This window comes from Cloacibacterium sp. Arc13 (assembly GCF_041431305.1).
Taxonomy (GTDB): Bacteria; Bacteroidota; Bacteroidia; order Flavobacteriales; family Weeksellaceae; genus Cloacibacterium; species Cloacibacterium caeni_B.
Window position 1 is genome coordinate 115,343 of sequence record NZ_JASMRM010000002.1, and the last position, 115,343, is coordinate 230,685.

A 115,343-nucleotide genomic window follows, 5' to 3' on the forward strand; every position below is an offset into this window, starting at 1 on the left:
AAGTGAAAACTGGTGCAGTAGGTTTGATTACCAATGCAACTCAAGCCGAAGAAATTCTGCAAAAAGATGAAGCGGATGTAATTTTGTTAGCAAGAGAACTTCTGAGAAATCCATATTTTGTAGCAAAAAGCTCTTGGGAAAATAATGAATTAAGTTTCTTCCCTCCACAATACGAAAGAGGTAAACCTTAAAATAAAAAAGGGTTTCTAAATTTTAGAAACCCTTTTTTTATGCTTAAATATTTTCTTTATAATCGGAAACCGAAATTTTCTTTTTAGCTAAAAGTTTCAATAAAAAATAACCAGAAAATCCAGAAATTGCAGAAGCTACAAGAATGGCAAATTTGGCTTCGTCTTGTATTTCGGTGTGTCCTTTGTAAGAAAGCAACGCGATGAAAATAGACATGGTAAAACCAATTCCTGCCAATAAACCTGCACCAATCATTTGAGACCAATTGCTTTTTTTAGGTAAATCGCTTAGCTTTAATTTGATGGCAATGAAGGAAAATAGATTGATTCCTACTACCTTTCCTAGAACTAAACCTAGAATAATTCCGTAGCCGAAATTGCTAAATAATCCTTCTATCATTCCGCTTTTAAACTGAATATTAGTATTCGCTAATGCGAAAATCGGCATGATGAAATAATTAACGGGTAAGTGTAATTTTTCTTCTAATTTTTCTAAAGGCGAGATTTCTGTAGTGCTTTCATTTGTAGGAATGGTAAATGCCAATAAAACCCCTGCAATAGTAGCATGAATGCCACTGTGATGCATAAAATGCCATAAAAATAATCCTGGAATGATGTAGAAAATATGTTTTTTAACTTTGAAAAAATTCAAAAGAATTAAAAGCAATAACACTGCGCCACTCAAAGCTAAATAAGTGATTTCTAATTTCTCTGTGTAGAAAATTGCAATCACAACAATTGCTCCTAAATCATCAACAATTGCTAGAGCAGTAAGGAAAATTTTAACAGAAGCGGGAACTCTTTTCCCAAGCATAGAAATAATAGCGAGAGAAAAGGCAATATCTGTTGCCATAGGAATTCCCCATCCATTTTGGTATTCTGTTCCGTAATTAAAAAATATGAAAATTAATGCAGGAACAACCATTCCGCCAATCGCTGCAAAAATAGGAAGAGACGCATTTTTAAGGCTAGAAAGTTCTCCTTCTAAGAGTTCACGTTTAATTTCTAAACCTACCAATAAAAAGAAAATTGCCATTAAACCATCATTAATCCAAAGACTTGTAGAATAAGGTCCAATTGGATAATCTAATAGATTTTGAAAATCATCTCCTAAACTAGAGTTAGCAATCATCAATGAAACGATGACACAGATAATCAATAAATTTCCTGAAGATTGTGCTATTTGGAAAAATTTTCTAAAATAATTGGTAATCAGCATATTTATAGTCTTTTTACTTGGGTTACACTCAGTACATTTCTGAGTTGTTTTAGTGTTTCTTCTAGTTGGCTTTTGTTTTTAACTTCTAGCGTGATGGTTCCTAAGAAAATACCGTCATTACTTTCGATAGAAATACTTTTCATGTCAATATTCATGGCATTACTTATCACTTCAGTAATGTCGTTTACCAATCCTTTTCTGTCAATTCCTTCGATTTCTATTCTTACTCTGCTGCTGTAACGTTGTTCATTAACCCATTTTGCAGGCATTACTCTATAATCGTAATTTGCTCTAAGGTTAATCGCGTTCGGACAATTGTCATTATGAACTTTAATTCCGTCTGAAATCGTGATAAATCCAAAAATTTTATCACCTGGAATTACGGTACAACATTTGGCAAAGCTGTAATTCAGTTTTTCTTCATCTTTTCCGAAAACGATTAAGTCTAAGTCTGTGGTTGGACTTTCTTCGTAAGCAGTATTGATGTTGGGTGATTTTCTAAATCTCTGGAAGAAATTTTTCAGAGCACTTTTAGAATCGGCATATTTTTTTAAATCTGTGGTATCATAAGTGCCATCATAGAATTTTAGAAATAAATCTTGAGAGGTTTTATGATTGAAAAATTTCTGAATATTATTTACTTCTTCTTCTGAAAAGGTAAGTTTTGCATGTCTTAATTTTCTTTGGAAAATTTCTTTTCCTTCTGCAACTTGTCCGTTCTTTTCGGAGTTAAGCGCGGCTTTAATTCTAGATTTTGCTTTAGAAGTGATAACAATATCTAGCCAATCTTGCTTTGGTTTTTGATTTTGAGAAGAAAGAATGTCTATTTGGTCGCCGTTTTGTAAAACGTAAGAAATAGGAACCAGTTTTCCGTTGATTTTTGCACCTAAACATTTCATTCCTAAATCGGTGTGAACTGAAAATGCAAAATCTAAAGCGGTAGAACCCACTGGTAAAATTTTAATTTCTCCTTTTGGCGTGAAAACAAAAACTTCTTTGGAATAAAGATTAAGTTTAATATTATCCAAAAGTTCTGTAGTGGAAAGGTTTTGTTGTTGTTCTATGACTTCTCTAATCTGAGAAACCCACTTTTCAAAGTTTCTATCGTCGCTGTTTTGTTTGAAACCTTCTTTGTATTTATAATGCGCTGCAACACCTTTTTCAGCGATTTCGTCCATTCTTTCTGAACGAATTTGAACTTCAATCCATTTTTTGTCAGGACCTAAAACGGTTAAATGTAAACTTTCGTAACCTGTAGAACGAGGATTTGTAATCCAGTCGCGCATTCTTTGTGGATTGCTGTGGTATAAATCGGTAACGATGGAATAGATTTTCCAAGCGATGAATTTTTCGTTTTTAGCGTCTGATTTATAAATAATTCTAATCGCGTAATTATCAAAAACCTCTTCGAAAGGTACGTTTTGCTTCAGCATTTTTCTATAAATAGAACTGATGGCTTTTGCTCGTCCTTTGATGGTAAAATTGAGATGCTCTTCTTTTAGTTGCTCCGAAACTTCTTTTTTAAATTCTTCTACATATTTTTCACGATTATCTTTGGCGAGTTCTAATTTATTAGCAATATCATAATAAACATCTGGATTGTTGTATTTTAAAGATAAATCTTCAAGTTCTGATTTTATGTTATAAAGTCCTAGTCTATGAGCAAGAGGAGCGTAAATGTAAACCGTTTCAGAGGCAATTTTCTTTTGTTTGTCATCTCTCATGCTTTCAAGAGTTCTCATATTGTGCAATCTGTCTGCAATTTTGATGAGAATTACGCGGAAATCTTCTGAAAGCGTAAGAAGTAATTTTCTGTAATTTTCAGACTGAACCGAAATGTTTTGATGGTTCATCACCGAAATTTTTGTCAATCCATTAACAATATCTGCTATTTTTTGACCAAAAATTTTCTTGATGTCTTCATAAGTATATTCAGAATCTTCAATCACGTCATGAAGTAATGCACAAGCGATAGAAGTGGCTCCTAAACCTATTTCATTGGCAACAATTTTTGCCACTTCGATAGGGTGATAGATGTAAGGTTCGCCCGTTTTTCTTCTTTGGTCTTTGTGAGCGTCTAAAGCAATATCAAATGCTTTCCTGATGAGTTTATTCTGTTCTTCATCAAGAGTTCTGTATGTATTAGAGATTAAATCTTTATAGCGATACTGAATTTCTTTATTTTCTTTTTCTAAATCATAAACCATCTTTGAACCTCTTTAATTATCACGAAAATACAAAAAAAAAGCTTTAAAATAAAAGCTTTACTGTAATTCCTAAAAAGAAAACCCGAAAATAAATTTCGGGCTTCGTATGAAAAAATTAATTTGATATGAAGAATTATGTGTTTGAACTTACTTCAGAATTTATTCCTGTGCTCATCTCTGAGCTAGAAGTTTTAATTTCTGGCATTGCGTAAATAAGCGCTTTTGCTTTTAGGGCAACTACTTTTTTAATGTAATCTAAATCTACTGCTTCTGCAAAATCTACTTCGGGTAATTCATAAGTATTGACTACTTTGTTTTCTCTGAAAGCGTCTTTTGCTAATTGTAATTCAGTATCATTATTAATCGCCACACTAGTAATCAAAGAATCTACAGCAGTAGCTTCTTGGTCTATGTCATTAGTAAAAAGTTTGCTCCAAAAAGATTTTTCTACTGGCTTACTTTGGGTAAGGTAAACAATGTAATCAGAGTCTTTGAAACCTTTTTTTTCTAAACTTTCAGAAACTGCTTTTGCTTGATCTTGGCTTCCGAAGAGCCCTACAATTGTGTATGACATAATTTTAAAAATTTTAGTCGGTTAATTATGATGCAAATATATACTAAATAAATGATAATAAAATGTTAAAAAATAAAATTTTAATATAAAATTGATAAAAATCATCGTTTATTTTATTAATTAAATAATTGTTTAATAAATTGACATTGCTAATAAATCATTTATTTCTTTGTTTTTTTAATTTTTTAGGAAGAAGTAATCCATTTTATTTTCTTTATATTTGAAAAAACAATTATTCTTTATGAAGAAATTTTTTGCTTTTATAACGGTTTTTTGCTTGCAAATATTTTATTCACAGTCGGTTACACAGAATTTAGATAAAGCAGTTCAGTCACTTTTGGCGTCTTCTCCTATGTATTCTGGGAATCTTTCTTTTTATGTAGCAGATGAAAGCGGAAACTTTGTTTATGAATATCAAGGAAACAAAGGATTGTCTACCGCTTCTACCATGAAAATCTTTACAGCTGCAGCGGCTTTGGAAACTTTAGGAAAGAATTATCAATACAAAACTCAAATAGCATTCGATAAAAATCTGTATATTTTTTCAAATGGAGATCCAACTTTGGGAAGTTGGCGATATGATGGTTATAAACCAGAACATTTTATTTCAAAAATTATAGAAACGCTCAAGTCTAGAAATATCAAAGAAATTCCTGGAGATTTAGTGATAGATGACATGTACTTTGATTTTCAAAAAATTCCTGGAGGTTGGCCTTATAACGATATTGGAAATTATTACGGAGCTGGAGTTTGGGGCGTAAATTGGCGGGAAAACCAATTTGACATTAATACTTTTGGCAAAGATTTTAAAAATTTCAATATCAATTTAGAAGGTGTGCATTTTGTGAATGATGCAAGAACGGAAGGGACTACTGACAGAAGCATTATTTTTACTACTCCATATAATGATGTGGCGCATGTAACGGGAACGCTTCCTGCAAAAAATATAACGGTTTCTGGAGCTACACCTAATCCACCAAAACAATTGGCACTAGAAATGGTAGCAGAATTAAAGAAACAAAACATCGCTTTTAACGGAAAAATCATCATCAATTCTGAGAGATTAATTGAAGGACAAAATCCTTTAGCATTTCCTAAAAATAAAGTGATTTTAGAATATTTGTCACCTACTTTAGATAAAATGGTTTTTTGGTTTCTGAAAAAAAGCATCAATTTCTACGGTGAAACTTTCGTGAAGACAATGGCTAAAGAAAAAACAGGAAATTCTTCTTTTGAAAGTGGAATGAAATACCTTAAAAATTTCTGGAAACAACATGGAATAGATGAAAGAATGATTAATTTTGTAGATGGAAGTGGATTGTCTCCACAAAATTATGCTTCTACAAGAGCTGAAGTTTTAGCTTTGATTTGGGCAAAAAAACAACCTTGGTTTGCTGAATATTTTGAAGGATTTCCGGTGCAAGGAAACGGCATGAAAATGAAAAGCGGAAGTATAAAAGATTGTAGAGCTTTTGCAGGTTATCATACTTCTAAATCTGGTCAAAAATATGTTTTTGCAATTATTATGAATAATTATCAGGCCAATGATTTGAGTGATGCGCTGTACAAAGTTTTGAATCAGTTAAAGTAATTTAAATTTTAAATTCTTGAGAAACAATTTTATTTCTAAGATTAACAATTGGTTTGTGTTTGTGCTATTAACCATAATAGTTGCAGGATTGGCTGTTTCTTCTAATTTCTTAATCAATCATCTTAGAAAAAAAGAAACCGACAGAATAAAATCGCTTGCAACGGCTGTAAAATATCTTCAAGACAATAACGTAGATTCTCGATTGAATGACTTATCACTCAATGTTATCGACGAAAATAAAGACATTCCCATCATTATCACCGATAAAAATAGAAATCTGATTGAAAGTAAAAACATCGACGAAGAAATCTTAAACAATCCCGAAAAACTGAAACAGAAAATCGCCGAAATGGATGATAAATATCCTCCTTTTGAAATTCAGTTGCCCAATTTTAATAACCAATTCGTGTTTTATGACAACTCAGATTTGCTCAATTTTCTGCGTTATTATCCTTATGCATTAGGTTTGTTCATTGGTTTGTATCTTTTGTTTTCTTTTTGGTTTTTGCGCACTATCAAAAAATCAGATGAATCCATGTTGTGGGCTGGTTTGGCTAAAGAAACAGCACATCAAATCGGAACTCCGCTTTCTTCTATGATTGGTTGGGTAGAAGTGATGAAACTCGATGCCAATAGAAATGACGATGGTTTGTTGGAAATCAATAAAGATATCAATCGTTTAAAAACCATTTCTGAGCGTTTTTCTAAAATTGGTTCGGTTCCAGAACTGAATGATTTGAATTTAAAGGAAACAGTTCAACAAAATTTTGATTATTTGAAATCTAGAATTTCCAGAAAAGTAAATTTTGAACTCAAAGTTCCTTCAAGAGAAATTTTGATTCCTCACAATAGAATTTTGATGAGTTGGGTGATTGAAAACCTTGTGAAAAATGCGGTAGATGCGATGAAAGGAGAGGGGAAATTGGAAATTTCTCTTTATTCTAAAAATAATTACGTCTTAATTGATGTAAAAGATTCTGGCTCTGGAATGACTAATACTCAAATGCGAAGTGCTTTCAAACCGGGTTATTCTACCAAAAAAAGAGGTTGGGGTCTTGGTTTGTCTTTGGCAAAACGCGTCATCAATGAATATCACAATGGCGACATCAAAATAGCAGAATCCGAAGTAGGAAAGGGAACTACGTTTAGAATTGTGCTGAAATCTTAAAAATTAGAGTTTTCTAAGATAAGTAGAAACTTCAATCCTAACTAAATCTTGAAATCTGTCAAAGAATTCTGTTATAAAATCTTTGGATTGAATAAGGGTTTCTAAATCTTTAACATGATAGTTGAGTACAAAACTTAATTCATATTCATTTTCGGGTAATTCTTCTTCCCAAACTCCATATTTTTTTGAAATTAAAAGACTTGTATTTTCAAAATTCTCTAATTTTTTGAGTAGAGTGGTGCTGTTAAAAATATTCTTTAACTTTTGTTCATTATTGGTTTTTATGATGTATTTTTTATCAAATTCCTCATTACCTATTTTTACATCTTGAAATCCAAAAATTTTGGCGATTTTAAAAATCAATTCATCTTCGTAGATGTTAAATTGAAAGTCATCGTAACTTTTATAAGGAATGACAAGTCTTGTAAATGTTTTACTTAAGGAAGCCTCTCCAGAAGTATAATAGGTAAAATAATCAAAATAAATCTTGAAATTTTTATAATGAAATAAGGTTCGGTCAGAATTCCAATATTTCCTCGGAATATATTCTCCTCCAATTTTTTCAGCAAAAGCTTCCCAGATTCTAATATCAGATTCCTGTTCTTTCATAATTTACATAGTAATTATCATTAAACTTAATGTCTTTTTTGTCTTTCAGTTTAATGATTTGCCAATCTTTAGTTGGAGTTAGAGTTGTATTTTCTATTCTTATAGGCAAGTTGAAACCTTCTACAGTATTCGTCCATCTGTATTTTAACGTTTTTCCACTTTGTGAATATTCTAAAATCGGGATTTGTGTAGTTCTTAAATATTGGTCAAAAACAGTAGAGAAATTTATTCCAGATTTTTCAGAAATATAATTTTCAATTTGCTGAGTAGTTACTGTTTGATGATAAAAATCTGTACCGATTCCTCTTAAAATTTGTCTGAATTTTTCATCGTCGTTTATAGCAGTTCTAATCGTGTGAAGCATATTAGCTCCTTTGTAATACATGTCACCACTTCCTTCGTTTCTTACACCGTATTTCCCGATAATAGGTTTGTCGTTTTCTATGTTTTGTCGGATTCCTTTAATATATAATTCTGCTTTTTCTTTGTTCAAATAATTTTGAGTAAAAAGCGTTTCTGAGTAACAAGTAAAACCTTCATGAATCCACATGTCAGCTTGATCTTTTGCAGTGATGTTGTTCGCAAACCATTCGTGACCAGATTCATGAATAATGATGAAATCCCAATTTAATCCAACTCCAGTTCCAGATAAATCTCTACCAAGATAACCATTTAAATAATGATTTCCGTAAGCTACATTAGACTGATGTTCCATTCCTAAATAAGGCGTTTCTACCAATTTATAACCATCTTCGTAGAAAGGATAAGCTCCAAACCAATATTCAAAAGCTTGAAGCATTGGTTTTACCTGAGTAAATTGTTTTTTGGCTTTATCTAAATTGTAAGAAAGTACATAATAATCGCAATCAAGTTTACCTTTTTCGCCATCATAGATTTCAGAAAAATGTTCAAATTTCCCAATGGTAGGAACAATGCTGTATAGATTGATAGGGTTTTTAACTTCCCAAGTGAAGATATTTTTGCCCTTTTCTACGGTTTGAGAGATTAATTTACCGTTTCCAACTCCTGTTAAATCTTTTGGCGTAATAATTTTCATTTCTATGCCTTCATCTGGCTCATCATTCCAAATATCTTTTGAAGGTAACCAAAGACTGGTTCCGTCTCCTTCTTGCGCTACAGAAATCCAAGGATTGCCTTGTTCATCTTTGGTGAAAACCCAACCTCCATCCCAAGGTGCGTGTTTTGCGATTCTAGGATTCCCGAAATATTCTAAAATCATGTAAAATCGTTCTCCTTTTTTGAAACTTTGTTGAGTTTCTATAAAAATGAAGTCGTCTTCGGTTTTTACTTGGGTGTAATTAAAATTTCCCATGAAATTTTTAGAATTCATAGGCTTTTGAAGGTCTAATTGAAACGTAGGATTTTCTACATCTTTGGTGATTTCAAAGAAAATGGTGTTTTTTCCGCTGACTGATTGATCCTGAATATTAGGTTCTACAGTGAGTTCATATTTTTTGACGTCCCAAAAATTTCTAAACGCCGTATCAGAGCCTTTTAAAGTATCTTTTTTGGTGAAAGTTTGTGCAAAGGTGATTTGACTTAATAAAATAAGGAAAAAGCCTATTTTCTTCATAAAAATATATTTTAGATGTAAAAATAAGAAAAACGGAACAAAAACAGTTTTTGAATCTGTTTAATTTAAAGTTTTTAGATAGAGTGGTGTTTTGGAAGAACCATCAGATAAAACTTCAGAATCGTAGAGTTTTTCTATACTTAAATTTTTATTTACTTCATTTTCAAACTTTTCTAGACCAATTGTTTGTTCGTCATTATTATGAATTTTATATATTTTTTTATTGGTCACAATTTCGATGCCGTTTTGACTTACTTTTTTGAGCATTTTTAATTCAAAATAACTAACACTTTCAACATCATTCCATTTCACGAAATCAATAGTATTTCTTTGTTTGATGTAGAAACCATCATTTTTGTACTCGAAAATTCCATTGTTCTTTAATATTTTGTCAGTATTCTTTTCAACATTTTCAAAGGTTTCATCTCCCATTTTTTTGTAATCAGAATATATTTTGGAGGCAGAAAAAGATAAAACAATAAGACAAATGAGAAATCCCAATAATGGGTAACCTTTGTTTACAGGATAATTGTATATAATGTAAATTAAAATTATTGAAGTAAAGAAAGTGATTCCTTTAGCCATAAAATTTAGAAGTTATTAGTTTTTAATTTAAAGTTTAAAAATAACAAAAACCACGCAAAATCACGTGGTTTAGTGTATAAATTTATTAAATTTTTCTAGTATCTAAGATCTAAAATCTAGCATCTAACATACTATTTTCTTACAAAAGCAGCTACATCTTCTGCTGTTACAGGATTTCCGCCCAAAATGATTAAACGCTCTACTACGTTTCTCAGTTCACGAATGTTTCCTGTCCAAGAGAAATTTTGAAGTGCTTTTATCGCTTTATCATCAAATTTTCTAACTGCATTTCCTTGTTCATCTGCAATGATTTGAGCAAAATGTTCTACCAAAAGCGGAATGTCTTCCTTTCTAGCATCTAATGGTGGTACATAAATTTCTATCACTGAAAGTCTATGATACAAGTCTTCTCTAAATTTTCCGTCTTCTATTTCTTTTTGTAGATTTTTATTGGTTGCAGCAACCACTCTTACATCTACTTTTATTTCTTTGTCACTTCCTACAGGTGAAACTCTGCTTTCCTGAAGCGCACGAAGAACTTTAGCTTGTGCAACCAAACTCATGTCTCCAATTTCGTCTAGGAAAATAGTTCCTCCGTTTGCTAATTCAAATTTACCTTGTTTGTCTTTTATAGCACCTGTAAATGAACCTTTTACGTGACCGAAAAGTTCAGATTCTATTAATTCTGATGGAATTGCTGCGCAATTTACCTCAATCATTGGTCCTCTGCTTCTTTCACTTTGTGCATGAATAGAGTGGGCTACCAATTCTTTACCAGCACCATTTGGACCTGTAATGAGAACTCTTGCATCTGTAGCAGCTACTTTTTCAATCATATTTTGAATTTTAGAAAGCGCTTCAGAAGTACCAATCATTTGGTATTTTTTGTTGACTTTTTTCTTGAGCTGAGTATTCTCTTTTTGAAGAACTTTAGTCGTTTGAACCAAATTTTTACGGTCAAGAGCATTTCTTACGCTGGTAATCAATCTATTGATGTCAATAGGTTTTGAAATAAAATCGTAAGCGCCATCTTTAAGAGAATTTACGGCAGTATCAATGTCAGCATGACCAGAAATCATGACAAAAGTAGTGTCTGGTTTTAATTGAAGTGATTGTTTCAAAAGTTCTGTACCCGAAAGTTTTGGCATTTTTATATCTGAAATGACTAAGGCAAAATCATCTTTTTCGATGAGTTTGTAGGCTTCTAAACCATCTTCTGCAACCAAAACTTCGTAATTGGTTAATTCATCTGATAAAATACTGTGCAGTACACCAGAAATTGCTTTTTCGTCTTCTACGATTAATACTTTTTGCATAAGGCAAATTTATTTATTTTTATGGAGAACCTGTGTGAAATTATTTAATATCACTGCTAAAAATAATGCTTTTTTTATTTTTAACAGTGTCTTTTAACAATAAATTAATTTCTGGATTTTTTGAAATAATTATATTTCCATCAATAAATGGTTTTTGTTGATTACCATGTTCGTAATAAAAAGATTTATTAATAATAGGAATTTTATATTCTTTACGCGATTTTTCTACATTTTTTATATTATCAAAATAGTACTTTTTGTCTTTTAAATTTACGAATTGATTCTCAACTTCTGCTTTTCTTTTAAGAAAATTTTGTGGAGTTTTTATCAAGTAAGCAGCATTAAATAGAAGTGAAAATACAGCTAAATAAAATATGATTTTTTTATTATAATCAGATTGAAAATATAGAATTATAGCACTAAGAAATAAAGGGAAACTGCTTTCGGAAAGCATTCTAGTATTGAGTTCTTCTATGCCTTGAAAAAATTTTGAGATGATTACTAAAACCAAATAAGTTGCCGAAGAAATCAATAAAAATGTAATTGTAAAATCTGACTTCCAAGCTTTATTTTTTTTGAAGAGATGGTAAATTAGATAAATAAAAATAAGATTAATAAAGAAAAGAAAAAACTCTATAATAATAGTGATGGGAGTAAAATGAGCAGGTTTTATTCCAAGAATTGGGTTTGCTAAGTTCATCACTCCAAGAAAATTTCTAATGATATCAAGACCAATACTGGTCTTATCTACAGAAAATCTCTCATTTTCGCCCATAATTCCTCCGAAATTTAGAAAATTATAGAGCATGTAAGAAGCAAGGAAGAAACCACTTAAAATTATTACAACGAAAAAATCTTTTTTATAATTCTTAAAAGTTGGTTTTCTATAATTTATTAAGAAAAAAATAAGTATTGCTATGTAAATAAAAATCCCAGAATATCGGGTTAAAAATAACGCAAGAAATAATAAACTTGTTGGCAATATAAAAGACCAGCCTTTTTTATTTTTGGTAAAAAATTCATGAAAATAATAGATTAAAAAATAAAAAATTCCTAAAAATAAACCTTCAGATATGAGATTGTATATGCAAAAAACAAAAATTTTGGTACATAATAAAATAACGGTTTCTTTGAAATAAAATTTCTTATAATAAGAAAATACTCCAATAAGTAAAACAGTCAAAATGCTTACTATTCTTGCAGAAAAATAATAATCATCCGTTAATGAATGAAATAATCTAATTATTAAAGGATAGCCTAGTGGAAAAAGATTAGATTTTACATCAGGAATACTATCTGCAATTTTTATATAACTCAGCGTATCTGCAACTATTCCTCCATAAGAAATAAAAAAAGGAATAAAAATTGCGAAAAATAAAATGGCAAAGTAGAGGTAAGTATATTTTTTCTCAGTCATCCTTAAATTTTAATAATTTCTCACTCCAAATATAGCAGAACCTATTCTTACAGAAGTAGAGCCACATTCTATTGCAAGTGCAAAATCGTCACTCATTCCCATAGAAAGTGTTTCTAGTTTTCTGAAGGTAGAAAGTTCATCGAATAGAGATTTTAGAACTAAAAACTCTGATTTTACTTGATTTTTGTTGTCTGTAAAAGTTGCCATTCCCATCAAACCTAAAATCTCAATATTTGGGTATTTGTGTTCTAAATAATTGCTGAAAATTTCTTTCGCTTCAGCGATTTCAAGACCATATTTGGTTTCTTCTTCGGCAATTTTTACTTGAAGTAAAACTTTAATTATTCTATTGTTTTTTGCTGCTTCTTTGTTGATTTCTAATAATAATTTTTCAGAATCTACACTTTGAATGGTATCTATAAAAGGAGCAATGTATTTTACTTTATTGGTTTGTAAATGCCCAATTAAATGCCATTGAATATCAGCAGGAAGTTCATTTACTTTGGTTAAAAGCTCTTGTACTTTATTTTCTCCAAAAATTTTTTGTCCGCAATCATAAACTTCTTTTATTTTTTCAACAGGATGAAATTTAGAAACAGCTACCAATTCTATGTTTTCTGGGATTTGGGCTTTAATTTTATGGTAATTTTCTTGAATAGACATAATTTTGAATTTCTTTTTCAAATTTATGAAGAAAATTTTGGTTTAGAAAATTATACATCGTAATATTGCAATATGAAAATATAAAAATATGGGAATTTCTAAAACTGAACATTTTACAGAAGAACAAAATGAAGTGGCAAAATTAATGAAAGCGCTTTCTCATCCTGCTAGAATTGCGATTGTAGAATATTTACTTTCTGTAGATTCATGTATTTGTAATGATATTGTTGAGGAAGTGAAACTAGCACAACCAACCGTTTCTCAACACCTTAAAGAACTGAAAAACGCAGGAATTATACAGGGGGAAATAGATGGAAAAGCGATTTGTTATTGTATTAATCCAGATACATTGAAGAAAATGGAGCATTTTATTTCTGAAATTTTCAGAAAAATAGAAAAGCAGAAATCTTGCTGCTAAAGTTATTTCAAAAATGAAAACGGAACTAGCCCTGATTGAGCGCTTTGTTTGAGCTCTTTTTATTTTGTCATTCTGAGCGGAGTCGAAGAATCTAAAAATAAAAAAGCGAGTAGCGAAAGCAGGAAATAGCTTCAAAAAAATATCAAAAATTTATCATTTAAAATTTAAAATTTAAAAAAATGAATTCTAACGAAGAAATCAAAGAAATGGTAAAGCAAAAATATGCAGAAATTGCTTTGCAAAACCAAGATACTAACGCTTCATCTTGCTGTGGAAGTGGCGGTTGTAGTACCGAAGTGTACAATATAATGACGGATGATTATGACCATTTAGAAGGTTATAATCCTGATGCAGACCTTAAATTAGGTTGCGGTTTGCCAACAGAATTTGCCAAAATAAAAAAAGGCGATTACGTAGTAGATTTAGGAAGTGGAGCAGGAAATGACTGTTTCGTAGCTCGTGCAGAAACTGGCGAATCTGGAAAAGTGGTGGGAATAGATTTCACTCCTGAAATGATAGAAAAAGCAAGAAATAATGCAGATAAATTAGGTTTCAATAATGTAGAATTCCGTTTGGGAGACATTGAGAATATTCCTTTGATGAGCAATGTTGCCGATGTTGTGGTAAGTAACTGTGTAATGAATTTGGTTCCTAACAAACCAAAAGCTTTTGCAGAAGTTCAAAGAATTTTGAAACCAACTGGTCATTTTTCGATTTCTGATATTGTTTTGGTGGGAGATTTACCCGAAAAAATTAAAAATGCCGCAGAAATGTATGCTGGTTGCGTAGCATCTGCCATTCAAATGGAAGATTATTTGAAAATTATCGAAAATTCTGGTTTCAAAAACATTACTTTACAGAAGAAAAAACCGATTATCGTTCCAGATGATATTCTAAAAAATTATCTGAACGAAGAAGAAATTCAGCAGTATAAAGATTCTACCACTAGAATTTACAGCATAACGGTTTATGCAGAAAAAGTAGTGGGTTGTTGTACTCAAAATTCGGGTTGTTGTTAAATTATTTTTTTTAAATCCTTGAAGGATTGCTTACTTTAAACTATGGAAATAAATAAAAAGCAACATTGGGAAAATGTTTTTGCCACCAAAAAAGAAACAGAAGTAAGTTGGTATCAAGAGAAACCTGAAACTTCTCTACAATTTTTTGAAAGAAATAAAATACCAAAAACTTCCAAAATTTTAGAAATTGGTGGTGGTGATAGTTATTTGATTGACAATCTTTTAGAACAAGGCTTTGAAAGTATTACTTTACTTGATATTTCAGAAAATGCGATAGAAAGAATCAAGAAAAGATTAGGTGAAAAAGCAGAAAAAGTACGTTTTGTAGTGTCTGATATTTTAGATTTTTCTCCTTCAGGAAAATTTGATGTGATACATGATAGAGCAAGTTTTCATTTTTTGACCAGAGAAGAAGATATTCAAAAATATGCTACTTTGATGAGCGATATTTTAGGAGAAAACGGACTGTATTTTGTGGGAACTTTTTCAGAATCAGGACCTCTAAAATGTAGTGGTTTAGATATTACGCAATACAGCAAAGAGAAATTCTTGAATATTTTCGGAAATGATTTTTCGCTTTTAAATAGTTTTGAAGAAACACATAAAACACCTTTTGAAACTACTCAAAACTTTATTTTCTGCGAATTCCAAAAGAAAATGTAATTTTATATGATGAAAAAATCCAAATTCAAAATCCATAAAATGGATTGCCCTTCAGAAGAGCAAATCATCAGAATGAAGCTTCAGAATTTCACATCAATTGAAGCTTTGGATTTTGATATTCACAATCGAGAATTATTGGTTTTTCATCATGAAAATGAAGAAGAAATTTTCAAACAATTAGAAACACTAAATTTTGATACACAGCATATTTCTACAGAATTTACGCAAGAAAAACTCCAAGAACACAAAAATCAAACACAATTGCTTTGGAGTGTTTTAGGAATCAATTTTTTCTTTTTTTTGCTAGAAATTTTCTATGGTTTTTGGTCTAACTCTATGGGATTAGTTGCCGATAGTCTAGATATGTTGGCAGATAGTTTTGTGTATTTATTGGCTTTATTTGCAGTTGGAAAAGCCATTGAAAGAAAGAAAAATGTTGCCAAAATAAGCGGATATTTTCAGTTGATTTTGGCAATTTTAGGTTTAACAGAAGTTTTGCGAAGGTTTTTTGTGAAAACAGAAGTTCCAGAATTTCAAATGATGATGCTTATTTCGTTTTTTGCATTATTAGGGAACGCAGCTTGTCTTTATCTTTTGCAAAAAAGTAAAAGCAAAGAAGCACATATTCAGGCGAGTGTAATCTTTACTAATAATGATGTGACGATCAATCTAGGAGTGATAATTGCTGGGGTTTTAGTCTATTTTACACATAGCAAAATGCCAGATTTAGCCATTGGAACTCTTATTTTTATCTTGGTGACGAGAGGCGCTTTTTCGATTTTAAAACTATCAAAATAATCAAATGAACTTAAAAATTAGAGAAATAATTGCTCAACTTTCTACGGAAAGGATTTCGGAGGAACGAAAAATAACCCTTCAACCTTTAATTGAATTTATCTCTTCTAAAATATCTAAAAATAAAGAAGTTAGATTAAATTTTATTTGTACTCATAATTCCAGAAGGAGTCATCTTTCACAGATTTGGGCACAAACAATGGCGAATTATTATCAAATTGAAAATGTGTTTTGCTATTCTGGTGGAACAGAAGCAACAGCCATGTTTCCAAAAATTTCTGAAACGCTTACAAATCAAGGTTTTGAAATTTTAAAATTATCAGAAACTGAAAATCCTGTTTATGCGGTAAAATTTGCCGAAAATGAACATGCGGTGATTTGTTTTTCTAAAAAATATGATGATGATTTTAATCCGATGTCAACATTTGCCGCCATTCTCACGTGTGATTCTGCAGACGAAAATTGTCCAATTGTTTACGGTGCAGAAGCTAGAATTCCAATAAAATACGAAGATCCTAAAAAATCTGATGGAACGCCTGAAATGAACGAAACATATTTCAACAGAAGTTTAGAAATTGCTACAGAAATGAAATTTGTCTTTGAAAATTTAAGAAAATCATAAACCAAACTCATAAAATTTAATATGAAACCCAAACTGAAATTTCTTGACAGATATTTAACATTATGGATTTTTTCAGCAATGATTTTTGGAGTTTTGCTCGGGAAATTTGTGCCAGCAATTCCAGAAACCATCAATCAATTTTCTAGTGGGACGACTAATATTCCATTAGCAATTGGTTTGATTTTGATGATGTTTCCGCCGTTAGCTAAAGTAGATTATAGTCTTTTGCCTATGGCTTTTAAAGACCGTAAAACGATGGGAGTTTCTTTGCTTCTCAATTGGATTATTGGTCCGATTTTGATGTTCGTTTTAGCAATTATTTTCCTGAAAGATGAACCCAATTACATGGTTGGATTGATTTTAATAGGCTTAGCAAGATGTATTGCAATGGTGATTGTGTGGAACGATTTAGCTTCTGGAAATCGTGAATATGCCGCAATGTTGGTGGCGTTGAACAGTATTTTTCAAGTGTTTACGTACAGTTTTTATGCTTGGTTGTTTATTAATTTTTTACCACAATATTTAGGTTTTGGAGATTTTGAAATCTCAGTTCCCATGAAAGATGTAGCGATAAGTGTTGCCATTTATTTGGGAATTCCTTTTGTTACAGGCTTTTTGACGAGATATTTCTTGATTGCTCAAAAAGGAAAAGAGTGGTACAATAGAGTTTTCGTTCCGAAAATTTCGCCAATTACTTTATATGCATTGTTATTTACAATAGTGGTGATGTTCAGTTTAAAAGGCGATAAAATTGTAGAATTGCCTTTTGACGTGCTTAAAATAGCGATTCCATTGGTGATTTATTTTGTTTTGATGTTTTTCACCAGTTTCTTTATCAATCGTAAATTAGGCATTGATTATGATAAAAACGCTTCAGTTTCTTTCACCGCCACTGGAAATAATTTTGAACTCGCGATTGCCGTTGCCATTGCCGTTTTTGGGATTCATTCTAAAGAGGCTTTTGCTGGAGTAATTGGGCCACTTATAGAAGTTCCAGTGCTTATTTTATTGGTAAAAGCAAGTCTTTGGTTAAAGAAAAAATGGTATAAATAACAATAAATTTTAGTCAAATTAATAATGTAAATTCGAATAAAATATTAAAATCAATTGGAACGGGCTTTAGCCCGTTTTCAAATTTTAAAAAAATCAATTGGCTTTAGCCAAAATTTAAATAATTTGTTTTAACAATCTCTTTTTCAAAATTTTCATTCCTTCAGTAGCCGAAGTTTTCAAGAAATTTTCATGTTTGGTGAATTGGTTTTCTAAATGTGGATCAATCACAAAAATTTCACAATTCTTAGGAATGTAATGTATCAATCCAGCAGCTGGATAAACTTGCATAGAAGTTCCTATCACGATGAAAATATCTGCTTCAGAAGCTATTTCCGCCGCATTTTCCATTTCTGGAACCATTTCACCAAACCAAACAATATGCGGACGAAGTTGGTTTCCCAATTCATCACAATCTCCTAAATTGCAATCTTTTTCCCAGTCTAAAATTTGGGTTTCATCATTTACCGAACGTACTTTTTTCAGTTCACCATGAAGATGAATAACTTTATTAGAACCCGCTCTTTCGTGTAAATCATCTACATTTTGGGTGATGATATGTACATCAAAATATTGTTCTAATTCTGCAAGAATTTCGTGAGCGAGATTGGGTTTTATTTCTTTCAATTGCCTTCGTCTCAAATTATAAAAATCTAAAACCAACTGCGGATTTCTGGCAAAACCTTCTGGCGAAGCCACATCTTCTATTCTGTGGTTTTCCCAAAGTCCGTTAGAATCTCTAAACGTAGAAATTCCACTTTCCGCAGAAATTCCTGCACCTGATAAAACGACGAGTTTCTTTTTCATCACTCAATTTTTTTCTTACTGAATTTCTTTCTAAATTCTAGTTTTTGAAGTTGTCTTTCGATAATTAATTTGGCAATGGTTTTACTAGAACTGATGGTTTTGTCTTCATTTTGAAGGGCAATTTTCAGTTTTTGTTCACTGATGTCAATTCGGTATAATAAGTTGACTAATTTATTGAAGTCTTTGTCTATCAATTTATTAATAAAAACGGCGAGATTGTTTTCTAAATCTTCGGCTGAATATTTTTCCAAAACTTCAGGAAACTCATGAGATATGAGTTTGTTCATTAATTCCTCGGGATTATATTTCTGAAGATCAGACATTTTTTCTAATTTTTAAACTGTGGAACCAATCTCTGTGGATTTTTTTGTTCAAAAGTATAGGCCATATTGATGAGTTTTCCTTCGCTCCAAGCTTCTGCGTAAAATAAAATTCCAACCGGTAATCCATCAATATTTCCCATAGGAACGGTAATGCTAGGATAACCAGCAATCGCAGCAGCACCAGAACCTTCAAAAATATAATTGTCGCCATTTACCATATCCGTTTTCCAAGCTGGACTGGTAGAAGCAGCGATGAGTGCGTCTAATTTGTACTTTTTCAGCGTGGCATCAATTCCATTTTTTCGACTTCCTTCTTGAATTTCTTTTAATAATTTGGCGTAATTTTCATCTTGCATTCCTTTTGTAGCCTGCGTCATTTCTAGAAATTCTTGTTTGAAATATTTCATTTCTTCAGGATTGTTTTTGTTGAAAACTATCAATTCTTCTACAGATTTTATTTTAGCATTTGGTCCTAAAGATTTGAAATAATTGTTCAATCCATCTTTGTATTCCAAAATCATTAAATCAAAAGATTTTCCCTGAATTTCATTTGAAACAGGCTCTTCTGAAATTTCCACTAAAATGGCACCTTCTTTCTCCAAAAATTTCAAATTTTCTTGAAAAAGTGCATCTACTTTTACATTTCCACTTGATTTTTTAGAATAACCAATTCGTTTTCCTTTTAGACCGTCTAGTTTTAAGAAAGAAGTATAATCTGTTTTTGCGATATTTTTGGAAGCTAAAGTATGCGCATCTTTTTCGTCAACACCTGTCAAAACGCCAAGAGCAATCGCAGCGTCTTTCACCGTTCTCGTCATTGGTCCTGCTGTATCTTGCGAAACAGAAATCGGGATAATTCCGCATCTGCTCACTAATCCAACCGTAGGTTTTAAACCCACAATTCCATTTACGCTACTCGGACAAATAATAGAGCCATTGGTTTCGGTTCCAATCGCGAAAATTCCCAAATTTGCAGAAATTGCAGCACCAGAACCTGCACTAGAACCACAAGTATTTCTCGTTAGATCATAAGGGTTTTTAGTTAAACCACCATTTCCACTCCAGCCAGAAACAGACATCATTCCACGGAAATTTGCCCATTCCGAAAGATTGGTTTTCCCGATGATAATAGCGCCAGATTTTCTTAATTTTTCAACCAAAAATGCATCATGCAGCGGAAAAGAATCTTTCATTGCCAAAGAACCTGCTGTATTTGGCATTTTATCTTTGGTGTCAATATTATCTTTCAGCAAAACGGGAACGCCAAAAAGTGCTCCTTTCCTTAATTGTAAAGGAACTTGATCTAAGCTGTCTGCAATTTTCATCGCATCAGGATTTACCGTAATTACAGAATTGAGTTTTGCTCCGTTTTTGTCGACTTTTTCTATTCTTTCTAAGTAAGATTTTACAACTTCTGAAATTTTATATTCTTTATTTTGATAGCCTTTTTGAAGCTTTTCGATATCGTATTCTAAGAATTTAAAATCTTTGTTATAATCTGTATTTTGAGCATTCATTAAGAAAAATGAAGCCATAGAAAGCATTGATAAAAGTTTTCTTTTCATTCGAGATATTATTTATCTCAAAGATACATTTTTCGTCTAAAAAATCAACTTAAATTTTCAATTTTACATTGTTCAATCTCAAAGAATTTGCAATTACCGAAACTGATGAAAAACTCATTGCAGCAGCAGCAAACATTGGTGATAATAAAACGCCAAAAATAGGGTAGAGTAAACCTGCAGCAATCGGAATTCCGAGTGTGTTGTAGGCAAAAGCAAAAAACAAGTTTTCTTTTACATTTTTCATCATTTTTTCGCTCAAAATTTTAGATTTTGCTACGCCAGAAATATCTCCTTTCAATAAAGTTATTTCTGCAGAATTCATCGCGATATCGGTTCCTGTTCCCATTGCAATTCCTACATTAGCTTGTGCAAGAGCAGGAGCGTCGTTTATTCCATCGCCAGTCATGGCTACAATTTTTCCGTGATTTTGGAGGTTTTTAACCTCGTTTATTTTGTCTTGAGGAAGACAATTCGCAAAATATTTTTTGATGCCAAGACTTTCTGCAACGTGTTTTGCAGTCGCTTCATTATCGCCTGTCATCATGATAACTTCAATGCCTTTATTTTGTAAAGATTTGATGGCGGATTTTGCATTTTCTTTGATTTTATCTTTAAAGCCAAAAACAGCAACTGCTTTTCCATCAATCGTTAAATATGAAACGGTATTGGCTTCGTTTTCTAAAATTTGGGCTTTTTGAAGTAAATTTTCAGAAATTTCAAAGTTATTTTCTTTGAGAAAATGAATATTTCCAAGGAACAATTTTTTACCATCAATTTCTCCTAAAATTCCTCTACCTGAAATATTTTCAAAGTTTTTCACATTGTCATTTTGAGCGAAAGAATTTAGCGAAAAATCTTTATTAACAGATTCTTCATTTCGCTTTTGAACTACGTTCGCAGACTTATAGTCTGTATTCAGAATGACAGCATTTAAAACCGCTTGTGAAAGTGGATGTTCTGAATTTTTATTAAGAGAAGCTGCCAATTGTAATGCTTCATTTTCCGGAATATTTTCTGAGAAAATTTGAGTTAAAGAAGGCTTTCCTTCGGTTAAAGTTCCTGTTTTATCGGTAATTATTACGTTTACTTTCTCCATTTCTTCCAAAGCTTCTGCATTTTTAATTAAAATTCCGTTTCTCGCACCTTTTCCAATTCCTACCATTACAGACATTGGTGTCGCTAAACCAAGAGCACAAGGACAAGCTACAATTAAAACCGCTAAAGCATTCACCAAAGCGAAAATAGCTCGATTTTCTCCACCGAAAAAGTACCAGAAAATGAAAGTTAATACTGAAATTGCAATGACAATAGGAACAAAAATTTTAGAAACTTTATCCGTTAGTTTTTGGATTGGCGCTTTGCTTCGACTTGCTGAGTTGACCATTTCTATAATTTGAGAAAGTAAGGTGTCTTTGCCAACTTTCTCTGTTTTCATGAGGAAAATTTGGTTTCCGTTGATGGTTCCAGAAGTGACTTTGTCGCCTAATTTTTTTTCCGCAGGAATAGGTTCTCCAGTAATCATGCTTTCGTCAATCGTGGTATTTCCTTCAATAATTTCTCCGTCAACAGGAATTTTTTCTCCAGGTTTTACCTTCAAGATGTCGCCAATTTTGACTTCCGAAATCGGAATGTTTTTTTCTACATTATTTTGAATGAGATGCGCTTCTTTTGGCGAAAGATTCATCAGTTCTTTGATGGCGTTTCCTGTTTTTTGATGGGCTTTTGCTTCTAGCATTTGTCCGAAAATAACCAAAGTTAAAATCACAGCTACCGCTTCGAAATACAACGGTACTTCGTGATGATTTTGCATCAATTCATGCGGAATTAAACTCGGAAAAGTGAGTGCGAAAATGCTGTAAACGAAAGCTGCACTTGCTCCTAAACCAATTAATGAAAACATATTAAGATTCCAAGATTTAAAAGAAATCCAAGCTCTTTTGAATAAAAACCAGCCTGTAAAAAATACTACAGGAAGCGTAAAAATCAATTGTAAAATTCCAGAAATTCTTGAACTAAAAGGAAACTTAAAAAACATTCCTCCCATCGATAAAATAAAAACGGGAAGCGTAAAAGCAACAGAAATCCAGAATTTCTTTTGCAAATTTTTATAGGTGTCGTCTTCGGATTCATCGTCGTTTCCAGTGATTTTAACCAAATCCATTCCACAAACTGGGCATCCAACATTTTCGGGATAGGTTTTATCTCCTTCACAAAACATAGGGCAATAGTAGCCGCTTTCTGCACTCGGCTTTCTGCTTTCAGCTGATGGCTGATTGCCGAATGCCGATTGCTTTTCCTCTATCGGAACGCAGTACATATTGCAAACAGGGCAACGTTTACCTTGCACGAAATAGACTTTGTCGCCTTCACATTCCATCGGGCAATAATAAACCGAACTTGGCGAAACTCTATCTTGAGGTGGAATAAATTGTGTATTTTTCGGTTTTTCTGGATCCTCTAAAACGTAATTTCCTGCATTTTTAAGCTCTGAATTGATTTTTTCTAAGTCGATTTCTTGTTCAGAAGTGATTTCAACAAAGTTTCCTGCGAGATTTACATCGGCTTTTATTCCTTCAACATTATTTAAAGCAGAAGAAATCTTTTTCTGACAGCCTTCACAAGACATTCCCAGAACGTTATATTTTTTGGTATTCATCTTTCTTAATTTTGATACAAATTTCAAAATTAATCAAATAAAAACCATTATCAAATCATGGCAGAATGTTATGAAATTTAGATTTTTAGGATTGAAGGAAAATGAAGTTTAAATTAAATCAATAGGAAGTCTCTTTTTCTCTTTCAGTTCTTGAAATTGTGATGGCGAAAATCCTGTGATTTTTTTGAACTGTTGAGAAAGGTGTTGAACCGTTTTATAACCTAATTTATCGGCAATCTGAGAAAGGGTAAGTTCGCGATAAATCAAAAGTTCCTTTACTTTTTCAATTTTTTGAAGGATAAAATATTGTTCTAAGGTGATGTTTTCGGTTTGCGAAAAAACCTTAGAAATACTGCTATATTCTTTGTTGAGTTTTTCTGAAAGGTATTTAGAAAGCAAGAAATCTTCATCAATGTCAAGATTTTGAACTTTTTCTAAAATGAGTTTTTTGATGTTTTCGATTTGTTTTTGTGAAGTGTTTTCCAAAATTTCAAAACCTATTTTTTGTAAATTTTCGTTGAGTTTTTGAAGCTTATTCTTAGAAAAATCATTAGAAGTTTCTACCCAACCCAAATTCACAGATACAAAATCAATTTCAGAATTTCGGAAAACATCTTCTACCGCAGTAATACAGCGGTTACAAACCATATTTTTAATGTGAATAGTCATCATATTTTCACAAAAATACAACTTTTAGAACTTGTAGTTTTCTTATCTTTGATAAAAATTAAAATTATGGATTTTTCAAAAATTATTATTGGAGTAATGCGATGGGGAATTTGGGGAGCCAATCATTCTGAAAGTGGTGTGCAAAAATTAATAGAAACGTCTTTAGAAGAGGGTTTATCTACTTTTGATCATGCAGATATTTATGGTGGTTATACTACAGAAGAATTGTTCGGAAATGCTTTTTCTGAAATGAAAATTGAACGTGAAAAAATTCAGTTGATTACCAAATGTGGAATTTGTATGCCTTCTGAAAAGAAAAATTTTCCGTTGAAATACTATAATTATTCTAAAGAATATATTCTGAATCAGGTAGATGAGAGTTTGAAAAATCTAAAAACAGACTATATAGATTTGTTATTGTTACACAGACCTTCTCCACTCATGAATCCTGAAGAAATAGCTGCTGCATTCGGAATTTTGAGAAGTTCTGGAAAAGTGAGAGATTTCGGGGTGAGCAATTTTTCGGTGACTCAGTTTGATTTAATTTCTAAATATTTTCCGCAATTGGTGACTAATCAAGTAGAAGTTTCTTTGACGGAAACCAAAGCTTTTTATGATGGAACGATTGACCAAATGATGATGAAAAAGTTGCAACCTATGGCTTGGAGTGTGATGGGAAGTTATTTCGCAGAAGATTCTGAAAGAACCGCGAGAATAAAATCGGTTTTGGGTGATTTGTCAAAAAAATATAATGCAGACGAAGCACAACTTTTACTTGCATTTCTCTTAAAACATCCTGCTAAAATTTTACCGATTATAGGAACGTCTAAAGCGGAAAGCATAAAATCTCTTAAAAAATCTTTGGAAATAGATTTAACTGTAGAAGATTGGTTTACTCTTTTAGAAGCTAGTTTGGGACATAAAGTGCCTTAGAATTAGGTAGAGGTAAAGGTAAAGGTAAAGGTAAAGGTAAAGGTTGAGTGGTGTTTTATAACGTGAGTTTGCGTGAGTACGAAGCGATTTGTCTGAGCTCTCCCGAAAATTTATTTTCGGGAAGCGAGTGAGCGTAGAACGACCTATTTTACAGGGATTTAGGCTTTGGGAAATAGGGCACGCCAAAATAAAAATTGTTTATGTCATTTATTGTTGTATCTTGCGAAAGATTTCTTATAAATGTTTTTCAAAATAATGTTCATTCGTTTTTTGTCATCTTTTATAATTCAATCATTTAGGACAATTTTAATTTAATTTTTTTTAACAATGAACATTTTTGTTTCAAACATCAATTACGTAACTAAAGATTATCAGTTACAAGATTTATTTTCAGAATTTGGCGAAGTATCTTCGTGCAAAATTATTACAGACAAAGAAACAGGTAGAAGTAGAGGATTCGGATTCGTAGAAATGAGTGATGAAGAAGGTCAACAAGCAGTTGAAGCTCTAAACGGTAAAGAATTTAACGGTAAAGAACTTAACGTTTCTGAAGCGAAACCAAGAGAAGAAAAACCAAGAAGAAGTTTCGATAACAACAGAGGTGGTGGTTACGGAAACAGAGGTGGTTACGGAAATAACAGAGGTGGAAACGATAGAGGTGGAAGCCGTTGGTAAACAATCTTTTTTCAAAGAAAAAAATGAAGCGACTCAGGAATGAGTCGCTTTTTTATTGGGGTAAATAGGAATTATTTTTTCTTGACTAAAATAACCATGTCTCTCACAGAAATATTATCTTTTTTGTTGACTTTATTGTTGATGATTTCTGAAAAATATACTTTGAAATGATACTGGTGCAAATCAAATTCTGTAGAAATTTCTTCTATTGGAGTATTGAGCTGGTCTGCATTATCTTTTTCTAATTGTTTTTTGAGAAATGGAGTTAAATCATAAGATTGTGTAACTTTGGTAGGTGATTCTAAATCAATGATATATCCTGAAAAAAAATAACCATCTTTAATTGGTTTTGTCTTTAGCATATAATCGTCTAATTGTTCTTCGTTTTGAATGTCAGTATTGCTAAAAACAATAAGTTTTTCGTAGTTCTGAATATCATAATTTCTTTTGTTAGAAAATACACCTTGATAATCGCTTTTGTAAGCATTAACTTCTTTCGATTTAATGATGTTTTGGAAAGAAATTCTTATTTCTGAATTCACCATATATCTTTCTTTTTCTAATATTTTTTTGAATTTAGAAAAATGAGTTTCTGGGATATATTTGAGGAGAAAAGCCTGTTGTTTTCTTTCGTTCAGAAATTGAAATTTATTGGCAATTTCAATAGCCACTGAATCTTGAATCGCTTTTTCAAAATTAATTTTTCCTTTTTCTAAAAGTTGGTTTTTGGTTAGAATTTGTTGTAATTCTGTTTTTTGACTTCTTTTAGCGGTAGAAAAAGCATTAACATAAGGGAAAATCAATGCAAATACACCGAAGATAAACAGTGAAATGGGCACAAATTTAATGGTCGCTTTTTTGTAAAAAATAAAATAAAAAACGACTGTAGTAAGCCAAAGTGCCAATAGTAAAACGAAATATCTCGGCTCTGTATAACCATATTCTAAAATTCTGGTAAAAATCGCTACAAAAAGTAAAACCAATAATGGAATAAGCGTGTAATAGAAAATTTTGGAGAAAACTTTTACCCAAGATTTTGCAGATTCTTCTTTCAATGGATGAACCAAAAGCAAGGCTAAAATTCCGACCACTGAATAAATTAAAATAAGATAAGAAACCCAACCTCGTGGTAATTCCCATTTAATCAATATTTTACCTGCGTAAAAATATAAAATAGTTACATAAATTAATAATAACGGAATCAGAACAAACTGTGTGAAAAATTTCAGAATTTGAGGGTAACTTCCGTCTTTTTCGAGTTGAAAAATTCCTTTGTCGTTAAAAATTAGAAAAATGAAAGTGCTTCCTGAAATGGCTAAAAACAGAATGGTTTTAGGATAAAGATTATTATTAAAATTGAAGTCAAATAATTTATCAACCGCCAAAATCGCTAAAACAACTCCCAAAACCAAAACGCCTGTGAAAACGGCAGTCAAGAAAATATTGATAAATAAATTTTTATTGAATTGCCAGAAATTAAGTTCTGGTTTTTTATTCAAAAATCCTGAAAATGAAACGAATAAGTGTGATAAAATGACCAGCGCAAAAATCACGAAGCCATTTACTTCTGTAAATTGCTTTTCGGAGTCTGGTAAATAAAAATAAAACCAAACGAGAAATGCAGCTCCCAAAATTTCTAAAAGAAAACCTTTGCCAATTCTTTGAGAAAGCATTTTGATTCCAAACATCAGCGAAATTCCCAAACATCCGGTAAAAGCTAATTTTGTTACTAAAAATTGATTGTCTTGGTGGTCAATTTCTATTGCAACAACCGCAGAAATAGCTGCAATAAGTGCTGCGGTAAGAACCATAGGATATCTTAAAATAATATCATCGGTTTTTCCCCAGATTTCTTTAAATTTTGTAATCATGATGTATGCTTTGAAGTTGGAAAAAGGGTGTTCTATTTCATGAACTTCTCACCTATAACATCCATTATCCAACAGAATTATTTTTTCTTTTTCTTTTTCTTCTTTTTATCTTTCTCCTTTTCTTTTTCAGGAACGGAAAGCTGAACCATTCCTTCATTCATTAAGTCCACTAACAAAGCATTAGGATTATTATCGTAAAAATTCTGAATGAAGTTTTTCAACAGTGTTTTTTTATAATTTTCCTGAGTTACAGAGATTTCATATTTATGAATTCTACCTTCAGAAACAGGTTTTAGATAGTTTTTGGTAACCAAATTTTTCAAAAAAGTAGAAACGGTGTTTTGGTGTGGTTTTGGCTCTGGAAAAGCAAGCATAATGTCTTTAAGATAAGTAGGGCCAAGTTTCCAAATGATTTTCATGACTTGTTCTTCGCCAGAAGTCAAGGATTTAAGATTTTCCATATTCTTGAAATTGAATTATAAATGTAGTAAAAATTTTAAGATTATAGAAATGTCTGTATACTAAAATATAAGTAAGCTAAAGAAACTATAGTTCCGATTAATGCTCCCATTATAACTTCTTTTGGTGTATGTCTTTTCAGAATAATTCTAGAAATGGCTACAAATGATGTAAGAACGAACCAAATAATGCCCAAAATAGGATTCAAAGAAAAGAATAGCGCTGTTACAAAAACATTAAAAGCGGTGTGCATAGAACTTTTGATGAAAAAATTACTGATGTGCATAATCAGCATGAGGAAAAACAAAAAAACAATAATAAAAAGCAAATCTGTTCTTTGCTTTGTGAAATACAAAACCCCAGTATAAATAGCAATCACAATAAAGTTGAAGAGATAAAGACTATTTCTTTGTTTTCGGTCAGAAACATCCATGTTGGTGTAGTTTCCCTTTTTTACATTCCAGCTAATCCATGAAAAAATAGGAATAACTACTAACGCAATCATCAATAAAATATTGATTAAAGATTCTTCCCAAGTCATTTTTACATAAGCAAAACAAACAAAGAAGATGAGTAGCGAAAAAAGTGGATTGAGTAGGTTAGAAATTACTTTAGAAAGGAAGATAATTGCAGAAAAATTTTTCTTAGACATGGATTTATAAATGTTTTTTCAAAAATATAATATTTAAAGAAACAAATATCATCATTATTTGTGACATAAGTTTTCTTATAAACAAAAGAATTTTACTATTTTTGCATATTATTCAGAAAAATGCTCTTTAAAGGCATTTTAAATTTTGAAAAATCAACAAATTAAAACTTATCAATGAAAGAGTTTTCTAAAGAAGTTTATTTGCAATGGTATGCAGATATGACAATGTGGAGAAGGTTTGAAGACAAATGCCGTTCTCTTTATCTAAAACAAAAAATTAGAGGTTTTTTACACTTATACAATGGCCAAGAAGCTATTCCTGCAGGATTTGTACATGCGATGGATCTTACTAAAGATGCGATGATTACAGCATACAGATGTCACGTTCATCCTATGGCAATGGGAGTAGACCCTAAGAGAATTATGGCAGAATTGTGTGGTAAAGCTACAGGAACTTCTAACGGATTAGGTGGTTCTATGCACATTTTCTCAAAAGAGCATAGATTTTACGGAGGTCACGGAATTGTAGGTGGTCAGATTCCATTAGGAGCAGGTATTGCATTTGCAGATAAGTATTTTGAAAGAGGTGGAGTTACCATTTGTTATTTTGGTGATGGAGCTGTAAGACAGGGTGCTTTACACGAAACGTTTAACATGGCAATGAACTGGAAACTTCCAGTAGTTTTCGTGGTAGAAAATAACCAATATGCTATGGGAACATCAGTTTCTAGAACAGCAAACCACGAAGATATCTATAAATTAGGTTTAGGTTACGAAATGCCTTGTATGCCTGTAGATGCTATGGATCCAGAAAAAGTAGCAGAAGTAGCTTACGAAGCTGTAGAAAGAGCAAGAAGAGGAGACGGACCTACTTTCATAGAAGCTAGAACTTACAGATTCAGAGGTCACTCTATGTCAGACGCTGAACCGTATAGAACTAAAGAAGAAGTAGCTCTTAAAAAAGAAGAAGACCCAATCGTTTTAGTTAAAAACAGAATTTTAGAAAACAAATGGGCGACTGAAGAAGAATTAGAAGCTATCGAAGAAAAATCTAAAATGTTTGTAGAAGAATGCGAAGCTTTTGCAGAAGAATCTCCATATCCAAGTGCTGAAAAAGTATACGAATATGTTTATTCTGAACCAAACTATCCATTCTTAGATAAATTAGAAAATTAATTTTAAATTCATTTGAAATTTGAAATTTGAGTTTGAAATTCTTTGAGTTTTAAATCTCGAATCTCGAATCTCGAATCTCAAATCAATATAAAAATTATGGCTGAAGTAATTACAATGCCCAGACTTTCTGATACAATGACCGAGGGAAAAGTATCAAAATGGCATAAAAAAGTAGGTGATACAGTAAAAGAAGGCGATGTTTTAGCCGAAATCGAAACAGATAAAGCCGTTCAAGATTTTGAATCAGAATTTAACGGTACTCTTTTATACATTGGTACAGAAGAAGGAAGTAATTCTCCTGTAGATAGCGTTTTAGCAATTATAGGGAATGCCGGAGAAGATATTTCTGGTTTAGTTTCAGGAGGTAATTCTGCTCCTCAAGCAGAAGAAAAGAAAGAAGAAGTTGCAGTTTCTGCACCAGAAGTTTCGGCTGTTTCAGCAGAGATTCCTGCAGGTGTAGAAGTAATTACTATGCCTAGACTTTCTGATACCATGACTGAAGGAAAAGTAGCTAAATGGCACAAAAATGTAGGTGATGATGTAAAAGAAGGGGATATTCTTGCAGAAATCGAAACAGATAAAGCGGTTCAAGATTTTGAATCAGAATTTAAAGGAACTCTTCTTTACCAAGGTGTTTCAGAAGGAAATGCAACAAATGTTGATGAAATTTTAGCTATTATTGGTCCTGCTGGAACAGATGTATCTGCAATTGTTGCAGGTGGCGGAAAAGTTGCTGCTCCAGTTGCTACAGAAGCTCCAAAAGCTGAAGCCGTAACAACGGTAACGGTACCAGTTTCTACTACAACTTCTGCTGGTGGAAGAATTAATATCTCTCCTTTAGCTAAAAAAATGGCTTCAGAAAAAGGAATTGATATTTCAACTGTTAAAGGAAGTGGTGACAACGGAAGAATCGTTAAAAAAGATATTGAAAATTACCAACCAAGTGCAGCTCCAGCTCAGCAAACTGCTGCGGTTTCTACAAGCGTAGCTTCTGCTCCTGCTGCTCAAGTGGCTATGAATTTCGTTGCTGGAGAAACTACAGAAACCGTAAACTCTCAAGTAAGAAATGTAATTGCAAAAAGACTTTCTGAAAGTAAATTTACAGCACCTCACTACTATTTAATGGTAGAAATCAATATGGACAAAGCTATCGAAGCAAGAAAAGAGCTGAATAGTTTACCAGACACTAAGGTTTCTTTCAATGATATGGTGATTAAAGCTACTGCTTTAGCATTGAGAAAACACCCACAAGTAAATTCTTCTTGGGCAGGTGATAAAATTATTCACCACGGAAATATCAACGTAGGTGTAGCAGTTGCAATTCCAGATGGTTTAGTAGTTCCAGTTCTTAAAAATGCAGATTACATGAATTATAATCAAATTTCTGCATCTGTAAAAGATATGGCTTCTAGAGCGAAATCAAAAGGTCTTAAAGCGAATGAAATGGAAGGTTCTACTTTCTCTATTTCTAACCTTGGTATGTTTGGAATCGAAACCTTTACTTCGATTATTAACCAACCGAATTCTTGTATCCTTTCAGTAGGTGCAATTATTGAAAAACCAGTGGTTAAAAACGGTCAAATCGTGGTAGGAAATACTATGAAACTTTCTTTAGCTTGTGACCATAGAGTAGTAGATGGCGCTACAGGTGCACAATTCTTACAGACTCTTAAAACTTATTTAGAAAGTCCGTTGACTATGTTACTGTAAAATTTTAAAATTTTATATATTAAAAATCCTTTCATTTTTTGAAAGGATTTTTTTATTTTGGTGTATCTTGTTGTAAAATCCATTGTAATTCCCAAGTTGTTTTATAACAAGACTGTGCTTTTCGCTGCAAATTAAGGAACGAAATTCGGCAATTCCTTTCAAAACATTAAAAATATTATTGGCAATTCCTCATTCATTTACGCTCGCTTCGCTCGCGCCATTTCATTGCGGGATTTACGCTACAATCACTTACGCGAAAGTATTTTTTTATTAAATCTTTCATTTATATTTCTCTTTGAAATTATAAAAGCATCCATATTTTAAAAATTTTAAAAAATCTAAAATCTAAAATCTAAAATCTAAAATCAATTTACTATTTTTGAACTATGATTAAAGCGAAAAATATTCACAAATCTTACGGTGATTTAGAAGTTCTAAAAGGAGTAGACTTAGAAATAAAAACAGGCGAAATTGTTTCCATTGTTGGGGAATCAGGAGCTGGTAAATCTACTTTGCTACACATTCTGGGAACTTTAGATTTGCCTTCTCATATAGATAAATACGGAACAGAATTAACGATAGGTGATCAATCATTCCTAAAAATGAATGACAGAGAGATTTCTAAATTTAGAAATGAAAATATAGGATTCGTATTTCAACATCACCAGTTATTGCCAGAATTTACAGCTTTAGAAAATGTTTTGATGCCAACGAGAATTTCTGGGAAAAACGAAAAAGAATCTATGGACAAAGCATTTCTGTTGTTCGAAGAATTACATATTGCACATAGAATTCAGCATAAACCAAAAGAACTTTCTGGTGGTGAAGCGCAGCGTGTAGCTGTAGCCAGAGCTTTAATCAATTCTCCAAAAATTATTTTTGCAGACGAACCCACTGGGAATTTAGATTCTAAAAATGCAGATGCACTGCATCAACTTTTTTTTGATTTAAGAGACAGATACAATCAGACTTTTGTGATTGTAACACACAATAAAGAACTGGCAGAAAGTACCGATAGAAAATTAGTCATGAAAGACGGACTTATTTTATAAAAGAGCCAAGTAAAAAGTAAAAAGAGTCAAGTTTATCTAAAGCTAAAAAAAATGTCGATAAAATTCCTTTCTGAAGATGACAGACCAAGAGAAAAATTTCTTTTGAAGGGTAAATCTGCGCTTTCAGATTCAGAATTACTGGCGATTATTTTAGGAAGTGGAAATACAGAAGAATCTGCGGTAGAACTCGCTCAGAAAATTTTGAAAAGTGTAGATAATAATTGGCAGAATCTGAGTTTACTTTCCATAAAAGATTTGATGAAATTCAAAGGAATTGGTGAAGCAAAAGCCATTTCTATTGCTACAGCGCTGGAAATTGGCAGAAGAAAAGCATCGCAAGAAATTCCAGAAAAATTGATTATCAAAAGTTCGGAACAAGCTTATAAAATACTTTTGCCACATCTTTCTGACCTCAGAACAGAAGAGTTTTGGGTAATTTTCTTGAACCAGAAAAATCAACTGATTAAAAAAACTCAAATTTCAAAAGGCGGAATTTCTGCAACTCATGTAGATGTGAGAGTGCTCTTTAAAGAAGCTTTAGAAAATTTTTCAACGAATATTATTGTGGCGCATAATCATCCAACAGGTGTTCTAAGACCAAGCGAAGCAGATATAAGAATGACTAAAAATATTCAAAATGCTGGAGAAATTTTAGATATTAAATTGCTAGACCATATCATCATTGGCGAAAATTCATTTTACAGTTTCGCAGAAGCAGGTTTATTATGATAAAGCGACTGAAATATGAAGAAGTAGATTGGCAGAAATATCAAAATTGTTTAGAGCAGTCTGAACAATACATTTTCTTTGCCGAAAAAAAATATTTAGACCTTTTGCTTCATCAAAATTGGGAAATTCTTGTTGATGATGATTACGAAGCAGTAATGCCCATTCCTTTAGCGAAAAAATGGGGATTTACCTTTGTAGTAATGCCTTTGCAAACTCAACAATTAGGGGTTTTTTCAGAAAAAGATACTCCAGAATTAAATGAATCGTTTTTAAAATTTTTTCAGAAAAATTATAAGGTGTTTTACTATGCTTTTAACGCCAAAAATGAGTTTACAACTCTTTTAAAAACTAGGAAAAACTATAAATTATTTGCTGAAGATTACGAAAATATCAAAAAGAAATATTCTATTCACAGAAGAAGAAACGTAAGGATTACAGATGTTTTGCAGGATAAAATAAAATTTATGGAAGCCGAAAATCTGAATCATTCTGAATCTTTTTTTACTGAAAATGTGATTGGTTTTACAAATTCTTCACTGAAAAAGCGAGCTTTTGAAAATATGAAAAACTTTTTGAGCCAAAATCTTTTAAAAGTTTATGAATTGTATTTTGATGGGAAATTAGCTTCACAAGCTTATCTAATAGAATCCGAAAAAGAAGATTTTTTGGTCAATTTTATTAATGATAAGAAATTTTCAAAGCATAATTTATCGTCTATTATTCTTGACCAAATTTTCAGAAAAAACATTGAGAAAAAAGATTTTAACTTTCATGGAAGTAATATTTCTGAAATTGCAGAATTTTATAGGCGTTTTGGCTCGACAGAAGAAAATTACGCTTTCGTAGAAAACTCTAAGATTCAGTTACTTAAATCGTATTTTATTAGACAATAATTATTCCTATCTTTGCACCCTCAATTTTTCGTAAAATGAATTTTGAAAATATGCTTCCTTATGCTTTTGCATTAATCATTGCACTCCCAATAATTTTTTTATTGAGACAATTTGTTTTTACCTATATTAATCTGAAAAACAAGGAGTTAAAACTTTTAGCAGTAAAAGCAAATGGAGATTTAAAAATGCAAGCCTACGAAAGAATGACGCTTTTTTTAGAAAGAATAAAACCATCGAATTTGGTGAATAAGTTTGATAAAGACTTAGCGATTCATGAGTTTATTTATCTTTTAGAAAAGAATATTACAGAAGAATTTGAGTATAACAGTTCTCAGCAATTGTATATTTCTAGAAATTCTTGGGAGAATGTCGTAGCATCTAAGAATAATGTGATTCAGTTGATGAGAAAAACTTACGAAAGCCTTAGTAATACTGCAAGTTTACAAGATTTCAAAACCATATTTTTAATGAATTATGTAAATGGCGAAGATTTTATAGCAAATACTATAGAAGATTTAAGAAAAGATGCCATTTTATTATCTTAACTTTGTAAAAATTAGAAACAAGTATAATTATGATTCCAAATTTTAAAGCACATCCATGGCATGGAGTTTCTGCAGGAGATGATGCTCCAAATGTGGTAACTACTTTCATAGAAATAGTTCCAGCAGATACAATTAAGTATGAAGTAGACAAAAAAAGTGGATATTTAAAAGTAGACAGACCACAGAAATTTTCGAATATTATTCCAGCATTGTACGGTTTTATTCCTAGAACGTATTGCCACGAAGAAGTTAAAAAATTAGCGATTAGAGAAGGAGCAGTAGATGTTTCAGAAGGAGACCACGATCCATTGGATATTTTAGTGTTAAGTTCACACAATATTCACTCTGGAGGTTTGTTGATGGATGCGATTCCAGTTGGCGGTTTTAAAATGATTGACAAAGGAGAAGCAGATGATAAAATCGTAGCAGTAATGGTAGGAGATCAAGTATATGGTCATATCAGAGATATTTCTGAATTACCACAAGCTGAAGTCTTCAGACTAAAACATTACTTCTTAACTTACAAAAACCTTCCTTACGAAGAAGCAACTTGTAGAATAGAAGAAATATACGGAGCTGAACATGCAAAAGAAGTGATTGTAGCTTCACAAAAAGATTATTCTGACAAATTCGGGGGCATAATGTAAAAGCCGAAATTTGAGCAAATTTACAAAATCTAGCGAATATTCGCTAGATTTTTTTGTTTTATTTTCAGTACTTTACGATATAAATCATAACTTAAAAAATCTTAAATCTAAATTTGTTTTTTGTGTTATTGTTTTTACTATATTAGTCCCATCAATTGTTAACAAAAATTAATATTCTATGAATTTACTATTTTATTTAGTACCTCTTTTTGGTGTCATAGCCTTACTTTACACCTTTGTTCAAAGTTCTTGGGTAAGTAAGCAACCAGCAGGTAATGACAGAATGAAAACCATTAGTGGTCATATTGCAGATGGAGCGATGGCTTTTCTAAAAGCTGAATATCGTATCCTTACTTATTTTGTAATTGTGGTAGGTGTATTATTGGGAATTATGGGATTTAGCAATGCTAATTCTCATTGGAGTATAGGAATAGCATTTGCTGTAGGAGCAGTTTTTTCGGCAACAGCAGGTTATATAGGAATGAAAATCGCAACGAAATCAAATGTAAGAACAGCAGAAGCGGCTAAAACTTCATTAGCTCAAGCGTTGAAAGTTTCTTTTACAGGAGGTTCTGTAATGGGAATGGGAGTTGCAGGTCTTGCTGTTTTAGGTTTAGGTTCTTTATTTTTAATCATTAAACAAATTTTTGCGCCAGAAGCCAGCGTAGATTCCCACGAAATGGAAAGAGCCATCGAAATATTGACTGGTTTTTCTTTGGGAGCGGAATCTATTGCTTTATTTGCACGAGTTGGTGGTGGTATTTATACCAAAGCAGCAGATGTAGGTGCAGATTTAGTAGGAAAAGTAGAAGCGGGTATTCCTGAAGACGATCCTAGAAATCCAGCTACGATTGCGGATAATGTAGGCGATAATGTGGGAGATGTTGCAGGAATGGGAGCAGATTTATTTGGCTCTTATGTGGCTACAGTTTTAGCGACGATGGTTTTGGGTAGAGAAACTTTATCGGTAGATAATTATGGCGGTTTCGCTCCAATTCTGTTACCAATGCTTATTGCAGGAACTGGAATTGTATTTTCAATTATAGGAACTTTCTTTGTTAAAATTTCAGATAAAACAGAAGATTCTACTGCAAAAGTTCAAAAAGCATTAAACATGGGGAACTGGGGAAGTATTTTTCTAACAGCGGTTGCTTCTTATTTCTTGGTGAATTTCATTCTTCCTGAAAATATGTCTTTAAGAGGTTTTGAATTTACCAGAATGGGTGTTTTCGGAGCGATTATGGTAGGTTTAGTGGTGGGAACATTGATGTCTATCATAACTGAATATTACACAGCAATGGGAAAAAGACCTGTAACAAGTATTGTGAAACAATCTTCTACGGGACATGCAACTAACATTATTGGTGGACTTTCTGTAGGAATGGAATCTACATTATTACCAATGATTGTACTTTCTGCGGGAATTTGGGGTTCTTATCTTTGTGCAGGTTTATATGGAGTAGCTATTGCTGCTGCTGGAATGATGGCAACGACAGCCATGCAATTAGCGATTGATGCTTTTGGACCAATTGCAGACAATGCAGGTGGAATTGCAGAAATGAGTGAATTGCCAAAAAGTGTAAGAGAAAAAACAGATATTTTAGATGCAGTAGGAAACACTACTGCAGCTACAGGAAAAGGATTTGCTATTGCTTCAGCGGCACTTACAGCTTTAGCACTATTTGCAGCATTTGTAGGAATTGCAGGAATTGATGGTATTGATATTTATAAAGCAGATGTTTTATCGGGGCTTTTTATTGGGGCAATGATTCCGTTTATTTTCTCATCATTAGCGATTAATGCAGTAGGAAAAGCTGCTATGGCAATGGTAGAAGAAGTAAGAAGACAGTTCAGAGAAATTCCAGGAATTTTAGAAGGTACTGGGCAACCAGAATATGATAAATGCGTAGCTATTTCTACGGATGCTTCTATCAAAAAAATGTTATTACCAGGTTCTATTGCTATTGTTACGCCATTATTAGTTGGTTTTATTTGGGGGCCTGAAGTTTTAGGAGGCTTTTTAGCAGGAGCTACTGCAAGTGGTGTCTTACTGGGAATGTTCCAAAATAACGCAGGAGGAGCTTGGGATAATGCGAAAAAATCTTTTGAAAAAGGAGTAGATGTAAATGGAGAAACTTATTACAAAGGTTCTGAAATGCACAAAGCTTCGGTAACTGGAGATACAGTAGGTGATCCATTTAAAGATACTTCTGGACCTTCAATGAATATTTTAATTAAGTTAATGTCAATTGTTTCTTTGGTTATTGCACCTACATTGGCATCTATGTTTGCCGAAAAAATTGAAAAAGACAGACAACATAAAATAGAAACCATGATTTCTGCCTCACAAAAGAAATCTGTTTCTATGACTAATTGTAATACTGAATGTATGAAAGAATGTTCCGTTCAAGGAAAAAATTGTGAAATCGAACATTTCCAATGTTGTAAATAAAAATCTAACCGTCGTATTTTTTACGGCGGTTTTTTTTGAAAAACTTTGTCATTTTAATTTTTAAAATTTCATTTATTTCCCTATTTTTGACCAATGGAAAATTTTATCGTATCCGCAAGAAAATATCGTCCACAAGAGTTTGACACTGTTGTAGGGCAATCTCACGTTACAGATACCTTAGAACACGCCATAGAAAATAGTCAGTTGGCTCAAGCGTTGCTTTTCTGCGGACCGAGAGGTGTAGGGAAGACTACTTGTGCTAGAATTTTGGCTAGAAAAATCAACGAAAAAGATGGTTCTACCTCAGAAGACGGATTTGCGTATAATATCTTTGAATTAGATGCTGCTTCTAATAACTCAGTTGATGATATCAGAGATTTAACAGACCAAGTTCGTTTTGCTCCACAAGTTGGGAAATATAAAATTTATATTATAGACGAGGTTCACATGCTTTCTACAGCGGCATTTAATGCTTTTCTTAAAACATTAGAAGAACCACCAGCTCATGCTATTTTTATTTTAGCAACTACAGAAAAACATAAGATTATTCCTACCATTTTATCAAGATGTCAGATTTATGATTTCAAAAGAATCACCATCGAAGACATACAGGAACATCTTAGAAAAATTGCCGAAAAAGAAGGCGTAAATTATGAAGATGATGCATTGTTTTTAATTGCTCAAAAAGCAGATGGCGCATTGAGAGATGCACTTTCTATCTTCGATAGACTTACCACTTTTACTCAAAAGAATATTACACTTGCTAAAGCTGCAGAAGTTCTCAATATTCTAGATTACGATCAATATTTGAAAATTGTAGATTTAGCAAAAGAAAATAACATTCCGGGAATCCTTACCGCTTTCAATGATATTGTTAAAAAAGGTTTTGATCCACATTTATTTATTGGTGGATTGGGAAGTCATTTCCGTGATTTAATGATGGCGCAGAATGCTTCTACACTTGCTTTAATAGAAGTAGGTGAGAACACGAAGCAGAAGTTTTCTGAACAAAGCAAAAACTGGAGTGCACAGCAACTCATAGATGCTATAGAAATTTGTAATCACGCAGATATTAATTACAAAAATTCTAAAAATCCGAGATTAACGGTAGAAATCGCTTTGATGCAGTTAGCCAGTCTTACTGCTGCAAAAAGTGATGATAAAAAAAAAAGTTCTTAATTCTAGCGCCACTATTTCGTAAAAAGGAAAGCGAAAAGCCAAAGGTAGTTCCAGAAAAACCACAAGAAACTTTACCGTCAATACAAAAAACAGAAGAATCTGTTCCAAAAACTGTTCAAAAAATTACTGAACCAATTGTTAAGAAAACCATTGTTTCAGAATTTAGTATTCTTGCTACGCTCAATAAAAAAGAGGAAGAAGAAGTAGTTGTCACTCCTCAGAAAAAAGAAGAATATTTGCCAGATCATCATTTCACCGAGAAAGATTTACAAACAGAATGGCAAATTTTTCTAAATGATTTATTTATAAAAGACCAAGTCACTTATTTTGCCGTAAATACAGCAAAACTTCATAAAAAGGAAGAAAATGTTGTGGAGATTTTATATCCTTCAGATTTGGTAAAAACTGAGTTCGAGAAAATTCAAGCGCAATTTTTTAATCATTTCAAGAGAAAAGTCAATAACTACAAAATAGAAGTTTCTTACCGAGAAGACAAAAAACTCATCAAAAAACAAGAAACGAAAAGAGATATTTTCCAGAAATATGTAGAAATTAATCCTGTTTTAAAAGATTTAGATGAATTGATGAAGCTAGATTTAAGTTAAAAATTCCATTTCATGTTTAGACTATTAGATTTACATAAAGGAGAAGAAAACAAACAAAAAGTTTTAGAAAACGTAAAAGATAATATTTCTTTTTCTGGTTCTAATTTATGGATTCTAATGGCTGCGATTCTTGTAGCATCTGTAGGTCTTAATGTAAATTCTACAGCAGTGGTGATTGGAGCCATGCTTATTTCTCCTTTGATGGGACCTATTGTAGGCGCTGGTTTTGCACTTGGTGTTTTTGATTTTGAATTACTAAAAAAATCATTGAAAAACTTGCTTATTGCTACCATTGCGAGTTTATTAGTTTCTACCATCTATTTTTATATTAGTCCTTTCAAAGAAGCTCAGTCTGAGTTATTAGCCAGAACATCTCCCAATATTTATGATGTGCTTATTGCATTTTTTGGCGGTTTAGCAGGTGTTATTGCAATAACTAGAGTGGAAAAAGGAAATCCTATTCCAGGAGTTGCTATTGCTACAGCTCTTATGCCTCCATTATGTACAGCCGGTTTTGGTTTGGCAACAGGTAATTTTAAGTTCTTTTTTGGAGCATTATTTCTTTATACAATTAATTGTGTTTTTATTGGGATTTCTACATTTTTAATTGTAAAATTTCTAAAATATCCATCGGTTAAATTTGTAGATTTAAAAGAGAGAAAAAGAGTGCAAAATTTGATAACTCTACTTTCGATACTTGTTCTTTTGCCAAGTATTTATTTTGCCTATTCATTATATAGAGAACAGGAATTTAGGATTAAAGCAGACCAGTTTATTGAAAAGGAATTTATAGAAAAAGGTAATACTTTGGTTTATAAAAAAATAAATTTTTTAAGTAATCCTCGAAAAATAGAATTGGCTTTCTTAAAGAGAAATTTTACTCAAGATGAAATAAAAAAAATGAACCAAAGTCTTTCAGAAATTGGTCTAAATAATACCGAACTTATTATTAAAGCGAATAATTATCAAAATTTAGAAGTTTTAAAAGACGATATTCTTAATGAAATCAATAAAAATTCTGAAAGAGATAAAGAATTATTGGCTTTAAAAAGTCAAACTTCATCTTTAGAAGACAATATGCAGTTGCTTAAAGAAGCTCAAGTTTTGTTTCCAAATATTAATGCGATAAATGTTTCTGAACTCAGTTTTGCACAAGGGGATTCATTGGTTGAAAAACCTGTACTTATTTATAAAGCATCAGAAAATCTTACAGATGAAGACCAAATAAAACTGAAAAACTGGATTGAGAAAAGACTTAATAAATCAAATGTAGAAGTTTATAAATAAATTTTAAAGCTTCAAATCATGTAAAAAATATTCAATGAATTTTCATTACAAAAGATTGTTGGTTCCCATTCGGAAAAATTTTATTGTAAGAAATCTACTTTCTTATTTTAAAAACGTATACCAAAGAACCACTTATGCCAATTCTACCCTCAAAAAGCAGTTTCTACAGTTTTTACCCTTTTTATTGGCTTCTTTTATCACTGGCTTTGTGGCTTTTTTGTACAGTAAAATATTTACCTTTTCAGAAAAATGGTCTCACGAAATTTTTCATCAGAATAAATTGTATATTTTCATTATCACGCCTTTGAGTTTTTTCATTTCTTGGTTTTTAGTAAGAACTTTTGCCAAATATTCAGCAGGAAGCGGAATTCCGCAAGTCATGGCTTCAGTAGAATTGTCAAAACCAAATACACATCATCTTGTTAAAAGATTTTTGAGTTTAAGAATAATCATCATCAAAATTTTAGCAAGCGCCGTAAAAGTTTTTGGTGGAGGAATTGCTGGAAGAGAAGGGCCAACCATACAAATTGCGGGTTCTATTTTTGTAGAAATTCATAAAAGACTGCCAAAATGGTGGGTGCCGATTTCTGAAAAAAATGTAATGATTGCAGGAGCTGCTTCTGGTTTGGCTGCTGCTTTTAATACACCGCTTGGCGGAATTATTTTTGCGATTGAAGAGTTAGCCAAAACTCATATTAAGTATATAAAATCTCCACTTTTTGTAGCAGTTATCATCGCTGGTCTTACTGCGCAAGGTTTTGGTGGTAGTTACTTGTATCTAGGTTATCCTAAAACCAATTACTCTGGTTGGCTGGTTTTTGTAGGAATTTTTATTACGGCTATTGTTGCTGGATATTTTGGCAGCAAAATGTGTAGCATCATCATTGCAGTGATGAGTTTTTTTGAGAGATTTAAGAAAAATTATCAACAAGTTTTTATCGTTTTTTTCTGTGGATTTTTTGTGGCAACTTTCATCTATTTTTTCGGAACCGAAGTTATGGGTTCTGGTAAAGAATTAATGGAAAGATTGCTTTTTACCTCAGATAAATCGGTAGAATGGTATTTACCTTTTTTGAGAATGAATGGTTTAATTGCTACTTTCAGTTTTGGTGGAGCAGGAGGCGTTTTTGCACCTTCATTAAGTTCTGGAGCAAGTTTTGGAGCGTTAATTGCTCAATTGCTACAATTAACAGGAGATAATGCTAATTTATTGATTTTAATTGGGATGACAGCTTTTCTTACAGGAGTAACCAGAGCGCCATTTACTTCTGCAATTATTATATTTGAAATGACAGACAGACATAGTATCATCTTTTTTCTACTGTTAGGAGCAGTTCTCGCTTCTTTGGTTTGTAATTTTGTAACAAAGAGAGCTTTTTATGATGTTCTGAAAGAAAAATACATCGAAAAGGTTCTAAATCAAGAAAATATTGAAAAAAAATAAAAACAAATAGTCGTAATTTTCTATATTTGAAAAATATTTCAAAAAAGAACATAATTGAACACGCTTATTGCGTGTTCTGTATTTTATAAAAGTTGTAAGAATCACGAAGTATGAATTTAAAAGATTTACAAAACGATTGGATTAATGAGTTCCCGAAACCATTAATTATAGCAGGACCTTGTAGTGCAGAATCAGAAGCACAAATGATGGAAACTGCACAAAGATTGAAAGAAAGTGGTGCAGAAGTTCCCGTTTTTAGAGCAGGAATTTGGAAGCCAAGAACCAAACCAAATGGTTTCGAAGGAGTAGGAGTTATTGGTCTTAATTGGCTTAAAAAAGTAAAAGACGAGTTTGGTTTCAAAACAGCAACTGAAGTTGCCAATGCACATCACGTTTATGCAGCTCTAGAAGCAGATGTGGATATTCTTTGGATTGGAGCACGTTCTACGGTAAATCCTTTTACCGTTCAAGAAATTGCTGTGGCGTTAAAAGGAACCAATAAACCTGTTTTGGTGAAAAATCCGGTAAATCCAGATTTAGCACTTTGGATTGGAGCTTTAGAAAGACTTTTAGGTCAAGATGTGAAAAACCTAGGCGTTATTCACAGAGGATTTTCATCTTATCAAAAAACAAAATATAGAAATTTACCCAATTGGCAAATCGCATTAGATTTTAAACACCAATATCCGAATATTCCAATGTTTGTAGACCCTTCTCACATTTGTGGTAGAAGAGATTTGCTTTCAGATGTTACTCAGGAAGCATTTAACGTAGGTTACGAAGGAGCGATGATAGAATCTCACTGCAATCCAGATGCAGCTTGGAGTGATGCGGCTCAACAAATTACGCCAGAAGTTTTGGCAGAAATGTTAGGCAATCTACAAATCAGAAACTCAGATATTTCAGGATTTGATGAAGAAATGGGCAAACACAGAGCTTTAATTTCTGATATTGACTTCCAATTAATAGAATTATTATCAAACAGAATGAAAATTTCTGAAAAAATTGGAGCGTTGAAGAAAGAGAATAATATCGCAATCTTCCAGCCAGACCGCTGGAAAGTGATTGCAGAATATGCCTCTGCAAGAGCCGAAGAATCTGGAATGGGCAAAGATTTTATAGAAAAAGTTTTCAAGGCGATTCACGAAGAATCCATTGAAGTTCAAAACAATATCATGATTGATAAATAACAAGAAAACACGCTGAAAAGCGTGTTTTTTTATTGTGAGAAGATTTCGTAAATTTCCAAAAACATTTATTCCAAAAACTTCTAGAATGAAGCATAAAAAATTAAAAATTCTAATTATAGTTTGGATTTTTGTAATCTTAATAAACTATTATTACATGCCATATTTTATTCTTCCACTTGTTTGGTTATTAAATGTTTTAGTCTTACTTGTAATTGTTTTAATTCAAATGATTAAAATTTTTAAAGAGCGAAAGAATATTTCAAGACAAAGAATTGTAATTTTTATTTCAGTTTCATTAATCACATTTTTCTCTTTTTATAAATTTTATGGTATTCCAAATTTATTTATAGAAAAACTAGATTGGATTATTTTAAAAGAGAAACGTAAAGATATTGTTTCTGATGTAAAAAAGGGAATTTTAAAATCTAATGTTAGTTGGAATAATGTAGTTTGTGAACTTCCTTTTGAGTTTCCAGTTGTTTCTAACGGAGGAAATGATATATGGATTTCTAAAAATAAAACCAATCAAAAATACACTGTAAAATTTTGGGTTTTTAGAAATTTCTTTGATTCACCTTCTACATACTTAATTTATACTGAAGATGACCAAAATATAAAATATTATAATGAAAAAATAAAAAATGACCCAGAAAGAAACTGGAAAATTGATAATAATTGGTATAGGATTTTTGGAGATTAAAATTTATTGAACACGCTGAAAAGCGTGTTTTTTTATTGTAAGAAGATTTCGTAAATTGCACAAAAGAAATTAGTTTTGAAAGGACTCATCACAAAATCTACAGGAAGTTGGTATCAAGTTTTAGATTTGGAAACTAGGCAAGTTTTCGAGGCGAGAATTCGTGGGAAATTTAAACTGATTAAAACCAGACTCACCAATCCTTTGGCTGTGGGTGATTTTGTAAAATTTCAATTGGAGCAAGATGATATTGCGTGGATTACAAAAATAGAACCTCGCAAAAATTATCTGATTAGAAAATCCGTGAATTTATCTAAAGAAGCGCACATTATTGCGAGCAATTTAGATTTAGCTTGTATTATTTTCACCTTGCAATCTCCAGAAACGTCTTTAGGATTTTTAGACCGATTTTTGGCTTGTTGCGAAGCGTACAATATTCCCGTTCTCATTCTTTTTAACAAAATTGATTTGTTGAATTTCGAAGAAGTGGAATTGGTTGAAGAATTGCAAACCATGTACGAAAATTTAGGTTATCAAACGTTGCAAGTTTCTTCTGCTGAAAAACTCAATTTAGAAAAACTTCAAGAAATTTTAAAAGATAAAACATGTGTGTTTTTCGGTCATTCTGGTGCAGGAAAATCTACTTTGGCAAATGCACTTCAACCTGATTTGAATTTGAAAACCAACGAAATTTCTGAAACGCATAATAAAGGAAAGCACACCACTACTTTTGCTCAAATGCATTTTTGGCATTTTGGAGGTGCTGTAATAGACACACCTGGAGTTCGAGAATTTGCAATGATAGACGTAGAAAAAGAAGAAATTCAACATTATTTCCCAGAAATTTTTGAAAAAGGGAGAGCTTGTAAATTCCATAATTGCAAACACATTAATGAACCAAAATGTGCTGTTTTAGAAGCATTAGAAACTGGCGAAATCTTGGAAAGTAGATATATCACTTATCTTAAATTGATGGAAGAGGCGGATGAGCAAAATCAGTTGTAAACTTTGATAAATACAATTTACATAATCAGCGGACTTGGAGCTGACAAAAGAATGTTTCAGAATTTTTCTTTTGAGGGTTTTGAAGTTGTTCATATTGATTGGATTTTGCCACTAGAAAATGAAACTTTGCAAAACTACGCTCTAAGAATTTCTGAGAATATAAAAGATGAAAATGCAATTCTAATCGGACTTTCTTTTGGCGGAATTCTCTCTGTTGAAATTTCAAAAATTAAAAAATTCAAGAAAGTTTTTCTTTTATCTTCTGCTAAAACTAAATCCGAAATTCCATTCTACTATATATTAATAGGTAAATTAAATCTTCTTAAAATACTTCCAAATTCAATTTTGAAAAGAGTTAATTCTTTAATTTATTTAGTTTTTGGAGCGAAAACCAATTTTGAAAAAAATCTTTTAAAAGTCATTATCAAAAATACGGATAAACATTTTTTGAAATGGGCTTTACATCAAATAATGAACTGGAAAAATGAAAATTATTCCGAAAATATTGTTCATATTCAAGGAGATAGTGATTTAATTTTACCACACATTTTTGTAAAATATGATTACCTAATTAAAGGTGGAACTCATTTTATGACATTGAATCAATCAAAAGAAATAGAGACCATTATCATAAAAAATTTGTTATAGATTTTATTGATAATCAGTATCTTTACATAGAAAAAGATTTTTTATTATCTTTGCATTACCAAACATAGAATAGATTAATGACGAACCCGTTATTTTACGCTAAAATATTGCTTTTCGGAGAGTACGGAATCATAGAAGATTCTCAAGGATTAACCTTACCGTACAGTTTCTACAAAGGCACATTGAAATTCTCTGAAAATCAATCTGATTTCGAGAAAAAATCAAACGAATCTCTATCTAAATACGCTCAATATTTATCTGAATTATATCTTCCAGAAGCTTTTAAAATTAATGAAGAAGCCTTCAAAAAAGATATTGAAAAAGGATTATTTTTTGATTCTAATATTCCGCAAGGTTATGGCGTGGGAAGTTCTGGAGCTTTGGTAGCAGCTATTTTCGAAAAATATTCTTTCATTAAATATAATCCGGAAGAAATTTCTAAAAATCAATTAAAAGATTTGAAAAAAGTTTTCGGAGAATTAGAGTCTTATTTTCATGGTAAATCTTCTGGAATTGACCCATTGATTTGTTACATGAACCTTCCGATTCTCATTGAAAACAAAGAAAGTGTAGACAAAGTTTCTATTCCAAAAGAAGAAGCTGGAAAAGGTGCAATTTTCTTGATAGATTCTGGTTCTGTAGGCGAAACTGGACCGATGGTTCAAATTTTCTTCGAAAAATTGAAAAATGAAGGTTTCAGAAAAACTTTGAAAGAAGAATTCATTAAGTACAATAATGCTTGTATTGATACTTTCTTGAACAAAGAAATGACGCCGTTTTTCAAACACTTGAAAGACCTTTCTAAATGGGCTTATGTTCATTTCAAACCGATGATTCCTACCAATCTTTACAACGCTTGGAAAAAAGGTCTTGATACCAATGCTTATTACTTAAAACTCTGCGGAAGTGGAGGAGGAGGTTATATTCTTGGTTTCGCTAAAGATTATGAAAAAGCCGACAAAATGCTAGAAGGCTTCAATAAAGAAGTGATTTATAGATTTTAGTTTTTGTAAAGTTGATGATTTGTAAAGTCGTTTAAAAAATTCTTAATAGACTATAATTCTACGACTTACAAATTAACGACTTCACGACTTTACAGTAAAATGAGTAACAATCCCATTCTTCATCGTTTATCTCAATTGGTGAGTTTGCTTTTAGGAGCGAGGATTTTTGTATTGGCATTGTTCACTTTTACGCTGTATGTTTCTACTTTTTTTCTTTTTAACCAAGAAGAAAGTCTCAGAAAATTTGTTTTCGATTATAAAGTTCACGGAATTATTCTCTGTGCGATGCTGAGTATTGCAGCTGGCGGAATTATCAATCGCTTTTATGACAAAGAAAAAGATGAAGTAGAAAAGCCATTTAGAAGCAGATTACAAAGTTTCTTAAAGGAAAAATATTTCTTGTACAGTTATATAATTCTCAATATTTTTTCATTGGGAATTTCGGCAATGCTTTCTTGGAGAATTCTTATTTTTTTCTTGATTTATCAATTTATCATTTGGTTTTACAGTCATAAACTGAGCAAAATGCTCATTATTAATAATCTTACTTTTGTGAGTTTAACATTGTATCCTTTTTTTGGATTATTGGTGTATTACAAGCATTTCTCTTATAAATTATTTTTAATGGCAGCGTTTTTATTTTTAATTATGTTGACCATTGATTTGATTAAAGATGTATTGACCAGAAATGTAGATAGAGTTTTTGGCTATAATACAATTGCCAATTTTTTCGGAAAAAAAGTGAGTTATATTGTCATCGGATTTGTGATTTTTGCAAATGTTTTGGTATCTATTCTGTTGCTTTTCTTCATCCCGAAAACCAATTATATGTTAGGTTACTTTTCATTAAGTATTCTTTTTTTCGTAATGATGAGTTTTCCTATTCTTACTTATCAAAAATCTAAATTATTTTGGGTAATCAATTTCTTTAGAATTTGGGTTTTTGTTGGCGTAATTTTCATGTTGATCAATGGCATTTTTGAAAGGTTTTAATCTTTATTAAATGCTTGAATTGCTTCTAAAGCGTTATTATTAAAATCCCAAAGTGCTTGATTTTCCCAAGTAGAGCCATTAGTTGCTTGGTTTCCTTTGAAGGCAACCCATTCTCCACCCCAATAACAGAATCCAGAACCATTCGGAACTGATTTTACCAATGATTTGAGGGCGAGAATATAATTTTTTTGACCAGAAGCAGTAGCATCATAACCTGCAACCAATTGATTGCTTTGTCCCACCACATTATTGGTCCAATCATTCCAACTTAGTGTAAAAGGATAAGAGGTTTCTGCTAAAATGATTTTTTTATTGTACGTTTGGCTTAGTGTAGTGAGCTTGGTTTTTAAATCAGTTAAAGAAGTTCCATGATATACAGGATAATAAGAAATGCCTATATAATCATAATTTAGATTTTTTACTTTATTAAAATACCAATCTGCTGAATTAGAAATTCCTGCAAAATGCAACATGATTTTAGTAGCACTATTGGCTGTTTTCACACTTGAAATAGCAGTATTTGTCAATTCTAAATACTGTGTTTCATTGGTAGAAAGTTTTCCTTCTGGCCAAAGAAATCCATCATTGGTTTCATTTCCTATTTGTATAATTTCGGGTTTTATTTCGGTAACTATTTGTGTAGTGTAAACGCTTACTGCAGATTTTAAATCAGAAAAACTTAAATTTTGCCAAGCTACAGGTTTCGTTTGATTGCCTGGATCTGCCCAAGTATCAGAATAATGTACGGTGAGCCAAACTTTCATTCCGTGATTTTTGACTTTGGTTGCCAGTTGTTTTACTTCTGATAAATTAGAATGACCGTTAGTAGGATTATTCCAAAGACGAATTCTAATGTAATTTACTCCAGCGTTTTTTAAAGTAAGCAATGGGTCTTGCACAGTATTATTGTACTTAAAAGAAACTCCTGCTGCTTCTATTTCTGGTAAAAATGATAGGTCTGCAGCTCTAATAAAACTATCTTCTGTAGGAATTGGATTAGGAGCAGGTTCTGGACTGTCGCCACCAGAACTACAAGAAATAATTGCTAATGTTAAAAAACAGAAAATTAACTTTTTCATTTTCTACGAAATTATAAATTGGAAAGTAGTGTTCTGATGATATGTTTCGCCTTTTCTTAAAATAGCATTCGGGAAATCTTCGTGATTAGGAGCATCTGGAAAAACTTGAGTTTCAAAACAAATTCCGCTTTCTGTGTGATATTCTACCGATTCTTTATTTTGAAGTTCATCAGAAGTTTTTCCGCCTACGTATATTTGTGCCGCAGGTTGGTCTGTGTAAACCTTCATGGTTAAACCATTTTTCACACTCTCTAAAAGAACTGCAGGTTCTGTATTGTTCTTTAAAACAAAACAATGGTCTATTCCAGCCACTACATTTTTAGAACTTCTGAAATCAAAAGCGTGGTTTTCCATAGGAATGAAATTTCCTGTAGGAATGTTTTCGGTATCTAATTCTAAGAATTTTTCAGCATTGATTTGTAATTTTTGGTCAAGAGTATTTCCTGAAATTCCATCAAGGTTAAAATAAGCGTGATTGGTGAGGTTTAGAAGAGTATCTTCTGTAGTAGTTGCTTTATAATTGATATTTAATTCGTTTTCGTCTGTTAAAGTATAAGCTACTTCTATGGTAACATCTCCAGGATAAAATTCGTTGGCTTTGCTTAGATAATAAAAGGTTAGTGTATTGGTTTCTTTATTGTAGTTTTCAAAATTCCATGCGACGTTGCTTAATTGGTATTTTCCGCCGTGTAAATGGTGTTTCCCGTGATTTTGGTCTAGTTGAATGGTTTTTCCGTTCAGTTGAAATTGTGCATTTTTAATTCTTCCTGCAAATCTTCCTACCACTGCATTAAAATATGGAGAAGCACCAATTTCGAATGCTTTTATATATTCATCAATCGAATGGAATCCTAAAACGACGTCTATTTTACCATTTTTGGTAGGAACATAGAGCGAAAGTAGTGTTGCACCATAATTAGTGATGTTTGCTTCTACACCATTTTTATTAGAAATTTTGTATAATGATATATTGTTTTTGACTGATGTAATAATTACATTATTTTTAGAGAGCATAAATATTTTTAAGATTTCAAAATTAAGTATTAGTTTGATTAAATTCTTTTTTTTGGTGAAAAATCATAATGATTTATGACAAAAATGTTAAAACTTATTTTTGTACCTTTGCAAAAATTTATTATTTATGAGCAGAGAAAGAAATTCAGGAAAAAGTAACAATAGAAATTCTGAGAGGAGACCTTCCTCACCTAAAAGCTCAAAACCTTCATTTGATAAACCAAAGAGAACCAGAGGAACGGACACTCCAAAAAGAGGTGGCGAGAAAACTTTTGATTCTAGAGAAAAATATGTAAAAGGTGATTTGAAATTAAGCAAAAAGCCTTTCAAAAAATTTGAAAAAGACGAAGACAAAGCAAAATCTTTCGTTCAAAAAAGACGACTAGAAAAATTAGCAAAGTCTGAGAACAAAGAAACCATTCGTTTAAATAAATACATTGCCAATTCTGGAATTTGTAGCAGAAGAGAAGCGGATGAATTAATTACTCAAGGTTTGGTAGAAGTTAATGGTAAAGTAATTTCAGAATTAGGTTACCAAGTACAAAAAACAGATAGAGTAGTTTTTGACGGACAAGGAATTACGCCAGAAAAACCAGTGTATGTTTTGCTAAATAAACCAAAAGGTTATATTTCTACAACTAAGGACGAAAAAATGCGCAAAACCGTAATGGATTTAGTGGCAAATGCTTCGCCATATCGTTTATTTCCTGTTGGTAGATTAGACAGAAGTACTACTGGAGTTATTCTTTTGACGAATGATGGACACATGACTAAAAAATTGACGCATCCATCTTTTAACATGAAAAAAATCTATCACGTAACGCTTGATAGAAAAATCTCTAAAGAGGATATGCAAGCTATTGCAGACGGAATTAGATTAGAAGAAGGTGTAGCAGAAGTAGATGCGATTTCTTACATCGATGGAAAACCTAAAAATGAGGTGGGAATAGAAATCCACATCGGATGGAATAGAGTAGTTCGTAGAATTTTCCAGAAAATGGGCTACGAAGTAGAAGCGCTAGACAGAGTAATGTTTGCGGGACTTACCAAGAAAAATGTAAAAAGAGGTTACTGGCGAATTCTTACAGATTTAGAAGTCAACAACCTAAAAATGTTGTAAGAAAATAAAGAAATTATAGAGCGTTTTATAACGCTCTTTTTTATTTTTTTGCGTTAAAAAAGTGAGAAAATCTTTACACAATCTTTCAGACGTAAACGAAGTTATCAATAGAATACATCTTCTACATGAGAATTCTCCTAGAAAATGGGGAAGCATGAATGTCTCACAAATGATGGTGCATTGTGCTAAAATCTTAGAAGTTCCCAATAAAAATTTACAACTGAGACATCCTCATTTTCTGATTAGGCTTATTGGGGTAGTAACCAAGTACGAACTCAGAATTTTCAATAACGGAATTCCACATAATATGCCTACTTTCAAAGAAGTGATAGTAAACGAAACCTGTGATTTTCTAGAAAGTAAAAAATATTTATTAACAACTTTAGATGAATATGTTTGGAATGCATCACAAAATAATTTACCCAAAACTCACCAATTATTCGGGAAAATGACGAAATTTGACTGGGGATTTTTAGAGTATAAACATCTTCATCATCATTTAAAACAATTTAATGTATGAGTATTTTTAACAATTTATTTGGCGGAAATTCTAATGGTTCTTCTCTGAAAGAGTTTTGGAATGAAATACAGTCTTCAGAAGATTTAGAAACTGCAATAGAAGCATCAAAACTAGGAATAGTAGTGATTTTCAAACATTCTACCAGATGCATGATTAGCAAAACGGTTCTTAGAAATTTTGAAAGACAAATAGAGTCAGAATCTGTTGACTTGCCAAAATTTTATTATTTAGATTTATTAAACCATCGAGATATTTCTAATGAAATTGCCCAAAAATTTTCGGTGGTTCATCAGAGTCCACAAATTGTAGTCATAGAAAACGGTCAAGCTATTCATCATGCTTCACATGATAATATTGATTTAAGTCTTATCTTAGCATTATAAAAACAAAACAATTGGAAAATTTTCAATTTCAAATTTCTAGATTACTTGATGCTCCTATAGAAGTTGTACAGTTTTGTAGTGAGAAAATCAAAGTTAAAAATGTACAAAAAGGCGAGTTTTTCTTACAACCCGGCGAAGTATGTAATGATACATTTTTTGTGAATAAAGGTTTACTAAGAATGTACAGTATTGATAAAAATGGTAAAGAACATATCTTGCATTTTGCTCCAGAAAACTGGATTTTAGTAGACAGAAGTAGTCTTTATCTTAATCAACCTTCAGATTATTACATAGATGCGGTAGAACCTTCAGAAGTTTTGGTGCTTTCGCCAGAATATTTTGATTTTTTAGCTGAAAATCAACCTTCAGTTATTGCAAAACAGAATGTTCTTTTGCACAAACATGTAAGCAGTCTGCAGAGAAGGATTACCCAATTATTGGGAGCCACTGCAGAAGAAAGATATGTAGATTTTTTGAAGACTTATCCTAATATTTTTGAAAGAGTTCCACAATGGATGGTGGCGTCTTATTTAGGAATTACCCCAGAAAGTTTGAGCCGTGTGAGAAAAGAATTGGTACGGAAAAAATAATTTTCTATATTTATCAAAAAAACACAAATGGAATTTAGTAAATTGGTCAAAGGATTCGAAGTCTCTGAAGAAGGGCATAAAATCGGACATATCGAGTTTAATATTGTAAATGGAGTGATGAAAATTACTCATACTGAAGTAGATAAAATACATTCTGGTAAGGGAATTGCCAAAGAATTGGTGAAAATTGCTGTAGAATATGCAAGGCATAAAAACCAAAAAGTGAAACCACTTTGTTCTCTTGCATCACATGTCCTGAAAAAGATGATTATTCTGATATTGTAGAATAAAAAAGGAACTTCAATTGAAGTTCCTTTAGTTTTTTATTTTTAGAAAACCATTTCAGGTACATTTTCGTCTATAATTAATTTTCCAGCAGTTGCTTTTTTGATATCGTTTACAGAAACTCCAGGAGCTCTTTCTAAGCAATGAAATGCGCCATCTTTTACTTCGTAAACGCCTAATTCTGTAACAATTTTTTTAATACATTTCACTCCAGTTAAAGGCAAAGTACATTCTGGTAAAAGTTTGCTTTCGCCATGTTTGTTCACTTGTTGCATCGCTACGATAATGTTTTTCGCCGAAGCAACTAAATCCATTGCGCCGCCCATTCCTTTTACCATTTTTCCAGGAATTTTCCAATTGGCTATGTCTCCATTTTCAGAAACTTCCATAGCGCCAAGAATCGTTAAGTCAACTTTTTGAGCTCTAATCATTCCAAAACTTGTTGCGCCATCAAAAATAGATGCACCTTTTAATAAGGTAACGGTTTGTTTTCCTGCATTAATAAGGTCTGCATCTTCATCGCCATCGAAAGGAAATGGTCCCATTCCCAGAATTCCGTTTTCAGATTGTAGCACTACATTAAAACCTTCTGGAATGTAATTCGCTACCAATGTAGGAATACCAATTCCTAAATTTACATACGTGTTGTTTTTTATTTCTCTTGCAATTCTCATTGCAATTTGTTCTTTTGTTAAAGCCATGATGATTAATTTGAAAATTTGAACATTTTAAAATTTGAAAATGATTAATTACGTTCCTTTACTTGTGGAAATTATTTTTGATAAAATATAAATTAATGATTTTAAATCTTTATTAAGTTTTTCATTTGGGGTTGGTAAATAAATTGATTTTTCACACAATTGAAGCCAATATTCAGTTTCATCTGCTTCTTTTGCTGCAATTTTCATTTTGTGGATAAAATCATTTTTGCTCTCTGCGTTTTGCGCTTCTCTTATATTTGCACCAATAGAAGTCCCAGCTCTGAAAATTTGGTCAGCTAATGAAAATTTTTTCTTTTCCGTTATCATTTCAGAAAACTCAATAATATCTAATGCAAAATCAAAAAATTTTTCAACAATTATATTTTGTTTATCGTTTCTCATAATTAAAATTTTCAAATTAACTCATTTTCAAATTTTCAAATTTTAGAACGAACAGTTCTCTGTTCAATACGCTTTTCATAATTTTCACCTTGGAAAATTCTATGAACATAAATTCCTGGAGTGTGAATTTGGTCTGGGTCTAGTTCGCCAGCTTCTACTAATTCTTCTACTTCTGCAATGGTAATTTTACCAGCCATCGCCATCATTGGATTAAAATTTCTAGCGGTAGAACGATAAATGAGATTTCCTGCAGTATCGCCTTTCCAAGCTTTTACAATCGCGAAATCTGCGTCAAAAGCATATTCTAACAAATAATCTTTTCCATTAAAATTTCTCACTTCTTTTCCTTCTGCAACTTCTGTTCCTACACCAGCTGGAGTGAAAATTGCGGGCATTCCGTAACCTGCAGCCATACAGCGAGTTGCTAAAGTTCCTTGAGGAATCAACTCAACTTCTAATTCTCCAGAAAGCAATTGACGCTCGAATTCAGCGTTTTCGCCCACGTAAGAAGAAATCATTTTCTTGATTTGCTTTTTTTGCAATAATAAACCCAACCCGAAATCATCTACACCAGCATTATTAGAAATACAAATAAGGTTTTTAACTCCCTTTTTTACGAGTTCGGCGATAGAATTTTCAGGAATTCCGCATAAACCGAAACCACCGAGCATAATAGTAGCGCCGTCTTGAATATCAGCACAAGCTTCTGTTACGTTTTTTACTGTTTTATTAATCATTAGATTTTTCTTTTGCTCTAAAATACAAATTTTTTGAAATCTAAAATAAAAAACGCTTCCAAGTTCTAATCCCTTGAAAGCGTGATGTTATCATGAAATTTGGTTAAAAATATTTTAAACTCATGTTTGGTTTTATTTGAAGCAATGTTTCATAAATGAGTTTAATAACATTAGCTACATCTTCTTTGGCAACCATTTCTACCGTAGTGTGCATGTATCTTAATGGTAGAGAAATCAGTGCAGAAGGAACACCTCCGTTAGAAAATGCAAAAGAATCTGTATCCGTTCCTGTTGCTCTGCTTAAAGCGTTTCTCTGGAAAGGAATTTTCTTTTTCTTAGCGGTATCTGTTATTAAATCTCTGATGATGTGATGAACAGATGGTGCATAAGCAATTACAGGTCCGTCTCCACATTTCATGTGACCCTCTTTTTTCTTCTCAATATGTGGAGTAGTGGTGTCATGTGTCACGTCTGTAACGATAGCGATATTTGGCTTTATAGTTTGTGCAATCATCGTTGCTCCATATAAACCAACTTCTTCTTGTACAGAATTGGTAATATATAACCCGAAAGGTAATTTCTTTTTGTTTTCTTTTAAAAGTCTAGCTACTTCGGCAATCATAAATCCGCCCATTCTGTTGTCTAGCGCTCTACAAACGAAATAACGGTCGTTGAGTTCAAAAAATTCATCGGGATAAGTAATCATGCATCCTACATAAATTCCCAGTTTTTCTACCTCTTCTTTAGATATACAACCGCAATCGATGAAAATATTTTCAATTTTCGGAACTGGTTCATGAGGATTTGCGCTTCTGGTATGAATCGCTGGCCAACCGAAAACTCCTTTTACAATGCCTTTTTCTCCGTGGATGTGTACCGTTTTAGAAGGAGCAATCATTTGATCTGAACCTCCGTTTCTAATTACGTAAATCATTCCATCATCAGAAATGTAATTTACGTACCAAGAAATTTCGTCTGCATGAGCTTCTATCACTACTTTGAACTCCGCTTCTGGATTGATGATTCCGTAACAAGTTCCATAGTGGTCTACTCTTATTTCGTCTACATAAGGCTTAATATAATCAGCCCAAATTTTCTGTCCGTTCTGCTCAAAACCAGTTGGCGAAGCAGTGTTCAAATATTTTTCTAAAAATTTTAAAGATTTATTTTCAAATTTCATATAAAGGAACGATTTTTGTGATACTTAAAATTAAATTTTAACTCAGGTAAAAATAATGAAATTTCAGAACATTTTCACCATATTTCTTTTGTTGTTTAGCTTATCATTTCAGGCTCAACAAGATACTATAAAAATAGAATTGAAGGCACTAAAAGATGTTCCAAAAGAAAAACTTCAAAAAGATGATTTTGGGAATGTTTTTTATTACGACGAAAAGCAAAAAGCTAGAATTTACGAAATCAATGGAGAAAAAGTAGTGGTAATGGATGAGTTGCTTCTCATGCAAAGACCACATTTTAATAATCAACTTGACCGTAATTTCTATTATTTCCTCAATAAAAAATTGAATAGAGTTTATCCTTACTTTATTACTGCTTTAGAGCAATACAGAGATATTCAAGACGAACTTTCTAAAATAGATGATGATAGAAAAAGAGCTTACATCAGAAAAAGGCAAGAAGGGCTCGCGAATCAATATGAAACCCAATTAAGGGATTTGACGACTACAGAAGGTAGGATTTTTGCCAAATTAATGCACCGAGCTACAGGAAAAACAGTGTACGAAATCATAAAAGAATTACGTGGAAACTGGAGTGCTTTTTGGTGGAATGTAAAAGGAAATATTGCAGATGTAGACATTAAAGAACCTTATGATCCGCATGCTAATAGACAAGATGCTTTTGTAGAATCTCTTTTGTATTCTAACTGGAATTTAGGATATTTGCAACCTTATGAAGGTTACAGAGATTTTAAAACAAAAAAATAACATGAAATTTTTATTCAAACTATTATTTACGGTAAGTATTTTATATTCTGCAGAAGCATACTCATGGGGAATTATTGGACACAGAACCATTGCAGAAATTGCAGAAAATCACATTTCAAATAAATCTAAGCGTAAACTTAAAAAGATTATCGGTAAACAAAATCTAGCTTATATTGCTAATTGGCCAGATTTTGTGAAATCTGACACGTTGAATACTTATAAAGAAACAGAAGTTTGGCATTATGTGAATGTAAAACCAAACCAGAATTTTACAGAATTTGAGAAATCTTTAAAAGAACTTGATACGCCTAATCTTTACAATCAAATTATTAAGCAAAAAGAAATTATCGCTAACAAAAATTCATCAAAAGATGAAAAAATTGTAGCGCTTAAGTTTTTGGTTCATTTAATGGGAGATTTACACCAACCAATGCACGTAGGAAGAGCAGAAGATTTAGGTGGAAATTTAATCCAATTAACTTTTAATAGAGATCAAACGAATTTACACAGTTTATGGGATACTAAATTGGTAGATTATCAAAGATATTCATATAAAGAGTTTGCTAAAGTGCTAGATTATAAATCTAAAGAGGAAATCCAAAAAATACAAAGCGGAACTCTTGAAAATTGGTTGTTTGATAGTTATACGAAAGCCAATAGAATCTACACGCAGACCAAACCAAATGGCGTTTACAGTTATGATTATAATTATAAATTTTCAGGATTGTTAGAAGAGCAATTATTAACAGGTGGATTGAGATTGGCTAAAGTTTTAGACGAAATACTACAATAATTTTTCTTTCAGTTTCTGAAATACAATTTGATCAATAGGCAATTCTAATGGGTTTTCTTCATGTAAGGAAATCCATTTTATTTTTTCTATGCTTTCATCTAAAATCTGCAATTCGTCAAGGTTTAAAATGTCTACTTTATAATATATAGTAAGCAATTGCTCGTTTTCTCTAAATCTAGAAACCAAAAAATCTTCTTGAGTGTAAAAATGCTCCACTATATTTATTTTAAGGTTAAGTTCTTCTGCAAATTCTCTGTGAAGGCATTCTAAGGTTCCTTCGCCAAATTCTAAACCACCACCTGGTAATTTTACCAGTTTTTGTCCGGCATAACCTTCATCTAGAGCCATTATTTCTTGATTTTCATTAATGTAAATGGCATAAACTCTTATGTTAATTTTATCTATCATGTTTTTTTTTTTAATTTAATTGGCTCTTTTTACTTTTAACTTTGTTCTTTCAAAACGGCATTAATCATTTCGCGTTTTCCTTTTGGGCCTTCTAATTTAGTAACTTCGAAATTAAGTTCCTTCAGAATTCTTCTCACACTTCCTTTTGAAGAATAAGTGGTGAGTAGTCCACCATCTTTCATTTTGCTTTTTACGATTTCAAATAGCGGTTTTTCCCACAAATCTGGTTGAACTTTTGCGCCGAAACAATCATAATACACTAGGTTAATTGCAGGTAAATTTATCTCTTTTATCTTGAAAAAGTCCAAATTGTATTTAGTAAAGAAAAAGTTTGGCAAAATTTCATGTGTTTTATTCCATTCTAATTCATGGAATTTTTGATAAATTTCTTGCGCATTTTCGAATGTAAAATGCTTTGCATAGTTCAATTCTACGATTTCTTCATTATTTACGGGATATTTTTCGATTGTAAAATAGTGAAAAACATGATTTTTGTCATTTTTCAAATATTCATTAATTGTGACTAAAGCATTAAGACCTGTGCCAAAACCCATCTCTAAAATGTTGATTTCGTAATCATAAACATTTTTTAATCCATTTTTGATAAATACATGTTCTGCTTCTTGGATGGCTCCGTTATGAGAATGGTAGTGTTCGTCTAAATCATTGATATACAATGTTTTGCTTCCGTCTAACGTAGTTTTTATTTCTCTTTTCAAAGTATTTTTTGTCAAAAATAAATTAAAATTTTGATATTTAAAAAATTATATTAAATTTGTAGAAACTCAATTAAAATTTTTAAAATGATAATTCAAAAAACTTCAAACTCAAGAATTGGGGAATTTGACCCAGAAAACATTGGATTTGGTACAGCATTTATAGATCATATGATTGTATGTGAGTACGAAAATGGAAAATGGGGTGAAGTCAGGCTTATGCCATATGGTCCGCTACCTTTTACACCAGCAATGATGGGCGTAAATTATGGGCAAGCTTGTTTTGAAGGAATGAAGGCTTACAAAGATAAAGATGGAGAAGTATATCTTTTCCGTCCTGAGAAAAATTTCGAAAGAATTAATAAGTCAGCAAAGCGTCTTGCAATGCCAGAAATCACTGAAGAAATGTTTATCGGTGGGCTTAAAGCATTAGTAGATATGGATAGAAATTGGATTCCTTATGGAGAAGGTAAGGCTCTTTATATTAGACCTTTAATTTTTGCAACGGAAGAAGCTCTAAAAGCAAGAATTGCTAATAAATATATGTTTGCGATTGTAGCAACTCCAGTGCAAAGTTATTACACAGAACCTGTTTCTGTAAAAATTTCAGATTTTTATTCTAGAGCTGCAAGTGGTGGAGTAGGTTCTGCTAAAGCTGCAGGAAATTATGCTGCTTCATTTTATCCAACAAAATTAGCTGCAGAAGAAGGTTATGAGCAAATCATCTGGACAGATGATGCTACTCACAAATATTTTGAAGAAAGTGGTACAATGAACGTTTTTGTAAGAATAAACGATACAATTTATACACCGCCAACTTCTGAGAAAATTCTAGATGGAGTTACTAGAGATAGTTTCCTTCAATTAGCAAAACATAGAGGAATTGATGTAAAAGTAGAGCCGGTAGAAGTAGCTAAAGTTCTAGAAGCGCATTCAAAAGGTGAGTTAATTGAAGTTTGGGGAGTAGGAACTGCTGTAGTAACTAGCGTTTTCAAGGCTCTTGGTTATAAAGACCAAAAATTAACTTTACCAGAGCTTTCAGAAGAAGAAAGTTTCGCGTTAACTCTTAAAAAAGCATTGGTGGATATTCAAACCAATAAAGCTGATGATCCTTTTGGGTGGAGAGTGAAAGTAGAAAAGCATATTTTAGAAACTGCTTAGAAATAAGACTTTAAATATTTTAAACCGAGGAAATCTTTTCTCGGTTTTTTCGTTGTTATTTATTGAGTAATTAGTATTTTCGCAGTCAATATGAAAAAGGTAGTTTTCATTTCATTATTATCACTTTTGTCTTGTGTTAAAAATTCGCCAGCTCATCCTCCAGTTGGTGGTGTTTTGTCGCAAGAAGACTTAAATGTGTCTAAAAATAGAGCAAAAAATCTCAATTTATTAGAAAGAAAACAAATTCAAGATTGGATAAATCAACAAGATAAAAAATTCTATTCTACAGGACTAAATTATTGGACGGATATTAGTGATTCTGAATCTAGAACTAAGAAAAAAGATGGTGAATTGGTTTCGTATGAATATGATTTATATGATTTTAATCAAGAAAAACTATATGAAAAGCCTAATCAAAATATAGATGCTCCATTAGGAAAATTTGAAGAGTTGAAAGCAGTAGAAGATGCGGTACGTTATATGAAAAAAGGGGAACAAGCTACACTTTTGGTACCTTCAGTTCTGGCTTTTGGGACGTACGGTGATGATGAAAAAATTCCAAATGACATGCCTTTAATCATTAAAATTAAAATTTTGTAAATCCATAAAATGAAAAAAATATTTTTATTAACTATTGCAATTATTACTTTAATTAATTGTACTCCAATTTATAAAAAAATGAATATAGACAAAGATTTTTACAACGGTCTTCAAGACGGTGTTTACGCTAAAATGGAAACTTCTAAAGGTGAATTGATTATCCAATTTTTTGATCAAGAGGCGCCCGTTACAGTAGCTAATTTCGTAGGTCTTGCACAAGGAACTATTGAAAATAAAGCAAAAGCAAAAGGAGTTCCTTATTATGATGGAATTGTTTTTCACAGAGTGATTAAAAACTTTATGATTCAAGGAGGTGATCCTCAAGGAACAGGAATGGGAGATCCTGGTTATAAGTTTGATGATGAGAAAAACGACCTAAAACACGAAGGAAAAGGATATCTTTCTATGGCAAATTCTGGACCTAATACGAATGGTTCTCAGTTTTTCATTACAGAAGTTCCTACACCTTGGTTAGACGGAAGACACACTATTTTTGGTAAAGTAATTAAAGGAGAAGATGTAATTGACGCAATTGCTAATTCTGAAACTGGTGCTCAAGACAGACCAAAAGAAGAGATTAAAATTGTAAAAGTGACTGTTTTCACTAAAGGTGATGATTACGAAAAATATGATGCTGCTAAAATCTTCAACGAAGGGAAGGCAAAAATCCAAGAAAACAATAAAGCTTACATCGCTAAACAAGAAGCAGAAGCTGCTAAAAAATTAGAAGATTTAAAAGCTGGAATGACTGCAACAGCTTCTGGTTTAATGTATAAAATCACAAAATCTAATCCAGAAGGTAAAGCTCCAAAAGCTGGAGACATGGTTTCTGTACACTACGCTGGTAAATTAACAAACGGACAAGAGTTTGATAATTCTTTCAAAAGAGGTGAGCCTATCGAAATTCCAATCGGAGTTGGTCAAGTAATCAAAGGTTGGGATGAAGGAATCCAACTTCTCAAAGAAGGAGAAGCGGCTACTTTGTTAATTCCATCTGAATTAGGTTACGGAACAAGAGGAGCAGGAGGTGTAATTCCACCAAATGCTTGGTTGATCTTCGATGTAGAATTGGTGAAAGTAAAATAATATTACTTCCAATATATTTAAGAAAAACGCGCTATTTAGCGCGTTTTTTTATTTTCTATTTTAACTATTATTGAAAAAAAAATAGACAAAAGTCTTTTTATTTTAGACAAAAGTCCTATATTTGTATAAATATTTATGAGATGAAAAAGAATAAACTTTATAAACAAGAAGAAAAAGAAGTGCAACTTGTACAAGAAACCACCGCTTTTTATGGTACTTCAGTAGGTTTTACTTCTATTGATGACAGAAGCGTCTTTGCTATTATAGATTCTATTAATAAAGGTATTTCTTTTACTGCTTTTGAAAATATTATAAAAAAATACAGCTTTACGCTCCAAAATTGGGCGGAGTTTTTACATATTTCTAATAAAACCTTATCACGCTACCAAAAAGAATCAAAAACTTTTGATGCTTTGCAATCAGAGCGTATTATGCAAATTGAAATTTTACACAGTAAAGGAGAAGAAGTTTTTGGCAGTAGAGAGAATTTTTCTACTTGGCTAGAAACAGAAAACCTTGCTCTAGGAAACATTATACCAAGGGATTTACTTAAAAATTCTTTTGGCATAAATTTATTAATGGATGAATTAGTTAGAATTGAGCATGGTGTTTTAGCATAAGATAGATACAGAAATGATTGTTTTTAGACTTTCAAAAGCACAATTTGCCAATGATTTATCTGGAAAAGGAGCTGAATTGGTTGGTGGAAGGTGGAATAGCAGAGGAAATGCTATGCTGTATACTTCTCAAAGTATTGCGCTTTGCGTTACAGAAATTGCAGTTCACGTTCCGCTAGGAATTTTACCAAAAGATTATCAATTGGTAAATATTGAAATTCCTGATGAAGATTTTTTAGAATTGAAAAGATTACCAAAAGATTGGCAAACATTTCCGCACTCTAATTCTACTCAAATGTTAGGAGATAAATTTCTGAAAGAGCAGAAATTTTTGGTACTGAAAGTTCCTTCTGCTACGGTTCAAGGTGAATTTAATTATTTGATAAATCCGAGACATAAAAATTTTAATCAAATTAAAATTTTGAAAATAGAAAGTTTTAGTTTTGATGAAAGGCTATTTAGAAGATGATAAGTTTATTTTAATTCCATAAGTTTTTCGCCACAAGTCTTGCAATATCTTGCATCTTCATCATTTTCACTATTTCCACATCTGTCGCAAAGTCTGGTTTTAGTCATTTTTCTTCTCATTTCAGAGGTTACAATTCCTGTAGGAACCGCAATGATGCTATAACCACATAACATTAAAATGACGGATAAAAATTTTCCTAAAGGAGTAACTGGAGAAATATCACCATAACCCACTGTAGTAATCGTTACAACTGCCCAATAAATAGACGTAGGAATGTCTATAAATCCGTTATTTCCGTTTTCTATAACAAACATCAGTGAACCAATAATGGTTACTAAAATCATTATGAAAAGAAGGAAAATATAAATTTTTCTAGAGCTGTTTTTTAGTGCTTGAACAATGTATTGACCGTCATTCATGTAATCTAATAAATTGAGAACTCTAAAAATTCTTAGCATTCTCAAGAGTCTAATCATAGAAAGAAACTTGGTGAATGGGAAAAATAAACTCAAGAAAAACGGAAGAAGTGATAAAAAATCTATAATGCCTAAAAAACTGAAAATATAATCTTTCTTGTTTTTAACCACAGAAATTCTCAGAATATATTCTATCGTAAAAGCAATGGTAATGAGCCATTCTAAGCTTACCAAAAGAGAATGATAATGTTCGTCTACTTTTTGAACACTTTCCATCATAACAATGAAAGTGCTCAGGATAATCATCAAAAGAAGCAATAAGTCAAAAATCTTTCCTGATGGAGTATCAGAAAAATAGATAATCCTGAAAATTTTCTTTTTCCAAGGAGTATCTTCTGCAATTAAATTATGTTCTCTTTTTTGCATTTTTAGAAAATTAAGTGTTTTGTGGCATTTTAGCTTCTTCTTGTCAAAAATAAGAGAAATATTTAGATTTCAAGAAGATAAAAGTAAGAATGAAATTGTATTTTTGTAAAACTTAATTTTTCAGAAATATTATTTGAAAATGATTTTAAAAGAATTTACTTCAGAATTAGATAAACTATTTTCGCTGAAACAAGCTGAAGATTTTGATAATGTAGGTTTGCTTTGTGGGAATCCTGCCAGAGAAGTTTCGGGAGTTTTGGTTTGTCATGATGCGCTAGAAAACGTTGTAGATGAGGCTGTTGCGAAGAATTGTAACGTGATTGTAACGTTTCACCCAATTATTTTTTCTGGGTTAAAATCCATCACTGGCAAAAACTATGTAGAACGCGCAGTTCTAAAAGCCATCGAAAATAAAATTGCGATTTATGCGATTCACACAGCTTTTGATAATGATTATTTCGGCGTGAATTATAGAATCTGCAATGAATTAGGCTTGAAAAATCAAAAAATTCTGATGCCAAAGTCAGAAAATCTTCTGCAATTGGTAGTTTATGTTCCGTCTGATTATTCAGAGAAGGTGAAAAATGCTTTATTTGAAGCAGGTGCAGGAAGTATTGGTTTCTATGATGAATGCAGTTTTTCGGTGAAAGGAAATGGAACTTTCAGACCGATTGAAGGTTCTAATCCATTTTTGGGAACTTATAATGTGAGAGAAATTGCTGATGAAGAAATGATTTCTGTGATTTTTGAAGGTTTCAAAAAGAATCAGATTTTGTCTGCGATGAAATCTACGCATCCTTATGAAGAAGTGGCGTATCAACTTTACGCTTTAGAGAATGATAATCAATACGTTGGCTTAGGAAGATACGGAGAATTAGAACAAGAAATGGAAGAAAAAGATTTCTTAAAATTCGTGAAAGAAAAATTCAATTTAGAAGTGATTCGTCATTCTGAGTTTTTGAATAAAAAAATCAAAAAAGTAGGCGTTTTAGGTGGAAGTGGAGCCAGTGGAATTTCGGCAGCAAAAGCTTATGGATGTGATGCTTACTTAACGGGAGATGTAAAATACCATGATTTTTTCCAAAGCGAAAACCAAATGCTCATCTGTGATATAGGACATTTCGAGTCTGAACAATTTGTTACTGAGCAATTAGTTGAGATTTTGTCGGAAAAATTTCCTACATTTGCATTCTCAAAATCCACAGAAAAAACCAACCCTGTAAATTATTTCTTTTAAGATATGGCAAAAAAAACTGTAGAAATTTCAGTAGAAGAAAAATTAAGAGCCCTTTATGATTTACAAATCATAGACTCTAGATTAGACGAAATCCGCAATACAAGAGGTGAATTACCAATTGAGGTAGAAGATTTAGAAATCGAAATCGAAGGTCTTAACAAGAGAGCACAAAAATTCGAAAACGAAATTAAAGACTTAAATGATGACATTAATAACAAAAAAGAAGTTATTAATCATTCTAAATCTTTGATGGAGAAATATAAATCTCAACAAGACAACGTAAGAAATAATAAAGAATTCGAAGCGCTTGCTAAAGAAATAGAATTTCAGGATTTAGAAGTTCAGTTGGCTGAAAAGAAAATCAAAGAATTTACTGCAAAAATCGCTCACAAAAATGAACTTTTAGATGAGTTGAAAGGTAAAATCGGAGAGCTAGAAAGTCACTTAAACTTCAAGAGAAACGAACTTGATTCTTTAATTTCTGAAACTCAAAAAGAAGAAGATTATTTATTAGAAAAATCTAAAGAATTTGCAGAAAAAATAGACGAAAGACTATTAGCTTCTTACAAAAGAATTAGAAATAATTCTGGAAACGGATTAGCAGTAGTAGGTCTAGAAAGAGGTGCGCCAAAAGGTTCATTCTTTACCATTCCGCCACAGAAACAAATGGAAATCGCTCAGCGTAAGAAAATTATCATTGATGAGCATTCTGGTAAAATCTTGGTAGACGATGAGTTGGTAATGGAAGAGAACGAAAAAATGGCTTCTATCATTAAATTCTAAAAATGTTAAATCAATATAAATTCCGTTCTTTTTGAGCGGAATTTTTTATTTTTGCCTAAAGCTAATGATATGAAAGAATTTGCGAATGCCAAAATGGATAAATGGACGTTATTTTACACCATTTTATACATTTTTTTCTCTATTGGAATGGTGACTTTCATGTTCGAAACAGAAGAATCTAAATTCCCAATAATTTTGATTGGCAGTATTCTTTCAGGAGCTTTTATTTTTACTTATTTCATGATTCCCAAAATCAGTTTGAGTGAAAATGCAATACATGTAAAAAATGCTTTTGTTAATTTTAAAATTTCAATTCAAGATATTTCTTATGTTGAAAAAGTAGAAAAACTGGGATTAAACATCAGAACATTTGGAGCAGGAGGCGTTTTTGGTTATTTTGGCTATTTTAATGGCAATGATGTTTGGTACGTAACCAATATTTATAAAAAAGTTAAAATCACCATGAAATCTGGGAAAATCTATATGCTTTCACCAGAAAATACAGAAGATTTTATTCAACAAATCACAAACCTAAAATCTAAAATTTAAAGTTATAATGATACAATTACTTGATAAAATTCATCACAAAGATTCTAAAAATTTCTTCTTAATTGCTGGTCCTTGCGCTATTGAAGGCGAAGATATGGCATTTGAAATTGCCGAAAAAATTGTAAAACTTTCAGATAAATATAAGATTCCTTACATTTTCAAAGGAAGTTTTAAAAAAGCCAACAGAAGCAGAGTCGACAGTTTCACAGGAATTGGAGATGAAAAAGCTTTAGAAATCATCAAAAAAGTAGGAGAATATTTTAATATTCCTACTACTACAGATATTCACGAAAACGCTCATGCAGAACTCGCGGCTTCTTATGGTGTAGATGTGTTGCAGATTCCTGCGTTTTTGGTTCGTCAGACAGATTTAGTAGTGGCTGCAGCAAAAACAGGGAAAGCCGTGACATTGAAAAAAGGACAGTTTCTTTCGCCAGAATCTATGAAATTTGCGGTACAAAAAGTATTAGATTCAGGAAATGACAAAGTGGCGATTATTGAGAGAGGGAATTCTTTCGGATATACAGATTTGGTAGTAGATTTCAGAGGAATTCCGACCATGCAACATTATGCACCAGTGATTTTAGACGTTACACATTCTCTTCAACAACCGAACCAAAATTCAGGAGTAACAGGAGGAAGACCAGAACTCATAGAAACCATTGCCAAAGCTGGAATTGCAGTAGGAACAGACGGAATTTTCATCGAAACACATCCAGATCCTTCTTGTGCAAAATCAGACGGTGCAAATATGCTAAAACTGGATTTGCTCGATGATTTATTAGGAAAATTAACCAGAGTAAGAGAAGCAATCTTATAATATTGAACCAAGCATTTTTGCTTGGTTTTTTCTTTCGAAAAACACAAAAAATTACTAAAATTTACCATTGAAATAATTCTTTATCAATTTGATTAAATTTTATAAATTTATCCTTTAAAATATAACCTTTTGAAAAAGCTCATATTATTCTTAGTTCTTACATTTCCAGTCTTTATTTTTTCTCAAATTAATTTGAAAATTTTAGACGATAACGGAAGTCCACTTTCTGATGTAAAAGTCACTTATAACAATCAAAACTTTACCACAAATGCGCAAGGTTTTGCTAAAATTCCTGTAGCTGAAACAGAACAAGTATTGACGGCAGAAAAGGAATCTTATGTTTCTTTTACCAAGAAAATCAATCCTAAATTAAGATACCAAAACTTAAATGTTTTGATGGTGCTTTCCATTAAAACCAAAGAAATTCAAGAAATTACCTTCCGTGGAAGAGGAAAACCAAAGAATACCGACCTTACTTCTCTTGAAATTTCTGCAAAACAAGCTCAGATTGTAGCTTCGCTTTCTGGTGGCGTAGAAGGTTTGATTAAGTCTTTGCCTTCGGTAAATTCTAATGCAGAATTGTCTTCGCAATACATGGTAAGAGGTGGTAATTATGATGAAAATTTAATTTACATCAATGATATTGAGATTTACAGACCATTTCTTGTGAGAAACTCTTTGCAAGAAGGAATGAGCATCATTAATCCAGATATGGTTTCTATGATTAACTTTTCTGCAGGTGGTTTCGAAGCGAAATATGGCGATAAAATGAGTTCTGCGCTTAATATTTATTACAGACAACCTTCTAAAACCGAAATCTCAGGTGAGGCAAGTCTTATTGGCGGAAGATTGTCATTAGGTTTAGCTTCTAAGAATAAGAAATTATCTGCTTTATTCTCAGGAAGATACAGAAACACCAATTTGGTTCTGAATACGTTAAATGAAGATACAGATTTTAATCCTCAATATTTTGATTTTCAATCGTATATCAATTATTACATCAATGATAAATGGTCGATTTCATTTTTAGGATATTGGTCGAAAAATGACTACGAAATGATTCCAAACTACAAAGAAGTAGATTTTGGAACCGTGCAACAACCGATAAAATTATTGGTAGGTTATGAAGGAAAAGAAGATGATTCTTATAAAAACATGATGGGAACTGCTTCTATCACGTATAAACCAAGCAAAAAATTAAGTGTTACGCTAGATAATTTTGCTTACCAAAACAGAGAAAGAGAATATTATACCATTGCTTCAGGTTATTTATTGCAAACCTTTGATCCTGTGACTGGAGACCCGAATTCTAGTTATGATGCAGGCGGACAAATAGATCATGCAAGAAATGATTTATTAGCAAGAACGTATGGAAGTCAATTAAGACTTAAATTTTCTCCAAATGCCAATACTGATATAGAAGTAGGTGCAAAATTCGAGAAAGAAATGCTTAAAGACCTTACGAATGAATGGCAATTGGTAGATTCTTTAGGTTACAGCACACCGAGAACTTATTTGAATCCTGGAGTTTTAGACGCATCTGATTTAAAATTGAAATACAATATTTCTGGAAATAACGAAATCAACCCTACGAGAATTTCTGGTTACGCACAATTTTCTAAAAAATTATATTGGGGAGAAAACAGAGTGTTCATCAATGGTGGAGTAAGAGCGCAACAATGGAGTTTTAACAAAGAAACTTTAATTTCACCACGAGCACAATTTGCGATAAAACCAGATTGGGATGCAGATATGCTTTTCAGAATTTCGGGAGGAGTTTATTATCAAGCGCCTTATTACAAAGAAATCAAAGATTTAGACGGAACATTTAATGAAAATATTAAAGCTCAAAAATCAATTCAACTTATTTTAGCAAATGATTATGAGTTCAAAATGGTTGACAGACCATTTAAATTGACCACAGAATTGTATTACAAAAAAATGAATGATTTAATTCCGTATTATATTGATAATGTTAGAATTAGATATTCAGGAAAAAATAATTCCGAAGGTTATGCTTATGGAGTTGATACCAGATTGTTCGGTGAATTTGTTCCCGGTGTAGATTCTTGGATTTCTGTAAGTTATGCCAGAGCAAAAGAAAACATTGATGGAAGAGGCTATATTGCAAGACCAACTGACCAAAGATTTAGATTTTCGATGTTTTATCAAGATTACATGCCGAAATTTCCAAGCATGAAAGTTAATCTTACGTTATTATTTGCAAGCGGTTTACCAAATGGAGCTTCATTATTTGCAGACCCTTATGAATACACCAAAACTTTACCTTCTTACAAACGAGTAGACATTGGTTTAGAAAAAGTTTTCATTGACCAAAAAGACAACAAAGCAACAGGTGATTTCTGGAGAAAATGTAAAGAGTTATCATTAGGTGTACAAATTTTCAATGCTTTCAATATTAATAATACTATTGCTAATCAATGGATTACTGATGTTAATTCAAGTTATATTTATCCAGTTCCTGTAAGATTAACTGGTAGATTTTTTAATGTTAGGTTAAACTTTAAGTTTTAATAAAAAGAAAGTCTTGAATGTTCTTCAAGACTTTTTTATTTTTAGTTAGATTGAGCTTTAATTCTTTTCTCCGAAAGATTTCTAAATCTTATCACCAAAAGCACCGCAGAAATGGTAAGTCCAATTCCCAGAGCTATCCACATTCCGAAAGCACCCATTTTCATAGGAACCGTAAGATAATAACCTAATGGAATGGTAATCACCCAATAAGCGATAAAGGTAAGAATAGAAGGAATTTTCACGTCTTGTATTCCTCTAAGACAACCAAGTGCAGTCACCTGAATTCCGTCTGATAATTGAAATAATGCTGCAATAATCATCAATTGAGACGCTAATTCTACTACAGCAATGTCTTCTTTTTTGGTAAAAAATGTTGGTAAAACATCTTTTCCAAGAATAAAAACCAATCCGCACATAAGCATAAAGATAAAAGCGATTTTCAGGTTGTTAAAACCAACTTTTTCTAGATTAACAAAGTCTTTTTCGCCTAATTTTCTTCCAATCATTACCGTAGAAGCTACACTGAATCCAACACAAAGATTAAAAGTGAAACTCGCCATAGAAAGGGCAATTTGATGGGCTGCAATGTCTTTTGCAGAAATCAATCCGCAGATAAAAGCTGCACCAGCAAAAGCTGTTACCTCAAAAAATAATTGCAATGCAGTAGGAAAGCCCAATCTGATTAGTTTTTCGAACATTTCTTTGGAGAAATCCTTTATTTTCAGAGAAAAATCTTTGATGTATCTTCTCGTTTTTTCTTCTTTAATCAATACATAATATAAGAAAACCATCATGGCAACTCTTGCAATAAAAGTAGCCCAAGCTGAACCAGCAACTCCCATTTTAAAATGCTCTATAAACACATAATTGAGGATAACATTGATAATATTTGCAAAAATGGTCGCTTTGGTTACTCCAATTGTAAAAGAAAGTCCTTCTGAAACTTCTCTCATCGTTTGAAAAATCATAAATGGAATGATACTCAAGGTCACGATGGAAAGAAAGGTAATAGTATCGGGTAAAATTTCTTTTGGCTGATTCAAATAAGGCATAAGTGGAATGATTCCAAATATCAAAAGCATTAAAACAAAAGCCAAAATGATATTCACCACAAATCCGTGTCGGAAAATGCTGTTAATTCTGTTGTGATCATGTTGAGAATGCGCTTCGGAAACCAATGGTGGAATCGCCAGTGAAAAACCTAATCCAAAGATAAAAATAGAGAAAAACATAGCGTTTCCAAGAGAAACTGCTGCCAATGCTTTTGCGCCTAGAAGTTTTCCTACAATAATGTTATCAAACAAGTTTACAGAAACTTGCCCTACTTGTGTAAGCATTACTGGGAGCGCAAGTTTTAAGGTTTCTTGCGTAAACTGTTTATTGAGAAATTTCATTTGTTAATTTTAATGGTTAAGACTTTCTTTTGGCTAATTCTTTTTGTTCTGCTTTTTGACTTTTTTTGTAAACATAAATGCTCATCAATACACTGAATTCATACAAAACCAAAAGCGGAAATGCTGCAGCCAACATACTGAAAACATCTGCCGGAGTTACAATTGCGGCAACTACCATAATAACTACAATCGCGTGTCTTCTGTACGTTTTTAAAAATACAGGCGTCAAAATTCCTATCGTTGTCAAAAAATAAACGACTACTGGAAATAAGAAAACCAATCCCATTCCTAAAACCACTTGCAGGAATAGAGTAGTGTAATCTGACAAATCAAATAATTGCGTGATAGAATCTGAAATGGTAAACAACATTCCAAAATTGATTGCTAATGGAAGGATAAGATAATAACCAACTAAAGCTCCTATTAGAAATAAAATCCAAACAAAATTAATAACAAAAGAAGAATTTTTTCTTTCATTAGGATGAAGTGCTGGACTGATGAATCTCCACAATTCCCAAATAATATAAGGAAGTGCTAAAACCATTCCTCCGAAAATAGAAACAGACATCATTACATCAAATTGTTGCAATAATTTTTTCTGTTGAACTTGAAACGTATCTGGCAAAACGAAACTTTCGTGACCAAAAAATTCTTGAGAATAATGATTAATCACTCTAAAAGTAATAAAATCATTTTTAGTAGGTGCAAAAAACACATGATCCATAATCCAGTTAATATTGAAACCTACAATTAAAGCTCCAATAATAATTGCGATAATACAACGAATAAGATGCGATCTTAGTTCACCTATGTGTCCTAAAAAGGACATTTCTTTCTCTTCTGCCATATATTTTAGTTCCGAATTTTCGGGTTTAATTTTTTATTATTTAAACTTACAGTTTAATTCTTTCTTGTACGAAATGTTTTAGTTCTTGACTCTTGGCTCTTGATTCTAGATTCTAGATTCTTGGCTCTTGGCTCTTGGCTCTTGATTATTGTTTCTTCTAATTTATCCCTTCATCCAACAATCTATGTAAATCGATAATTCCGAAATAATTTCCGTTATCAGTTACAATCAATTGACCAATATTATTTTGTTTCAAAACGGTCATCGCTTCTTTTGCAAGTGCATTTTTGTCAACCGTTTTTGGGTTTGCAGACATTAAATCTTTTGCTAAAATTCCGGTAAGATTTTCAGTTTTTAGAAGCATTCTTCTTAAATCTCCATCGGTAATTACACCAACTATTTTTTCTTGGTCTGTTACCACTGTTATTCCATGCTTAGAACTTGAAATTGAAAAAATTACATCTTTTATACTAGAATTTACTTCAACTAAAGGTCTCTGTTCAGAAACGAATTGTTCTACTCTTGCCGTTAAGTTTTTCCCTAAACTTCCACCTGGGTGAAACTTGGCAAAATCTTGGTCTTTAAAATTATTGAGTTCCATTAAACAAACTGCTAAAGCATCACCAATTGCCATTTGAACCGTAGTAGAACTTGTTGGCGCTAATTTATTAGGACAAGCTTCCACTTTTACCGAAGAATCTAAAACCACATCAGAAGCTTCTGCCAATTTAGATTTTACATTTCCTGTCATCCCGATGAATGCCGAAGAATAATCTTTCAAAAATGGCAATAAATACACTACTTCTGGCGAATTTCCAGAGTTAGAGATGCAAAGCACCACGTCATTTTTTTGTATCACGCCTAAATCTCCGTGAATTGCTTCCGCAGCGTGTAAAAACTGAGAAGGAGTACCTGTAGAATTTAAAGTTGCTACAATTTTGTTTCCTACGTGTGCAGATTTACCGATGCCTACTACAATCAGTTTTCCTGTAGAATTATTGATGATGTTTACGGCTTTTTCGAATTGTTCATTAATTCTATTTTTAAGCGATTCTAGCTCAGTAACTTCTACTGCAATAGCGTTTTTGGCAAGGCTAATAATGTCTATTTTTTCCAAAATACAATTTCTTAGATTTATTTATTTTTCAGAAGACAAAAATTAAGATTTTTAAAATTTTTAAAAATTTTCAAATCTCATTAAAAAGTTTTATCTTTGGTAAGATGCAAATTTAGTAAAACTTACTTGAACAGATGAAGACTAAACATGAAGATTTAACAAGTGCACTAAAAAAATATTTCGGATTTTCTACTTTTAAAGGAAGACAAGAAGAAATTATTTCCACATTATTGAGTGGTAATGATGTTTTCGTATTAATGCCAACTGGTGGTGGTAAATCGTTGTGTTATCAACTTCCTGCACTTCTTTCAGAAGGAACTGCCATTGTAGTTTCTCCGCTGATTGCTTTAATGAAAAACCAAGTAGATGCCATTAATGGTATTTCTGCCGAGGAAGGAGTAGGTCATGTCCTGAATTCTTCTCTCAATAAAACCCAAACAAAACAAGTTTTTGATGACATCAAAAGCGGCAAAACCAAGTTGCTCTACGTAGCTCCAGAAAGTTTAGTAAAAGAAGAATACCTTAATTTTTTAAAAGAAATAAAAATTTCTTTCGTAGCGATAGACGAAGCGCACTGTATTTCGGAATGGGGACACGATTTCCGTCCAGAATACAGAAATCTCAAATTAATTATTGATAAAATTGCAAAAGTTCCTGTAATTGCATTAACTGCAACTGCTACACCTAAAGTTCAGGATGATATTCAGAAAACTCTAGGAATGAACAATGCTTTGGTCTTTAAAGATAGCTTTAATAGGCCCAATCTTTACTACGAAATTCGTCCTAAAGTAAATGTTGACAGAGAAATTGTAAAATTTATCAATCAACACAAAGGTAAATCAGGAATTGTTTATTGTCTCAGCCGAAGAAAAGTAGAGGAATTCTCTCAGTTATTGCAGGTAAATGGAATCAATGCATTGCCATATCACGCTGGTCTTGACCAAAAAACCAGAGTGGCGAATCAAGATAAATTCTTGATGGAAGAAGCAGACGTAATTGTGGCTACCATTGCTTTCGGAATGGGAATTGATAAGCCAGATGTAAGATTTGTCATTCATTATGATATTCCAAAATCGCTAGAAAGTTATTACCAAGAAACGGGTAGAGCTGGTAGAGATGGAGGAGAAGGTCATTGTCTTGCTTTTTATGATCCAAAAGATATTGAAAAATTAGAAAAATTCTTAGCTCAAAAACCAGTTTCTGAACGTGAAATCGGACTTCAACTTTTGAATGAAGTAGTAGGTTATGCCGAAACTTCTATGAGCAGAAGACAATATTTACTCTATTATTTCGGAGAAGAATTTGACCCAATCAATGGTGATGGTGCTAAAATGGATGATAATTCTGTAAACCCACCTAAACTAAAAGACGCTTCTAAAGATTTGAAAAAAGTCTTGGAAATCGTAAAAGATTTGGAAGAAAAATTCAGAACCAAAGATTTAATTTCGATTATTTCGGGTAAAGAATCTGCCACTACCAAAGCTTACAAATTAGAAAATTCTAAACATTTCGGGATTGGGAAATCTGAAAATGACAATTATTGGAAATCCATCATCAGACAAGCTACCGTACAAGGTTATTTGACTAAAGATATAGAAACTTACGGCGTTCTGAAGCTTTCTGAGAAAGCTAAAAATTTCCTTTCTGGAAAAGAAACTCCAGAATTTATGATTGCCGAAGATAGAGAATATGATTTGGCAGCGATTGCAGATGCAGAACAAGTTCAGGTACAAGCTGGTGGTGGTTTAGATCAAAATCTTTTCGCTCAGTTAAAAGAGTTGAGAAAAAAAGTAGCCAAAAAACATGGTATTCCACCTTACACGGTTTTCATGGATCCAAGTTTGGAAGATATGACTGTACAATATCCAATTTCGGTAGACGAAATTGCAAAAGTCTATGGAGTTGGTGAAGGAAAAGCTAAAAAATACGGAAAAGAATTTGCAGAATTCATCGCGAAATATGTAGAAGATAACAACATTGAGAGAACTCAAGACATGGTGCTGAAAACAGTTGCCAATAAATCTTCACACAAAGTTTTTATCATTCAGAATACCGACAAAAAAATAGATTTAGAAGATATTGCTAAAGCGAAGCATCTCAGTATGGATGATTTGCTTTCTGAAATGGAATCTATTGTTTATCAAGGGACTAAACTCAATATAGATTATTACATAGAAGAAAATTTTGACGAAGATATTGTAGATGATTTTATGGATTTTATGAAAGAATCCGAAAGTGATTCTATGAAAGTTCTTTTGGCGGAATTTGGTGATGATTTAACGGATGAAGAAGTAAGAATGCTGCGAATTAAGTTTATTTCTGATGTAGCGAATTAATAATTGAAAAATATCTAATTCCCACAGATTACGCAGAAAGCACAGATTAATTTCTGTGAAAATTTGTGAAATCTGTGGGAAAATAATATATGAAAAAATCTATCCTTTTTATCCTTCCAGATCTTAATGCAAGTGGTGCAGAACGCATTGTGACGACCATTGCCAATCATTTATCCGTATCAGAAATTTTAGAACAAAATCATGACTCGGAAGCGATTAAAAATTCAATACAATCTAGATTTTCTAAAGAAATGATTTTAGATAAATATTTTGAGGTTTTTAAAGAGATTTAAATATAAAAAGAGAATTATACATTCATAATGAAGAAGAATTTTATGTTGGAAAAGAAACTGTAGTTGATAGTTTTTTTGATAATTTAGATTATGGTGTTGCTTTTGAAGATGATGAAAATACAGGTTATTTTTATGCTGTGAATATTGTTGATGATAATTTTGAAATTATAAATGCTGTTCATATTTATGATGTGGAAAATATTGTAGATAAAAATATCATATCTAATATCAAGATTTTATGGTCTGAAGATTTCAATAAAGCATATTTAAAGATTAATAATTATTTTCATGCGGTAATTGATTTTGAGAATAGAAAAGCATATTCTAGAAACAACTTTCCTCCTGCTAATAATGATGAATGGGAAAATCTAGAACTGACAGACAATTTATTGTTAGAATTGTAAAATTAGATGTTATTTCAATATTATAGAACTTTCTGAAAAGCCTTTGTCTCTTTGTCTTAAAATACGTAATTTAGCAGAAATTAAGTTTTAATAAAAAATAAAATAAAATGTCACAATTTGATGTTACTGTAATTGGTTCTGGACCTGGTGGTTACGTAGCTGCATTAAGATGCGCACAATTAGGTTTCAAAACTGCTCTTATCGAGAAATATTCTACTTTGGGAGGAACTTGCTTAAATGTAGGTTGTATTCCGTCAAAAGCGCTTTTAGACAGCTCAGAACATTTCGAAAATGCAAAGCATAATTTTGCAAATCACGGAATTATTATCAACGAACCTCAAGCTGATTTGGCGAGAATGGTGGCTCGTAAAAACGAAGTAGTAGACCAAACTACTAAAGGAATTAATTTCTTGATGGACAAAAATAAAGTAACTGTTTTTGAAGGTTTGGGTAGTTTCGAATCTGCTACTCAAGTAAAAGTAACGAAAAATGATGGTTCTTTTGAAATTTTAGAAACCAAATATGCCATTGTTGCTACAGGTTCTAAACCATCTACTTTGCCTTTCATCACTATAGATAAAGAAAGAATTATCACTTCTACTGAAGCGTTGAATTTAAAAGAAATTCCAAAACATTTAGTAGTAATAGGTGGTGGTGTAATTGGTTTAGAATTGGGCTCTGTTTATTTGAGATTAGGTTCTCAGGTAACCGTAGTAGAATATATGGACAAAATTATTCCAACAATGGATGGTTCTTTGTCTAAAGAATTGACTAAAGTTCTTAAAAAACAAGGTATGAAATTCATGCTTTCAACTGGAGTTCAATCTGTAGAAAGAAACGGAGATTCTGTAAAAATTACAGCGAAAGACAAAAAAGGAGAAGAAGTAAGTGTAGAAGGAGATTATGTTTTAGTTTCTGTAGGTAGAAAACCATTTACAGAAGGTCTTGGCTTAGAAAAAGCTGGAGTAGAACTAGACGAAAGAGGAAAAATAAAAGTAAACGATCATTTACAAACCAATGTTGCGAATATTTATGCAATAGGTGACGTAATCAAAGGAGCTATGTTAGCTCACAAAGCGGAAGAAGAAGGCGTTTTCGTAGCTGAAACTTTAGCAGGTCAAAAACCACACATCAATTATAACTTAATTCCAGGAGTTGTTTACACTTGGCCAGAAGTTGCAGGAGTGGGTAAAACCGAAGAGCAATTAAAAGAAGAAGGAGCAGCTTATAAAGTGGGTTCTTTCCCAATGAGAGCACTTGGAAGAAGCCGTGCTTCTGGAGATATTGACGGATTAATTAAAATTTTGGCTGATGAAAAAACAGACGAAGTTTTAGGGGTTCACATGATTGGTGCAAGAGCTGCAGATTTAATTGCAGAAGCTGTAACTGCTATGGAATTCCGTGCAAGTGCAGAAGATATTTCTAGAATGTCTCACGCGCATCCTACTTATGCAGAAGCGATTAAAGAAGCTGCATTAGACGCTACCGGAAAACGTGCGATTCACATGTAATTTTTGATTGAAAAATTTAAAAATATTTAAAGATAAAAGAGAAGTTTCGGCTTCTCTTTTTTATTTGGGCAGCAATTTCCTCGTTCCGCTCCCGCTTTTTTGTTTCGCTTCGCTACACAAAAAGAGCTCCGCTCAACTCGGGCTGCAATTCGGTTATCATTTAGAAAATTTCTGCAACTTTTTTTGTACATTTGGTTTTATATGTTTCTCGCAGATTTCGCAGATTTTGCGGATAATTGAAAATAAAAAATCTGTTTAATCAGCCAAATCAGCGAGAGAAATTAAACTATTAATAATCATGAAAAAACTAACTCTATTTTTACTTTTCTTAAGCTTCATTTACGGTTTTTCTCAAAACTTAAATTTGATAAAAAAGGAAGTTGAAAAAATTAATAACTCCAATAATTTTAAAATAAAGACCGTTCCAAATAATTATTTTGTAGATATAAAAAATGAAGTTACAGATAATGGACAAGAGTTAAAAGGCTATTATCAGAATAATCAATTGAAGAAAATAACACATTCTGTAGGACTTTCACTTTGGAAAATTATTCGAGAATATTTTTACTTTAAAAATGAATTAATTTTTGTTTTAGAAACTAAATTTCAAACCAATGATGAAAATGGATTTATAAATAATCCAAAGCTTATCTATAAAAATAGTTACTATTTCAATAATAATAAATTGATCAAGAAAATAGTAAAGGAAACTTCTGATACAATTGATTTTGTTAAAGAAGCTAATGAACTCAAAAAAGATTTAAAAAACTATAAATAATCAAATGTTTCAGCCTCTCTTTTTTTGTACATTTGATTTTATATGTTTCTTGCAGATTACGCAGATATTACAGATAATTGAAAATAAAAAATCTGTTTAATCAGCTAAATTAGCGAGAGAAATTGAAAAATTCTAAAATTTCACCATTTCAAAAAAATTAAAAATATGATTACAAAACCTATATTTCCATGTCTTTGGTACGATGGAAAAGCCAGAGAAGCTGCAGATTTTTATTGCCAAATTTTCCCTAATTCTAAAATCCTTTCGGATAATGGAATGGTCATAAAATTTGAACTGAACGGAAGAGAATTCATGGGATTAAATGGCGGCCCGAATTTCAAATTTGATGAAGCTGTTTCTTTTTGCATAGAATGCGAAACGCAAGAAGAAATAGATTATTACTGGGAAAATCTCCTAAAAAACGGTGGAAACGAAAAAGTTTGCGGTTGGCTTTCAGACCAGTTCGGAATGTGTTGGCAAGTCTATCCTAAAGTTTTGATGGAATTGATGAATGACGTCGAAAAAGCACCAAAAGCAGTAGAAGCATTTCAGAAAATGGTAAAATTTGATATACAAGCTTTACTTGATGCTGTGAAATAAAACCTTACCTTTGCAAAACTTACCAATTATCAATTACAAAAATGCAGTTAGGAAAAACTCAAACTTTAAAAATCGCAGAAAAAAATACCTCTGGACTTTTCTTAGAATCTCAAACCGGTGAAAGAGCTTTTTTGCCTAAAATTTTTGCAGACGAAAATGCAGAAATAGGCGATGAAATATCAGTTTTCGTGTATCAAGATGATTCTACTTTGAAAGCTACTACAGAAATTCCGCTTTGCGAAGTAGGAGAGTTTGCAGTGATGACTTGCGTGCAATCTTTGCCAAGTGGCGCTTTTATGGATTGGGGAATTATCAAAGATTTATTTATTCCTTACAAACAACAAAAAGGTAAAATCCTCGAAGGAAAACGTTATTTGGTTTACGTCTATGTAGATGATGTTTCAGATAGAATTACGGGTACAACTAAGTTTAAGAGAAATCAGTCTTACGAAAATGTTCCTTTCAAAAAAGGGGAAGAAGTAAATCTTATCATTGCTGGAGAATCAGAAATTGGGTTCAATGTAGTGGTAAATAAAAAATATTTGGGCTTAATTTACAGTTCGGATGTTTTCAAAAAATTATATCCACTATCTGAAGAAACAGGCTACATCAAAACCATCAGAGAAGACGGTAAAATAGATGTTACGCTTCAGAAACAAGGTTATGAAAACAATCATGATGAATTTCAACAGAAAATTCTTCAGAAATTAGAAGAAAATTACGGAATTCTCTATCTCTCAGACAAATCAGAACCCGAAGAAATTAAGCAAGAACTGCAAATGAGCAAAAAGAATTTCAAAAAGGCAATTGGCGGTTTATATAAAGACCAAGTCATAGAAATTCTGGAAGACAAAATCAGACTCATCAACGAAGAATAAAACAAAAAGAGCAGAAATTTCTGCTCTTTTTTAATTTCTATTTTTAATTAAAACATAACCTTGTAAAATTCGTCCGTCTGAAACTTTCAGAACATACCAATATGTTCCGGTTGGTAAAATTCTGCCATTAATTTGTCCGTTCCATTCAAAAGTTCCATTGATAATTTTCTTCAAAACAGGAGTGCTAAATCTGTCTAAAATGTTGATTTCTGAGTTAGGATAATTTTCCATTCCAGTAATTTTCCAAGTGTCATTTACGCCATCAAAATTTGGAGTGAAAGTATTCGGGATATCAAAAATGGTAAAATTCATTTCGCCAATAATACAGCCCAATTTCGTTTTTACATAAACCGTATAACTTTCATTATTTAAATTCGGAAACTCTGGGTTGCTTTGCCAATTTGAATTATCTAAAGAATAAACAAAATCACCATTTGCCGAAAGTAAAATTTTCGCATCATTATTCGTGATTTCCACTTTTAAAATATTGGCTAAAATAGATTGATTGACTAGGGTAGAACTTGTATTTTTACAATCAGAGCTGTTGGTAACTTCTACAGTATATTTTCCTGCTTCTGAAATGGTAATTATTCTCTTATCCCAAATAACAGTAGGCGAAGAATCTTTTGTCCATTCATATTTTTTGAAACCTGCACCTGCATCTATATCTACGGATAAACCTTTACAAAATTCTGCATTTGCAGGAAGATTAACAACAGGTTTTGGATTGAGTTGAAGTTTTAACTGAACCATTTTCCAACAACCATCTGCGCTTTTCACTTTTACATTAAAAATATTAAAACCAATGATAAGATTTCTATTGGCAAAATCAGCAATTGGATTGTTGTTTTGGTCAAAATATTCAAAACTGTAAGTGTTAGAACTTATAATAATATTTTCTTGATATTTTCTTAAATCTTCGGTTTTATAATTGGCGGTAGTATCATTGCAAAAGGTTAGTTGATAGTCATTTGCAGGAAGTGAATTGGCAGTTAAAGTAACTTTAATTTCTAGTTTTGGACTTTCGCAATTATTTAAAGTTTGTGTAACAAAATAAGAAGTGTTGTTTTGAAGAACAGTTGTGTTTGGTAATACATTTCCTAGACTATCATAAAATTTCAAAGAAATTCCTGTTACAGCCAAATCTTTGATTTGAGCATTTCTGGAAGTACAAAAATCTTGATTTGCATTTCCTGTAGGAAGTGGAGTAGCATTTACCTTTAATTGAATAGAAATCTTATCACTTTCGCAGCCATTAATGGTTTGTGAAGCGTAATAAGTAGTTCCATCAATCAATGGAGTTGCAGTATTTAAAACATTTCCAGAATCGTCATACCAAATAATATTTTGACCAATTATCTGAATGTCTGAAATTTTTGGAGCATCAATCGCACAAAAAGTTTGAGGTGAAGTAGCTGTTGGCAAAGCAGGAGAAGTAATAATTACTTTTTGAGTTTGCGTAAAAGTATTTCCGTTTCCATCATCGTATTTCCATGTGATGGTGTACGTTCCGGGAGTAAAATTTGATGTTTGGTGGGTAGTAGTTGCAACAATAATATTTCCACAGCCATCAGTTGCGGTAGGAGCTGTTAATTTGGTATTGCAATCACCTTTTATGTCTGGTAAATCCGTAACATCTGGTTTTGGTGGAGCAGGGCTACCAATTATTACATTCAAAGTAAATATTCCACCACAAGTATTGGAACCAGTCATTCTTACAAAATACTCTCCAGAATCTGAAATTTGAGCATTTTTAATCACTGGATTTTGGTCAAAAGAATGAAAACTATTAGGACCGAACCATTCATAAGTATCTCCACCTTCAGCTTTTAATTCTAAATCTTTTCCGTTACAAATTGGGGTGTAACTTACTTTTACATTAGATTCACAGTCTGCGAATTTTGCGATGTAAACATCATTACTAAATCCTGTTTGCTGAAATGTTCCTGGTGTAGCTATACCTTTTGTATTTTGGTGATTTAATCCAGAGATATAGATGAAGTTATTTCTATCTTTGGTAATAAATCCAAGTTGAACTCCATTATTCTCTCCTCTGTAATAGGTAATCCAATCAATTTGGTTGTCTGGTTTAATTTTTATGTAAAAGTCAGAATATGGTGCGAAAGTATTGATATAAGCATTTGGTGTCGCTATATGAAAAGGATGCCATATTGTATTTCCTGAAAAAAAAGTATTTCCATAATCATCTACATAACTACAGTCATGTATGGAAATATCCCAAAAATTATTTTCAATAATCTTATTAGATGGAATATCAACTTTAACAATTCCAGCCTTGTAAGGATCAATACCTTTTCTCAAGAATTTGCCCGTAATGTATAAAGTATTGTTTATGATTCTACCATTAATTAAGTAGTCATCACCATCAAAACCAACATAGCTACTTTTAACAACGCTTTTACCATCATCAGAAAAAACTACATATAAACCATCTCTTTCATACTGAATAGAAGAAAGAAGTGTTGGTTGAAATGCATCTTTTATAAATAGTTTATTAGAATATGTAGTTCCTAATAAATGTATTTTATTATTTGATATATTAATTATTTTAAAAAAACCTGTTGATGCGTCTTCTCCACCAAAATATGAACTCCAAATCATATTTCCATCAAGATCTAATTTGCTGAGAAATCCATCACTTTCATTAGATTTATTATATTCTTGAAAACTGCCAACCGTTCCTAGAGAGTTTTTACTTCTAGTTACACCTGAAATATAAATGTAATTTTCAGCATATGAAATGTCATAAGGATAATCAACTCCAGGTCCGCCAAAAAGTTTTTCAAAGACTAAAAAACCATTTGAATCTAATTTTAATAAAAATATGTTTCTATTAAATTGTGATGAGATTTTACCAGATATAGTGCCAAGAAAGTATACATTCAAATCATCATCAAAGTCAGCCCCATTACCTTCATCTTGTAAAGCAAATCCATAATAGGTACCCCATTCTCTTTTTCCATCTTTATCTAATTTAGCAATAAAAGCATCACTATAACCTCCTCCATAAGAAGTTTGTGCTGAACCAGCTGTAGCAATATTGTTATAACTACTTGTGGAACCTACTAAATATACGTTACTATTTTTATCAGTTTCTATTAAGCTATAATCACTTCCAATTCCTCCATAATACGTCCCCCAAATCCTCGTAGGAACAGGATCTATAACCACTGTTTTATCAAAAGAATCTTGTGGAGCAGCAAACCCGAAAACTCCGTTTTCCATTTCCCTGAACTGAACAGATAAATCTGTTTTTTTAGAAGGTTCTTCCATCCAAGAATGCGGTATGTTTTCTTGCATCTCTCCAAATCTTAGATTCATAGAGAGTTTCCCATCTTTGAGTTTTGTTTTAGCTCCTTTAAATTTGAGTTTAATGTCAGAAATTTTTCCTTTTGGATGGATAATGAAGTTATACTCAATGGTTTTAGCAGTATCTTTTGGTTTGAAGAAAACCAAATCTATATTGGGATAAATGTTTTTATAAGTAATTTTTTGGTAACGGTGAACTTCTGTTACGCCTTTTGGTTTATGGGGAATGTTGTAGTAGTTTTCATAATCCGTAGATTTTCCTTCTGCTATGATTTCTGGGTTTTTATTGGAATTTAGAAAGTCTATGTCAACTCTATGAAACTTAAATTTATAGTCAAACTCATCTTTTGGTTTTCTATCAAAAGCAGTTAAAGAATTTTCGACTTTAGATTTTTTCTTTTTCGTTTTTTCTACTTCGTAAACGTCATAAGAAAAACCTTCCTTTTTGATTTGAACATTTAGTCCACCAGAATTAAATAAATATTTAACTTTAGAATTGGCATTTCCCTTTTGGTCAATAATTTGACCTTTGTTTTCATAAAAATAAAAATCAGATTGCGATTGCAATTTTTGCTGAGAAAACACAGAAATAAAAAACGAAAATATAAAAAGAAAATAGAGTTTTTTCATGGTTATTTTTAGACCTTCAAATCTACTAATTCCATTAGTGATGACAAAAATTTTAACTCAAAAAATAGATGAAATTTCGAGAAAGAGTAGGTTTTAGAAAAACAAAAAGAGCAGAAATTTCTGCTCTTTTTTAGGGTTATGCTTTTGGAGATTCACCTTCTGGTTTTGTAGGTTTTTCTTCTATTATTTTAGCATCCTCTTCTTTAGGATTTTCGCCTTTTAAGTAAGACGGAAGATTAAGTCCTGCCATATTGAATAAATCATTCAATGGAGGAACCGTTTTCATCATTCCCGAAACAAAATTTGCGGTAGAAGTGTTTCCTTCAGGATTGTTTCCGCCATCCCAAACAGTAATTTTATCAATTTTAATATTTTTAACTGCTTCCACTTGAGTTTTTACCAATTCTGGTAATTTCTCAATCAATAATAATTGGAAAGCACTATTGGTATCACCACCTGCAGCTTTTACAATTTGGTCGTAACCTTCTGCTTGTTTGGTTAAGATTTCATAAAGACCTTTTGCTTCTGCTTCCATTTTGGCAAAAATCGCGTCTGCTTCACCTTTTGCCTGAAGTCTTATTTTTTCTGCTTCTGCTTCTGCATCAATAATGGCTTTTTGTCTTGCAATTTCAGCTGGAACTACAATATTGGCATTCTGTGTAGAACGTTCTCTTTCAGCTCTTGCTGTTTCAGCTTTTTGTTCGGCTAAGTAAGATTCCTCTAAAGCTTTTGCCGATTGTACTTTTTCAGCGGCCATTGCTATTTTCAGCGCTTCCGCTTCTTTTTCACGTCTTTGTGCATCAGAATTGGCAATGGTAATTTTCGCTTCGTTTTCTCCTTTTACAGCAATAGAGTTGGCTAGAGAAGTTGCGATTCTCGCTTCTTTTTCAGCTTCAGCTTTACCGATGCTTTCATCTTTTTTAGCTGAGGCAATGCTTACTTCTCTATCTTTTTGAGTCACGGCTATTTTTACATCTCTGTCTCTTTGTGTTTCTGCAATGACTACATCTTTTTCTCGGTCTGCACTTGCTTTACCTGTTTCTCCGATTTTTTCTTGCTCTGCTACAGAAATTTTAGCTTCGTTAATCGCTTTTGCAGCAGCTTCTTTCCCAAGAGCTTCTATGTAGCCAGATTCATCTTTAATATCGGTTACGTTTACGTTAATAAGTTTTAAACCAATTTTTTTAAGTTCTGTATCTACGTTTTTAGAAATATTATCAAGGAATTTATCTCTATCTGAGTTAATTTCTTCAATCGTCATGGTAGCAATCACCAAACGCAATTGACCAAAAAGAATATCTTTAGAAAGTTCTTGAATTTGTTCTGGAGCAAGTCCTAATAATCTTTCTGCAGCATTTCCCATAGAATCTGGCTCGGTAGAAATAGCGATGGTAAACCTACAAGGCACGTCTACTCTGATGTTTTGTCTAGAAAGCGCATTGGTAAGATTGGCTTCAATAGAAATAGGTTTAAGGTCTAGATAAGCAAAATCTTGAATAACAGGCCAAATAAAAGCACCACCTCCGTGAATACATTTAGCAGATTGACCGCCAGTTCTTCCGTAGATGACTAAGATTTTGTCAGAAGGACATCTTTTGTATCTAGAAATAAGGGCTAGAATAGTTACAAATATTACAAATGCAACAATAACGATAATAATAAAAGGTTCCATTGGTTTTAATCAGTTTATATTAATTTAAATTTTTTCTACTACTAAAATTTTGTTTTCTGTATTGATGATTTTCACACTTTCGCCAGAAAGAATTTCTTCTCCTTCGGTTACTGCATTGAGCTCATGGAAACTACCGTTAATGCTCACTTGAATTTTTCCAGTTCCCGATTTATGAGCGGGAATTTTAAGATAAACTTCAGCAGTTTTTCCGATGGTTTTTTCCATTTGAAAGGTGTTGTCTTCTTGTAATTTTAGAAATTGTTTGATGATGATAAAGAATATCGCCACAAAAATTAATCCTACTAAAGTTGCCAAAGCTACCAGAAGATAATTATTCATTTCGCCAAAAAAAGCTACACCAGTCCATCCAAAACCCAGAAGAAAATTAATGAGATTTCGGAAGGTAAACCATTCAAAAGGTGCATCTACATGATGAAAATCTCCATCAAAATCTGCATCAAAATCAGAAGATTCTACACCTACAAAAGTGAGGATGGTTTGCAATAAAAAAATAATGCTAGATAGGAGAGCAGAATACCAAAATGCTTGCTGAAGCACGCTCATCCCAGTAAAGAAATCGGTCATAGTTTAATAAAATAGTTTTTCAAATATAGCGAAAATCTGTTTCTTTATCAAGAAAAAGGAGACTTTTAAGCTTCTTTTTTTACCACCAGAATAAAATCTTCTTCTAAAAATTTATACCCAAAATCATACACAAAATAATATTGAGCTCCGTTTTTATAGGTTTTAATATTGGTGAAATATTCGAAATCAAAACCTGCAACCGAAAGTTTATTTCTAGTAGTTTTGGCTTTGTTTTCTACAAAATTTTGTTCAGAGAGAATTTTGAAATTTTTGCGCAGTTTATTATTAATATTGCGCATAAGGTTGGTTTGGTCTTTGTTCTGTTTATTGTTATAGGCGTTTCTACAAGCATCACTGCAGAATTTCTTATCTATTCTGCCCATGATTTTTTCGCCACATTCTAGACAGTTTTGCATGGATTTAGTTTTATGTAAAGATAAAAATCACTTTTTATTCACTTCAAATAAATTTTCAAGGAATTTTATTTTTTGTTCTTCAGTCCAGTTATTGGTATAAACTAAAAGATTGAGAAAGTCTTTTTGACTAGAGCCAAATAAAAATACATTGTCTGCTTTGCCGTCATTGTATTTCCAAATAATATATTCTGTTTTAGGATTTTCTTTTAATTTTTGAGTTTTAGAATTTAAAGATTCTCTATAATCAGCGTCCCATTTATAAAATGCGATTACGTTTTCAAAATCAGATTTTTCTTTTGCATAAAAAGGATAAGCTCTTTTAGGATTTTTTGCAATAGCAATAATTACGTTATCACTGTTTTTAAGATATGTCTGCCCAGAATCTTCTGCTGTATTCAGTTGTTGCCATTCTCCAGGAATTTTTACTTCTCCAGAATTGGTTTGTAATGAAGTATAAGATTCTTGACTGAAAATTACTTGCGGAAGTAGTAGTAATAAAAAGAATAGAAAATTTAGCTTTTTCATAGCAATTAGTTTTATGTAAAGATAAAAAAATCCGTTTGTAAACGGATAATATTTTTGAGATAGAATTATTAATTTTTTGATTTAAGAGACATTTAGTTTTTTTAACTCGTTTTTTAGCTAATAAATTGCAATCTGCCACTTAAATCATTTTAAGAATACAATGACTGTTAATTGGTACGCTAACTAAACTTACTTCTACAAATGTTGCTTCGTGAATTTCATTAGCACATCTTTTACCATTGTATATTTCACCAGTTATATGATTACAATCAACGTAATTTTGTTGACAAATATTGCAAATTGACTTTTCTGCGATTCCTGTTACACTTGCTCCTTTGATTTTGCCATTTTTGATTTTTCTTTTAATTGTTTTATCTAAAATTTTACATTCTTCAATTTCTAAAGCTTCATCAGAAACTTTTAATCTTCCCCAGCCAATAATTTGTGGTTTATGCTCTATAAAAATTGGAGTAGGTAAATGGGAATAAGGACTTAATCTCGAAAAACAACGTTTGAATGCATCTTTTTTTTTCTTTGATTTATTTTTTTTATCAAAAATTTCACTTCTTGTGACTGTTTTTTTATTTAAATCTATAATTTCATTAAAGGTTTGGTTTATGATAATTATATTTTTTCTGTTTTTATCTGTTTGATTCCATTTATCAATACTTTTTTGAATATAGTTACTAGCAATATTAAGTATCACACTTGTTGGGATTCCAGCTAAATACGCATAAAGAGGATCACTGAAAAATTCGTGTATTCCTTTTTTAAATAAATATTGAACTGGTTGATTGTTTTCGGGTCTTACAATTACTTCATAACCATTATTCCTCAATTCTTTAATTAATTCTAAAGTTCCTTTTGTTACCAATTTTTTTTCGGGAAATTTCCATGAATAAGGATTAAATGAATCAAATGAAATTGTTTTTTCCATCTTAATTATGCGTGATGTGTGGATAATTTGAAACTAACCCAAATATACAAAATAATCACAAAAATTTAAAATACTTATAAGTGTTTGATTTTCAATTATAAAAACTCATACAAACGACTACAAACGGATATAAATGACTAAATACCGACTAATATTTCGCTTTCGTCACAACTTTGCCAAAGAGATTCGAGGGAAACACAGAACGACTCGTTTCTAACGTTTAATTTAAAATTTATTATTATGTCTTTAAGAAACAAAGTGACGCTTATTGGTCACACCGGAAAAGAAGTAGAAATCGTAAATTTCGAAAAAGGAATGAAAGCTACAGTTTCTTTAGCAACCAACGATTATTACACCAATTCTCTTGGCGAAAAAGTAGAAGAAACTCAATGGCACAATTTGGTTGCTTTTGGTAAAACGGCAGAGATTTTTCAAAAATACGTGCAAAAAGGAAAAGAAATTGCCATCGAAGGAAAACTTACCTACAGAACGTATGATGACAAAGACGGGCAAAAACGCTACATCACCGAAATTAGAGTAGAAGAACTCTTGCTTCTAGGAACTAAATAACAAAAAAAACAAATAGAATTACAGCCTTGTCATTTTTTTGGCAAGGCTTTTTTTATTTGTAAAATTTTTGTCATTTTGAGCGCAACGAAGTGGAGTCGAAAAATCTTAATTGATTTTAATTAGATTCTTCATTGCATAATGCTTCGCAAAATTTCATTCAGATTGACAAAAAAAAATTAGAAAAATTGTAAATACCAGCTTTATAAATTTGTCAAAGCAAATAAATCTTTGCTTACTTTCAATAGTCATAAAATTATAAAATCTTTGCGTTTTTTTGAAATCAGAATGTTTAGAAATAATTTTCACTATTTTTGAAATATGAAAATCAATATCAGACCTATTCAACCATCAGATAACGCTATTCTAGCCAAAATCATCAGAAGTTGCTTCCATGATTTTGAAGTAAAATGTACTGCAGGAACTGTTTATACTGATCCTACAACAGATGATTTATATTCACTTTTTCAAACACCTAAATCTCAACTTTGGGTAGCAGAAGCAGATGATAAAATCGTAGGCTGTTGCGGAATTTTCCCCACCGAAAATCTTCCAGAAGGTTGTACAGAACTCGTAAAATTCTATATTTCTAATGAAGGAAGAGGAAAAGGAATTGGCAGATTATTGTTAGAAAAAACCATAGAAACCGCTCAAGAATTGGGATATTCGCAGATATATTTAGAAAGCATTCCAGAATTTTCTACCGCTGTTTCCATTTACCAAAAACAAGGTTTCCAATACCTGAATCAACCACTCGGAAATACAGGTCATGATGGTTGTAATCTTTGGATGCTGAAAGAAATGTGATGATTTGCGGATGTGACGAAGCGTTTATGCGATGATTATTGATAATTTCCGTATTTTTGCACAGAATTTATTAACCAATTAGCAAATCGACTAATTAACACATCAAGGAATGAAGCCAAGTTTAGCGAAAGGAACCAGAGATTTTACCGCGCAGGAAGTTTACCGTAGAAAATACATTATCAATACTTTACAGAAGAATTTTGAACTCTTCGGATTCCAACCTTTGGAAACGCCAAGTTTTGAAAATTTATCTACTTTGACGGGTAAATACGGAGAAGAAGGAGACCGATTGATTTTTAAAATCCTGAATTCTGGAGATTACGCTGCCAAAACAAAAGACGAAGATTGGAATGCTAAAAACTCTCAAAAACTCATCGCTCAGATTTCAGAGAAAGCTTTAAGATATGATTTAACCGTTCCTTTTGCACGTTTTGTAGCCATGAATCAGGGAACACTAACTTTTCCTTTTAAACGTTATCAAATTCAACCAGTTTGGAGAGCAGACAGACCTCAGAAAGGACGTTTCAGAGAGTTTTATCAGTGCGATGCAGATGTAGTTGGTTCAGAAAGTCTTTGGCAAGAAGTAGAATTGGTTCAGTTATATTTGAAGTCTTTCAAAGAATTACAAATTCCTGTAAAAATCCATATCAACAATCGTAAAATACTTTCTGGTTTAGCAGAATTTGCCAATATTTCTGAGCAATTGATTGATTTTACAGTGGCTTTGGATAAATTAGATAAAATCGGTAAAGATGGTGTAGTAAAAGAATTGAAAGAAAAGAACATTTCTGATGAAGCGATAGAAAAACTATCTTTCCTTTTTGATAATAAACCTCAATCTGAAGTTTTAGAAATTCTTAAAACCAATTTTGCCAATGTAGAAATCGGGAAAAGTGGAGTAGAAGAACTAGAATTTGTTTTAGAAAATTGTAAAAATCTAGACATTGACGATGAATTGGTATTCAACATCACTTTAGCGCGTGGTTTAGACTATTATACTGGTGCTATTTTCGAGGTAAAAGCACAAGGTGTAGAAATGGGTTCCATTGGTGGCGGTGGTAGATACAACAATCTTACCGAAGTTTTCGGGGTGAAAAATGTTCCAGGAATTGGAATTTCTTTCGGGTTAGATAGAATTTATTTGGTGATAGAAGAACTGAATCTTTTCCCACAAAATTCTGAAAGAAAAATAGAATATCTTTTTGCCAATTACGGAGAAAAAGAAGCATCACAAGCCATGAAGGTTTTAGCAAAACTCCGTGAGAAGGGAATCGCAGCAGAAATCTATCCTGAAAGTGCCAAACTGAAAAAACAATTTACCTACGCTGAAAAGAAAGGCATAGAAAACCTTATTTTCTTGGGTGAACAAGAAATTGCAGATCGAAATATCACCATCAAAAATCTAACTTCAGGTGAACAGAAAACAATGAAAATAGAAGAATTCTTATCATAAAAAAGCCATCGTAAAGATGGCTTTTTTATTTATGCTTGTGGAGCGTTTTCTACTTTTTCTTCTACTGTCTCTTTTGCTTCTTCCATTTTGGTTTCTGCTTGAGATTTTAAATCATTGAATTTTTCTTCCGCTTTTCCTTTTAATTCTTCGGCTTTAGATTTTAAATCATTACCGTATTTGGTAAGGTTGTCTTTTGCGTTATTCAATAGGTCGTTAACTTTTTGTTTTTCTTCAGGAGTTGCTTTTTTATATCTCCAAAAAGCTAGTGCTCCAAGACCTAAAAGTGCCAATAGTTTAGAACTGTTTTTCATAATTTTGGTATTTAGTGATGAATATAATTGGTTGTTGTGATTACAAATTTATTGTTTTATCACCCATTAAAGTTACAAAATTAAATTAAAATATTATAGTATTTACGTATTTAATTTATCTTTAAACAAATTAAAAAACAATGGATTATATCAATATCAATAAAAATTCTTGGAACGCCAAAGTAGATTATCACCTAAAATCTGATTTCTATTTTGTAGAAGAATTTATTGCGGGAAGAACTTCTCTCAATGAGCCAGAATTAAAACTTTTAGGAGATATTAAAGGCAAAAAAATTCTGCATTTGCAATGTCATTTTGGTCAAGATTCTATTTCTTTGGCAAGAATGGGAGCTGAAGTTACTGCAGTAGATTTATCAGACAAAGCGATTTCTGAAGCCAGAATATTAGCCGAAAAATGTGGAGTGGAAGTCAACTTTATAGAATCGAATGTATATGATTTACCAAATGTTTTAGAGGAGAAATTTGACATTGTTTACACCAGTTATGGTGTTATTGGTTGGCTTCCCGATTTAGAAAAATGGGCAAAAATAATTCAGCATTTTCTTAAACCCAATGGTGAATTCATCATGGTAGAGTTTCATCCTGTCATTTGGATGTTTGATGATGATTTTACCAAAGTTGCTTATGATTACCAATCATCAGAACCTATTGTAGAAACCTACGAAGGAACTTATGCTGATAAAGATGCGGCGATTACTCAAGAATATGTGATGTGGAATCATGCACTTTCTGAAGTATTTCAAAGTTTAATCAATCAAAATTTGGAGATTAAATACTTTCTAGAATACGATTGGTCGCCTTATGCATGTTTTAAACACACCGTAGAAGTAGAAAAAGGGAAGTATAGAATCAGTAAATTTGATAAAAAAGTGCCTTTAGTCTTCTCTATAAAGGCTATGAATAAAGAATTTTCAAATTAATGATTATTTTGTTTTTATTTTTACAAATATTTTCTATATTTGTTTCTTAATCGATATGATTAATGAAAAACCTATGAAAAAATGTGCCTCTCGTGAAAGCGAGAGGTTTTTTTATGTTTTTACTTCAATGGTATAAATGGTAATAATTATTCAGCAAGTGGTAGTTTTTACTGAACATGACAAATGACAGTAAGTATTTTAAAATCAGTAATATAACCCGTCGTAACTTTATGAAACAAAAAATAACTTTATGAAAAGAATTATTATTACTCTTGGTGTATTATGTTCAGGAGTTATGATGGCTCAAGTAGGTCATCTTATGCAAGGTATAGGTTCAGTAAATATGAGTATGGGTGGTGCAGCAACTGGTCAACCTATTGACATTAGCGGTGCGTTACAGTGGAATCCTGCGGGAATTACAGATTTTAATGGAAATACCGTTTCTGTAAATGCTGGTTTATTTATGTCTAACCCAGAAATATCTTCTTCTTATGGACCAATGTCTGGAGTGACTAAAGACGAAAAAGCCAACTCTATCATGCCTACTGTTGCAGTAACTTTTGGTAAAAATCCTCATCATAAATTTGGTATTTCTGTTTTCGGAGTGAGTGGTTTTGGTGTAGAATATCCAGAAAGCACCACCAATCCTATTCTCATGTCTCAACAATATGGTGGTTTTGGTAAAGTAGAATCTAATTATATGCTGATGCAAGTTGGTTTTGCTTATGCTTATAAATTCAATGAAAACTTCTCTATGGCAATACAGCCTAATGTGAATTATTCAGCTCTAAAAATTCATCCTAATCCATTGGCTAATCCAAGCATGACTGCGGGTTATCCTAATTCTGATAATGCTTCTGCAATTGGTTTTGGAGCACAAGTTGGGATGTATTACAAAACCAACAATGGTTTTAAACTCGGTTTATCTTATAAATCACCAGTTTATTTCAATGAATTTAAATTTGAGAACACTTATCTAGACAATACTAAAGGAGAAAACGAATTTACGATGAATTTCCCTGCAATTTATTCAGTAGGTGCTGGTTATTCTCATCGTTTATTTGATTTGGCTTTAGATTACAGATATGTAGACTATGCTAATACAGAAGGTTTCTTAGCCAACGGATGGAGCAATTATGGCGCTGTAAAAGGTTTCGGCTGGGAAAGCATCGATGTAATTTCTGCAGGGATTCAAATCAAAGCCATTGAAAAATTGCCAATTAGATTAGGATATACTTACAGTTCTAATCCTATTAATCCAGAATTGACAATGTTCTCTGTTCCAGCTTCTGCTATCATTAGAGATGCATACGAAATAGGAGTAGGATATAAATTAAACGACAAATTCACTATCAATGCAAATTACCATTATGGAGCTAGTGATGGCAAAACTTCTGGAGCATTATTAAACCCGATGATGGCATCACCATCTAATCCTTATGGTGCAATTCCAGGAAGCACTGTAGCGTATGAAATGACCACTTCTATGGCTCAAATAGGAGTAGATTTCAAATTCTAAAATATATTAATTTGACGCTAACTCTTCACTCTAAACAGTGGAGAGTTTTTTCTCCTATTTATATTTAGAGATGTACATGTATTTCATTTTGAAATCTAATTAACTAATGATAACTTTGTCCTCTCAAACAAACTCATTTATCCGAAAGGAGAAAACACAAATGATGAAAAAGAAACGCCTCTCAAAGTATTTTGAGAGGCGTTTTTTATGATATTGAAATAATTCTTAACCTAAGAACGGATATTTATAATCGGTAGGAGATAAGAAATTTTCTTTGATGCTTCTTGCAGAAACCCAACGAAGAAGATTCATTTTAGAACCTGCTTTGTCATTGGTTCCAGAAGCTCTCGCTCCACCAAAAGGTTGTTGACCAACTACAGCACCTGTCGGTTTATCATTGATGTAGAAGTTTCCAGCTGCATTTTCTAAGGCTTTAGTCGCCTCGTTAATCGCATATCTGTCTTGTGCAAATACAGCACCTGTTAATGCATAAGGAGAAGTTTCATCTACTAATTGTAACGTAGCTTTCCAATCTTGGTCTTCATACGCATAAATCGTAAGAATTGGGCCAAAGATTTCTTCTTCCATACTTTCGTAGTGAGGATTTTTAGCTTGAATAACTGTAGGCTGTACAAACCAACCTTTGCTGTCATCACAACCACCACCGAAGATTACTTCTGCATCATTGGCATTTTGAGCTCTTTCGATATAGCCTTTGCATTTTTCAAATGAAGCTTTATCAATTACCGCATTTACGAAATTAGAAGGATCTTCTGGACTTCCCATTTTAATTTCTGCCAATTGTTCTCCCATAATTCTTTTTACTTCTCCCCAAAGTGATTGCGGTACGTAAGCTCTAGAAGCAGCAGAACATTTTTGACCTTGATATTCGAAAGCACCTCTTACCAAAGCAGTAGCTACTTGACTAGGAACAGCAGAAGGATGAGCTACTACAAAGTCTTTACCACCAGTTTCTCCTACGATTCTAGGGTAAGTTTTATATTTATGAATATTTTCGCCAATTTGTCTCCATAACGATTGGAAAACTTCTGTAGAACCAGTGAAGTGGATTCCAGAGAAATCTGGGTGTTCTAGAATTTGCTTAGAAGTTTCTGCACCACCAGAGAAAACCATGTTGATAACACCTGCTGGTAAACCTGCTTCTATCAATACATCCATAATAACCTTAGCAGAATAAATCTGCGTAGCAGATGGTTTCCAAACCACTACATTTCCCATCATCGCCATAGAAGTAGGCAAGTTAAGAGAAATCGCGGTAAAGTTAAACGGCGTAATCGCATAGGTAAAACCTTCTAATGGTCTGTATTCTGCTCTATTCCAGATTCCTGCATCAGAAACGGGTTGTTCAGAATACAATTCCGTCATAAATTGTACGTTAAAACGTAAGAAATCTATCGCTTCACAAGCTGAATCTATTTCTGCCTGCATTGCATTTTTACTTTGACCAATCATCGTAGCAGCGTTGATTTTATCTCTGTAAGGACCAGCCAATAAATCAGCAGCTTTTAAGAAAATAGAAGCTCTTTGCTCCCATGGTAAATTAGCCCATTCTGCTCTTGCTTTCAGACAAGAATTGATGGCATCGTCTACATGTTGTTTATTTCCTTTATGGTAATATCCTAAAGTGTGTTGATGATCTTGAGGAGAGTGTAGTGATACCTTTTCACCAGTTTTCACTTCTTTTCCGTCAATAACCATAGGGATTTCTACTTCTTCTGACCACATTTTTTGGTAAGTAGCAATCAGGGATTTAATCTCTGCAGAACCAGGAGCATAGCTTCTTACAGGTTCGTTTTTAGGAGTAGGAACTTGCGAAATTGCGAATGACATATACTTTTAAATTTTAGATTTTAATTTGTTGATGAAGATAAGAAACAGTTCTTATTCATATCCTACAAAAATACAATATAAACCTTCACCCACCAAAACACTTCGGTTACATTTTATGGAACTACAAGAAAATAAGTCTGATAGACAAATAAAATAAAAACATTTCTCACAATTCTATAATTTTGCTTCACTGATTTTTACCGAAATTTGTAGAAAAATAAATACAATGAAAATCATAAAAGGACTTGCCATCATGGCATTGGTAGCTACTATTTTTACTTCATGCGTAGGAATTCCAGATGGAGTAACGGCAGTACAAAATTTTAACAAAGACAAATATCTAGGCAAATGGTATGAAATCGCTAGGTTTGATTTCCGTTTCGAAAGAAACTTAGACAATACCACAGCGCAATATTCCATCAATCCTGATGGAAGCATCAAAGTACTGAACCAAGGGTACAACTATGTGAAAAAAGAATGGGATTCTGCTGAAGGAAAAGCCAAATTTGTAGGTTCTGAATCTGAAGCGAGACTCAAAGTTTCTTTCTTTGGGCCATTTTATGCTGGGTATAATGTGGTAGCTATTGACGAAAATTATCAGAATGCGCTTATTTATGGGAATTCTACAAAATATATGTGGATTCTATCTAGAAATAAAACCATAGACGAAGCCACCAAAAAAAGATTCGTCGAGAAAGCAAAAAAAGACGGTTTCGATGTTTCAAAACTCATCTGGGTAAATCACAACAAAGACTAAATTCATTTCAATAACAAAAAAACTCGAGTAATCTTATTCGAGTTTTTTTTGTCTTTAATATTAACCTCAACCTTTACCTTTACCTTTACCTTTACCTCATCCTTACCTATACCTATCTTCCAAATCGATAATATGGGACTAAAGCATTTTCTTTTTTCTGTAAAAGGTCTACTATAATTTTTCTTCCTTGTGTAGAAAAAGTAATACCATTTCCACCAAAACCTAAGCAAAACAAACAGTTTTTGTATTCTGGAGATTCCCCAATATAAGGCAATCCATCTTTGGTGGTTCCAAAAATTCCACCCCAAGAAATATCTTCGATGAAGTCTAAATCGGGTAGGGTTTTCTCAAGTTTTTTAATAAGCGTTTTGCTTTTTTCTTCTTTAATATTTTGTTGAAGTATGGTATCTTTATACACAGAATCTTCGCCACCCACTAAAAATCTACCATCATCCGTAGTTCTCATATAGAGATAAGGATCTTGAGTATCCCAAATCAAAATCTTTTCTAGATTTTTATTATAGGTTTGCGTGGGTTCACTCACGGTTGCGTAAGTATAAATCAAATCGGCAACTTTTTCTTTGAGTAAATTCAAAGATTCAAAACCTGTGCAGAAAACTATTTTTTGAGCATTAATGGTATGATTTTCTTGCGTAATGACTTTCGGAGTTTTGTCTTGATCTTGAATGCTTTTAATTTCGGTTTGGTCAAATACTTTCATGCCTCTTTTTACATTGAAAGCGATAAGTTCATGCGCCATTTGATACGCATCTACACTAGCGGCAGTATCACTTAGAATGCCACCATGAGAAACAATGCCATAAGTTTTTTTGATAGCATCTGGCTCTAACCATTTTACGCCCAGTTGATGTTTTTTTCTGATTTCAAATTCCTGATAAAGTTCTTTTGCAGCGGTTTTATTGTGCGCAATATAGAGGGAATTCTTCATTTGGAAACCACAATTTAATTTTTTGGTTTTCACCAATTTTTTTAAATCTTGAATCGCAGTGATGCCTTCTTGATAACAAAGTGCTGCAGCTTCTTCGCCAATTTTCTTTGCCAAATCTTTTAATGGTTTATCTATTTCGTATTGCAACATGCTGGTAGTAGCACTCGTGCTTCCTTGTCCGATGTCTCGTCTGTCGATGAGAGTCACTTCATAACCTGCATCCATTAAGGCATCAGAAATTAGAGCGCCAGTAATGCCACCACCAATTACCAAAATTTCTGTTTTTATATTTTTTTGTAAAGTAGGATAGGTGTAGAGTAAGCCGTTTTTGAGCAGCCAAAAAGATTCAAAGGTTCTTAGTCTCATATCATTTGTGTTTTAAAGTGTTTACAATGAACTTATTTCTTTCCTCTTGAGAATAGCCAAAATATCACGACTAATACTAAGGCAATTAAGAAAAATCCCCAATACATTCCTGCTTTGAAAACGGTTTCTACCGCTTCACAACTCGTCAATAAGGTCAATAAAAATAAAGTTACGGTGGATAAGATATATTTTTTCATAGGGTAAAATTTTAGGTTAAACGAAATATTGTCTAAGTTGCCAAGCCATTTTTTCATGGTCTTGCATTAATCCGGTTAAAAAATCTGCGGTTCCTTTGTCTTCATATTTTTCTTCACAGTCGTCTATGGAAGTTCTGAGAGATTTTACAATACTCTCATGGTCTTGCAAAAGTTCTTTTGCCATTTCCAGAGGAGATGGGCATTTTCCGGGACTTTCTTTTAGCTTTGAGAGTTCTGCAAACTCTATAGTAGTACCTACTGCCATTCCGCCAAGCGTAGAGATGCGTTCGGCTACTTCATCAATGGCTTTTTCTATTGCCTCATACTGTTCTTCGAAGAGGCGGTGAAATTGCATGAAGTCTGGTCCTTTCAGATTCCAATGAAACTTTCTGAGTTTTAAGTATAACACATTGCCATCTGCTAAGATAGTGTTTAGGTTATCACATACTTTCTTGAGGTTTGCAGCACTGATGCCGATGTCTACTTTCATAATGATTATATTTTGTGTGGGTATTGATACAAAAGTAAAATACGATCAAGCAGTTGGACTTATATAATCCTGATGAATTGTTATAAGATTTTAAGGGAATGTATAGGGTATTGTTCCCCGACATCAAATACCTCTCACCTACATTTTTTATAAACTGTATTTTTATTATCCTAGAAAAATAAATTCTTTCAGGCTGTTTATATATATACATAATATTTAAATGAGAACGATTATTTTATAATGTAAACCCGTTGTGCGTTTTAAAATTAAGAAAGGAAAAGATTGTGTATACTGCGAATAATTAAATTAGGCTTCCAAAAATGTCTGATTTGGAAATTGTTGCACTTAATATTATTACAAAATATACATCAATTAACTCTGACTTACAGTTGTTTAGATGTATTTCAGTAAATGATTCGGATGGGGAAATTGAAAGAAGTGTCTAGATTAAAAGAAAAAGAAAATTTTTTCCTTACATTGAAAAAAAACAGAGAGACTTTAAGTAACAAGTTTCAGATTTTTAATGTTGTATTTATTCTGGATCAAATACTAATTAAAATATCCAAAATCAGTAGAGCCAATCGTTCAGCAATATGCAAAACATATGAAATTAAACCTTCATTTGGATATTATGCCGCACAGAAGTCAATATATTTTGGAGATAAATTTCATCTGATTTTCTAGAAGAAAGGAATTTTTCATTCTTTCGATTTTTAGACGGTAAATGTCTTGTTTATTAAATGATATTAAAGAAAATTTTTAGAATTGCTTTTTAATAGGAGATAGAGGATATTTCAACAAAGAAGTTAAAATGGATTCGTTCAACTATTCTATGATAAATTTTTCAGGCCCGATGTGTAAAAACCAACATAATTTTGTAAAACTTTCAATAATGAAATCAAAAAACAGAAAGAGGGTTGAAACCAAGATTTCGCATTTATGTGGACAGTTCACAAACAACAACAAAAACTTTGCAAAAACATTTCAAGGTTTAGCAACAAGAATAGTGTCTAAAATAAATTCTTTTACGATGATTCAATACCTAAATTTTTCATATTTAAAAGAAGTTTGAATAAATTAAAAATTAATTTGTGCTAAATGCACAACAAGTTTTACTTCATATTAAAGATTCTTGACACTAAAAAATCTTTACATTTCTTCAGATTAGTAAAAAAGGGTAGGGAAGGGATTTTCTCAAAAAAACTTTCTTTTTAAAACATGCTCTTTGATATTATTGTTTAATTTAATTCTCTATATATTGAAAGATCATTCTTAATCCCTCTTCATTATCGAGATTTATTTTATTTTTTTTGATTACTTTCAGTATATTTTTTTCTTTTTCTGGAAAAAGACTTGCAAAAGAATTCTTATTTTTTGGTAATGCCGTTAGTTTATCATTGAGTATGATAAAAAAAGTCTCTGGTAAGTTATAAAACATAGCTTGTTTATCTTCTGTATAACCATTTTTGGCCTTTTCAAAGGGCTGAAATTTACTTTTAATTTTTTTAAATACATTATATTTTTTTCCTTCATACACTATAAAATAATATCCCGTATCAATAAGTTTTAACTTTTTGCCAGTTAAAGTTAATAGAATAGTGTCATAATTTGCTGTTTTTGGCAAAATGAATGGTTTTCCATTTTTAAGAAATTCAATGTTATCATTATACATGTCATATCTTGTCATTACTTGATCAGGATATTCTGATATTTTGCTCGCTACAAAATCTTTAGTAAAATATGGGCTACCTTCTAATTCTGAGAGATTATCTTTCCCAATTGTTTTGAACCACATGTTTTCCATTAGACGGTCCCCTCTAAAATCTAAATCCGTTTGACAATAAATGTATGAACTTAATACAAGAGCTACTAAAGTGATAAGATTTTTTATCATAAAAAATTTATATAAGTTTATATAACAAATTTAGCAAAAAAATAAATATAAAGGTTACTTAAATTAAAATAAATTAAATGTAAAAATATAATTGTTAGTTTAATAATATAAAAAAGGAAATGGAAAGGAAATTTTTATTCTTTAATTTTCAGAAATCAGGGAGTTAAAAGGCTGTGGTGATAGTCTATGAGGGCGATTGATAGATTGTATTTGGTTCGTTGGAAGATAATGACTACTTTTGCCGCCTATTATCAGGAACCTCTACGGGAGGTAGCAACCTGCAACAACAAGCAAGGTGCTAAAGCGATAAGCCAAACTTTTTTGGAAAAAATGTTGTCTATCTTTTGTAAAGTTCCTGTGTTAAATTTTTAAATTTTATGAACTCTACAAAAGCAAATTTTCTCAGTTTACTTCCTTTTTTAATTTTCGTAGGTACATTTTTAGGTGCCGGAATTGTATTGCAAGATTTTTATGCCTTGCCATCGCCTATTGCCGTGAGTATCGGTATTATTGCCGCCTTTGCCATGTCTAGGTTGCCTCATCAAGAAAAAATCAAAACTTTTTTACACGGTTGTGGAGAGTCCAGTGTATTGACCATGTGTATTATTTATCTATTGGCAGGCGCTTTTTCTACCGTAGCACAAGTTTCAGGCAGTGTAGATGCGGTAGTGAATATCGGGCTAACCTATATCTCTGCAGATTATTATGCTCTAGGGATTTTTCTTTTGGCATCATTTCTTTCCTTGTCTTCTGGAACCTCGGTTGGTGCTATTGTCGCATTAGGGCCTATCGCGATACAGTTGGCTCAAAAAAGTGGAGCAGACCTTAACCTCATTGGGGCAAGTCTTTTGGGTGGTGCCATGTTTGGCGACAATCTTTCGGTGATTTCTGATACTACCATTGCAGCAGCTCAAACGTTGGGCAGCAGCATGAAAGATAAGTTCAGAACCAATTTTTATTTGGCTGCCCCTGCTGTAGTATTAACGGTGGTGATTTTATTGATTATAGGATTTAGCAATCCTGTTGCGCCCATTGCCTACACGCCAACTCCCATTTCTTGGGAACTTATTTTCCCCTATTTGGTGGTTTTGGTATTGGCTTTTTTAGGGTTAGATGTATTTCTTGTGTTGGTCATCGGGATATTTTTAGCGGGAGCCATTGGTTTATGGCAAGGAAACCTTACATGGTTGAGTTTTGCCAAAGCCAGTTATGAAGGCTTCACGTCTATGACCGAAATTTTCTTATTGTCTTTGCTTACAGGAGGTTTAGCTGCCTTAGTAGAAAAAGCAGGGGGAATTCAATATTTATTGAACAAAATAGAAGCTAAGATTAGCTCAGCCAAATCTGCACAATTGGGAGCAGGATTGATTACAGGTTTGGTAAATCTCTGTATTGCCAATAACACCGTGTCGATTTTAATCTCTGGGAAAGTGTTGAGACCTATTTCTGAACGTTTTGAAGTTCCTGCCCGAAAGATGGCTTCTGTGATTGATATTTTTGCGTGTATCGTTCAAGGGTTGCTTCCTTATGGTGCTCAGGTTTTATTGATTATCGGTTACAGTAAAAATAAAATCAATTATGTGGATATGCTCTCGCATTCTTATTATTTAGGGCTTCTGTTCTTAATGGTGGTGGGTTCTATGTTTTGGGGAAGGTCTAGGAATGTGGTGCCTTCGGGAGGCTCAGGCAACGTGTAACAGAAAAATTGGTGGCTGAGCTTGTCGAAGCCACAGCATCAACAAATAAACTCTGCTTTTCAGATTTAATGTTCTTTTGTCTTGAAACAAAAGAACCAAAAGTTCAAGTCTGGAAATCCTCAGCTAAAAAAGAATAACCTTTTCTAAAAACTCTGAAACTCACTCGGCAGAATGCCGAGCTTAAACAGCAGACTTTTTTAACGAAAAGGTTATTCATTTTTTTTACGCTTGCGGTTTCCTAGGACATCAATTAAAATAGGTAATTTTTCAACGTCTATGTTCCTAGGTTAAAAGTTTTAATATCACAAGGTTCACGGAGAGTTGTTGAAATGATAGCGTTTTTGAGTTCCCAAAGGAACATCAGAGATGTTCTTTAAAGCACACGGATTTTAATGCAATAGATATAAAACTTTATTATAATTTTTTGCACCCTTACTTGTTAATAACTTTTATCAATGTTGTTTGCAAGTTTTTTTCATATTACCTATTATTGTACTATTAATTAATTAAAAACCTAATAATTATGCCTTATCAAATTAACATTAAATCGTTTTTATATTGTTATGTCCGACCAAAAAAGACACACCAAAAGCTTAAGCGAGCCGCTATTTTATGATAATGCGGACATGAAAAGGCTTTTTAATTTTAGCGACAAAACTTTGCAACGCATGAGAAGCAATAAAAGTATTCCCTTTGTTAGAATAGGGAAGAAATACTTTTATCCTGTACAGTATTTTAAAAATCTTGCAGACCAAAGCTGCCAAGATTAGTCGCTCATTTACATCATCAGTTTTTCTATATCTGCAAAAAAGCATTTTTGCTTTAATATTTCTATTACTTATTTGCAGGAACTGGTGATTCACTCATTATTATCTTTCCCAGTTAATTTTTTTACTCTCGGTCACTCAACTGATTCTTGAACTGATGCCTAAAACTGTCGATGTTGGCTGAGCCTGTCAATGTTGGCTGAGCCTGTCGAAGCCACAATATTTCACTTAGACTGTCTCAGTGAGCCAAAAATTTCTGAACCGATGCCAGACTTGTCGAAGGCAGAAGACAAAATTCATGGCATAAGAAAATGATTTTTTCCACTCCCTATGTCATTCCGTAGGAATCTAAATTATTTTTAAAAGCAACATGAAAATTTTTCACCTTCGATGCTTTCGACAGGCTCAATCAACGACTTAGAAATATAATTTATGCCTTAACTGCTAACTGAACCGATGCCTGAGCACAGACTGAAGGTCTGCGAACGAAGTTCACGAAGGCAGAAATGATATTTATCTTTTTAAAACGGTGGCTTCGACTACGCTCAGCCACCAGAAATATTTTAAAGCTCAGCTTCCGTAGAAATGTTCAGCCACCAGTTTTCTTTTACTCTTCTTTTGGTCTTCTTCGGAAAAAGCACCTTTTTTCCGAAGGAGTATGGGAGGATTCTCGAAGAACACTCGAAGAAGTGTAAAACCAAGGTGGTCAAAACTGGACATTTCTGGACAAAAAAAGACAAACAGAGACGAATTGGGATATTCTTAGTCATTGGCAGACTTTTATAGACAAAAAAGGTCAAAAATAGTCAAATAAAGACGTGTAACTATAAGTATATCAATACTTTAAAAAATTGTTTCTACTTTTGACCTGTATAACAAATAAATAAAATTGCCATGGCAGAAATTAAAAAAGGAATCCTTGGCGGATTTTCCGGAAAAGTAGGCCCCGTAGTTGGAGCCAATTGGCGCGGTAAAGACATTATCCGCAGTACCCCAAAATCTTCTTCGAGACCGAAGACGGATAAGCAAATTTTGCAACAACTAAAGTTTAAAACTACTATCACGTTTTTGCACCCTTTGCGCAATATCCAAAATCGGTTTTTTGGAACAGATGCGGGAGCAAAATCTAAGGTAAACTTAGCTGCTTCTTATTTCATTAACAATGCAATAGAAATAGTAGATGGTTTACCCGCAGTAATCTATAATAAAGTGCTCATTACTAGAGGAGACCTTACAGGTTTTCAAAATGTGGAAGCACAAGCTGCAACAGGTGGCGTGATAAATCTCACTTGGGAAGATAATGGATTACAAGGCAACGCTTTAGCCACCGACAAAGTAAGTGTGGTATGTTATTTTGAGGCGGTCTCAGCATTTGAGATTTTTGAAGGGGTAGCGTTCCGCAGTGATGCAGAAGCCAGCATTACGCTCCACAGTTCCTATCAAGGTATGGAAGCGCAAGTCTACGCTTTTATCGCTAACGAAGCCGAAACACAAGCCTGCAACAGCGTCTATCTGGGCGCAGTAACCTTAGGGTAAGAGAATCCACTCGCATGAGTGGATTTTTAATGTTGAATTTTCTTTTGTTTTACGGCTTTCCTTATTGGTGTTAAGATGGGTTTTTATTATATTTGATGTTTATTATGTAATCATATGTTTGATAAAGCTTATAACCAAGTAAAACAATTAGTAGAAGATTTCAAAGCAAGCGAAAGCCATTTTCTTTCAGCTACCTATTCGGAAGCAGAAGTAAGGAAAGATTTCATAGATAAGTTTTTCACCATTTTAGGCTGGGATGTAGACCATCATTTTCAGAAGAACCCTTTTCAGCAAGAAGTAAAAGTAGAAAAAGCACAAAGACAAGAAGGACATCAATCTCAAAAACGTGCAGATTATGCTTTTTCATTAGCCCCAGATTTTAAACGTACTCTTTTCTTTGTAGAAGCCAAAAAGCCATCACGTTTGCTAAGACAAAATAAAGACGATTATTTTCAGACAGCAAAATACGGTTGGAACTCTCAAACAGGAATTTCTATTCTTACCGATTTTCAGGAATTGGTGATTATAGACTGTAGATTTAAGCCAGATTTTGATACAATTCTCAAAAATGAGATTAAGTATTACCGATATGAAGATTATGCTAATGAAGAAGTTTTCTCAGAAATATATTGGCTGTTTTCTCGTGAAGCAATAGTAGCAGGTAATCTTACTACTTTTATAGAGAGTTTGCCAAAACCTAAAGCTAAAGAAAAACAACTCAAATTATTTGAGGGTAAATATCAGAGCATAGACGAAAGTTTTCTGAATTATATAGATGACATTCGTTTACAAATGGCACAAGCTTTCCACGCCAATAATCCAACTTTAGACCACTATGATTTAACAGAAGCTACGCAGAGAACCATAGACCGATTGGTGTTTATCAGATTTTTAGAGGATAAACAAATAGAACCAGAGGATTTAATGCACAGCATCTCTACTGCAAATTATCCTTGGCAAAAGTTTATTGAAATATCCAAAAGACTAGATGCTAAGTATAACGGAGTAGTTTTTAAGGAGCATTTTATAGATAAAAAAGCATTTTTAGGAGCAGATGAAGAACTTTTTAGAAGTATAGCAGCAGACCTAGACCATACCAATACACCTTATGATTTCAATTATATTCCTATTCATATTTTAGGGAATATATACGAAAGGTTTTTAGGGAAAATTATCGTTATTGAAAATGGCAAAGCTTCTATAGAACTGAAGCCAGAAGTAAGAAAAGCAGGCGGAGTTTTTTACACGCCAAAATACATCGTAGATTATATTGTAGAAAACACCGTAGGTAAACTTATTGCTGACAAAAAGCCAAAAGAAATTGCTAAACTTACCTTTGCAGATATAGCCTGCGGAAGTGGAAGTTTCTTAATTGGAGTTTTTGATTATTTGCTAGATTATCACAAAAACTATTACAACGAACATACAGACGAAGCCGAAAAAGAGGGTTGTAAATATGATGCTGAAAAAGGAGTTTGGACAATGAGCATCAACCAAAAAAAGCAAATTCTCATTAACAATGTGTATGGAGTAGATATAGATTTACAAGCTACCGAAGTTACACAAGTTTCTCTTTTCCTTAAATTGTTAGAAGACGAAACCATGGGAACTGTAGCAGAGCTGAACCAATTATTTGTGGCAGATAAAATATTACCCGATTTGTCTAACAATATAAAATGTGGCAACTCTCTTATAGGCACAGAAATAATGGCAGATGTACTGGATTTTGGCAGAGAAGAAATGCGAAAACTTAATCCTTTTGATTTTGAAACCGCCTTCCCAAATGTTTTTAGAAAAGGAGGATTTGATGCAATTGTAGGAAATCCGCCGTATGTAAAAATTACGGATAAGTTTCAATTAGATTTCTTCAATAAAACTTATAAACATCAGAATTATCAATTAGATTTATATCTTCTTTTTTTAGAAAAATATTATAATGTCTTGATTAAAAATGGTTTACTAGGTGTAATTATTCCAAATACTTGGCTTCAATCTATCACTTTTACGAACATCAGAAAATATTTAATAAATGAATTTTTATGGAGAAAAATTTTACATAGTAAAAAACATATTTTTGATGCAGTAGTAGATACACACGTTATTATTTTTGAAAAAAATAAACTATTTAAAAATAATTTTGTTCAAATTGACTCAGTTGAAAATGGAAGTCCTATTTTTTATCAAAACTTAAATCAGAATGAATTTTCCAAAGATGGTGAAATAATTAATATTTTGGCAAAGCCAGAAGAAAACAAGTTGTTTTTGAAAATTAAAGAAAACTCTCTTTTAGTGAAAGATATATCCAAAACTTTTTCAGGAATTACTGTTTATGAAAAAGGGAAAGGTATTCCAAAGCAAACAGAAGAGTTAATTAAATCAAATCCTTATGTAACAGAAACTGATACTTTTGATAGAAGTGAAAATTGGCTACCTCTGATGCGAGGTAGTTTAATGAATAGATATAGCAATTTATGGAATAATAATTATTATGTACTTTATGGTAAAAATCTTGGTGCACCACGTGATTCTAAAATTTTTGAATGCAAAGAGAAAATAATAATCAGGCAAACATCAGATAAAATTATAGCAACAATTATAACAGAAAATATTATATGTAGAAAAAATTTACATATTTTAATATCAGATATGGTTGACCATCTTTTTATTTTGGGAGTTCTAAATTCAAAACTTACAAATTTTTATTATCAACAAATCAATCCAGAAAAAGGAGAAGTATTAGCTGAGGTCAAAAAAACACATGTGGAGCAGCTGCCCATTCCCAAAATCACTTCCGAAAATCAACAATTGCATGATGATTTGGTGAAATTGGTAGAGCAAATGCTAAAAGCCAAAAAAGAAGAGCAAAACGCACAATCAGACCATGAGAAAAACCTCTATAAAAATCTCACAGAAAGTCTAGATTATAAAATAAATAACCTTGTCTATAAACTCTATAATCTTACCCCAGAAGAAATATACTTGGTAGAAAATTCATAATAACTAAAACTATGGAAATTTTTAATACAGAATGAAAGTCTGTGCTCAGGCACCAGAACGAAAGCGGTGATTGAGCGGAGCCGAAATCACAGGGATGAGAATAAGAACGTGCCTTCGACAGGCTAAGGCACCGAGAGTATTAGTAAATATAACACGGTGATTGAGTGGAGTCGAAATCACCAGATGAACAAAATATCAGTTCTGCCTTCGTGAACTTCGTTCGCAGACCTTCAGTCTGTGCTCAGGCACCGAGAGTAGTAATAAATATAACACGGTGATTGAGCCTGTCGAAATCACAGGGAAGAGGAATAAGAACGTGCCTTCGACAAGCTCAGGCACCGAGAGTAGTAGTAAATATAAAGCGGTGATTGAGCCTGTCGAAATTACAGGGATGATGAGTGAGAACGTGCCTTCGACAGGCTCAGGCACCGAGAGTAGTAGTAAATATAACACGGTGATTGAGCCTGTCGAAATCACCAGAGTAATAATATCACTTCGACAAGCTCAGTGACCCAAACGGTGGCTGAGCCTGTCGAAGCCACGCAATAAAAAAAAACTAAAAACCATGAAAGGATATATGTATATTTTAGAATGTGCAGATGGTTCTTATTATACTGGGAGTACTACAGATTTAGAACTAAGACTGCAACAACATCAGTCGGGTGAAGGAGCTAACCATACCCGAAAAAGGTTGCCTGTACGATTGATATATTACGAAGAATTTGACAGAATAGATGATGCTTTTTATCGAGAAAAGCAGGTGCAGGGATGGAGCAGGAGAAAGAAAGAGGCTTTGATGGAGAACAGAGCAAACGATTTGCCTTTATTATCAAAAAATTATACAGATAAGGATTGAAAAATATGCCTTCGACAGGCTCAGGCACCGACTTGAAATAGCAGTTCTGCCTTCGACAGGCTCAGGCATCGGTTCAGTGACCGAGGGTGGAAACATAATACCGGTGATTGAGCGGAGGCGAAATCACCAGCGTAATAATATAACACGGTGGCTGAGCGGAGTCGAAGCCACCACAATGAAAAATCTTTCCTACAAATACTTGAAAATCTGCTATTTCTTTCGTAAATTTAGGGTATCAATAAAATAAAAATTATACTGATTTTTAATCTTAATGGTATGAACTGTTTTAGAAGTTTTATCTATCTTATCGGTGTGTTCTTGTTGGTTCAGTGCAATAAAAGCGCTGGAGCAGAGGAGGTGCATTATGATACGATTCAGCACCAACAGAAAACAGATACCGTCCAAAAAGATACGGTGGTGAAAAAAGAAATAAAGTATCATGCTTTTGTGGTTAAAAATAAAAATAAAGACTTTAACACTTTAGAGAAAAAGTATTCTCAGGAAGAGTTGCATGCTATTTTAGCCATCAATCGTTTGGATTATAAAAACAAATGGAGAGCCGATACCTTAGTGGTTCCAGACGTGATGGAGAAAGATTTTACAGTGTACAGTCCGTTTCCTAAAAACGTTTCTGCGGCTAGAAACATTCAGAAGTTGGCGATGTTCAGTTATTCCATTCATGCGTATGCCTTGTATGAAAACGGGAATCTCATCAAATGGGGACCTACTAGTATGGGCAAACAAGCAACACCTACCAAAATGGGGCTCACCTTTACCAATTGGAAGAAAGAAATCGCCATCAGTACCGTGAATTCTGATTGGAAATTGAGATGGAACTTCAATTTGTATAATTATTTAGGGATTGGTTGGCATCAGTATGATTTGCCGGGGCATCATGCTTCACACTCTTGTGTTCGTTTGTTGGAGGAAGATGCCTACTTTATGTACAATTGGGCAGATGAATGGATTCTGAACAAAAAAGGGACTATAGCCTTGGCTAAAGGTACACCTGTGATAATTTTTGGACCACCGGTATTCAATAAAAAACCTTGGTTACAACTCATCAAATCTCCTCATGCCAATGATTATACCGAGGATCAAATCAACCATGAGATTCAACCGTTCTTACCAGAAATTCTGAAACAACAAAACATTAAAAGACAATATCTAGAACACGCTCCATAGTCATTTGCTTTTTCAATATTAAGCATTTAAAGCATTTCATGCAGCATCAGAAAAGTGTAGTAAGTGGTTGAAATCGGGATGATAAAAATCTTCTTTTATAAATTATCTTTTTGAGACAATAATTTTTTATCTTTATCCTCCTAATTGTAGACTATGGCAAAACTGAACGCACTATTCTTTACGTTTTTCTCTCTGTTTGTACTGGCTCAATCTTCTGATGTTGATGCGGCTAAAGGTTTGGTGCAGAGAATTGCTCCTGCTTATGCCAAAAAAATAGTTTTTCATCAAGAAAAAAGTAAGACTTCCCCGGATTATTACGAGCTGGAATTCAAGAAAGGGAAACTGCATATTTCTGCCAATAATGCCAATGCAATGGCGGTAGGTTTTAATGAATACCTCAGAACGTATGGTCATGTTTCGGTGTCATGGTATGCAGATAATGCGGTGAAAGTCCCAGCGAAAATGCCTGTTTTCAAAGGGAAAATAAGCAATGAAGCAAGAGTTCCGCATCGTTTTTTCTTGAATTACTGTACTTTCGGGTATACCATGCCTTGGTGGAAATGGCATGATTGGGAGCGTTTTATCGATTGGATGGCGCTTAATGGTGTGAATCTTCCTTTGGCGATTACTGGTCAAGAAAAAATTTGGCTCAACGTGTGGAAACAGTTTGGTTTAAGCGATGAAGAAATCAGAAGTTTCTTTACAGGCCCTGCTTATTTGCCTTGGCACAGAATGGCGAATATCGACCATTGGGAAGGCCCTCTACCGATGTCTTGGATTGATGGTCAAGCCGAATTACAAAAGAAAATTTTAGCAAGAGCGAGAGCTTTCAATATGAAACCTGTGCTGCCTGCTTTTGCAGGGCACGTTCCAAAAGCATTGCTGAAAAAATATCCCAACGCCAAAATTACTTCTCTCGGAGAGTGGGGCAATTTCAGTGAAGAATATCAAAGTTATTTTTTAGATTCTTTTGATCCTTTATTTCTACAGATTCAAGAAGTCTTCCTGAAAGAACAAACCAAGGAATTTGGCACTGACCATATTTACGGCATAGACCCTTTTAATGAAGTTACACCGCCTAGTTGGGAGCCAGAATATTTGGCTAAAGTTTCTCAACATATTTATGAATCTCTCACTCATGTAGACCCGAAAGCGAAATGGTTGCAAATGGGTTGGATTTTCTATTACATGCAAAATAAATGGACGAATGAGCGCATTAAAGCTTATTTGCAAGCAGTTCCGCAAGATCAACTGATGATGCTGGATTATTTCTGTGACCATACGGAAGTTTGGAAACGTACAGATTCTTTTTTCGGTCAGCCTTACATTTGGTCTTACTTAGGGAACTTCGGAGGAAATACTACTCTGCATGGAAATCTAAAAGATGCAGATGATAAAATAGAACATGTATTGCAAAATGGAGGCAAAAACCTCTGGGGAATAGGGGCTACGCTGGAAGGTTTCGGAGATAATCCCGTGATGTATGAATTTATCTTGGATAAAGTTTGGCAGAAGGGTCATAGTATGAAAGATTTTGTGAAAACCTATGCCAAAAGCAGAGTTGGAAAAGAAAATGCCGATGCTGAAAAAGCTTGGGAAATCCTTTCGGAGAAAATATATGTCCAAAATTCTGATGTAGGAAAAGGCGATTTGACTCACTCTAAACCTGTCTTTGAAAAAGCTTACAACTGGACTGTGAATCCAGATATTGCCTACGATAACCGTGACCTTGCTACCGCTTGGAAGCATTTGATTGCCGCAGAAGCCAATACTGATGAATACAGAGACGATTTGACTGCAGTTGGGAAACAGGTATTGGGGAATTACTTTTATCAAGTCAGAGACCAATTTACACAAGCTTATCGTCAAAAAGACGTTGCTAAAATGAAAAAAACAGGAGCCGAAATGCTTCAAATTATTCATGACATTGATGAACTACTCGCTTCTAATCCGAATTATTTGGTTGGAAAATGGATTGCCGATGCAAGAGCCATGACCGATATAGAACAAGAAAAAGCCTACTATGAAAGAGATGCCCGAAAAATCATCAGCGTTTGGGGAGAAAAAGGCAGAGATCTTAATGATTATGCCAATCGTTCTGTTGCTGGACTCATGAAAGATTATTATGGCGGTCGCTGGAAAATCTTTATAGACGAGGCGATTCTAGCTGTAGAACAGGGCAGAAATGCAGATGAGAAATTGATTTTAGAACGAGTGAATCAGTTTTCATGGGATTGGTCGGAAGCACAAAATCCTTATCCATCAACACCAAAAGGAAATACGCTGGAGATTTCTAAGAGATTGTGGGAGAAGTATCGTTTAGAATTAGATAATTAGATAATGGTGAGGTTGTAAAGTTGTTAAGTCGTAAAGTCGTGAAGTTGTTAAGTCGTAAAGTCGTGAAGTTGTGAAGTTGTAATAATGGAAAAAATAACACATTATACATTTGAATATAAAATATCTAATACCAATTACCTCAAACTAAATATGAAGTATGAGATATGAAATTCCAAATACCAATTACCAATTACCTCAAACCAAATATGAAGTATGAAGTATGAGATATGAAATTCCAAATACCAATTACCTCAAACCAAATATGAAATATGAAGTATGAAGTATGAAATATGAAATTCTAAATACTAAATACCAATTACCAATTACCAATTACCAATTACTAATCACCAAAAATACCTAAAACCTATATAAAAAATAAAATTATGCAGTTGAGTAATCGTTCTTTAGCCTTAGATGTCTTCCGTGGGATGACGGTGTGTTTTATGATTATTGTAAATACTTCAGGGAACTGGGGAACTACTTTTGCGCCATTGCTTCATGCGCAGTGGAATGGTTTTACACCTACAGATTTGGTTTTCCCTGCCTTTCTTTTTGCCGTAGGAAACTCTATGAGTTTTGTAATGGATAAGTGGAAAAAAATGTCTCAACAGCAAGTCTTGACGAAGATTTTCAAAAGAACATTCATTATCTTTTTACTGGGGTATCTCATGTATTGGTTCCCGTTTTACAATGTAGATGCAGATTTTAATCTCAAAAGTTTTCCTTTTGTAGAGACTCGATTTCTAGGGGTATTGCAGAGAATTGCGCTTTGTTATGGCCTAGCTTCTTTAATTTTATATTATTTCAAACCTAAGTTTTCTTTGTATCTCAGCGCCATTATTTTGTTGGGATATTGGCTCGTTTTTATTGGATATGGACCTTATGACATGCAGCACAATCCTGTTCTGGACTTGGATTTGCAATTGTTTGGCGAAAGTCATCTCTATCATGGCGAAGGTTTTGCCTTTGATCCAGAAGGATTTTTGAGCACTTTCCCAGGTTTGGTAAATGTATTTGCAGGTTATTTTGCGGGGAAATTCATTCAAGAAAAAGGCAGAAGCTATGAAGGTATTGCCCAATTGCTTTTGGTAGGGTTTTTATTGATTGCAGGTGGTTTTCTTTGGAATTATGGCTTCGCTATTAACAAAAAACTATGGACGAGTTCTTACGTATTGCTCACCATCGGTTTGTCGATTTCCATTTTGGCTTTGATTGTTTATTACACCGATTTTCTTCAACAGAAAAAAGGCATTTATTTCTTTGAAGTCTTTGGCAAAAATACCTTGGCGATTTATTTGCTTTCCGAGCTCATCGTTCCGCTCATGTGGAGAATTCCGATTGCAGGACAAGCTTCATATACTTGGATTTATGAGAACTTATTTACCCCTTTTGGTGCTTATTTTGGAGCGTTTTTATTCTCTTTTGTGTACATGCTTTTGTGTTGGAGTGTAGGTTATATTCTAGACCGAAAGAAAATTTATATTAAGATTTAAAATGTCTTTTTAATAGATATAAAGAAGCTTTTTAGGCTTTTTTTGAAAGCATTTTAAGTTTTACTACCTTTGCAGCATGAATCAAGACACTATTTGTGCACTCGCGACTGCCAATGGAATTGGAGCGATAGGAATTATTAGAGTTTCTGGAGAACAAGCCATAGTAATCTGTGAAAAATGCTTTGACGGAAAAGCACTTACCCAACAGAAATCTCATACGGTACATTATGGTTTCATCAAAGATGGAGATGAAGTCATCGATGAAGTAATGGTTTCTATCTTTCTGGCTCCCAAATCTTTCACCACCGAAAATTCTGTGGAAATTTCTTTCCATGGTTCGCCGCATATTGGCAAAAGAATTTTAGAAGTCTTGATTAAAAATGGAGCCAGAATGGCAAAAGCAGGTGAGTTTACCATGCGTGCATTTATGAACGGTAGAATAGACTTGAGTCAAGCCGAATCTATTGCCGACCTTATTGCTTCAGAGAATGAAGCTTCCAGAAAAGTGGCACTTCAACAGCTTAAAGGTGGTATTTCTCAGGAGATTTCTGTGTTGAGAAATGATTTGCTCAATTTTGTTTCACTTATTGAATTAGAATTAGATTTTGCCGAGGAAGATGTAGAATTTGCAGACAGAAGTGCATTAGTACAGTTGCTTCAAAAAATAGAAACTAAACTGAAATCTTTGATTGACAGTTTCCAATACGGAAATGCGATTAAAAGTGGAGTTGCAGTAGCCATTATCGGAAAACCAAATGCTGGAAAATCTACTTTACTGAATGCTCTTTTAAAAGAAGAAAGAGCCATCGTTTCTGACATTGCAGGAACGACTCGTGATACGATAGAAGAAGTGTTGCATATTAAAGGAAATGCTTTTCGACTTATTGATACCGCAGGTTTGCGTGAAACAGAAGATGCTATAGAAGCGATAGGCGTGGTAAAAGCCAAAGAAAAAGTGGCTCAAGCTGATGTTTTGGTGTACCTTATTGATGTAGCGACTACCGATTTAAAAGACGACCTTGCGATGCTTCAAGAATTGGCAAGAGAAGATTTGAAAATCATTATTTGTCTTACCAAAATTGATGAAGTAGAACAAGCTGAAGAAAAAGCGCAAAACATCGCCAAAACCTTTGAATCTGAAATTCCTGCAAATGAGTTGTTACAAATTTCGGCTAAGGAAAATATTCATCTTCAGGATTTAAAAGATGAACTTTCTACCTATGTAGAACACCTAAAATCTGAAAGTAACGTGGTGATTACCAACCAAAGACACTACGAATCTCTTCAAAAATCTATTGACGCGGTTTATAAAGTAAAAGAAGCCATTACTCATCAAATTTCTACTGAATTGTTGGCTTACGAACTTAGAAATGCTCTGGAACATTTGGGTGAAATCTCTGGAGAATTTACCAATGATGAAGTATTGGGGAATATTTTTTCTAAGTTTTGTATCGGGAAATAAATATGCTTTCCTTTAGTTTCTTTTTCTTTCTTTTATTTGATTTACAGTCATTTATGTAAATTTTATTTTCTTTTATTAATCTTTTATTTATATATTTGTACATCTATTGTACACCTCAAAGCAAATGAGGTGTACAAAAAATACATAAGGTGTACAAATTTGTTTAAACGAGCTAATAGTAAGAGTTCAGTAAAATAAAAAAAATGAAAATAACTTTAAAAGAAAAAATTCTTAATACAGGCAAGATAAGTCTCTATTTAGAATATTACAAAGGTTCAACGGTTGATGCTAATGGAAAAAGACAACATTTAAGAACTCAAGAATATTTGAAAATTTATTTGCATCAAAATCCTAAAACGACTAAAGAGAAAAATGAGAATAAAGAAAATTTAAAACTTGCAGAAAATATTTTGGCTATAAGAAAGACAGATTACATTCAAGGCAAGTTTGAAATGAAAAGCACCACAAAAGCTAAAAGAACTTTTCTCAATTTCTTCTCTGAAATGGTAGATGATAGAGAAATTAATTTCTCTCATGATAATTATGGTAATTGGAAATCTACTTTTGTCCATTTAAAGAAAATAGTTCCACCGAATCTAACTTTTGATGATATAGATGAAAATTTCGTGAAAAAAGTAAAAGATTATTTTGATAATAAAGCACAAACAAAAAGCAATTTACCTTTATCTCAAAATTCTAAAGTATCCTATTTTAATAAATTTAAAGCCTGTTTAAAGAAAGCTTTTGAAGATGGTTTTCTTTCTATTAATTATTCTACTAAAGTAAAATCCTTTGAACAAGCGGAAAGTCAAAGGGAATATTTGACTTTTGATGAACTACAATCTTTGGCAAAGGCAGAATGCAAGTATCCAGTTTTGAAAAAAGCTTTTCTTTTTTCGTGTTTATCTGGGCTTCGTTGGTCGGATATCAATACTTTAATGTGGTCAGAAGTTAGAGATGAAGGAGAACTAAGCAAGGTAAATTTTAGACAAGAAAAAACGGATGGCGTGGAATATTTGTATATTTCAAAACAAGCCAGAGAATTATTGGGAGACAGACAAGCTCCACAAGAAAGAGTTTTTCGAGGTTTGAAATATGGGATGACGTACAATACTGAAATTATCCGTTGGTGTAATCGTGCAGCAGTTCCTAAGCATATTACTTTTCATTCAGCAAGACACACAAATGCTGTTTTGCTTTTGGAAAATGGTGCAGATATTTATACCGTTTCAAAAAGATTGGGTCATAGAGAATTGAGAACGACACAGATTTACGCTAAAATTGTAGATTCTAAAGCTAGAGAAGCTGCTGAAATGATACCAGAATTAAATATTGAAATTTAAAAATTCTCGTTTTTCTATAAAATTTGATGAAAATCGTTTTGTAGTCCAAACTAATCCAAATTAATCTTTTTTAGACTTTTGGCAATCCAAATTAGTCCTGATTAGTCTTATTTAGCCCACAAGTGCTTGACTGTATTGTATTTGTAGTTTTTCATTCTGACTTTTGCTTCGTTAAATCGAATAAAAGAAACAGATGGAAAATAACGAAATCATCATCCACAAACTCAACCGAATTGAAAAGCATATTTTCGGACTAAAGACAATTCTTAATGTAGAAGAGCTATCAGATTATACCGGCTTCAAGAAATCTTACATCTACAAATTAGTTCATAATAATTCTATTCCATTTTCAAAACCT

Annotated in this window: 111 protein-coding genes and 1 riboswitch (2 of these 112 running past the window's edge); of the genes, 70 read left to right on the plus strand and 41 right to left on the minus strand. The window is 32.5% G+C overall.

From position 1 onward, the window contains the following. Positions 1 to 191, plus strand: the final stretch of a protein-coding gene (gene namA, locus QO190_RS02440; RefSeq protein WP_371461318.1) for an NADPH dehydrogenase NamA. Its footprint begins 862 nt before the window's first position; only the last 191 of its 1,053 coding nucleotides appear in the window; its start codon lies beyond the left edge, outside the window; its stop codon occupies positions 189 to 191. A 43-nt stretch (positions 192 to 234) separates the two neighbouring features. Here namA and nhaA read toward each other — a convergent pair whose 3' ends face one another. The 3 genes from nhaA to QO190_RS02455 form a co-directional block, all read right to left on the minus strand. Continuing rightward, on the minus strand, positions 235 to 1,407 hold the full coding sequence (gene nhaA / locus QO190_RS02445; protein ID WP_371461317.1) for a Na+/H+ antiporter NhaA: 1,173 nt from the start codon (positions 1,405 to 1,407) through the stop codon (positions 235 to 237). Positions 1,408 to 1,409: 2 nt separating this feature from the next. Continuing rightward, positions 1,410 to 3,614, minus strand: coding sequence for a bifunctional (p)ppGpp synthetase/guanosine-3',5'-bis(diphosphate) 3'-pyrophosphohydrolase (locus tag QO190_RS02450; RefSeq protein WP_371461316.1), 2,205 nt, complete (start codon positions 3,612 to 3,614; stop codon positions 1,410 to 1,412). 133 nt (positions 3,615 to 3,747) lie between these two features. Next, complete coding sequence (locus tag QO190_RS02455; protein WP_371461315.1) at positions 3,748 to 4,188, minus strand: hypothetical protein; 441 nt, start codon at positions 4,186 to 4,188, stop codon at positions 3,748 to 3,750. A gap of 241 nt (positions 4,189 to 4,429) precedes the next feature. On the opposite strand from QO190_RS02455, the gene dacB reads away from it, so the two are divergent. After that, a complete protein-coding gene (dacB, locus tag QO190_RS02460; RefSeq protein ID WP_371461314.1) occupies positions 4,430 to 5,779 on the plus strand; it encodes a D-alanyl-D-alanine carboxypeptidase/D-alanyl-D-alanine-endopeptidase in 1,350 nt (449 codons plus the stop codon). A gap of 16 nt (positions 5,780 to 5,795) precedes the next feature. Then, positions 5,796 to 6,947 carry a PAS domain-containing sensor histidine kinase gene (locus QO190_RS02465; RefSeq protein WP_371461313.1) on the plus strand — a complete coding sequence of 384 codons (1,152 nt, stop codon included), beginning with the start codon at positions 5,796 to 5,798 and terminating at the stop codon, positions 6,945 to 6,947. Between the two features lie 3 nt (positions 6,948 to 6,950). Here QO190_RS02465 and QO190_RS02470 read toward each other — a convergent pair whose 3' ends face one another. The 6 genes from QO190_RS02470 to QO190_RS02495 form a co-directional block, all read right to left on the minus strand. Then, positions 6,951 to 7,556 (minus strand): hypothetical protein, encoded by a 606-nt coding sequence (locus QO190_RS02470; protein ID WP_371461312.1) that lies wholly within the window; start codon positions 7,554 to 7,556, stop codon positions 6,951 to 6,953. Further along, entirely contained in the window at positions 7,537 to 9,150 is a 1,614-nt protein-coding gene (locus QO190_RS02475) for a M1 family metallopeptidase (RefSeq protein WP_371461311.1), read from the minus strand. Before QO190_RS02475 ends, QO190_RS02470 begins: the two co-directional genes overlap by 20 nt. Positions 9,151 to 9,210: 60 nt before the next feature. Beyond that, the gene (locus QO190_RS02480; RefSeq protein ID WP_371461310.1) at positions 9,211 to 9,735 is read right to left on the minus strand and encodes a hypothetical protein; all 525 of its coding nucleotides are present in this window, start codon (positions 9,733 to 9,735) and stop codon (positions 9,211 to 9,213) included. A 131-nt stretch (positions 9,736 to 9,866) separates the two neighbouring features. After that, positions 9,867 to 11,051 (minus strand): sigma-54-dependent transcriptional regulator, encoded by a 1,185-nt coding sequence (locus QO190_RS02485; protein WP_371461309.1) that lies wholly within the window; start codon positions 11,049 to 11,051, stop codon positions 9,867 to 9,869. 40 nt (positions 11,052 to 11,091) lie between these two features. Next, a complete protein-coding gene (locus QO190_RS02490; RefSeq protein ID WP_371461308.1) occupies positions 11,092 to 12,468 on the minus strand; it encodes a glycosyltransferase family 39 protein in 1,377 nt (458 codons plus the stop codon). 9 nt (positions 12,469 to 12,477) lie between these two features. Then, positions 12,478 to 13,131 carry a YggS family pyridoxal phosphate-dependent enzyme gene (locus QO190_RS02495; protein ID WP_371461307.1) on the minus strand — a complete coding sequence of 218 codons (654 nt, stop codon included), beginning with the start codon at positions 13,129 to 13,131 and terminating at the stop codon, positions 12,478 to 12,480. Positions 13,132 to 13,219: 88 nt separating this feature from the next. On the opposite strand from QO190_RS02495, the gene QO190_RS02500 reads away from it, so the two are divergent. The 6 genes from QO190_RS02500 to arsB all read left to right on the plus strand — a co-directional run bounded on the left by QO190_RS02500 (position 13,220) and on the right by arsB (position 17,701). Then, a complete protein-coding gene (locus QO190_RS02500) occupies positions 13,220 to 13,549 on the plus strand; it encodes an ArsR/SmtB family transcription factor (RefSeq protein ID WP_371461306.1) in 330 nt (109 codons plus the stop codon). A gap of 179 nt (positions 13,550 to 13,728) precedes the next feature. Then, positions 13,729 to 14,568: an arsenite methyltransferase gene (locus QO190_RS02505; RefSeq protein ID WP_371461305.1), complete on the plus strand. Its 840-nt coding sequence runs from the start codon at positions 13,729 to 13,731 to the stop codon at positions 14,566 to 14,568. A gap of 42 nt (positions 14,569 to 14,610) precedes the next feature. Next, positions 14,611 to 15,231: a class I SAM-dependent methyltransferase gene (locus QO190_RS02510; protein WP_371461304.1), complete on the plus strand. Its 621-nt coding sequence runs from the start codon at positions 14,611 to 14,613 to the stop codon at positions 15,229 to 15,231. Positions 15,232 to 15,240: 9 nt separating this feature from the next. Beyond that, positions 15,241 to 16,029 carry a cation transporter gene (locus tag QO190_RS02515; RefSeq protein WP_371461303.1) on the plus strand — a complete coding sequence of 263 codons (789 nt, stop codon included), beginning with the start codon at positions 15,241 to 15,243 and terminating at the stop codon, positions 16,027 to 16,029. A 4-nt stretch (positions 16,030 to 16,033) separates the two neighbouring features. Further along, positions 16,034 to 16,648 (plus strand): low molecular weight phosphatase family protein, encoded by a 615-nt coding sequence (locus tag QO190_RS02520; RefSeq protein WP_371461301.1) that lies wholly within the window; start codon positions 16,034 to 16,036, stop codon positions 16,646 to 16,648. Between the two features lie 21 nt (positions 16,649 to 16,669). Further along, the gene (gene arsB, locus QO190_RS02525) at positions 16,670 to 17,701 is read left to right on the plus strand and encodes an ACR3 family arsenite efflux transporter (protein ID WP_371461300.1); all 1,032 of its coding nucleotides are present in this window, start codon (positions 16,670 to 16,672) and stop codon (positions 17,699 to 17,701) included. Between the two features lie 114 nt (positions 17,702 to 17,815). Here the strand turns inward: arsB and QO190_RS02530 are convergent, their stop codons facing one another. The 5 genes from QO190_RS02530 to QO190_RS02550 all read right to left on the minus strand — a co-directional run bounded on the left by QO190_RS02530 (position 17,816) and on the right by QO190_RS02550 (position 23,721). After that, positions 17,816 to 18,505 carry an NAD-dependent deacetylase gene (locus tag QO190_RS02530; RefSeq protein ID WP_371461299.1) on the minus strand — a complete coding sequence of 230 codons (690 nt, stop codon included), beginning with the start codon at positions 18,503 to 18,505 and terminating at the stop codon, positions 17,816 to 17,818. Continuing rightward, positions 18,505 to 18,828 carry a hypothetical protein gene (locus tag QO190_RS02535; RefSeq protein ID WP_371461298.1) on the minus strand — a complete coding sequence of 108 codons (324 nt, stop codon included), beginning with the start codon at positions 18,826 to 18,828 and terminating at the stop codon, positions 18,505 to 18,507. The genes QO190_RS02530 and QO190_RS02535 overlap by 1 nt, the downstream gene beginning before the upstream one ends. Positions 18,829 to 18,833: 5 nt before the next feature. Continuing rightward, entirely contained in the window at positions 18,834 to 20,393 is a 1,560-nt protein-coding gene (locus QO190_RS02540) for an amidase (RefSeq protein WP_104793726.1), read from the minus strand. A 49-nt stretch (positions 20,394 to 20,442) separates the two neighbouring features. Beyond that, entirely contained in the window at positions 20,443 to 23,049 is a 2,607-nt protein-coding gene (locus QO190_RS02545) for a heavy metal translocating P-type ATPase (protein WP_371461297.1), read from the minus strand. Positions 23,050 to 23,157: 108 nt separating this feature from the next. Then, positions 23,158 to 23,721, minus strand: a complete 564-nt coding sequence (locus tag QO190_RS02550; RefSeq protein ID WP_371461296.1) for a helix-turn-helix domain-containing protein — start codon at positions 23,719 to 23,721, stop codon at positions 23,158 to 23,160. 63 nt (positions 23,722 to 23,784) lie between these two features. Between QO190_RS02550 and QO190_RS02555 the strand changes: the two genes are divergently transcribed. Together QO190_RS02555 and QO190_RS02560 are read left to right on the plus strand one after the other, a co-directional pair. Beyond that, positions 23,785 to 24,651, plus strand: a complete 867-nt coding sequence (locus tag QO190_RS02555; RefSeq protein WP_371461294.1) for an aldo/keto reductase family oxidoreductase — start codon at positions 23,785 to 23,787, stop codon at positions 24,649 to 24,651. Positions 24,652 to 24,978: 327 nt separating this feature from the next. Further along, entirely contained in the window at positions 24,979 to 25,326 is a 348-nt protein-coding gene (locus QO190_RS02560; protein WP_104793722.1) for an RNA-binding protein, read from the plus strand. A gap of 71 nt (positions 25,327 to 25,397) precedes the next feature. On the opposite strand, the gene QO190_RS02565 is transcribed toward QO190_RS02560, so the two are convergent. The 3 genes from QO190_RS02565 to QO190_RS02575 form a co-directional block, all read right to left on the minus strand. Further along, a complete protein-coding gene (locus QO190_RS02565) occupies positions 25,398 to 27,197 on the minus strand; it encodes a DUF4153 domain-containing protein (RefSeq protein WP_371461293.1) in 1,800 nt (599 codons plus the stop codon). A 77-nt stretch (positions 27,198 to 27,274) separates the two neighbouring features. Then, the gene (locus QO190_RS02570) at positions 27,275 to 27,658 is read right to left on the minus strand and encodes a BlaI/MecI/CopY family transcriptional regulator (RefSeq protein WP_371461292.1); all 384 of its coding nucleotides are present in this window, start codon (positions 27,656 to 27,658) and stop codon (positions 27,275 to 27,277) included. Positions 27,659 to 27,699: 41 nt separating this feature from the next. After that, positions 27,700 to 28,308 carry a phosphatase PAP2 family protein gene (locus QO190_RS02575; RefSeq protein ID WP_371461291.1) on the minus strand — a complete coding sequence of 203 codons (609 nt, stop codon included), beginning with the start codon at positions 28,306 to 28,308 and terminating at the stop codon, positions 27,700 to 27,702. 174 nt (positions 28,309 to 28,482) lie between these two features. On the opposite strand from QO190_RS02575, the gene pdhA reads away from it, so the two are divergent. The 18 genes from pdhA (at position 28,483) to QO190_RS02665 (ending at position 47,564) form a co-directional block, all read left to right on the plus strand. Further along, a complete protein-coding gene (gene pdhA, locus QO190_RS02580; protein WP_104793718.1) occupies positions 28,483 to 29,484 on the plus strand; it encodes a pyruvate dehydrogenase (acetyl-transferring) E1 component subunit alpha in 1,002 nt (333 codons plus the stop codon). A 96-nt stretch (positions 29,485 to 29,580) separates the two neighbouring features. Further along, a complete protein-coding gene (locus tag QO190_RS02585) occupies positions 29,581 to 31,194 on the plus strand; it encodes a 2-oxo acid dehydrogenase subunit E2 (RefSeq protein ID WP_371461289.1) in 1,614 nt (537 codons plus the stop codon). Between the two features lie 386 nt (positions 31,195 to 31,580). Then, on the plus strand, positions 31,581 to 32,246 hold the full coding sequence (locus QO190_RS02590) for an ABC transporter ATP-binding protein (protein WP_069798382.1): 666 nt from the start codon (positions 31,581 to 31,583) through the stop codon (positions 32,244 to 32,246). A gap of 51 nt (positions 32,247 to 32,297) precedes the next feature. Further along, positions 32,298 to 32,975: a DNA repair protein RadC gene (gene radC / locus QO190_RS02595; RefSeq protein ID WP_371461288.1), complete on the plus strand. Its 678-nt coding sequence runs from the start codon at positions 32,298 to 32,300 to the stop codon at positions 32,973 to 32,975. Continuing rightward, positions 32,972 to 33,868 carry a hypothetical protein gene (locus QO190_RS02600; RefSeq protein ID WP_371461287.1) on the plus strand — a complete coding sequence of 299 codons (897 nt, stop codon included), beginning with the start codon at positions 32,972 to 32,974 and terminating at the stop codon, positions 33,866 to 33,868. The genes radC and QO190_RS02600 overlap by 4 nt, the downstream gene beginning before the upstream one ends. Positions 33,869 to 33,903: 35 nt before the next feature. Next, a complete protein-coding gene (locus QO190_RS02605) occupies positions 33,904 to 34,413 on the plus strand; it encodes a hypothetical protein (protein ID WP_371461286.1) in 510 nt (169 codons plus the stop codon). A 29-nt stretch (positions 34,414 to 34,442) separates the two neighbouring features. Further along, positions 34,443 to 35,060 (plus strand): inorganic pyrophosphatase, encoded by a 618-nt coding sequence (locus QO190_RS02610; protein ID WP_069798390.1) that lies wholly within the window; start codon positions 34,443 to 34,445, stop codon positions 35,058 to 35,060. A 178-nt stretch (positions 35,061 to 35,238) separates the two neighbouring features. Then, a complete protein-coding gene (locus QO190_RS02615; protein WP_371461284.1) occupies positions 35,239 to 37,512 on the plus strand; it encodes a sodium-translocating pyrophosphatase in 2,274 nt (757 codons plus the stop codon). Between the two features lie 93 nt (positions 37,513 to 37,605). Then, on the plus strand, positions 37,606 to 38,691 hold the full coding sequence (gene dnaX / locus QO190_RS02620) for a DNA polymerase III subunit gamma/tau (protein WP_069798392.1): 1,086 nt from the start codon (positions 37,606 to 37,608) through the stop codon (positions 38,689 to 38,691). 236 nt (positions 38,692 to 38,927) lie between these two features. Further along, positions 38,928 to 39,296 carry a hypothetical protein gene (locus QO190_RS02625; RefSeq protein WP_371461282.1) on the plus strand — a complete coding sequence of 123 codons (369 nt, stop codon included), beginning with the start codon at positions 38,928 to 38,930 and terminating at the stop codon, positions 39,294 to 39,296. Positions 39,297 to 39,308: 12 nt separating this feature from the next. Beyond that, entirely contained in the window at positions 39,309 to 40,583 is a 1,275-nt protein-coding gene (locus tag QO190_RS02630; protein WP_371461280.1) for a TIGR00341 family protein, read from the plus strand. Positions 40,584 to 40,617: 34 nt separating this feature from the next. Then, positions 40,618 to 42,027, plus strand: coding sequence for a chloride channel protein (locus tag QO190_RS02635; RefSeq protein ID WP_371461277.1), 1,410 nt, complete (start codon positions 40,618 to 40,620; stop codon positions 42,025 to 42,027). Between the two features lie 110 nt (positions 42,028 to 42,137). Next, positions 42,138 to 43,217 carry a chorismate mutase gene (locus QO190_RS02640; RefSeq protein ID WP_371461275.1) on the plus strand — a complete coding sequence of 360 codons (1,080 nt, stop codon included), beginning with the start codon at positions 42,138 to 42,140 and terminating at the stop codon, positions 43,215 to 43,217. A 226-nt stretch (positions 43,218 to 43,443) separates the two neighbouring features. Then, entirely contained in the window at positions 43,444 to 43,917 is a 474-nt protein-coding gene (locus QO190_RS02645) for a hypothetical protein (RefSeq protein ID WP_133159962.1), read from the plus strand. A 75-nt stretch (positions 43,918 to 43,992) separates the two neighbouring features. Then, a complete protein-coding gene (gene rsgA, locus QO190_RS02650) occupies positions 43,993 to 44,919 on the plus strand; it encodes a ribosome small subunit-dependent GTPase A (RefSeq protein WP_371461273.1) in 927 nt (308 codons plus the stop codon). A gap of 51 nt (positions 44,920 to 44,970) precedes the next feature. Next, positions 44,971 to 45,567 (plus strand): alpha/beta hydrolase, encoded by a 597-nt coding sequence (locus tag QO190_RS02655; RefSeq protein WP_371461271.1) that lies wholly within the window; start codon positions 44,971 to 44,973, stop codon positions 45,565 to 45,567. A gap of 77 nt (positions 45,568 to 45,644) precedes the next feature. After that, positions 45,645 to 46,571 carry a mevalonate kinase gene (locus QO190_RS02660; RefSeq protein WP_371461269.1) on the plus strand — a complete coding sequence of 309 codons (927 nt, stop codon included), beginning with the start codon at positions 45,645 to 45,647 and terminating at the stop codon, positions 46,569 to 46,571. A gap of 99 nt (positions 46,572 to 46,670) precedes the next feature. Beyond that, complete coding sequence (locus QO190_RS02665; protein ID WP_371461267.1) at positions 46,671 to 47,564, plus strand: UbiA family prenyltransferase; 894 nt, start codon at positions 46,671 to 46,673, stop codon at positions 47,562 to 47,564. Here the strand turns inward: QO190_RS02665 and QO190_RS02670 are convergent. Together QO190_RS02670 and QO190_RS02675 are read right to left on the minus strand one after the other, a co-directional pair. Further along, positions 47,561 to 48,643 carry an arabinogalactan endo-beta-1,4-galactanase gene (locus tag QO190_RS02670; protein ID WP_371461266.1) on the minus strand — a complete coding sequence of 361 codons (1,083 nt, stop codon included), beginning with the start codon at positions 48,641 to 48,643 and terminating at the stop codon, positions 47,561 to 47,563. The genes QO190_RS02665 and QO190_RS02670 overlap by 4 nt on opposite strands. 3 nt (positions 48,644 to 48,646) lie before the next feature. Beyond that, positions 48,647 to 49,657, minus strand: a complete 1,011-nt coding sequence (locus tag QO190_RS02675) for an aldose epimerase family protein (protein WP_371461265.1) — start codon at positions 49,655 to 49,657, stop codon at positions 48,647 to 48,649. A 127-nt stretch (positions 49,658 to 49,784) separates the two neighbouring features. On the opposite strand from QO190_RS02675, the gene QO190_RS02680 reads away from it, so the two are divergent. From QO190_RS02680 to QO190_RS02700, 5 genes are all read left to right on the plus strand, one after another. Beyond that, positions 49,785 to 50,777: a pseudouridine synthase gene (locus QO190_RS02680; protein WP_213189263.1), complete on the plus strand. Its 993-nt coding sequence runs from the start codon at positions 49,785 to 49,787 to the stop codon at positions 50,775 to 50,777. Positions 50,778 to 50,838: 61 nt separating this feature from the next. Beyond that, positions 50,839 to 51,297 (plus strand): DUF1569 domain-containing protein, encoded by a 459-nt coding sequence (locus tag QO190_RS02685; RefSeq protein WP_371461263.1) that lies wholly within the window; start codon positions 50,839 to 50,841, stop codon positions 51,295 to 51,297. After that, a complete protein-coding gene (ytxJ, locus tag QO190_RS02690; protein ID WP_371461261.1) occupies positions 51,294 to 51,680 on the plus strand; it encodes a bacillithiol system redox-active protein YtxJ in 387 nt (128 codons plus the stop codon). Before QO190_RS02685 ends, ytxJ begins: the two co-directional genes overlap by 4 nt. Before the next feature lie 11 nt (positions 51,681 to 51,691). Continuing rightward, a complete protein-coding gene (locus QO190_RS02695) occupies positions 51,692 to 52,270 on the plus strand; it encodes a Crp/Fnr family transcriptional regulator (RefSeq protein ID WP_069798412.1) in 579 nt (192 codons plus the stop codon). A 27-nt stretch (positions 52,271 to 52,297) separates the two neighbouring features. After that, positions 52,298 to 52,555: a GNAT family N-acetyltransferase gene (locus QO190_RS02700; protein ID WP_371461259.1), complete on the plus strand. Its 258-nt coding sequence runs from the start codon at positions 52,298 to 52,300 to the stop codon at positions 52,553 to 52,555. Between the two features lie 44 nt (positions 52,556 to 52,599). Here QO190_RS02700 and QO190_RS02705 read toward each other — a convergent pair whose 3' ends face one another. The 4 genes from QO190_RS02705 to QO190_RS02720 form a co-directional block, all read right to left on the minus strand. Continuing rightward, positions 52,600 to 53,256: a 3-oxoacid CoA-transferase subunit B gene (locus QO190_RS02705; protein WP_371461258.1), complete on the minus strand. Its 657-nt coding sequence runs from the start codon at positions 53,254 to 53,256 to the stop codon at positions 52,600 to 52,602. A 48-nt stretch (positions 53,257 to 53,304) separates the two neighbouring features. Continuing rightward, complete coding sequence (locus QO190_RS02710; RefSeq protein ID WP_371461257.1) at positions 53,305 to 53,658, minus strand: four helix bundle protein; 354 nt, start codon at positions 53,656 to 53,658, stop codon at positions 53,305 to 53,307. A gap of 35 nt (positions 53,659 to 53,693) precedes the next feature. Continuing rightward, positions 53,694 to 54,395, minus strand: coding sequence for a CoA transferase subunit A (locus tag QO190_RS02715; protein ID WP_371481244.1), 702 nt, complete (start codon positions 54,393 to 54,395; stop codon positions 53,694 to 53,696). Positions 54,396 to 54,498: 103 nt separating this feature from the next. Then, positions 54,499 to 55,575: a M28 family peptidase gene (locus QO190_RS02720; protein WP_371461256.1), complete on the minus strand. Its 1,077-nt coding sequence runs from the start codon at positions 55,573 to 55,575 to the stop codon at positions 54,499 to 54,501. 55 nt (positions 55,576 to 55,630) lie between these two features. On the opposite strand from QO190_RS02720, the gene QO190_RS02725 reads away from it, so the two are divergent. Beyond that, positions 55,631 to 56,341 (plus strand): DUF4294 domain-containing protein, encoded by a 711-nt coding sequence (locus tag QO190_RS02725; RefSeq protein WP_371461255.1) that lies wholly within the window; start codon positions 55,631 to 55,633, stop codon positions 56,339 to 56,341. 1 nt (position 56,342) lies between these two features. Continuing rightward, on the plus strand, positions 56,343 to 57,134 hold the full coding sequence (locus tag QO190_RS02730) for a S1/P1 nuclease (RefSeq protein ID WP_371461254.1): 792 nt from the start codon (positions 56,343 to 56,345) through the stop codon (positions 57,132 to 57,134). Here the strand turns inward: QO190_RS02730 and QO190_RS02735 are convergent. Together QO190_RS02735 and mnmD are read right to left on the minus strand one after the other, a co-directional pair. Then, entirely contained in the window at positions 57,126 to 57,542 is a 417-nt protein-coding gene (locus tag QO190_RS02735; RefSeq protein WP_371461253.1) for an NUDIX hydrolase, read from the minus strand. The two genes, QO190_RS02730 and QO190_RS02735, sit on opposite strands and share 9 nt — an antisense overlap. Positions 57,543 to 57,577: 35 nt before the next feature. Beyond that, positions 57,578 to 58,261 (minus strand): tRNA (5-methylaminomethyl-2-thiouridine)(34)-methyltransferase MnmD, encoded by a 684-nt coding sequence (gene mnmD, locus QO190_RS02740; protein WP_371461252.1) that lies wholly within the window; start codon positions 58,259 to 58,261, stop codon positions 57,578 to 57,580. Between the two features lie 84 nt (positions 58,262 to 58,345). Here mnmD and QO190_RS02745 point away from each other — a divergent pair, with 84 nt between their 5' ends. The 5 genes from QO190_RS02745 to QO190_RS02765 all read left to right on the plus strand — a co-directional run bounded on the left by QO190_RS02745 (position 58,346) and on the right by QO190_RS02765 (position 62,191). Continuing rightward, a complete protein-coding gene (locus tag QO190_RS02745; RefSeq protein ID WP_371461251.1) occupies positions 58,346 to 59,419 on the plus strand; it encodes a branched-chain amino acid aminotransferase in 1,074 nt (357 codons plus the stop codon). A 90-nt stretch (positions 59,420 to 59,509) separates the two neighbouring features. Further along, positions 59,510 to 60,019 (plus strand): FKBP-type peptidyl-prolyl cis-trans isomerase, encoded by a 510-nt coding sequence (locus QO190_RS02750; RefSeq protein ID WP_069798427.1) that lies wholly within the window; start codon positions 59,510 to 59,512, stop codon positions 60,017 to 60,019. Positions 60,020 to 60,097: 78 nt separating this feature from the next. Next, the gene (locus QO190_RS02755; protein WP_371461431.1) at positions 60,098 to 61,105 is read left to right on the plus strand and encodes a peptidylprolyl isomerase; all 1,008 of its coding nucleotides are present in this window, start codon (positions 60,098 to 60,100) and stop codon (positions 61,103 to 61,105) included. A 140-nt stretch (positions 61,106 to 61,245) separates the two neighbouring features. Further along, positions 61,246 to 61,725 (plus strand): antitoxin Xre/MbcA/ParS toxin-binding domain-containing protein, encoded by a 480-nt coding sequence (locus QO190_RS02760; RefSeq protein WP_371461250.1) that lies wholly within the window; start codon positions 61,246 to 61,248, stop codon positions 61,723 to 61,725. 13 nt (positions 61,726 to 61,738) lie between these two features. Then, positions 61,739 to 62,191, plus strand: a complete 453-nt coding sequence (locus QO190_RS02765) for an RES family NAD+ phosphorylase (RefSeq protein WP_371461249.1) — start codon at positions 61,739 to 61,741, stop codon at positions 62,189 to 62,191. A 5-nt stretch (positions 62,192 to 62,196) separates the two neighbouring features. Here the strand turns inward: QO190_RS02765 and QO190_RS02770 are convergent, their stop codons facing one another. Then, positions 62,197 to 63,033: an ion transporter gene (locus tag QO190_RS02770; protein ID WP_371461248.1), complete on the minus strand. Its 837-nt coding sequence runs from the start codon at positions 63,031 to 63,033 to the stop codon at positions 62,197 to 62,199. A 139-nt stretch (positions 63,034 to 63,172) separates the two neighbouring features. Here QO190_RS02770 and QO190_RS02775 point away from each other — a divergent pair, with 139 nt between their 5' ends. From QO190_RS02775 to QO190_RS02795, 5 genes are all read left to right on the plus strand, one after another. After that, entirely contained in the window at positions 63,173 to 64,270 is a 1,098-nt protein-coding gene (locus QO190_RS02775; RefSeq protein ID WP_371461247.1) for a Nif3-like dinuclear metal center hexameric protein, read from the plus strand. 3 nt (positions 64,271 to 64,273) lie between these two features. Continuing rightward, positions 64,274 to 65,053, plus strand: a complete 780-nt coding sequence (locus QO190_RS02780) for a zinc ribbon domain-containing protein (RefSeq protein ID WP_371461246.1) — start codon at positions 64,274 to 64,276, stop codon at positions 65,051 to 65,053. Between the two features lie 69 nt (positions 65,054 to 65,122). Further along, positions 65,123 to 65,602, plus strand: coding sequence for a PH domain-containing protein (locus QO190_RS02785; RefSeq protein WP_371461245.1), 480 nt, complete (start codon positions 65,123 to 65,125; stop codon positions 65,600 to 65,602). 7 nt (positions 65,603 to 65,609) lie between these two features. Continuing rightward, complete coding sequence (gene kdsA / locus QO190_RS02790) at positions 65,610 to 66,422, plus strand: 3-deoxy-8-phosphooctulonate synthase (protein ID WP_371461243.1); 813 nt, start codon at positions 65,610 to 65,612, stop codon at positions 66,420 to 66,422. 396 nt (positions 66,423 to 66,818) lie between these two features. Next, positions 66,819 to 68,957, plus strand: coding sequence for a TonB-dependent receptor plug domain-containing protein (locus QO190_RS02795; RefSeq protein WP_371461430.1), 2,139 nt, complete (start codon positions 66,819 to 66,821; stop codon positions 68,955 to 68,957). 41 nt (positions 68,958 to 68,998) lie between these two features. Here the strand turns inward: QO190_RS02795 and QO190_RS02800 are convergent, their stop codons facing one another. The 3 genes from QO190_RS02800 to QO190_RS02810 form a co-directional block, all read right to left on the minus strand. Next, complete coding sequence (locus QO190_RS02800) at positions 68,999 to 70,351, minus strand: MATE family efflux transporter (protein WP_371461242.1); 1,353 nt, start codon at positions 70,349 to 70,351, stop codon at positions 68,999 to 69,001. A 16-nt stretch (positions 70,352 to 70,367) separates the two neighbouring features. Beyond that, entirely contained in the window at positions 70,368 to 71,198 is an 831-nt protein-coding gene (tatC, locus tag QO190_RS02805) for a twin-arginine translocase subunit TatC (RefSeq protein ID WP_371461241.1), read from the minus strand. A 157-nt stretch (positions 71,199 to 71,355) separates the two neighbouring features. Then, on the minus strand, positions 71,356 to 72,315 hold the full coding sequence (locus QO190_RS02810; protein WP_213189240.1) for an SIS domain-containing protein: 960 nt from the start codon (positions 72,313 to 72,315) through the stop codon (positions 71,356 to 71,358). A 134-nt stretch (positions 72,316 to 72,449) separates the two neighbouring features. Here QO190_RS02810 and recQ point away from each other — a divergent pair, with 134 nt between their 5' ends. From recQ to QO190_RS02845, 7 genes are all read left to right on the plus strand, one after another. Then, positions 72,450 to 74,651 (plus strand): DNA helicase RecQ, encoded by a 2,202-nt coding sequence (gene recQ / locus QO190_RS02815; RefSeq protein ID WP_371461240.1) that lies wholly within the window; start codon positions 72,450 to 72,452, stop codon positions 74,649 to 74,651. Between the two features lie 89 nt (positions 74,652 to 74,740). Beyond that, positions 74,741 to 74,944 (plus strand): hypothetical protein, encoded by a 204-nt coding sequence (locus QO190_RS02820; protein WP_371461239.1) that lies wholly within the window; start codon positions 74,741 to 74,743, stop codon positions 74,942 to 74,944. 20 nt (positions 74,945 to 74,964) lie between these two features. After that, the gene (locus QO190_RS02825; protein ID WP_371481256.1) at positions 74,965 to 75,348 is read left to right on the plus strand and encodes a DUF2251 domain-containing protein; all 384 of its coding nucleotides are present in this window, start codon (positions 74,965 to 74,967) and stop codon (positions 75,346 to 75,348) included. 107 nt (positions 75,349 to 75,455) lie between these two features. Then, positions 75,456 to 76,859 (plus strand): dihydrolipoyl dehydrogenase, encoded by a 1,404-nt coding sequence (lpdA, locus tag QO190_RS02830; RefSeq protein WP_371461237.1) that lies wholly within the window; start codon positions 75,456 to 75,458, stop codon positions 76,857 to 76,859. Between the two features lie 298 nt (positions 76,860 to 77,157). Beyond that, entirely contained in the window at positions 77,158 to 77,637 is a 480-nt protein-coding gene (locus tag QO190_RS02835) for a hypothetical protein (protein WP_371461236.1), read from the plus strand. A 165-nt stretch (positions 77,638 to 77,802) separates the two neighbouring features. Next, positions 77,803 to 78,237 (plus strand): VOC family protein, encoded by a 435-nt coding sequence (locus QO190_RS02840; RefSeq protein ID WP_371461235.1) that lies wholly within the window; start codon positions 77,803 to 77,805, stop codon positions 78,235 to 78,237. Between the two features lie 41 nt (positions 78,238 to 78,278). After that, complete coding sequence (locus tag QO190_RS02845) at positions 78,279 to 79,115, plus strand: S1 RNA-binding domain-containing protein (protein ID WP_371461234.1); 837 nt, start codon at positions 78,279 to 78,281, stop codon at positions 79,113 to 79,115. Positions 79,116 to 79,145: 30 nt separating this feature from the next. Here QO190_RS02845 and QO190_RS02850 read toward each other — a convergent pair whose 3' ends face one another. The 6 genes from QO190_RS02850 to QO190_RS02875 all read right to left on the minus strand — a co-directional run bounded on the left by QO190_RS02850 (position 79,146) and on the right by QO190_RS02875 (position 87,210). Then, positions 79,146 to 83,075, minus strand: coding sequence for a T9SS type B sorting domain-containing protein (locus tag QO190_RS02850; RefSeq protein WP_371461233.1), 3,930 nt, complete (start codon positions 83,073 to 83,075; stop codon positions 79,146 to 79,148). Positions 83,076 to 83,211: 136 nt separating this feature from the next. Next, positions 83,212 to 84,747 carry a flotillin family protein gene (locus QO190_RS02855; RefSeq protein WP_371461232.1) on the minus strand — a complete coding sequence of 512 codons (1,536 nt, stop codon included), beginning with the start codon at positions 84,745 to 84,747 and terminating at the stop codon, positions 83,212 to 83,214. Between the two features lie 24 nt (positions 84,748 to 84,771). After that, positions 84,772 to 85,332, minus strand: a complete 561-nt coding sequence (locus QO190_RS02860; protein WP_371461231.1) for an NfeD family protein — start codon at positions 85,330 to 85,332, stop codon at positions 84,772 to 84,774. A 65-nt stretch (positions 85,333 to 85,397) separates the two neighbouring features. Next, positions 85,398 to 85,748, minus strand: a complete 351-nt coding sequence (locus QO190_RS02865; protein ID WP_104793669.1) for a DUF2116 family Zn-ribbon domain-containing protein — start codon at positions 85,746 to 85,748, stop codon at positions 85,398 to 85,400. 27 nt (positions 85,749 to 85,775) lie between these two features. Continuing rightward, positions 85,776 to 86,273, minus strand: a complete 498-nt coding sequence (locus QO190_RS02870; RefSeq protein WP_371461230.1) for a hypothetical protein — start codon at positions 86,271 to 86,273, stop codon at positions 85,776 to 85,778. Positions 86,274 to 86,412: 139 nt separating this feature from the next. After that, positions 86,413 to 87,210, minus strand: coding sequence for a hypothetical protein (locus QO190_RS02875; RefSeq protein ID WP_371461229.1), 798 nt, complete (start codon positions 87,208 to 87,210; stop codon positions 86,413 to 86,415). A gap of 240 nt (positions 87,211 to 87,450) precedes the next feature. On the opposite strand from QO190_RS02875, the gene QO190_RS02880 reads away from it, so the two are divergent. The 3 genes from QO190_RS02880 to hisS all read left to right on the plus strand — a co-directional run bounded on the left by QO190_RS02880 (position 87,451) and on the right by hisS (position 90,037). Continuing rightward, positions 87,451 to 87,780, plus strand: coding sequence for a single-stranded DNA-binding protein (locus QO190_RS02880; RefSeq protein WP_104793665.1), 330 nt, complete (start codon positions 87,451 to 87,453; stop codon positions 87,778 to 87,780). Positions 87,781 to 88,098: 318 nt separating this feature from the next. Beyond that, positions 88,099 to 88,584, plus strand: coding sequence for a GNAT family N-acetyltransferase (locus tag QO190_RS02885; protein ID WP_371461228.1), 486 nt, complete (start codon positions 88,099 to 88,101; stop codon positions 88,582 to 88,584). Positions 88,585 to 88,693: 109 nt separating this feature from the next. Further along, positions 88,694 to 90,037, plus strand: coding sequence for a histidine--tRNA ligase (hisS, locus tag QO190_RS02890; RefSeq protein ID WP_371461227.1), 1,344 nt, complete (start codon positions 88,694 to 88,696; stop codon positions 90,035 to 90,037). Between the two features lie 29 nt (positions 90,038 to 90,066). Here the strand turns inward: hisS and QO190_RS02895 are convergent, their stop codons facing one another. Beyond that, positions 90,067 to 90,348, minus strand: coding sequence for a YtxH domain-containing protein (locus tag QO190_RS02895; protein ID WP_213189229.1), 282 nt, complete (start codon positions 90,346 to 90,348; stop codon positions 90,067 to 90,069). A 140-nt stretch (positions 90,349 to 90,488) separates the two neighbouring features. Here QO190_RS02895 and QO190_RS02900 point away from each other — a divergent pair, with 140 nt between their 5' ends. Then, positions 90,489 to 91,289: a class I SAM-dependent methyltransferase gene (locus QO190_RS02900; protein WP_371461226.1), complete on the plus strand. Its 801-nt coding sequence runs from the start codon at positions 90,489 to 90,491 to the stop codon at positions 91,287 to 91,289. Between the two features lie 250 nt (positions 91,290 to 91,539). Then, on the plus strand, positions 91,540 to 92,808 hold the full coding sequence (locus tag QO190_RS02905; RefSeq protein WP_371461225.1) for an OmpP1/FadL family transporter: 1,269 nt from the start codon (positions 91,540 to 91,542) through the stop codon (positions 92,806 to 92,808). A 225-nt stretch (positions 92,809 to 93,033) separates the two neighbouring features. Here QO190_RS02905 and pruA read toward each other — a convergent pair whose 3' ends face one another. After that, positions 93,034 to 94,659 (minus strand): L-glutamate gamma-semialdehyde dehydrogenase, encoded by a 1,626-nt coding sequence (gene pruA / locus QO190_RS02910; RefSeq protein ID WP_371461224.1) that lies wholly within the window; start codon positions 94,657 to 94,659, stop codon positions 93,034 to 93,036. A 226-nt stretch (positions 94,660 to 94,885) separates the two neighbouring features. Here pruA and QO190_RS02915 point away from each other — a divergent pair, with 226 nt between their 5' ends. Continuing rightward, a complete protein-coding gene (locus tag QO190_RS02915) occupies positions 94,886 to 95,416 on the plus strand; it encodes a lipocalin family protein (protein ID WP_371461223.1) in 531 nt (176 codons plus the stop codon). 112 nt (positions 95,417 to 95,528) lie between these two features. Here the strand turns inward: QO190_RS02915 and QO190_RS02920 are convergent, their stop codons facing one another. The 4 genes from QO190_RS02920 to QO190_RS02935 form a co-directional block, all read right to left on the minus strand. Then, complete coding sequence (locus tag QO190_RS02920; protein ID WP_371461222.1) at positions 95,529 to 96,731, minus strand: NAD(P)/FAD-dependent oxidoreductase; 1,203 nt, start codon at positions 96,729 to 96,731, stop codon at positions 95,529 to 95,531. 32 nt (positions 96,732 to 96,763) lie between these two features. Then, positions 96,764 to 96,928 (minus strand): phosphatidate cytidylyltransferase, encoded by a 165-nt coding sequence (locus tag QO190_RS02925; RefSeq protein WP_371461221.1) that lies wholly within the window; start codon positions 96,926 to 96,928, stop codon positions 96,764 to 96,766. A gap of 16 nt (positions 96,929 to 96,944) precedes the next feature. Next, a complete protein-coding gene (locus QO190_RS02930) occupies positions 96,945 to 97,418 on the minus strand; it encodes a Dps family protein (protein ID WP_371461219.1) in 474 nt (157 codons plus the stop codon). A 1,243-nt stretch (positions 97,419 to 98,661) separates the two neighbouring features. Next, positions 98,662 to 99,312, minus strand: a complete 651-nt coding sequence (locus QO190_RS02935; protein ID WP_371461218.1) for a hypothetical protein — start codon at positions 99,310 to 99,312, stop codon at positions 98,662 to 98,664. Positions 99,313 to 99,555: 243 nt separating this feature from the next. Then, a riboswitch (SAM-I-IV-variant riboswitch) is annotated at positions 99,556 to 99,653 on the plus strand. Positions 99,654 to 99,689: 36 nt separating this feature from the next. Here QO190_RS02935 and QO190_RS02940 point away from each other — a divergent pair. From QO190_RS02940 to QO190_RS02990, 11 genes are all read left to right on the plus strand, one after another. Beyond that, on the plus strand, positions 99,690 to 101,009 hold the full coding sequence (locus QO190_RS02940; protein ID WP_371461217.1) for a Na+/H+ antiporter NhaC family protein: 1,320 nt from the start codon (positions 99,690 to 99,692) through the stop codon (positions 101,007 to 101,009). A gap of 563 nt (positions 101,010 to 101,572) precedes the next feature. Continuing rightward, complete coding sequence (locus tag QO190_RS02945; protein ID WP_371461216.1) at positions 101,573 to 101,779, plus strand: helix-turn-helix domain-containing protein; 207 nt, start codon at positions 101,573 to 101,575, stop codon at positions 101,777 to 101,779. Between the two features lie 891 nt (positions 101,780 to 102,670). Further along, positions 102,671 to 103,312, plus strand: coding sequence for a DUF6266 family protein (locus tag QO190_RS02950; RefSeq protein ID WP_371461215.1), 642 nt, complete (start codon positions 102,671 to 102,673; stop codon positions 103,310 to 103,312). Between the two features lie 114 nt (positions 103,313 to 103,426). Continuing rightward, positions 103,427 to 106,309: an Eco57I restriction-modification methylase domain-containing protein gene (locus tag QO190_RS02955; RefSeq protein ID WP_371461213.1), complete on the plus strand. Its 2,883-nt coding sequence runs from the start codon at positions 103,427 to 103,429 to the stop codon at positions 106,307 to 106,309. Between the two features lie 565 nt (positions 106,310 to 106,874). Next, the gene (locus QO190_RS02960) at positions 106,875 to 107,165 is read left to right on the plus strand and encodes a GIY-YIG nuclease family protein (protein WP_371461212.1); all 291 of its coding nucleotides are present in this window, start codon (positions 106,875 to 106,877) and stop codon (positions 107,163 to 107,165) included. Between the two features lie 276 nt (positions 107,166 to 107,441). Then, on the plus strand, positions 107,442 to 108,350 hold the full coding sequence (locus QO190_RS02965; RefSeq protein WP_371461211.1) for a L,D-transpeptidase: 909 nt from the start codon (positions 107,442 to 107,444) through the stop codon (positions 108,348 to 108,350). A gap of 153 nt (positions 108,351 to 108,503) precedes the next feature. After that, complete coding sequence (locus QO190_RS02970; RefSeq protein WP_371461210.1) at positions 108,504 to 110,687, plus strand: alpha-N-acetylglucosaminidase; 2,184 nt, start codon at positions 108,504 to 108,506, stop codon at positions 110,685 to 110,687. A 383-nt stretch (positions 110,688 to 111,070) separates the two neighbouring features. After that, positions 111,071 to 112,180: an acyltransferase family protein gene (locus tag QO190_RS02975; RefSeq protein ID WP_371461209.1), complete on the plus strand. Its 1,110-nt coding sequence runs from the start codon at positions 111,071 to 111,073 to the stop codon at positions 112,178 to 112,180. Between the two features lie 76 nt (positions 112,181 to 112,256). Further along, complete coding sequence (gene mnmE / locus QO190_RS02980; RefSeq protein WP_371461208.1) at positions 112,257 to 113,642, plus strand: tRNA uridine-5-carboxymethylaminomethyl(34) synthesis GTPase MnmE; 1,386 nt, start codon at positions 112,257 to 112,259, stop codon at positions 113,640 to 113,642. A 203-nt stretch (positions 113,643 to 113,845) separates the two neighbouring features. Further along, entirely contained in the window at positions 113,846 to 114,985 is a 1,140-nt protein-coding gene (locus tag QO190_RS02985) for a site-specific integrase (protein WP_371461206.1), read from the plus strand. 193 nt (positions 114,986 to 115,178) lie between these two features. Then, on the plus strand, positions 115,179 to 115,343 hold the 5' portion of the coding sequence (locus QO190_RS02990) for an AlpA family transcriptional regulator (protein WP_213196007.1). Its footprint extends 120 nt past the window's final position; only the first 165 of its 285 coding nucleotides appear in the window; it begins with the start codon at positions 115,179 to 115,181; its stop codon lies beyond the right edge, outside the window.

Excerpts from the sequence above, each read along its gene's own strand:
- QO190_RS02720 (WP_371461256.1), bottom strand. The coding sequence starts at position 55,575 with ATGAAATTTGAAAATAAATCTTTAAAATTTTTAGAAAAATATTTGAAC.
- QO190_RS02710 (WP_371461257.1), bottom strand. The coding sequence starts at position 53,658 with ATGAGAAACGATAAACAAAATATAATTGTTGAAAAATTTTTTGATTTT.
- QO190_RS02875 (WP_371461229.1), bottom strand. The coding sequence starts at position 87,210 with ATGGAAAAAACAATTTCATTTGATTCATTTAATCCTTATTCATGGAAA.
- QO190_RS02845 (WP_371461234.1), top strand. The coding sequence starts at position 78,279 with ATGCAGTTAGGAAAAACTCAAACTTTAAAAATCGCAGAAAAAAATACC.
- QO190_RS02630 (WP_371461280.1), top strand. The coding sequence starts at position 39,309 with ATGTTTAGACTATTAGATTTACATAAAGGAGAAGAAAACAAACAAAAA.
- QO190_RS02885 (WP_371461228.1), top strand. The coding sequence starts at position 88,099 with ATGAAAATCAATATCAGACCTATTCAACCATCAGATAACGCTATTCTA.
- QO190_RS02935 (WP_371461218.1), bottom strand. The coding sequence starts at position 99,312 with ATGATAAAAAATCTTATCACTTTAGTAGCTCTTGTATTAAGTTCATAC.
- QO190_RS02945 (WP_371461216.1), top strand. The coding sequence starts at position 101,573 with ATGTCCGACCAAAAAAGACACACCAAAAGCTTAAGCGAGCCGCTATTT.
- QO190_RS02500 (WP_371461306.1), top strand. The coding sequence starts at position 13,220 with ATGGGAATTTCTAAAACTGAACATTTTACAGAAGAACAAAATGAAGTG.
- QO190_RS02515 (WP_371461303.1), top strand. The coding sequence starts at position 15,241 with ATGAAAAAATCCAAATTCAAAATCCATAAAATGGATTGCCCTTCAGAA.
- QO190_RS02510 (WP_371461304.1), top strand. The coding sequence starts at position 14,611 with ATGGAAATAAATAAAAAGCAACATTGGGAAAATGTTTTTGCCACCAAA.
- QO190_RS02495 (WP_371461307.1), bottom strand. The coding sequence starts at position 13,131 with ATGTCTATTCAAGAAAATTACCATAAAATTAAAGCCCAAATCCCAGAA.
- QO190_RS02955 (WP_371461213.1), top strand. The coding sequence starts at position 103,427 with ATGTTTGATAAAGCTTATAACCAAGTAAAACAATTAGTAGAAGATTTC.
- arsB (WP_371461300.1), top strand. The coding sequence starts at position 16,670 with ATGAAACCCAAACTGAAATTTCTTGACAGATATTTAACATTATGGATT.
- QO190_RS02915 (WP_371461223.1), top strand. The coding sequence starts at position 94,886 with ATGAAAATCATAAAAGGACTTGCCATCATGGCATTGGTAGCTACTATT.
- QO190_RS02530 (WP_371461299.1), bottom strand. The coding sequence starts at position 18,505 with ATGAAAAAGAAACTCGTCGTTTTATCAGGTGCAGGAATTTCTGCGGAA.
- QO190_RS02820 (WP_371461239.1), top strand. The coding sequence starts at position 74,741 with ATGAAAAAATCTATCCTTTTTATCCTTCCAGATCTTAATGCAAGTGGT.
- QO190_RS02745 (WP_371461251.1), top strand. The coding sequence starts at position 58,346 with ATGATAATTCAAAAAACTTCAAACTCAAGAATTGGGGAATTTGACCCA.
- QO190_RS02560 (WP_104793722.1), top strand. The coding sequence starts at position 24,979 with ATGAACATTTTTGTTTCAAACATCAATTACGTAACTAAAGATTATCAG.
- QO190_RS02470 (WP_371461312.1), bottom strand. The coding sequence starts at position 7,556 with ATGAAAGAACAGGAATCTGATATTAGAATCTGGGAAGCTTTTGCTGAA.
- QO190_RS02605 (WP_371461286.1), top strand. The coding sequence starts at position 33,904 with ATGAATTTTGAAAATATGCTTCCTTATGCTTTTGCATTAATCATTGCA.
- QO190_RS02475 (WP_371461311.1), bottom strand. The coding sequence starts at position 9,150 with ATGAAGAAAATAGGCTTTTTCCTTATTTTATTAAGTCAAATCACCTTT.
- QO190_RS02785 (WP_371461245.1), top strand. The coding sequence starts at position 65,123 with ATGAAAGAATTTGCGAATGCCAAAATGGATAAATGGACGTTATTTTAC.
- lpdA (WP_371461237.1), top strand. The coding sequence starts at position 75,456 with ATGTCACAATTTGATGTTACTGTAATTGGTTCTGGACCTGGTGGTTAC.
- QO190_RS02545 (WP_371461297.1), bottom strand. The coding sequence starts at position 23,049 with ATGAATACCAAAAAATATAACGTTCTGGGAATGTCTTGTGAAGGCTGT.
- QO190_RS02660 (WP_371461269.1), top strand. The coding sequence starts at position 45,645 with ATGACGAACCCGTTATTTTACGCTAAAATATTGCTTTTCGGAGAGTAC.
- QO190_RS02550 (WP_371461296.1), bottom strand. The coding sequence starts at position 23,721 with ATGATGACTATTCACATTAAAAATATGGTTTGTAACCGCTGTATTACT.
- QO190_RS02450 (WP_371461316.1), bottom strand. The coding sequence starts at position 3,614 with ATGGTTTATGATTTAGAAAAAGAAAATAAAGAAATTCAGTATCGCTAT.
- QO190_RS02865 (WP_104793669.1), bottom strand. The coding sequence starts at position 85,748 with ATGCAAAACTGTCTAGAATGTGGCGAAAAAATCATGGGCAGAATAGAT.
- QO190_RS02505 (WP_371461305.1), top strand. The coding sequence starts at position 13,729 with ATGAATTCTAACGAAGAAATCAAAGAAATGGTAAAGCAAAAATATGCA.
- QO190_RS02840 (WP_371461235.1), top strand. The coding sequence starts at position 77,803 with ATGATTACAAAACCTATATTTCCATGTCTTTGGTACGATGGAAAAGCC.
- QO190_RS02895 (WP_213189229.1), bottom strand. The coding sequence starts at position 90,348 with ATGAAAAACAGTTCTAAACTATTGGCACTTTTAGGTCTTGGAGCACTA.
- dnaX (WP_069798392.1), top strand. The coding sequence starts at position 37,606 with ATGGAAAATTTTATCGTATCCGCAAGAAAATATCGTCCACAAGAGTTT.
- QO190_RS02940 (WP_371461217.1), top strand. The coding sequence starts at position 99,690 with ATGAACTCTACAAAAGCAAATTTTCTCAGTTTACTTCCTTTTTTAATT.
- QO190_RS02555 (WP_371461294.1), top strand. The coding sequence starts at position 23,785 with ATGGATTTTTCAAAAATTATTATTGGAGTAATGCGATGGGGAATTTGG.
- QO190_RS02950 (WP_371461215.1), top strand. The coding sequence starts at position 102,671 with ATGGCAGAAATTAAAAAAGGAATCCTTGGCGGATTTTCCGGAAAAGTA.
- QO190_RS02750 (WP_069798427.1), top strand. The coding sequence starts at position 59,510 with ATGAAAAAGGTAGTTTTCATTTCATTATTATCACTTTTGTCTTGTGTT.
- QO190_RS02655 (WP_371461271.1), top strand. The coding sequence starts at position 44,971 with ATGTTTCAGAATTTTTCTTTTGAGGGTTTTGAAGTTGTTCATATTGAT.
- QO190_RS02480 (WP_371461310.1), bottom strand. The coding sequence starts at position 9,735 with ATGGCTAAAGGAATCACTTTCTTTACTTCAATAATTTTAATTTACATT.
- QO190_RS02705 (WP_371461258.1), bottom strand. The coding sequence starts at position 53,256 with ATGGCTTTAACAAAAGAACAAATTGCAATGAGAATTGCAAGAGAAATA.
- QO190_RS02725 (WP_371461255.1), top strand. The coding sequence starts at position 55,631 with ATGAAATTTCAGAACATTTTCACCATATTTCTTTTGTTGTTTAGCTTA.
- QO190_RS02860 (WP_371461231.1), bottom strand. The coding sequence starts at position 85,332 with ATGACCGATTTCTTTACTGGGATGAGCGTGCTTCAGCAAGCATTTTGG.
- QO190_RS02775 (WP_371461247.1), top strand. The coding sequence starts at position 63,173 with ATGATTTTAAAAGAATTTACTTCAGAATTAGATAAACTATTTTCGCTG.
- pruA (WP_371461224.1), bottom strand. The coding sequence starts at position 94,659 with ATGTCATTCGCAATTTCGCAAGTTCCTACTCCTAAAAACGAACCTGTA.
- mnmE (WP_371461208.1), top strand. The coding sequence starts at position 112,257 with ATGAATCAAGACACTATTTGTGCACTCGCGACTGCCAATGGAATTGGA.
- QO190_RS02965 (WP_371461211.1), top strand. The coding sequence starts at position 107,442 with ATGAACTGTTTTAGAAGTTTTATCTATCTTATCGGTGTGTTCTTGTTG.
- QO190_RS02675 (WP_371461265.1), bottom strand. The coding sequence starts at position 49,657 with ATGCTCTCTAAAAATAATGTAATTATTACATCAGTCAAAAACAATATA.
- QO190_RS02665 (WP_371461267.1), top strand. The coding sequence starts at position 46,671 with ATGAGTAACAATCCCATTCTTCATCGTTTATCTCAATTGGTGAGTTTG.
- kdsA (WP_371461243.1), top strand. The coding sequence starts at position 65,610 with ATGATACAATTACTTGATAAAATTCATCACAAAGATTCTAAAAATTTC.
- QO190_RS02615 (WP_371461284.1), top strand. The coding sequence starts at position 35,239 with ATGAATTTACTATTTTATTTAGTACCTCTTTTTGGTGTCATAGCCTTA.
- QO190_RS02780 (WP_371461246.1), top strand. The coding sequence starts at position 64,274 with ATGGCAAAAAAAACTGTAGAAATTTCAGTAGAAGAAAAATTAAGAGCC.
- QO190_RS02900 (WP_371461226.1), top strand. The coding sequence starts at position 90,489 with ATGGATTATATCAATATCAATAAAAATTCTTGGAACGCCAAAGTAGAT.
- QO190_RS02645 (WP_133159962.1), top strand. The coding sequence starts at position 43,444 with ATGATTAAAATTTTTAAAGAGCGAAAGAATATTTCAAGACAAAGAATT.
- QO190_RS02870 (WP_371461230.1), bottom strand. The coding sequence starts at position 86,273 with ATGAAAAAGCTAAATTTTCTATTCTTTTTATTACTACTACTTCCGCAA.
- QO190_RS02770 (WP_371461248.1), bottom strand. The coding sequence starts at position 63,033 with ATGCAAAAAAGAGAACATAATTTAATTGCAGAAGATACTCCTTGGAAA.
- QO190_RS02490 (WP_371461308.1), bottom strand. The coding sequence starts at position 12,468 with ATGACTGAGAAAAAATATACTTACCTCTACTTTGCCATTTTATTTTTC.
- QO190_RS02880 (WP_104793665.1), top strand. The coding sequence starts at position 87,451 with ATGTCTTTAAGAAACAAAGTGACGCTTATTGGTCACACCGGAAAAGAA.
- QO190_RS02640 (WP_371461275.1), top strand. The coding sequence starts at position 42,138 with ATGAATTTAAAAGATTTACAAAACGATTGGATTAATGAGTTCCCGAAA.
- radC (WP_371461288.1), top strand. The coding sequence starts at position 32,298 with ATGTCGATAAAATTCCTTTCTGAAGATGACAGACCAAGAGAAAAATTT.
- nhaA (WP_371461317.1), bottom strand. The coding sequence starts at position 1,407 with ATGCTGATTACCAATTATTTTAGAAAATTTTTCCAAATAGCACAATCT.
- QO190_RS02540 (WP_104793726.1), bottom strand. The coding sequence starts at position 20,393 with ATGAAAAGAAAACTTTTATCAATGCTTTCTATGGCTTCATTTTTCTTA.
- QO190_RS02985 (WP_371461206.1), top strand. The coding sequence starts at position 113,846 with ATGAAAATAACTTTAAAAGAAAAAATTCTTAATACAGGCAAGATAAGT.
- QO190_RS02535 (WP_371461298.1), bottom strand. The coding sequence starts at position 18,828 with ATGTCTGATCTTCAGAAATATAATCCCGAGGAATTAATGAACAAACTC.
- QO190_RS02485 (WP_371461309.1), bottom strand. The coding sequence starts at position 11,051 with ATGCAAAAAGTATTAATCGTAGAAGACGAAAAAGCAATTTCTGGTGTA.
- QO190_RS02905 (WP_371461225.1), top strand. The coding sequence starts at position 91,540 with ATGAAAAGAATTATTATTACTCTTGGTGTATTATGTTCAGGAGTTATG.
- QO190_RS02765 (WP_371461249.1), top strand. The coding sequence starts at position 61,739 with ATGATTGTTTTTAGACTTTCAAAAGCACAATTTGCCAATGATTTATCT.
- QO190_RS02670 (WP_371461266.1), bottom strand. The coding sequence starts at position 48,643 with ATGAAAAAGTTAATTTTCTGTTTTTTAACATTAGCAATTATTTCTTGT.
- QO190_RS02590 (WP_069798382.1), top strand. The coding sequence starts at position 31,581 with ATGATTAAAGCGAAAAATATTCACAAATCTTACGGTGATTTAGAAGTT.
- QO190_RS02520 (WP_371461301.1), top strand. The coding sequence starts at position 16,034 with ATGAACTTAAAAATTAGAGAAATAATTGCTCAACTTTCTACGGAAAGG.
- QO190_RS02975 (WP_371461209.1), top strand. The coding sequence starts at position 111,071 with ATGCAGTTGAGTAATCGTTCTTTAGCCTTAGATGTCTTCCGTGGGATG.
- QO190_RS02970 (WP_371461210.1), top strand. The coding sequence starts at position 108,504 with ATGGCAAAACTGAACGCACTATTCTTTACGTTTTTCTCTCTGTTTGTA.
- QO190_RS02680 (WP_213189263.1), top strand. The coding sequence starts at position 49,785 with ATGAGCAGAGAAAGAAATTCAGGAAAAAGTAACAATAGAAATTCTGAG.
- QO190_RS02610 (WP_069798390.1), top strand. The coding sequence starts at position 34,443 with ATGATTCCAAATTTTAAAGCACATCCATGGCATGGAGTTTCTGCAGGA.
- hisS (WP_371461227.1), top strand. The coding sequence starts at position 88,694 with ATGAAGCCAAGTTTAGCGAAAGGAACCAGAGATTTTACCGCGCAGGAA.
- QO190_RS02850 (WP_371461233.1), bottom strand. The coding sequence starts at position 83,075 with ATGAAAAAACTCTATTTTCTTTTTATATTTTCGTTTTTTATTTCTGTG.
- pdhA (WP_104793718.1), top strand. The coding sequence starts at position 28,483 with ATGAAAGAGTTTTCTAAAGAAGTTTATTTGCAATGGTATGCAGATATG.
- ytxJ (WP_371461261.1), top strand. The coding sequence starts at position 51,294 with ATGAGTATTTTTAACAATTTATTTGGCGGAAATTCTAATGGTTCTTCT.
- QO190_RS02930 (WP_371461219.1), bottom strand. The coding sequence starts at position 97,418 with ATGAAAGTAGACATCGGCATCAGTGCTGCAAACCTCAAGAAAGTATGT.
- QO190_RS02575 (WP_371461291.1), bottom strand. The coding sequence starts at position 28,308 with ATGTCTAAGAAAAATTTTTCTGCAATTATCTTCCTTTCTAAAGTAATT.
- QO190_RS02585 (WP_371461289.1), top strand. The coding sequence starts at position 29,581 with ATGGCTGAAGTAATTACAATGCCCAGACTTTCTGATACAATGACCGAG.
- QO190_RS02795 (WP_371461430.1), top strand. The coding sequence starts at position 66,819 with ATGGTGCTTTCCATTAAAACCAAAGAAATTCAAGAAATTACCTTCCGT.
- QO190_RS02455 (WP_371461315.1), bottom strand. The coding sequence starts at position 4,188 with ATGTCATACACAATTGTAGGGCTCTTCGGAAGCCAAGATCAAGCAAAA.
- QO190_RS02755 (WP_371461431.1), top strand. The coding sequence starts at position 60,098 with ATGAATATAGACAAAGATTTTTACAACGGTCTTCAAGACGGTGTTTAC.
- QO190_RS02730 (WP_371461254.1), top strand. The coding sequence starts at position 56,343 with ATGAAATTTTTATTCAAACTATTATTTACGGTAAGTATTTTATATTCT.
- QO190_RS02735 (WP_371461253.1), bottom strand. The coding sequence starts at position 57,542 with ATGATAGATAAAATTAACATAAGAGTTTATGCCATTTACATTAATGAA.
- QO190_RS02855 (WP_371461232.1), bottom strand. The coding sequence starts at position 84,747 with ATGGAACCTTTTATTATTATCGTTATTGTTGCATTTGTAATATTTGTA.
- QO190_RS02925 (WP_371461221.1), bottom strand. The coding sequence starts at position 96,928 with ATGAAAAAATATATCTTATCCACCGTAACTTTATTTTTATTGACCTTA.
- QO190_RS02835 (WP_371461236.1), top strand. The coding sequence starts at position 77,158 with ATGAAAAAACTAACTCTATTTTTACTTTTCTTAAGCTTCATTTACGGT.
- QO190_RS02760 (WP_371461250.1), top strand. The coding sequence starts at position 61,246 with ATGAAAAAGAATAAACTTTATAAACAAGAAGAAAAAGAAGTGCAACTT.
- recQ (WP_371461240.1), top strand. The coding sequence starts at position 72,450 with ATGAAGACTAAACATGAAGATTTAACAAGTGCACTAAAAAAATATTTC.
- QO190_RS02920 (WP_371461222.1), bottom strand. The coding sequence starts at position 96,731 with ATGAGACTAAGAACCTTTGAATCTTTTTGGCTGCTCAAAAACGGCTTA.
- QO190_RS02960 (WP_371461212.1), top strand. The coding sequence starts at position 106,875 with ATGAAAGGATATATGTATATTTTAGAATGTGCAGATGGTTCTTATTAT.
- QO190_RS02715 (WP_371481244.1), bottom strand. The coding sequence starts at position 54,395 with ATGATTAATAAAACAGTAAAAAACGTAACAGAAGCTTGTGCTGATATT.
- QO190_RS02800 (WP_371461242.1), bottom strand. The coding sequence starts at position 70,351 with ATGAAATTTCTCAATAAACAGTTTACGCAAGAAACCTTAAAACTTGCG.
- QO190_RS02600 (WP_371461287.1), top strand. The coding sequence starts at position 32,972 with ATGATAAAGCGACTGAAATATGAAGAAGTAGATTGGCAGAAATATCAA.
- QO190_RS02570 (WP_371461292.1), bottom strand. The coding sequence starts at position 27,658 with ATGGAAAATCTTAAATCCTTGACTTCTGGCGAAGAACAAGTCATGAAA.
- QO190_RS02635 (WP_371461277.1), top strand. The coding sequence starts at position 40,618 with ATGAATTTTCATTACAAAAGATTGTTGGTTCCCATTCGGAAAAATTTT.
- dacB (WP_371461314.1), top strand. The coding sequence starts at position 4,430 with ATGAAGAAATTTTTTGCTTTTATAACGGTTTTTTGCTTGCAAATATTT.
- tatC (WP_371461241.1), bottom strand. The coding sequence starts at position 71,198 with ATGGCAGAAGAGAAAGAAATGTCCTTTTTAGGACACATAGGTGAACTA.
- QO190_RS02565 (WP_371461293.1), bottom strand. The coding sequence starts at position 27,197 with ATGATTACAAAATTTAAAGAAATCTGGGGAAAAACCGATGATATTATT.
- QO190_RS02700 (WP_371461259.1), top strand. The coding sequence starts at position 52,298 with ATGGAATTTAGTAAATTGGTCAAAGGATTCGAAGTCTCTGAAGAAGGG.